Annotated in this window: 81 protein-coding genes and 1 riboswitch (1 of these 82 cut by a window edge); of the genes, 38 read left to right on the top strand and 43 right to left on the bottom strand. The window is 65.0% G+C overall.

Annotated elements, in window-relative coordinates; translation table 11 throughout:
- Nucleotides 1–2,131, bottom strand: partial view of a TonB-dependent siderophore receptor gene (locus APH44_RS00915; RefSeq protein ID WP_054890804.1) — the 5' portion only. 38 nt of this gene lie to the left of the window's left edge; only the first 2,131 of its 2,169 coding nucleotides appear in the window; its start codon is at nucleotides 2,129–2,131; the stop codon falls past the left edge of the window.
- Nucleotides 2,132–2,387: 256 nt separating this feature from the next.
- Between APH44_RS00915 and APH44_RS00920 the strand changes: the two genes are divergently transcribed.
- The 3 genes from APH44_RS00920 to APH44_RS00930 all read left to right on the top strand — a co-directional run bounded on the left by APH44_RS00920 (nucleotide 2,388) and on the right by APH44_RS00930 (nucleotide 4,421).
- Nucleotides 2,388–3,248 carry a CAP domain-containing protein gene (locus APH44_RS00920; RefSeq protein WP_054890805.1) on the top strand — a complete coding sequence of 287 codons (861 nt, stop codon included), beginning with the start codon at nucleotides 2,388–2,390 and terminating at the stop codon, nucleotides 3,246–3,248.
- A 109-nt stretch (nucleotides 3,249–3,357) separates the two neighbouring features.
- Nucleotides 3,358–3,744 carry a VOC family protein gene (locus APH44_RS00925; RefSeq protein ID WP_054890806.1) on the top strand — a complete coding sequence of 129 codons (387 nt, stop codon included), beginning with the start codon at nucleotides 3,358–3,360 and terminating at the stop codon, nucleotides 3,742–3,744.
- A gap of 89 nt (nucleotides 3,745–3,833) precedes the next feature.
- A complete protein-coding gene (locus APH44_RS00930) occupies nucleotides 3,834–4,421 on the top strand; it encodes a hypothetical protein (protein ID WP_054890807.1) in 588 nt (195 codons plus the stop codon).
- A 68-nt stretch (nucleotides 4,422–4,489) separates the two neighbouring features.
- On the opposite strand, the gene xerC is transcribed toward APH44_RS00930, so the two are convergent.
- Nucleotides 4,490–5,404 (bottom strand): tyrosine recombinase XerC, encoded by a 915-nt coding sequence (gene xerC, locus APH44_RS00935; RefSeq protein ID WP_054890808.1) that lies wholly within the window; start codon nucleotides 5,402–5,404, stop codon nucleotides 4,490–4,492.
- A gap of 167 nt (nucleotides 5,405–5,571) precedes the next feature.
- On the opposite strand from xerC, the gene APH44_RS00940 reads away from it, so the two are divergent.
- Together APH44_RS00940 and APH44_RS00945 are read left to right on the top strand one after the other, a co-directional pair.
- A complete protein-coding gene (locus tag APH44_RS00940) occupies nucleotides 5,572–6,219 on the top strand; it encodes a DUF1345 domain-containing protein (RefSeq protein WP_054890809.1) in 648 nt (215 codons plus the stop codon).
- A gap of 233 nt (nucleotides 6,220–6,452) precedes the next feature.
- Nucleotides 6,453–6,713, top strand: a complete 261-nt coding sequence (locus APH44_RS00945) for a DUF1652 domain-containing protein (RefSeq protein ID WP_054890810.1) — start codon at nucleotides 6,453–6,455, stop codon at nucleotides 6,711–6,713.
- Here APH44_RS00945 and APH44_RS00950 read toward each other — a convergent pair.
- The 13 genes from APH44_RS00950 to APH44_RS01010 form a co-directional block, all read right to left on the bottom strand.
- On the bottom strand, nucleotides 6,710–8,782 hold the full coding sequence (locus APH44_RS00950) for a bifunctional diguanylate cyclase/phosphodiesterase (RefSeq protein WP_054890811.1): 2,073 nt from the start codon (nucleotides 8,780–8,782) through the stop codon (nucleotides 6,710–6,712). The genes APH44_RS00945 and APH44_RS00950 overlap by 4 nt on opposite strands.
- Nucleotides 8,783–8,957: 175 nt before the next feature.
- Complete coding sequence (locus APH44_RS00955) at nucleotides 8,958–10,451, bottom strand: efflux transporter outer membrane subunit (protein ID WP_054890812.1); 1,494 nt, start codon at nucleotides 10,449–10,451, stop codon at nucleotides 8,958–8,960.
- Nucleotides 10,448–13,558, bottom strand: coding sequence for a multidrug efflux RND transporter permease subunit (locus APH44_RS00960; RefSeq protein ID WP_054890813.1), 3,111 nt, complete (start codon nucleotides 13,556–13,558; stop codon nucleotides 10,448–10,450). The genes APH44_RS00955 and APH44_RS00960 overlap by 4 nt, the downstream gene beginning before the upstream one ends.
- Nucleotides 13,555–16,653 carry an MdtB/MuxB family multidrug efflux RND transporter permease subunit gene (locus APH44_RS00965; protein WP_054890814.1) on the bottom strand — a complete coding sequence of 1,033 codons (3,099 nt, stop codon included), beginning with the start codon at nucleotides 16,651–16,653 and terminating at the stop codon, nucleotides 13,555–13,557. The genes APH44_RS00960 and APH44_RS00965 overlap by 4 nt, the downstream gene beginning before the upstream one ends.
- Nucleotides 16,650–17,921 carry an MdtA/MuxA family multidrug efflux RND transporter periplasmic adaptor subunit gene (locus APH44_RS00970; protein WP_054890815.1) on the bottom strand — a complete coding sequence of 424 codons (1,272 nt, stop codon included), beginning with the start codon at nucleotides 17,919–17,921 and terminating at the stop codon, nucleotides 16,650–16,652. Before APH44_RS00970 ends, APH44_RS00965 begins: the two co-directional genes overlap by 4 nt.
- Before the next feature lie 214 nt (nucleotides 17,922–18,135).
- Nucleotides 18,136–18,636, bottom strand: coding sequence for a thiol peroxidase (tpx, locus tag APH44_RS00975; protein ID WP_054890816.1), 501 nt, complete (start codon nucleotides 18,634–18,636; stop codon nucleotides 18,136–18,138).
- 124 nt (nucleotides 18,637–18,760) lie between these two features.
- A complete protein-coding gene (locus tag APH44_RS00980; protein WP_054890817.1) occupies nucleotides 18,761–20,041 on the bottom strand; it encodes a serine/threonine transporter in 1,281 nt (426 codons plus the stop codon).
- A gap of 278 nt (nucleotides 20,042–20,319) precedes the next feature.
- The gene (locus tag APH44_RS00985) at nucleotides 20,320–21,519 is read right to left on the bottom strand and encodes an amino acid aminotransferase (protein WP_054890818.1); all 1,200 of its coding nucleotides are present in this window, start codon (nucleotides 21,517–21,519) and stop codon (nucleotides 20,320–20,322) included.
- A gap of 119 nt (nucleotides 21,520–21,638) precedes the next feature.
- The gene (locus APH44_RS00990) at nucleotides 21,639–22,850 is read right to left on the bottom strand and encodes an acyl-CoA dehydrogenase family protein (RefSeq protein WP_054890819.1); all 1,212 of its coding nucleotides are present in this window, start codon (nucleotides 22,848–22,850) and stop codon (nucleotides 21,639–21,641) included.
- A gap of 10 nt (nucleotides 22,851–22,860) precedes the next feature.
- Nucleotides 22,861–24,570, bottom strand: a complete 1,710-nt coding sequence (locus tag APH44_RS00995) for an ABC transporter ATP-binding protein (protein ID WP_054890820.1) — start codon at nucleotides 24,568–24,570, stop codon at nucleotides 22,861–22,863.
- A complete protein-coding gene (locus tag APH44_RS01000) occupies nucleotides 24,567–25,430 on the bottom strand; it encodes an ABC transporter permease (RefSeq protein ID WP_054890821.1) in 864 nt (287 codons plus the stop codon). The genes APH44_RS00995 and APH44_RS01000 overlap by 4 nt, the downstream gene beginning before the upstream one ends.
- Nucleotides 25,427–26,410, bottom strand: coding sequence for an ABC transporter permease (locus APH44_RS01005; RefSeq protein WP_054890892.1), 984 nt, complete (start codon nucleotides 26,408–26,410; stop codon nucleotides 25,427–25,429). Before APH44_RS01005 ends, APH44_RS01000 begins: the two co-directional genes overlap by 4 nt.
- Nucleotides 26,407–28,020, bottom strand: coding sequence for an ABC transporter substrate-binding protein (locus APH44_RS01010; RefSeq protein WP_371105604.1), 1,614 nt, complete (start codon nucleotides 28,018–28,020; stop codon nucleotides 26,407–26,409). The genes APH44_RS01005 and APH44_RS01010 overlap by 4 nt, the downstream gene beginning before the upstream one ends.
- A 275-nt stretch (nucleotides 28,021–28,295) precedes the next feature.
- On the opposite strand from APH44_RS01010, the gene APH44_RS01015 reads away from it, so the two are divergent.
- Nucleotides 28,296–28,907 (top strand): LysE family translocator, encoded by a 612-nt coding sequence (locus APH44_RS01015; protein ID WP_054890823.1) that lies wholly within the window; start codon nucleotides 28,296–28,298, stop codon nucleotides 28,905–28,907.
- Between the two features lie 49 nt (nucleotides 28,908–28,956).
- Here the strand turns inward: APH44_RS01015 and APH44_RS01020 are convergent, their stop codons facing one another.
- The 4 genes from APH44_RS01020 to APH44_RS01035 all read right to left on the bottom strand — a co-directional run bounded on the left by APH44_RS01020 (nucleotide 28,957) and on the right by APH44_RS01035 (nucleotide 33,779).
- Nucleotides 28,957–31,182 (bottom strand): TonB-dependent siderophore receptor, encoded by a 2,226-nt coding sequence (locus APH44_RS01020; protein WP_054890824.1) that lies wholly within the window; start codon nucleotides 31,180–31,182, stop codon nucleotides 28,957–28,959.
- A gap of 291 nt (nucleotides 31,183–31,473) precedes the next feature.
- Nucleotides 31,474–32,688, bottom strand: coding sequence for a YeeE/YedE family protein (locus tag APH44_RS01025; RefSeq protein WP_054890825.1), 1,215 nt, complete (start codon nucleotides 32,686–32,688; stop codon nucleotides 31,474–31,476).
- Between the two features lie 103 nt (nucleotides 32,689–32,791).
- Entirely contained in the window at nucleotides 32,792–32,938 is a 147-nt protein-coding gene (gene ykgO, locus APH44_RS01030) for a type B 50S ribosomal protein L36 (protein WP_054890826.1), read from the bottom strand.
- A gap of 88 nt (nucleotides 32,939–33,026) precedes the next feature.
- On the bottom strand, nucleotides 33,027–33,779 hold the full coding sequence (locus APH44_RS01035) for a methyltransferase domain-containing protein (protein WP_054890827.1): 753 nt from the start codon (nucleotides 33,777–33,779) through the stop codon (nucleotides 33,027–33,029).
- 114 nt (nucleotides 33,780–33,893) lie between these two features.
- On the opposite strand from APH44_RS01035, the gene APH44_RS01040 reads away from it, so the two are divergent.
- Entirely contained in the window at nucleotides 33,894–34,562 is a 669-nt protein-coding gene (locus APH44_RS01040; RefSeq protein WP_054890828.1) for a bifunctional 2-polyprenyl-6-hydroxyphenol methylase/3-demethylubiquinol 3-O-methyltransferase UbiG, read from the top strand.
- Nucleotides 34,563–34,621: 59 nt separating this feature from the next.
- On the opposite strand, the gene APH44_RS01045 is transcribed toward APH44_RS01040, so the two are convergent.
- Complete coding sequence (locus APH44_RS01045; protein WP_054890829.1) at nucleotides 34,622–35,521, bottom strand: hypothetical protein; 900 nt, start codon at nucleotides 35,519–35,521, stop codon at nucleotides 34,622–34,624.
- Nucleotides 35,522–35,672: 151 nt separating this feature from the next.
- Here APH44_RS01045 and APH44_RS01050 point away from each other — a divergent pair, with 151 nt between their 5' ends.
- The 4 genes from APH44_RS01050 (at nucleotide 35,673) to APH44_RS01065 (ending at nucleotide 37,806) form a co-directional block, all read left to right on the top strand.
- The gene (locus tag APH44_RS01050) at nucleotides 35,673–36,374 is read left to right on the top strand and encodes an AzlC family ABC transporter permease (RefSeq protein ID WP_054890830.1); all 702 of its coding nucleotides are present in this window, start codon (nucleotides 35,673–35,675) and stop codon (nucleotides 36,372–36,374) included.
- A complete protein-coding gene (locus tag APH44_RS01055; protein WP_054890831.1) occupies nucleotides 36,371–36,685 on the top strand; it encodes an AzlD domain-containing protein in 315 nt (104 codons plus the stop codon). Before APH44_RS01050 ends, APH44_RS01055 begins: the two co-directional genes overlap by 4 nt.
- Complete coding sequence (locus APH44_RS01060; RefSeq protein WP_054890832.1) at nucleotides 36,682–37,515, top strand: AraC family transcriptional regulator; 834 nt, start codon at nucleotides 36,682–36,684, stop codon at nucleotides 37,513–37,515. Before APH44_RS01055 ends, APH44_RS01060 begins: the two co-directional genes overlap by 4 nt.
- A 63-nt stretch (nucleotides 37,516–37,578) precedes the next feature.
- The gene (locus APH44_RS01065; RefSeq protein ID WP_054890833.1) at nucleotides 37,579–37,806 is read left to right on the top strand and encodes a hypothetical protein; all 228 of its coding nucleotides are present in this window, start codon (nucleotides 37,579–37,581) and stop codon (nucleotides 37,804–37,806) included.
- Nucleotides 37,807–37,857: 51 nt separating this feature from the next.
- Here APH44_RS01065 and APH44_RS01070 read toward each other — a convergent pair whose 3' ends face one another.
- The 5 genes from APH44_RS01070 to APH44_RS01090 all read right to left on the bottom strand — a co-directional run bounded on the left by APH44_RS01070 (nucleotide 37,858) and on the right by APH44_RS01090 (nucleotide 43,414).
- The gene (locus APH44_RS01070) at nucleotides 37,858–38,340 is read right to left on the bottom strand and encodes a copper chaperone PCu(A)C (RefSeq protein ID WP_054890834.1); all 483 of its coding nucleotides are present in this window, start codon (nucleotides 38,338–38,340) and stop codon (nucleotides 37,858–37,860) included.
- Complete coding sequence (locus tag APH44_RS01075) at nucleotides 38,341–38,949, bottom strand: SCO family protein (protein ID WP_054890835.1); 609 nt, start codon at nucleotides 38,947–38,949, stop codon at nucleotides 38,341–38,343.
- A 297-nt stretch (nucleotides 38,950–39,246) separates the two neighbouring features.
- Nucleotides 39,247–39,831, bottom strand: coding sequence for a Fe-S biogenesis protein NfuA (nfuA, locus tag APH44_RS01080; protein ID WP_054890836.1), 585 nt, complete (start codon nucleotides 39,829–39,831; stop codon nucleotides 39,247–39,249).
- Between the two features lie 58 nt (nucleotides 39,832–39,889).
- Entirely contained in the window at nucleotides 39,890–40,924 is a 1,035-nt protein-coding gene (locus APH44_RS01085; protein WP_054890837.1) for an acyltransferase, read from the bottom strand.
- A 189-nt stretch (nucleotides 40,925–41,113) separates the two neighbouring features.
- A complete protein-coding gene (locus APH44_RS01090) occupies nucleotides 41,114–43,414 on the bottom strand; it encodes a fatty acid cis/trans isomerase (protein WP_054890838.1) in 2,301 nt (766 codons plus the stop codon).
- Nucleotides 43,415–43,587: 173 nt separating this feature from the next.
- Here APH44_RS01090 and metH point away from each other — a divergent pair, with 173 nt between their 5' ends.
- On the top strand, nucleotides 43,588–47,295 hold the full coding sequence (gene metH, locus APH44_RS01095) for a methionine synthase (RefSeq protein WP_054890839.1): 3,708 nt from the start codon (nucleotides 43,588–43,590) through the stop codon (nucleotides 47,293–47,295).
- A gap of 54 nt (nucleotides 47,296–47,349) precedes the next feature.
- Here the strand turns inward: metH and APH44_RS01100 are convergent, their stop codons facing one another.
- Entirely contained in the window at nucleotides 47,350–48,420 is a 1,071-nt protein-coding gene (locus APH44_RS01100) for a sigma-54-dependent Fis family transcriptional regulator (protein ID WP_054890840.1), read from the bottom strand.
- 440 nt (nucleotides 48,421–48,860) lie between these two features.
- On the opposite strand from APH44_RS01100, the gene APH44_RS01105 reads away from it, so the two are divergent.
- The 6 genes from APH44_RS01105 (at nucleotide 48,861) to APH44_RS01130 (ending at nucleotide 57,852) form a co-directional block, all read left to right on the top strand.
- A complete protein-coding gene (locus APH44_RS01105; protein WP_054890841.1) occupies nucleotides 48,861–49,934 on the top strand; it encodes an ABC transporter substrate-binding protein in 1,074 nt (357 codons plus the stop codon).
- A gap of 22 nt (nucleotides 49,935–49,956) precedes the next feature.
- A complete protein-coding gene (locus tag APH44_RS01110) occupies nucleotides 49,957–51,180 on the top strand; it encodes a lipase family protein (RefSeq protein WP_054890842.1) in 1,224 nt (407 codons plus the stop codon).
- A 12-nt stretch (nucleotides 51,181–51,192) separates the two neighbouring features.
- Complete coding sequence (locus tag APH44_RS01115; protein WP_054890843.1) at nucleotides 51,193–52,392, top strand: LLM class flavin-dependent oxidoreductase; 1,200 nt, start codon at nucleotides 51,193–51,195, stop codon at nucleotides 52,390–52,392.
- A 4-nt stretch (nucleotides 52,393–52,396) separates the two neighbouring features.
- A complete protein-coding gene (locus tag APH44_RS01120) occupies nucleotides 52,397–53,950 on the top strand; it encodes an ABC transporter substrate-binding protein (RefSeq protein WP_054890844.1) in 1,554 nt (517 codons plus the stop codon).
- A 230-nt stretch (nucleotides 53,951–54,180) separates the two neighbouring features.
- On the top strand, nucleotides 54,181–56,733 hold the full coding sequence (locus APH44_RS01125; RefSeq protein WP_054890845.1) for a TonB-dependent receptor plug domain-containing protein: 2,553 nt from the start codon (nucleotides 54,181–54,183) through the stop codon (nucleotides 56,731–56,733).
- Between the two features lie 30 nt (nucleotides 56,734–56,763).
- A complete protein-coding gene (locus tag APH44_RS01130) occupies nucleotides 56,764–57,852 on the top strand; it encodes an LLM class flavin-dependent oxidoreductase (RefSeq protein WP_054890846.1) in 1,089 nt (362 codons plus the stop codon).
- A 69-nt stretch (nucleotides 57,853–57,921) separates the two neighbouring features.
- Here the strand turns inward: APH44_RS01130 and APH44_RS01135 are convergent, their stop codons facing one another.
- From APH44_RS01135 to APH44_RS01155, 5 genes are read right to left on the bottom strand one after another with little or no spacing between them, the layout of a single operon-like run.
- Nucleotides 57,922–58,677, bottom strand: coding sequence for an ABC transporter permease (locus APH44_RS01135; protein ID WP_054890847.1), 756 nt, complete (start codon nucleotides 58,675–58,677; stop codon nucleotides 57,922–57,924).
- Nucleotides 58,677–59,882, bottom strand: a complete 1,206-nt coding sequence (locus APH44_RS01140) for an ABC transporter substrate-binding protein (protein WP_054890848.1) — start codon at nucleotides 59,880–59,882, stop codon at nucleotides 58,677–58,679. Before APH44_RS01140 ends, APH44_RS01135 begins: the two co-directional genes overlap by 1 nt.
- Nucleotides 59,869–60,690, bottom strand: coding sequence for an ABC transporter ATP-binding protein (locus tag APH44_RS01145; protein ID WP_054890849.1), 822 nt, complete (start codon nucleotides 60,688–60,690; stop codon nucleotides 59,869–59,871). Before APH44_RS01145 ends, APH44_RS01140 begins: the two co-directional genes overlap by 14 nt.
- A complete protein-coding gene (locus APH44_RS01150; protein ID WP_054890850.1) occupies nucleotides 60,687–61,751 on the bottom strand; it encodes an acyl-CoA dehydrogenase family protein in 1,065 nt (354 codons plus the stop codon). The genes APH44_RS01145 and APH44_RS01150 overlap by 4 nt, the downstream gene beginning before the upstream one ends.
- A gap of 46 nt (nucleotides 61,752–61,797) precedes the next feature.
- Nucleotides 61,798–62,358: a carboxymuconolactone decarboxylase family protein gene (locus APH44_RS01155; RefSeq protein ID WP_054890851.1), complete on the bottom strand. Its 561-nt coding sequence runs from the start codon at nucleotides 62,356–62,358 to the stop codon at nucleotides 61,798–61,800.
- 102 nt (nucleotides 62,359–62,460) lie between these two features.
- Here APH44_RS01155 and APH44_RS01160 point away from each other — a divergent pair, with 102 nt between their 5' ends.
- The 4 genes from APH44_RS01160 (at nucleotide 62,461) to APH44_RS01175 (ending at nucleotide 68,064) form a co-directional block, all read left to right on the top strand.
- Nucleotides 62,461–63,375 carry an AraC family transcriptional regulator gene (locus tag APH44_RS01160; RefSeq protein ID WP_054890852.1) on the top strand — a complete coding sequence of 305 codons (915 nt, stop codon included), beginning with the start codon at nucleotides 62,461–62,463 and terminating at the stop codon, nucleotides 63,373–63,375.
- 218 nt (nucleotides 63,376–63,593) lie between these two features.
- Nucleotides 63,594–66,011, top strand: a complete 2,418-nt coding sequence (locus APH44_RS01165; protein WP_054890853.1) for a glucose/quinate/shikimate family membrane-bound PQQ-dependent dehydrogenase — start codon at nucleotides 63,594–63,596, stop codon at nucleotides 66,009–66,011.
- 78 nt (nucleotides 66,012–66,089) lie between these two features.
- Nucleotides 66,090–67,340 carry a carbohydrate porin gene (locus tag APH44_RS01170; protein WP_054890854.1) on the top strand — a complete coding sequence of 417 codons (1,251 nt, stop codon included), beginning with the start codon at nucleotides 66,090–66,092 and terminating at the stop codon, nucleotides 67,338–67,340.
- Nucleotides 67,341–67,446: 106 nt separating this feature from the next.
- Nucleotides 67,447–68,064 carry a LysE family transporter gene (locus tag APH44_RS01175; protein ID WP_054890855.1) on the top strand — a complete coding sequence of 206 codons (618 nt, stop codon included), beginning with the start codon at nucleotides 67,447–67,449 and terminating at the stop codon, nucleotides 68,062–68,064.
- 3 nt (nucleotides 68,065–68,067) lie between these two features.
- Here the strand turns inward: APH44_RS01175 and APH44_RS01180 are convergent, their stop codons facing one another.
- Genes APH44_RS01180 through APH44_RS01190 form a run of 3 tightly spaced genes read right to left on the bottom strand, consistent with a single transcriptional unit; the run spans nucleotide 68,068 to nucleotide 69,792 of the window.
- On the bottom strand, nucleotides 68,068–68,469 hold the full coding sequence (locus APH44_RS01180) for a hypothetical protein (protein WP_054890856.1): 402 nt from the start codon (nucleotides 68,467–68,469) through the stop codon (nucleotides 68,068–68,070).
- A gap of 52 nt (nucleotides 68,470–68,521) precedes the next feature.
- Complete coding sequence (locus tag APH44_RS01185; RefSeq protein ID WP_054890857.1) at nucleotides 68,522–69,274, bottom strand: anti-sigma factor; 753 nt, start codon at nucleotides 69,272–69,274, stop codon at nucleotides 68,522–68,524.
- Nucleotides 69,271–69,792: a sigma-70 family RNA polymerase sigma factor gene (locus tag APH44_RS01190; RefSeq protein ID WP_054890858.1), complete on the bottom strand. Its 522-nt coding sequence runs from the start codon at nucleotides 69,790–69,792 to the stop codon at nucleotides 69,271–69,273. Before APH44_RS01190 ends, APH44_RS01185 begins: the two co-directional genes overlap by 4 nt.
- 130 nt (nucleotides 69,793–69,922) lie before the next feature.
- Between APH44_RS01190 and APH44_RS01195 the strand changes: the two genes are divergently transcribed.
- The 5 genes from APH44_RS01195 to APH44_RS01215 all read left to right on the top strand — a co-directional run bounded on the left by APH44_RS01195 (nucleotide 69,923) and on the right by APH44_RS01215 (nucleotide 73,695).
- On the top strand, nucleotides 69,923–70,969 hold the full coding sequence (locus APH44_RS01195) for a catalase family peroxidase (RefSeq protein ID WP_054890859.1): 1,047 nt from the start codon (nucleotides 69,923–69,925) through the stop codon (nucleotides 70,967–70,969).
- On the top strand, nucleotides 70,966–71,499 hold the full coding sequence (locus APH44_RS01200) for a cytochrome b (protein ID WP_054890860.1): 534 nt from the start codon (nucleotides 70,966–70,968) through the stop codon (nucleotides 71,497–71,499). The genes APH44_RS01195 and APH44_RS01200 overlap by 4 nt, the downstream gene beginning before the upstream one ends.
- A gap of 56 nt (nucleotides 71,500–71,555) precedes the next feature.
- Complete coding sequence (locus tag APH44_RS01205; RefSeq protein ID WP_054890861.1) at nucleotides 71,556–72,767, top strand: MFS transporter; 1,212 nt, start codon at nucleotides 71,556–71,558, stop codon at nucleotides 72,765–72,767.
- 88 nt (nucleotides 72,768–72,855) lie between these two features.
- Nucleotides 72,856–73,401, top strand: coding sequence for a cupin domain-containing protein (locus tag APH44_RS01210; protein WP_054890862.1), 546 nt, complete (start codon nucleotides 72,856–72,858; stop codon nucleotides 73,399–73,401).
- Between the two features lie 6 nt (nucleotides 73,402–73,407).
- On the top strand, nucleotides 73,408–73,695 hold the full coding sequence (locus APH44_RS01215; protein ID WP_054890863.1) for a hypothetical protein: 288 nt from the start codon (nucleotides 73,408–73,410) through the stop codon (nucleotides 73,693–73,695).
- Here APH44_RS01215 and APH44_RS01220 read toward each other — a convergent pair.
- On the bottom strand, nucleotides 73,687–74,277 hold the full coding sequence (locus APH44_RS01220; RefSeq protein WP_054890864.1) for a 2-hydroxychromene-2-carboxylate isomerase: 591 nt from the start codon (nucleotides 74,275–74,277) through the stop codon (nucleotides 73,687–73,689). The genes APH44_RS01215 and APH44_RS01220 overlap by 9 nt on opposite strands.
- Nucleotides 74,278–74,317: 40 nt before the next feature.
- A complete protein-coding gene (locus tag APH44_RS01225; RefSeq protein ID WP_054890893.1) occupies nucleotides 74,318–75,049 on the bottom strand; it encodes an SDR family oxidoreductase in 732 nt (243 codons plus the stop codon).
- 88 nt (nucleotides 75,050–75,137) lie between these two features.
- On the opposite strand from APH44_RS01225, the gene APH44_RS01230 reads away from it, so the two are divergent.
- Nucleotides 75,138–75,698, top strand: coding sequence for a TetR/AcrR family transcriptional regulator (locus tag APH44_RS01230; RefSeq protein WP_054890865.1), 561 nt, complete (start codon nucleotides 75,138–75,140; stop codon nucleotides 75,696–75,698).
- Nucleotides 75,699–75,736: 38 nt separating this feature from the next.
- Here APH44_RS01230 and APH44_RS01235 read toward each other — a convergent pair whose 3' ends face one another.
- Nucleotides 75,737–76,387, bottom strand: a complete 651-nt coding sequence (locus APH44_RS01235) for an oxygen-insensitive NAD(P)H-dependent nitroreductase NfsB (protein ID WP_054890866.1) — start codon at nucleotides 76,385–76,387, stop codon at nucleotides 75,737–75,739.
- Between the two features lie 102 nt (nucleotides 76,388–76,489).
- On the opposite strand from APH44_RS01235, the gene APH44_RS01240 reads away from it, so the two are divergent.
- A complete protein-coding gene (locus APH44_RS01240) occupies nucleotides 76,490–77,386 on the top strand; it encodes a LysR family transcriptional regulator (RefSeq protein WP_054890867.1) in 897 nt (298 codons plus the stop codon).
- Here APH44_RS01240 and APH44_RS01245 read toward each other — a convergent pair.
- Nucleotides 77,383–78,279, bottom strand: a complete 897-nt coding sequence (locus APH44_RS01245) for a hypothetical protein (protein WP_156343708.1) — start codon at nucleotides 78,277–78,279, stop codon at nucleotides 77,383–77,385. The genes APH44_RS01240 and APH44_RS01245 overlap by 4 nt on opposite strands.
- 108 nt (nucleotides 78,280–78,387) lie before the next feature.
- Here APH44_RS01245 and APH44_RS01250 point away from each other — a divergent pair, with 108 nt between their 5' ends.
- Entirely contained in the window at nucleotides 78,388–79,218 is an 831-nt protein-coding gene (locus APH44_RS01250; protein WP_054890869.1) for an AraC family transcriptional regulator, read from the top strand.
- 48 nt (nucleotides 79,219–79,266) lie between these two features.
- On the top strand, nucleotides 79,267–79,851 hold the full coding sequence (locus APH44_RS01255; RefSeq protein ID WP_054890870.1) for a LysE family translocator: 585 nt from the start codon (nucleotides 79,267–79,269) through the stop codon (nucleotides 79,849–79,851).
- Between the two features lie 3 nt (nucleotides 79,852–79,854).
- Here APH44_RS01255 and APH44_RS01260 read toward each other — a convergent pair whose 3' ends face one another.
- Nucleotides 79,855–81,066 (bottom strand): sugar transporter, encoded by a 1,212-nt coding sequence (locus APH44_RS01260; protein ID WP_054890871.1) that lies wholly within the window; start codon nucleotides 81,064–81,066, stop codon nucleotides 79,855–79,857.
- 194 nt (nucleotides 81,067–81,260) lie between these two features.
- Between APH44_RS01260 and APH44_RS01265 the strand changes: the two genes are divergently transcribed.
- Nucleotides 81,261–82,553: a hypothetical protein gene (locus tag APH44_RS01265; protein ID WP_054890872.1), complete on the top strand. Its 1,293-nt coding sequence runs from the start codon at nucleotides 81,261–81,263 to the stop codon at nucleotides 82,551–82,553.
- Nucleotides 82,554–82,609: 56 nt separating this feature from the next.
- Here APH44_RS01265 and APH44_RS01270 read toward each other — a convergent pair whose 3' ends face one another.
- Nucleotides 82,610–83,662 carry an NAD(P)-dependent alcohol dehydrogenase gene (locus APH44_RS01270; RefSeq protein ID WP_054890894.1) on the bottom strand — a complete coding sequence of 351 codons (1,053 nt, stop codon included), beginning with the start codon at nucleotides 83,660–83,662 and terminating at the stop codon, nucleotides 82,610–82,612.
- Between the two features lie 181 nt (nucleotides 83,663–83,843).
- On the opposite strand from APH44_RS01270, the gene APH44_RS01275 reads away from it, so the two are divergent.
- Entirely contained in the window at nucleotides 83,844–84,749 is a 906-nt protein-coding gene (locus APH44_RS01275) for an AraC family transcriptional regulator (RefSeq protein ID WP_054890873.1), read from the top strand.
- 8 nt (nucleotides 84,750–84,757) lie between these two features.
- Here the strand turns inward: APH44_RS01275 and APH44_RS01280 are convergent, their stop codons facing one another.
- Nucleotides 84,758–85,357, bottom strand: coding sequence for a TetR/AcrR family transcriptional regulator (locus APH44_RS01280; protein ID WP_054890874.1), 600 nt, complete (start codon nucleotides 85,355–85,357; stop codon nucleotides 84,758–84,760).
- Between the two features lie 91 nt (nucleotides 85,358–85,448).
- Between APH44_RS01280 and APH44_RS01285 the strand changes: the two genes are divergently transcribed.
- Nucleotides 85,449–86,066: an NAD(P)H-dependent oxidoreductase gene (locus APH44_RS01285; RefSeq protein ID WP_054890875.1), complete on the top strand. Its 618-nt coding sequence runs from the start codon at nucleotides 85,449–85,451 to the stop codon at nucleotides 86,064–86,066.
- Here the strand turns inward: APH44_RS01285 and thpR are convergent.
- On the bottom strand, nucleotides 86,027–86,575 hold the full coding sequence (gene thpR / locus APH44_RS01290; RefSeq protein ID WP_054890876.1) for an RNA 2',3'-cyclic phosphodiesterase: 549 nt from the start codon (nucleotides 86,573–86,575) through the stop codon (nucleotides 86,027–86,029). The genes APH44_RS01285 and thpR overlap by 40 nt on opposite strands.
- A gap of 196 nt (nucleotides 86,576–86,771) precedes the next feature.
- On the opposite strand from thpR, the gene lpxO reads away from it, so the two are divergent.
- From lpxO to APH44_RS01305, 3 genes are all read left to right on the top strand, one after another.
- Nucleotides 86,772–87,671 carry a lipid A hydroxylase LpxO gene (gene lpxO, locus APH44_RS01295; protein ID WP_054890877.1) on the top strand — a complete coding sequence of 300 codons (900 nt, stop codon included), beginning with the start codon at nucleotides 86,772–86,774 and terminating at the stop codon, nucleotides 87,669–87,671.
- 102 nt (nucleotides 87,672–87,773) lie between these two features.
- Nucleotides 87,774–88,118: a carboxymuconolactone decarboxylase family protein gene (locus APH44_RS01300; protein ID WP_054890878.1), complete on the top strand. Its 345-nt coding sequence runs from the start codon at nucleotides 87,774–87,776 to the stop codon at nucleotides 88,116–88,118.
- A gap of 78 nt (nucleotides 88,119–88,196) precedes the next feature.
- Nucleotides 88,197–88,766 carry a GNAT family N-acetyltransferase gene (locus APH44_RS01305; RefSeq protein WP_054890879.1) on the top strand — a complete coding sequence of 190 codons (570 nt, stop codon included), beginning with the start codon at nucleotides 88,197–88,199 and terminating at the stop codon, nucleotides 88,764–88,766.
- Between the two features lie 85 nt (nucleotides 88,767–88,851).
- Here APH44_RS01305 and APH44_RS01310 read toward each other — a convergent pair whose 3' ends face one another.
- The gene (locus APH44_RS01310; RefSeq protein WP_054890880.1) at nucleotides 88,852–89,598 is read right to left on the bottom strand and encodes an outer membrane beta-barrel protein; all 747 of its coding nucleotides are present in this window, start codon (nucleotides 89,596–89,598) and stop codon (nucleotides 88,852–88,854) included.
- Between the two features lie 161 nt (nucleotides 89,599–89,759).
- Nucleotides 89,760–89,963: riboswitch (cobalamin riboswitch) on the top strand.
- 112 nt (nucleotides 89,964–90,075) lie between these two features.
- On the opposite strand from APH44_RS01310, the gene APH44_RS01315 reads away from it, so the two are divergent.
- Entirely contained in the window at nucleotides 90,076–92,202 is a 2,127-nt protein-coding gene (locus tag APH44_RS01315; protein WP_054890881.1) for a TonB-dependent siderophore receptor, read from the top strand.
- Nucleotides 92,203–92,297 lie beyond the last annotated feature (95 nt).

Raw genomic sequence — 92,297 nt, forward strand, 5'->3', positions numbered from 1 at the left:
GGTCGCCCTGGGTCAGGTAACCGCCGTTGGCCGAAGCCCAATAGTTCTTGTCGGTCAGGTTTTCGACGTTCATGCGCAAGGTGATGTCTTTTTCCTGCACGTTGAAGCGATAGCTCGCACCCACGTCGAAACGGTTCCAGGTCGGCAGGCTCAGGGTGTTGGCCGGGTTGGCGTACTGCCCGCCGGTGCGCAGCATGCGTGCATTGAGCGCCACGCCGTCGAGCCCTGGCACGTCCCAGTCGACGCTGGCATTGAGCTGGAAGGTCGGGACACCCACCGCGTGATTGCCATCGTTGGTGCCGTTCTGGGTGTTCTTCAGTTCCGTGTCCATGCGCGTACCACCGGCCATCAGGCGCAGGCCCGGCACCGGCTCGCCAAACACGCTGAGTTCAACGCCCTTGTTGACCTGCTCGCCGTCCTGCACATAAAGATTGCCCTGCACGTAGCCATCGGTGGGCCGCTCGATACGGAACACCGCCAGGTTGGCACCGTAGGTCTGGCGGTCGAACTTGATGCCCGCCTCGATCTGCTTGGTCTTGGCCGGCGGGAACACCTCACCGAGGTTGACCACCTGCCCCGATGCCGTGGCGCCCTGGGCCAGGCCCTGGATGCTGTTGGCGTACAACGAGACCGACGGGTTGAGCTTGTAGACGATGCCATACACCGGCGTGGTGACCGCTTCGTCGTAGAACGCAGTGCGTCCGGCGTCCACGCCCGTGCCGCGGTAGGCATAGCCTTCGACGCGCAGTTGCTGGCGACGCACGCCAGCGGTGAGCAGCAGCGTGTCGTCGAACAGGCCCACGGTATCGGACAACGCCAGGCTGCGGTTGCGGGTCTTGCCGGTCACGCCTGGGTCATCGAGCATGCCGCCGACCAGCGTAGGCGTGGTCGGCTTGGGCAGTGGGTTGGTGTTGAAGATGTTGGTGTTCTGCGAGCTGTAGAACACATAGGCGTTTTCCTGCTGGGTCCAGATGCTCGCCGCACCGAGATTCAGCTGGTGGCTCACCGGGCCGGTCTGGAAGCGGCCGTTGATACCGGCCATCAGGCTGGTGTTGTCTTCGTTGTGCGGGATCTGCGAACCGCCGATGGTCGCGGCGCCCGTGGCAGCGTTGGTGAGGACCGGCGTGCCGTAGAAGCCGTTCTCACGGGTGTGCTTGACGCCACCGCTGATGTACCCGCTCCAGTTCTCGTTGAAGTCGTAGTCGCCCCGCAGCATGCCGAAGGTGTCTTCGGTTTCGGTCCACGACCAGTCCTGGCCGTAGTTGTGATCGGCGCTCGGTGCGCGCGGGATGCTGGTCACCGCCGAACCCAGGCGCACCGAGTTGCGCAGGTGATTGACGCGCTGCTTCTGGTAACCGATGTCGGCCGACAGGCGCAGTTGGTCACCACGGTAGTCCAGCCCGGCGACGAACAGCTTGCTGCGTTGGTCCTGGTCGTCCACGGCGGTTTCGCCTTCACGCTGGGACAGGTTCAGGCGCGCACCGAAACGGTTGTCCTCACCGAAACGCTGACCGATGTCCAGGTGCTCACCCACCCGGCCATCACTGCTGATGTCCTGGGTGTAGCGCCGGATCGGCGTGTCGCCGGCGCGCTTGGGCTGCAAGTTGACGTTGCCGCCAAGGCCGGTGCCGGTAGGGCTGGCACCGTTGAGGAACGCGTTGGGGCCCTTGAACAGCTCGACCCGCTCTACCGCGTCGGTGGAGATCATCTGCCTCGGCAGCACACCATACAAGCCATTGAACGACACATCGTCGCCGCTCAACGGCAGGCCGCGGATCACGAAGACCTGGGACTGGTTGCCAAAGCCGAACGACTGGCGCACCGATGGGTCATTGAGCAGCACATCACCGATATCCTCGGCCTGCTGATCCTCGATCAACTGGGAGGTGTAGCTGGTCATGGTGAACGGCACGTCCATCATGTCCTGGTTGCCCAGCACGCCCATCTGCCCGCCACGGGCCACTTGCCCACCTGCGAAGGCCTCCGGCAACTGGGTGCGAGGCGCCTTGACGGCATCGGCGTTGATGGCGGTGGCGTCGAGCTCCAGCGGCGCGTCAGCCGCATGGGCAGCAACGCCAAGGGAACAGCAGAGGGCGAGCAGGGTCGGACGAAAAGGACAGGAACGTGCCATGAAAGGCTCCCGATGAGGTGAATGGAGCGCCTTCCTGGCATGCATGATTGCGAGTGAGTCGTGTTTATAATGGATATTGCGAATTATTTCCAACCAATCGCACTTTTTCGCCCTTCGCCGGTCTACTGCCTCTTTTGCCGCAACAATCGGTTGCCGGTGGTTTACTGCAACTCACAAGACGAGACCAACAGCCTACGGCTTGTGTAGGATGGGCAGCGCCAACACGAGGTCGCTGCCAGTCATAGGGAGATTCTTGATGCGCGTCCTGTCATCTGTTGCCTGCCTTGGCGCCCTGTCACTCGGCCTGGTCATTTCCACCAGTGCCCAGGCGATCAGCGGCGACGAAGCGCAACTGATCGAGTCGATCAATGCCTACCGCAGCCAGGCCCAGCGCTGCGGCGCCGCAGGCTCGCTGGAGCTGCCGCCGCTCAACAGCGACACCCGCCTGGCGCTGTCGCCGGAAGGCACCCGCGACCTGCAGCAGGCCATGACCCGTGCCGCCTACCCCATGGTCAACGTCCAGGCCATCAGCCTGTCCGGGCCACGGGATGCCAAGGCGGCGATGCACGCCATCGAAGAAAGCTTCTGCCAGGTGGTGCTCGACCCGCAGTTCGTGGATATCGGTGTCAGCCAGGAAGGCCGCGACTGGCGCATCGTGCTGGCGCGCCCGCTGCTCAGCGGGCGTCTGGGTGATTGGCAGGCAGAGGGTCAGAAACTGCTGCAAGAGGTCAATGCCGCGCGCAAGATCCCGCGCCAATGCGGCGGGCAGCCCTTCGCCGCAGCACCGGCCCTGAGCTGGAATGCCACGCTGGCCGGTGCCGCCGCCAACCACACGCGGGCGATGGCCAACCAGAACTTCTTCGATCATATCGACCGAGAGGGTCGCACGCCGGGTGACCGGGCCGAGCTTGCCGGGTATCTCTACCAGCAGATCGGCGAAAACATCGCTGCCGGCCGCGACACGCCACGCAAGGTGGTCGATGGCTGGCTGGCCAGCCCTGGCCACTGCGCAACGCTGATGAACCCCGATTACCGCGAACTGGGCGCCGCCTATGCCGTGGACCCCAAGAGCGATGCGGGGATCTACTGGACAGCAATGTTCGGGTCGCCGCAGTGAGGCGGATACAAGGGGTGCGCAGCGGCGTCGGCGCCTGACGCCATCAGACTGGTCAAATGCCGTACAGCGTCTTTACTTCAAGGTACGTCCCTCAGGAACGGTGCAGCCTATGAAGATCGTAGTCACCAGCATCCTCGTCGACGACCAGGCCAAGGCCCTGGCTTTCTATCATCACGTTCTGGGCTTCCAGCCCAAAGAAGACATCGCGATGGGCCGGTACCGCTGGCTCACCCTCACCTCCCCCAACGACCCCAATGGTGTCGAGCTGCTGCTCGAGCCCGACGTCCATCCGGCTGCCAAAACCTACAAGGCTGCACTCAAGGCCGACGGTATCCCGGCCACCTCCTTCGCAGTGCGTGACATCCAGGCCGAATACACGCGCCTGCACGCGGGCGGCGTCCTGTTCACCCAGCCACCTACGCCAATGGGGCCCGTCACCGTGGCGGTGTTCGACGATACCTGCGGCAACCTGATCCAGATCGCGCAACGCCATTGATCACAGCGCAATGCGGTAGAGGCGACAGCCCCCACGGCATCCGCTACATTCTGTTTACCCGCCAGCGCACATAGAACAAGGAAAAGCCGATGCGCTACGAATTCAGCGAAGTCCTGAACGACCTGGTCGACTATTTCCTCGTCGGCGACATCCAGCGCCTGGCGCGCTTCAAGGATGAAAACGCGCTACCCGACGACCTCGCCCGCGAATTCACCAGCACCGACAGCGGCGACCGTGCCGTGCTTGAAGGTGTAGTACTGCCTCTGGCGGGCATCGATAACCTGCCCTACCGCATCATCTTCAGCCTCGACGAACGGACCCCGGCCTTGCTCGAAGCCGGCAATCGCGTGGCACACCGCCGCGCAGGCTACGTGCTGCACGTGGAGAACCGGGCGTTGATGCTGTTCACCTGGCGCATGCTGCAGCACTTCACCAACAAGACCCTTGGCGACTTCATGGCCCGCTATCAGGTGCCAGGCCGGCCGATGATCGAACTCGACAACGGCTGGTACCAGGTCGAGGTCCTTGCCGGCGCAGTGGTGCGTGACGGGTTGTACGAGCCGGCGTTCGAATTCCTGCTCAGTCGCACACACTGCCAGCGGCCCGCCCCCGAGATCGACACCGGGTATCGCTTTTCGCTGGGTGGCGACGAAGTGCCCTCCGTCATCCCGCACTGACCCTTCCCCTCGGGGAGCTCCTGCTGGCAGTGGTACTCACAGACGCGGGCCGGGGCGAAACGCTGACCTCAATAATCGAACCGGTCCACCGCCCGCCGCCGCTCGTTGTCGTCACGCCGGTCATAACCTGCCGTGGTCTGGATATTCACGTGGTGGGCAAGTTTCTGGGCAATCGACAGATCGTGCTCTTCGATCACCCGGGTAATGAACGCCCGGCGAAAATCGTGCGGCATGATCTTCGCCCCCACCTGCGCGCCGCGCTGGCGGGCAATGTAGTAGATCGCATGCTTGGTGATGCGCGCACGGGTGATATGGCTGCCCCGGCGGATCCGGTTGAAGAGGAAGGGATCGTCCCCCGTGCCCTCCGGCAGTTGCGCGCGGCGCAGGTCAAGCCAGGCCTGCAGCTTGTCGAAGGCCCAGGCCGGGGCGTACTTGACCAGTTGCCGATTGCCCTTGCCCAGCACCTGCAGGCTGCGCTCGTGGAAATCGACATCGCACAAGTCGATGTCCACCGACTCGGACTTGCGCATGCCGGTGCCGTACAGCAAGGCGATGATCGCCGCATCGCGCACACCTTGCGGCCGCGGATCGGCAGCGCACACCTCCATCAGCTCACGGATCAGGCTGCGACGCAGGTTGCGCCCCGGCGGCAGGCGCGTGCCACTCGCAGGCTTGACCTCGCGAATCCTGAGCAGATGCTCGTGGTCGATCAGGCCCTGGCGCCAGGCCTCGTTCATCACCCCGCGCACGGCATTGACGTACAGCGAGGACGTGTTGGGCGCAAAACCATCGGCACGCAAGGCCGCCACCAGGGCAATCACGTGGCCAGGTTCGATCAGGTGCCAGGGCACCGCGGCGATGTCACAGTCGGCGAACCCCAGCCGGTCGGCGGCATCCTGGAGGATATAGCGCATGGTCAACTGGCTGGAGGGCGCCAGGCGTGCCAGGTACTGCAGCAAGGGATTGTGCAGGGAATCGGTCAAAACGTGGATCCTGTTGCGTGAAGCGAGTCATCACCTTGATACGCAAGGCTTTTATTGATGGCGAACGCGGATGGTACCTGATGATCGAGTTCGGATCGAACACGTGGCGATACAACATCACCTGGCGCAGGCTAAAGTGGAGGGCAATCCACCACCGCCGAGCGCCCATGGCTTTCTACCGCCTGACCCACACCCACCCACGCCTGACCCTTGCCACGCTCGTCGGCCTGCTCGGCGGCTGGCTGATTTCCGCAGACGACTGGACCCAACGTTTTCTCGCCGGCTGGAACCTCGGCGTCTGGCTGTACCTGGCGCTGGTGCTGTGGCTGACCTGGCGCGCCACATCGCAGACCGTGCGCAAGGTGGCCAACATCGAGGACGAGAACGCAGGCCTGGTGCTGTTTACCGTGTGCATCGCTGCTATTGCCAGCCTGGTCGCCGTGACCCTGCAACTGGCCTCCAGCCGCGGCCTGCACGGTAGCGCGCAGGCCCTGCACTACCTGTATACCGGCCTGACCGTGGCCGGATCCTGGTTGCTGATCGGTTGTATCTTCAGCCTGCACTATGCGCGGCTGTTCTACACCGACAGCCGCAAGGAACCCCCTCTGCGCTTCGCCGATGGCGAGCGCAACCCCGACTATTGGGACTTCCACTATTTCGCTTTCACCCTCAGTGTCGCGGTCCAGACCTCCGACATCGGCGTGGCCAGCCGCGGCATGCGCCGGGTGGTACTGGCCCACTCCCTGGTCGGTTTCGTGTTCAACACCGCGATCCTGGGCTTCACCATCAATATCGCTGCCGGCCTGCTCAGTTGACCGCTGGTCTGAAAGCGCAAGTCGCTCAAGCTCGCCGCCGTTCCTCGCCAGGCCACGAGGTAAACGCTTGCACGCATGGCCGCCGCAGATTTGCCAGAGCCGCATGGATGTGACCTGGGTCAAGCATTCGCCGATTTGTCATCTTCGCTGCGCGACACTGGCGCCGTAGCTGCTATGTTTAGGTTTCGCCGTACAACGACCAGGCGCCCGAACACCCGGAAATGGAGGCTGGCATGAACAAGATGACGTTCCCCAACGCCTGCCAGGTAATGCGCTGGCATTTCCACCCCTTGGGCTTCGAGGCCAGCATGGATGCGCCCCGCAGCATGGTCGCGCGGTTGTTCGACCGGGCCACCGGCGAAACCGTACTGGCCATCGCTGGTATTCCCTGCGCCGCGATCATGGCTGCGGCAGATGTGGAACGCATCATCGAGGCAGTCGAAGCCGAGATGGACGCGTTCATGCCCTTCCCTACCCTGCGCGACGCCGGTTAACCCTCCTCGCCCTGCTTCAGCCCTTGCATGAACTGCTCGGCCGGTACCGGCTGCCCCAGCAAGTAACCCTGCAACGAGTCGCAGCCCAAGCGGGTCAGGAAGTCCTGCTGACGGTCGGTTTCAACGCCCTCGGCCACGATCCGCAAGCCCAACGCCTGCCCCAGTGCAACGATCGCCGAGACGATCGCGGCATCGTCGCTGTCATGCTCCAGGTCGCGGACAAAACCGCGGTCGATCTTCAGTTCGTTCGCCGGCAGACGCTTGAGGTACATCAGGCTGGAATAGCCCGTGCCGAAGTCGTCGATGGACAAATCGACGCCCATGTCGGACAGGCGCTGCAACACCGTCAGGCTGGCATCGGCATCGCGCATGGCGGTGGTCTCGGTGATCTCCAGGGTCAGGCGGTTGGCCGGCAGGCCGTTATCGGCCAGGGCCCGGGCGACACTGTCGACCAACCCTGAATGGCAGAACTGGATCGCCGACAGGTTCACCGCGATGCGCCAATGTTCATGGCCCTGATCCAGCCACAGGCGCATCTGCCGACAGGCCTCGCCCAGCACCCATTCGCCGATGGGGATGATCAGGCCGGTCTTCTCCGCCAGGCCGATGAAACGGTCCGGCAGCAACATCCCTTGCTGGGGGTGCTCCCAACGCAACAAGGCCTCGGCGCCGATCGGCGTGCATCGGTGCGCGTCGAACTTGGGTTGGTAATACAGGCGGAACTGGCCATGCTCGAGCGCCGCGCGCAGGTCCTGCAGCAATTGCAGTTGCTGGCGGGCATTGCTGTTCATCGAGGTGTCGAAAAAACTGTAGCCATTCTTCCCGGCACTCTTGGCGTGATACATGGCCGCATCGGCGTTGCGCAACAGTTCGTGCTGGTCCTGGCCGTTACCCGGATAGAGCACGATACCCACGCTTGCCGAGAGTTGCAGGTCGTGGTCTGCCACGCGGAAAGGCCTGGCCACCAGATTGACCTGCTTGTCCGCCACGCCCACGGCATCGTCGGGCTCCTGCAACTCGACCAGCAGGACAAACTCGTCGCCGCCAATCCGCGCGAGGGTGTCCTGGCTATGCAGATGCCCGCGCAACCGCGCAGCCACGGCCTTGAGCAACTGATCGCCAACATGGTGACCAAAGGCATCGTTGACCGGCTTGAACCCGTCCAGGTCGATGAACATCAGCGCAAAGCAACCGCCTTGCTCTGCCACCTTGGCCATGGCCTGCTCGATACGGTCGGCCAGCAAGGTACGGTTCGGCAGCCCGGTCAGGGTGTCATGCAGGGCCAGTTGCGTCAGCTCCTGGTTGGCCTGGGTCAATGAGCGCGCAAGTTCCGCGGTGCGGGATTCGAGGCGCGCGTCCAGCACCGACGTCAGCAAGGCCACCGCCAGCACCGCCAGGGTGGTGATCAGTACTGCATAGTCCAGCCAGTCACCAGACAACCCGCCGACCAGCGCACCGCAGTAACTGCCCACGGGGAAGTTGGCCGCCGCCATGCCGGTGTAGTGCATGCCGACGATGGCAACCCCCATCAGCACCGCAGCAGCACCGCGGATCTGCCGAACGTACGGCGTCTGCCTGCGCAGGCGGAAGGCAATCCACAAGGCTGCCGCCGAGGCGCCCACGGCGATGGCCAGCGAAGCACCGAACAGCGTTGGGTCGTAGTCGATCCCGGGCAGCATCTGCAAGGCAGCCATGCCGGTGTAGTGCATGCAGGCGATGCCGGTACCCATGAACAGCGCACCCAACCCCACCTGCGGGCAACTCAATCGCGGCTGGCTGACCAACCACAAGGCAAAGCCTGCAGACAACACGGCGATCAGCAGTGACAGCGCGGTCAAGCCCAGGTCGTAGCCCAGCTCGATGGGCAACTCGAAGGCCAGCATGCCGATGAAGTGCATCGACCAGATGCCGGTTCCCATCGCCAGCGCCCCGCCGCCCATCCACAGATACACCGCGCGACCCTTGGCGGTGGCGATGCGGCCTGCGAGGTCGAGTGCGGTGTAGGATGCCAGGATGGCCACGCACAGCGAGATCAACACCAGCGAAGAGGAGTAGCTACCTGTCAGCATTTCAAGTTCCGGCAGAGGGCGAGGAAGGGCCCGGAAAAGGCGGAGGATTCTACGCGAACAGGGAGGAAAGGCACGGGATTTTGCGGGGGCTACAGGGTGGAAGATCCAGCGGTCGGTTACGCACGGTGCCGACGCTATCGCGGGCTTGCCCCGCGATCACGCCGGCACTGCAACCTTACTGTTTGTCAGCCTCGGCGAACGCCGGCCCCGCTTCCCAGCCGCCACCCAATGCCGCGATCAACTGCACACTGGCCACCAGGCGACCCTGCAGCAGATTCAGCACACTGCGCTCGTTACTCAGCGCCGTGGTCTGCACGTTCACCACGTCCAGGTAGCCGATCAGTCCGGCGCGGTACTGGTTCTCGGTCAGGCGCAACGACTCGCGGGCAGCATCCAGCGCCTCCTGGCGGACCACGGCTTCGTCGGCATACACCTTCAGTTGCACCATGTAGTTCTCGACCTCCTTGAAGCCATCGAGCACGGTCTGCCGATACTGCGCCACGGTCTGGTCGTAGACCGCCACGGTGCGGTCCACCTCGGCGCTGCGCTTGCCGGCATCGAACAGGGTCAGCGCCAGTTGTGGCCCGACCGACCAGTAGCGGTTCGGCAGCTCGATCCAGTTGTTGAAGCTGCTGCTCGAATAGCCGCCGTTCATGCTCAACGACAGATCGGGGAAATAGGCTGCGCGCGACACACCGATGTTCGAGTTGGCCGCCATCACCTTGCGCTCCGCCGAGGCGATGTCCGGGCGGCGCTCCAGCAACTGCGATGGCAGGCTCACCGGGATCGGCGGCAATGCCGGAATATCATTGCTGGCAGCCAGCGAGAACTCGGCAGGCGCCTTGCCCATGAGTACGGCGATGGCGTTTTCATACTGGGCGCGCTGCCAGGCCAGGTCGATCAGGTCGGCCTGGGTGCTCTTGAGCTGGGTACGCGCCTGAGCGACGGCATCGGGGCCGGCGACGCCTGCACGGTACTGGTTCTGGTTCATTCGCAACGAGCGCTCGTAGGCGGCCACGGTGGCTTCGAGCAAGCGCTTCTGCTCGTCGATGACGCGCAGTTGCAGGTAGTTCTGCACCAGCTCCGACTGTTGGCTCAGACGGATCGCCGCCATGTCGGCCAGGCTGGCCTCGGCGCTGGACTCATTGGCGTTCATGGTCTCGCGCAACTTGCCCCAGAGATCGATCTCCCAGCTCACGCCCAACTGCGCGTTGTAGGTGTCGCGAATGCCGCTGCTGTTGTTCGACAGGCTGGAGCTGGAACTGCCGGTGCCCTGGGCTGAACGGTTCTTGCTGGTGGTGAGGTTCAGCGACGGGAACAGCGAGGCGCGGCTGCTGCGTACCAGGGCCTGGGCCTGGCGGTACTGCGCTTCGTACTGGGCGACCGTCTGGTTGCTGCGGTTGAGCTCCTCGACCAAAGCGTTCAAGCCCTTGTCGCCGTACAGCTCCCACCAGGCCCCGCGGGCGATGGCATCCGACGGGTTGGCCTGGGTCCAGCCCTCGGCCTGCTTGAACTGCGCCGGGCTGCTGACCTCCGGGCGATGATAATCCGGGCTCAGGGTACAGGCGCTGAGCATCGCCACGCACAGGCCGGCACCGAGCAGGCGCGAGCCACGGCCACGGGTCAGCAGTTGCAGGGCACGGTGCAGCGGGGTCTGGGCAAAGTTCATAGCGGGGTTTCCAGGGCGGCGTCGGTGCGCACGCCGCGCCAACGGTTGAAACGGTGGCGCGCGCGGTCCAGGTACAGGTAGACCACCGGCGTGGTGTAGAGGGTGAGGATCTGGCTGAAGACCAGGCCACCGATGATGGTCAGGCCCAGCGGTTGACGCATTTCCGCGCCTTCGGCCTGGCTGAGCAGCAGCGGCAGCGCACCGAGGATGGCAGCGATGGTGGTCATCAGGATCGGCCGCAGGCGCAGCAGGCAGGCGCGGCGGATCGACTCTTCCGGCGACAGGCCTTCGTTGCGTTCCAGTTGCAGGGCCAGGTCGATCATCAGGATGGCGTTCTTCTTCACCACCCCGATCAGCAGGAACAGGCCCAGCAACGAAATCAGGCTGAACTCCCCGCCGGTCAGGTACAGCGTGAGCAGCGCACCGACGCCGGCCGAAGGCAGGGTCGAGAGGATCGTCAGCGGGTGGATGTAGCTTTCGTAGAGAATGCCCAGCACCAGGTACACCAGCACCAGGGCACCGAGAATCATGAACGGCTGGCCTTCGGCGTTCTTGGTGAAGGCATCGGCGTCGCCACCGAGCTTGGCGATCACCGACTCCGGCAGGCCCAGCTTGGCCACCTCGCGCTCCAGCGCGGCCAAGGCCTGGTCGACGCTGTAGCCCTCGGCGACATCGAAGGAAATATCCTCGGACGCGAACTGCCCTTCGTGGCTGACACGGTCGTTGGCCAGGCTGTTCTCGTAGCGGGCGATGGTCGACAGCGGCACGCGCGCGCCATCGGTGGTAATCACCTGAACCTGCTCGAGCGTACTAGGGTCCCAGGCGTACTTGGGGTTGATCTCCATCACCACCTGGTACTGGTTGAGGCTGTCGTAGATGGTCGAGATCTGCCGCTGACTGTAGGCGTTGTTCAGTACTGCGGTGACCATGTCCATGTCGATGCCCAGGCGCTTGGCCTGGTCGCGATCGACCACCAGCGTCACCTGCTGGGTGCCAGCACCGTCACGGGCATCGATGGCGGTCAGCTCGGGCAGCTTGCGCAAGGCCGCAGCCACTTTCGGGAACCACTCGCGCAGGGCCGCCAGGTCGCCGCTCTGCAGGGTGTAGAGGTATTGCGAGGTGCTCTGGTCACGGCCACCGCCACCGAGCTGCAGATCTTGGTCGGCCATCAGGTAAAGGCGTCCGCCCGGCACCTTGGGCAGCTCCTTGCGCAGCCGCTCGATGACCTTCTGGGCGTTTTCCTTGCGCTCGCCGATGGGCTTGAGGCGCACCAGCACGAAGGCATTGTTGGTGCCGCTGTTGCCACCGATGAAGCCGGCAACGCTCTGTACCGCAGGGTCCTTGAGCAGCGCACGGCGGTAGGTTTCCATTTTCGGTTGCATCACGGTGAACGACAGGCCGTCATCACCGCGCACGAAGCCTTGCAGCTGGCCGGTGTCCTGCTGTGGCATCAGGGTCTTGGGCACAATCACGTACAGGGCGACGTTGAGCACGATGGTCGCCAGCAGACTGATCAGCGTCAGGCGCCGATGGCGCAAGGCCCAGCCCAGACTCTTGTCGTACCCCTCGACCATGCGCTGGTGTACCCGGTCGCTCCAACGCTGCAGGCGCGTCTGGCCCTGTGGCGCATGGGGCTTGAGCCAGCGCGAGCAGAGCATCGGCGTGAGGGTCAGGGACACCAGCAGCGACACCAGGATCGCCGCCGCCAGGGTGATCGAGAACTCCTGGAACAACCCGCGCACGATGCCACCCATGAACAGGATGGAAACGAACACGGCCACCAGCGAAACGTTCATCGACAGCAGGGTGAAACCCACTTCCTTGGCGCCCAGGAACGCCGCGCGCATGGGCTTGGCGCCGTTCTCGATATGCCGGGAGATGTTCTCCAGGACCACGATGGCATCGTCCACCACCAGGCCCGTGGCCAGGATCAGCGCCATCAGCGACAGGTTGTTCAGCGAGAAGCCGCACAGGTACATCACCGCAAAGGTGCCCACCAGCGACACCGGCACAGCGAGGCTCGGGATCAGCGAGGCGCGCAGGTTGCCGAGGAACAGGTAGACCACCAGGATCACCAGCACCACGGCGATCAGCAGGGTGTGCTCGGCTTCCTTGAGCGTGGCCTTGATCACTGGCGAGCGGTCCATGGCGATGTTGAGCTTGACGCTGGCCGGCAGCAGCGACTGCAGGGCCGGAAGCTGGTCCTTGATCTGTTGCACGGTCTGGATGATGTTGGCGTTGGTCTGGCGGTTGACCACCAGCAGCACCGCCGCATCGTCGTTGAAGAAGCCGCTGTTGTAGCGGTTCTCGACGCCGTCGCTGACCTTGGCCACATCGGCCAGGCGCAGGATCGCACCGTTCTGCTGGCGGATCACCAGCGGCTTGTAGTCATCGGCCTTTTCCAGCTGGTCGTTGGCGCGAACCTGCCAGTTGCGTTCGGCGTCCTCGACGAAGCCCATGGGCCGACGCTGGTTGGCGTTGGCCACTGCGGTGCGTACATCGTCCAGGGCCAGGCCGTACTGGTTGAGCAGTTGCGGCTCGAGTTCGATGCGCACGGCCGGCAGCGAACTGCCACCGATCTGCACCTCCCCTACCCCGGCTACCTGCGACAGGCTCTGCGAGAGGATGGTGTCGGCCAGGTCGTACAGCTGCCCTTTGGACAACACATCCGAGGTCAGCGACAGCACCATGATCGGCGCCTGCGACGGGTTGACTTTCTTGTAGGTCGGCATGCTGCGCATACCACTGGGCAACAGGTTGCGGGTAGCGTTGATCGCAGCCTGCACCTCTCGCGCGGCACCGTCGATGTCGCGCCCCAGGTCGAAGCCGATGATCACCCGCGTCGAGCCCTGGCTGGAGCTACTGGTCAGGGTGCTGACCCCGGCGATGCTGCCCAGCTTGCGCTCCAGCGGCGTTGCCACGGTCGAGGCCATCACCTCGGGGCTCGCACCCGGCAGGCTGGCCTGCACCACGATCACCGGGAAGTCCATCTGTGGCAGCGGCGACACTGGCAGCAATCCGAAGCTGACACCGCCCAGCAGCATGATCGCCAGGCTCAGCAGCATGGTCGCTACTGGCCTGCGAATGAACGGACCGGAAAGGTTCATGCCTCGGCCTGCGCGGTGTCGTCAGCCGGGCGCCAGCGGCGCGCCAGGCGGTCGAAGTACAGGTAGATGACCGGCGTGGTGAACAGCGTCAGCACCTGGCTGACCAGCAGCCCGCCCACCATCACCAGGCCCAGCGGCTGGCGCAGTTCGGCACCGGAGCCCGTGGCGAGCATCAGCGGCAAGGCACCGAACAGGGCCGCCAGGGTGGTCATCAGGATCGGCCGGAAACGCAGCAGCGCCGCCTGGTAGATCGCCTCATGCGGGGTCATGCCCTGGTGACGCTCAGCCTCGAGGGCGAAGTCGATCATCATGATCGCGTTCTTCTTGACGATACCGATCAGCAGGATGATACCGATGATGGCGATCATCCCCAGATCGTTGCCGCTGAGCAGCAGCGCCAGCAAGGCGCCCACTGCCGCCGACGGCAGGGTCGAGAGGATGGTCACCGGGTGGATGTAGCTCTCGTAGAGCACGCCGAGCACGATGTACATCGTCACCACGGCGGCGAGGATCAACAGCAAGGTGCTCGACAGCGAGGCTTGGAAGGCTTCGGCGGCGCCCTGGAAGCGGGTCTGCACGCCCAGCGGCATGCCAATGTCCTGCTGCACCTGCTCGATCACCTGCACCGCTTCGCCCAACGACACGCCCTGGCCGAGGTTGAAGGACATCATCACGGCGGGGAACTGGCCGATGTGCGAAATGGCCAACTGTGCCTGGCGCTGTTCGATGCGCGCCAGCGCCGAGAGGCGAACCTGGCCGCCATCGGTGGCCTTGACGTGGATCGACTCCAGCGCCTGCGGACCAATGCTGGCCGCTGCCTGCGACTGCAGCACCACGCGGTACTGGCTGGCCTGGGTGTAGATGGTCGAGATCTGCCGCTGGCCGAAGGCGTCGTACAGGGCGTTGGTGATCTGCGCGACGGTGATGCCCAGGCGGCTGGCCATGTCGCGGTCGATCACCAGGTACACCTGCAGGCCTTTGTCCTGCAGGTCGCTGGCAACGTCGGTGAGCTCAGGGCGCTGTTGCAGGGCATGGACCAGCTTGCCGCTCCACTCGGCGAGCATGTCCGGGTCAGGCGAGGACAGGCTGAACTGGTACTGGGTGCGACTGACCCGGTCCTCGATGCTCAGGTCCTGTACCGGCTGCATGAACAGGCGAATACCCACCAGCCGGTCGAGCTGCGGCTGCAGGCGGCTGATCACCTGGCTGGCCGTGACATCACGTTCGGCATGGGGCTTGAGGTTGATCAGCAAACGCCCGCTGTTGAGCGTGGCGTTGTCACCGTCCACACCAATGTACGAAGACAGGCTCTGTACCGCCGGGTCCTGCAGGATCACCTTGCTCAGCGCCTGCTGGCGCTCGCTCATGGCGCTGAACGAAATGGACTGCGGGGCTTCGGAAATGCCCTGGATCACCCCGGTGTCCTGCACCGGGAAGAAGCCCTTGGGCACGATGATGTAGAGGAACACCGTCAGCGCCAGCGACCCCACCGCCACCAGCAAGGTCAGCGGCTGGTGCTTGAGCACCCAGGTCAGGGCGTGGCTGTAGCGTTCGATCAGCCAGTCGATCCAGGCACCGCTGGCGCGGTAGAAGCGGCTCTGCTCCTCTTCCTTGGGTTCACGCTTGAGCAAACGCGCGCACATCATCGGCGTGAGCGTGAGCGACACCACCAGCGAAATCAGGATAGCCACCGCCAGGGTGATGGCAAACTCGCGGAACAGCCGGCCGACCACATCGGCCATGAACAGCAGCGGGATCAGCACCGCGATCAGCGAGAAGGTCAACGAGATCAGGGTGAAGCCGATCTGCCGGGCGCCTTTGAGTGCTGCCTGCATCGGCGTTTCGCCTTCTTCGATGTGCCGGGAAATGTTCTCCAGCATGACGATGGCGTCGTCCACCACGAAACCCGTGGCGATGGTCAGGGCCATCAAGGTCAGGTTGTTGATTGAAAAGCCGGCCAGGTACATCACACCAAAGGTGCCGATCAGCGACAGCGGTACGGCGATCGACGGAATGATGGTGGCACTGACCCGACGCAGGAAGACGAAGGTCACCATCACCACCAGGGCGATGGCGAACAGCAGCTCGTGCTGCACATCGCGCACCGCAGCGCGGATGGTTTGGGTACGGTCGGTGAGCACGCTGACGTCGAGGCCGGCCGGCAGGTTGTCGGTGATCGACGGCAGCATCTGCTTGATGCGGTCGACCACTTCGATGACGTTGGCGCCGGGCTGGCGCTGGATGTTCAGCAGCACCGCGTGGTTTTCATTGGCCCAGGCCGCCAGGCGCTCGTTCTCGGCACCGTCGACGATCTCGGCGACGTCCTTCAGGCGCAGCGGTGCGCCGTTGTTGTACTTGAGGATCAGGTTGGCGTATTCGTCGGGCGAACGCAGCTGGTCGTTGGCATCGAGCATCGACACCCGGGTCGGGCCATCGAAGTTGCCCTTGGGCTGGTTGACATTGGAGGCGCCGATCAAGGTGCGCACGTCGTCCAGGTTCAGACCGTTGGCGGCCAGGGCATCGACATTGACCTTGATCCGCACCGCCTGGCGCTGGCCGCCGGCGATGCTGACCATGCCGACACCGCTGATCTGGGCGATCTTCTGCGCCACGCGGGTATCGACCAAGTCATTGAGCTTTGGCAGTGGCAGGGTGCCCGAGCTGATGGCCAGGGTCAGCACCGGGGTATCGGCGGGGTTGACCTTGTTGTACACCGGCGGCGCCGGCAGGTCGCTGGGCAGCAGGTTGCTGGCGGCGTTGATCGCAGCCTGGACCTGTTGCTCGGCGACATCCATGTTCATGTCCAGGTTGAAGCGCAGGGTCAGCACCGAAGCACCGCCCGAACTGGTCGAGGCCATCTGGCTGAGGCCCGGCATCTGGCCGAACTGGCGCTCCAGCGGCGCAGTGACCGCGCTGGTCATCACCTGAGGGCTGGCGCCCGGGTACAGGGTCATGACTCGGATGGTCGGGTAATCGACCTGGGGCAAGGCCGCCACCGGCAGCATCTTGTAGGCGATCAGGCCGGCCAGGACGATGGCCAGCATGCTCAGCGTGGTGGCGACCGGGCGCAGGATGAACAGCCGCGAGATGTTCATGCGCCCGCCTTGCTCGACTCACCGGTCTGGGCCGAACCTTTCGCTTCCTGGCCTTGCAGGTGCTGGCCAGGGGTGGTCGGGACTTGCGAGCTGTCTTCGACCACCTCGACCTGGGTGCCCTCGCGCAGGCGGTCAGTACCTTCGAGCACCAGACGCTCACCAGCCTTCAGGCCCTCCAGGATCACACTGTTCTCGCCGTCGCTGGCGCCGACCTTGAGCTTGCGCACATTGACCTTGTTCTCGCCGTTGACCACATAGGCGAAGGTGCCGTCGTTGCCGAACTGGATCGCCGCCGCCGGGGCCAGCACCACCTGCTTGAGGGTGTCGGCCAGCAGGCGCACGTTGACGAACTGGTTGGGGAACAGGGCGAGGTCCTTGTTCTCGAAGAAACCCTTGAACTTCAGGGTGCCGGTGGTGGTGTCGATCTGGTTGTCGAGGCTGCCGAGCACGCCGGTGGCCTGCAGCTTGCTGTCGCCACGGTCCCAGGCTTCGACCGGCAGGCGCGCGCCGCTGCGGTAGCGCTCGAGCACCGTGGACAACTCGGTTTCCGGGAGGGTGAAGGCGACGTTGATCGGCTCGGTCTGGGTGATCACCACCAGCGCCGTGGTGTCGTTGGCTGCCACCAGGTTACCCAGGTCGAGCTGGCGCAGCCCCAGGCGACCGCTGATCGGTGCACGGATCTGGGTGAATTCGAGGTTCAGGCGCGCGTCATTGACTGCCGCCTGGTTGGTCTTGACCAGCCCCTGGAACTGCCCCACCTGGGCCTCGGCGGTGTCCAGGGTCTGCTTGGCGATGCTGTCTTCGGCATACAGGCCTTTATAGCGGGCCAGGTCGACCTGAGCGTTCTTCAACTGCGCCTGGTTCTGCGCCAGGGTGCCCTCTGCCTGCTGCAGGGCGATACGGTACGAGCGTGGGTCGATTTCCGCCAGCAGGTCGCCAGCCTTGACCTGCTGCCCTTCCTTGAAGTGGATCTTGACCAGCTCACCCGCCACCCGGCTGCGAACATTGACCGTGTTGGTCGCCGTCACCGTACCCAGCGCCTTGTAGTAGAGCGGGAAGTCGCCGACCCGCACCGGCTCGACGCGCACCGGCACCGGGTCGCTGGAGGCACCAAAGCCTGGGCGCCCGCCTTTGCCCATGCGCACGCCCTGCTCCTTGTGCGTCGGGGCAGCGGCAGGCCACAGCCACCAGGCCAGCAAGGCCACCAGCAGCAGGATCAGCAGGCCGAACAGCCAGCGACGGGGAGAACGGGAGGCAGAAGCTTGCATGGGTTGAACGAACCTTGTTCAGAGAATGGCGACTGGGGAGGTTTGAACGATAAGCACTGGCATCGTTTTAGCAAAGGGCCTTTACCAGGCATTTACCATTGGCTGACGTTGCTAAAACGATGAACTTTAAATGAAAACGGCCCGGAATGGCTTCCGGGCCGGCGTAACAGTGTGTAAACCGCCAGGGCCGCGCGGGCGACCCTCTGGCCAGCGTTTACTTCAGAACAGCCAGAGCCGCCTCGTAGTTCGGCTCGTCGGCGATTTCCCCGACCAGCTCGGCATGCAGCACCTTGTCGTTTTCATCCAGCACCACGACGGCGCGGGCGGTCAGGCCGGCCAGCGGGCCGTCGGCGATGGCAACGCCGTAGTTCTCGATGAACTCACGACCACGCAGGGTCGACAGGTTCTTTACATTCTCCAGGCCTTCGGCGCCGCAGAAGCGGGCCTGGGCGAACGGCAGGTCGGCCGAGATGCACAGCACCACGGTGTTGGCCAGGTCATTGGCCTGGGCATTGAACTTGCGTACCGAGGTGGCGCAGGTCGGGGTGTCGACGCTCGGGAAGATGTTCAGCACCTTGCGCTTGCCGGCATAGTCCTTCAGCGACTTGTCGGCCAGGCCTTCGCCGACCAGGGAAAAGGCAGGCGCCTGGGCACCGACCTTGGGCAGCTCGCCCTTGACCTGAACCGGGTTGCCTTTGAGAGTCACTTGAGCCATGGCAGAAATCCTTATACGGGGTTTGAAAAGGATTCCGAGTTAATCGCTTTTAGCGCCAGGCTGCAAGCTTCGAGCAACAGGCAGGCGCGGATTGGCGCGCGCCCGCCTGCGCTGTGCAACGGCCTCAGTTCAGCAGGCCGTAGACCACCGAGCTCAAGGCCACCAGGCCGATCGCCACGACGAAGAGGTTGGACATCGCACCGCTGTACTTGCGCATCGACGGCACACGGCGGATGGCGTACATCGGCATCAGGAACAGCAGCACCGCGAGGATCGGCCCGCCCAGCGACTCGATCATGCCCAGAATGCTCGGATTGAGCGTGGCGACGATCCAGCACACCACCAGCATCAGTGCCGCGACTACGCGGTCCAGGGTCTTGGCGCCCGGGCGCAGGCCGGTCTTGACGATGATGCCCTTGAGGCCTTCGCTGGCACCGATGTAGTGGCCCAGGAACGACTTGGCGATGGCGACGAAAGCGATCAGCGGCGCAGCAAAGGCGATGGCCGGGTTGCTGAAGTGGTTGGCCAGGTACGACAGGATCGACAGGTTCTGCGCCTTGGCCTCGGCCAGTTGCGCGCTGCTCAGGGTCAGTACGCAGCTGAACACGAAGAACAGCACCATCACCACCATCAGCAGGTGGGCACGGGCCAGGATCTGCCCGCTGCGCTCATCGGCATGATCGCCATAGCGACGCTTCTGGTCGACCGCGAAGGCCGAGATGATCGGCGAGTGGTTGAAGGAGAACACCATCACCGGGATCGCCAGCCACAGGGTGTGCACGAACGCCGAGCCGGACGGCAACTGGCCAGCAGTATCGAGAATGCCACCATTCCAGTGCGGCACCAGGTAAAGGGCCAGCAGCGCCAGGGCGACGATGAAGGGATACACCAGCAGACTCATGACCTTGACCGTGGCCTGCTCACCGCAGCGCACGATGGCCAGCAGGCCGAGGATCAGCACGAACGAGAGGATCGCCCGGGGCGGTGGCGTCATGTGCAACTGGTGCTCCATGAAGCTTGCGACCGTGTTGGTCAGCGCCACGCTGTAGATCAGCAGGATCGGGAAGATGGCAAAGAAATACAGCACGGTGATCAGTGCACCGGCAGTGATGCCGAAATGCTCCTCGACCACCTCGGTGATATCGCCGCCCTTGCTGCCGGACAGCACGAAGCGGGTCAGCGCACGGTGTGCGTAGTAGGTCATGGGGAAGGCCAGCACGGCCAGGATCAGCAGCGGCCAGAAACCGCCGAGGCCGGCGTTGATCGGCAGGAACAGCGTACCTGCGCCGATGGCCGTGCCGAACAGGCCCAGCATCCAGGTGGTGTCTTGACGCGACCAGCTACCGAGGGTGGCTTGTTGGGTCGATTCGAAGCGTTGTTCAACGCTTTGGGCCTGCTCATTCATTCCGGGTGCAACTCCACTCGCAAGACTGCAACAGGCTGAGAGTGGCGAAATAGAAGCCTCACGCCACCTCAACCGAAAAAGAGGGGCGCGATTGTGCACTGAATAGGTGCTGTTGCGAAGCCCCGTCCGAGGGACGGCACCTGTTTTGGGAAAAGGAAGCGGATGATGGTGGGAGCGGCGGTTCGCCGCTGCGACTTGCCCGCGAAGGCGTCGGTAATCTCACGTCTTCATTCGCGGGCAGCCCGCTCCCACAGCCCAGGCATGCCTGGGCCGGCGGATCAGCCCTGTTGCACCGCCGCGAATGCCTCGGCGACACGCTGCAGGTTGTCCGGACGCAGGCCCGCCATGCACACCCGGCCGCTGTCGATGATGTACACACCGAACTCGTCACGCAGGCGACGTGCCTGCTCGGCACTGAAGCCTGTGTAGCTGAACATGCCGCGCTGGCGCAGGAAGAACTGGAAGTCCTGGCCTGGCAACTGCTTGGCCAGTGCATCGACCAGCCCCTGGCGCATGTCGAGGATACGCTTGCGCATGGTCTCGACTTCCGCCTGCCACTGGGCGTTCAGGCCGGCATCACCGAGCACCCCAGCGACCAGCAGCGCACCATGGCTGGGTGGGCTGGAGTAGTTGCGGCGCACGGTAGCCTTGAGCTGACCCAATACGCTCTGGGCGCTTTGTGCATCATCGCTGACCACCGACAGCCCCCCTACCCGCTCGCCGTACAGCGAGAAGATCTTGGAGAACGAGTTGCTGACCAGGCACGGCACACCGGCACGGGCCATTTCACGGATGGCATAGGCGTCTTCGGCCAGGCCTTCGCCGAAGCCTTGGTAGGCGATGTCGAGGAACGGGATCAGCTCACGCGCCTTGACCACCTCGACCACTTGCTGCCACTGGCTCTGGCTCAGGTCGACGCCGGTGGGGTTGTGGCAGCACGGGTGCAGCAGGACGATGCTGTGCTTGGCCAGGGTTTGCAGGCTTGCCAGCATGCCATCGAAGTCCAGGCCGCGGGTGGCCTGGTCGAAGTACGGGTAGGTGTGCACCTTGAAGCCCGCGCCTTCGAAGATCGCGCGATGGTTGTCCCAGGTCGGATTGCTGACCCACACCTCGGACTGCGGGAAGTAGCGCTTGAGGAAGTCGGCACCGACTTTCAACGCACCCGAGCCACCCACGGTCTGCACAGTGGCGACACGCCCGCCGGTCACGGCCGGGTGGTCGGCACCGAACAGCAGTGCCTGGATCGCCTGGCGGTAGCTGGCCAGGCCTTCCATGGGCAGGTAGAGCGAGGCTTCATGCGGCTGGCCGGCCAGGCGTTCCTCGACCTGGCCTACCGATGGCAGCTGCGGCACCACACCGGCTTCGTCGTAGTACAGGCCGATACTCAGGTTGACCTTGTCGGCACGGGGATCGACCTTGAAGGCTTCCATCAACGAGAGAATCGGGTCGCCGGCATAGGCATCGACATGTTTGAACACAGCGTGCAGCTCCTTGGATCAGGACAGTTCGGAAAGGCTTCCCCGAGCATACCTGCAGTGGCGCGCAAGGAACATCATTGAATGTGCAAGCTGTGAGTGCAGGTTTGCATAGCGCCTCCTCAGAACAACCCCGACACCGGTGGGCGGGTGCCCTTGAGCTGCCAGGCCCCGACCACCGCCGCCTTCCACTGCCGTGGATTGTGGTTGGCTACGGTCCGGGCATTGCGCCAATGGCGGTCGAGATTGTGCGCGCGCCCGGTGGTCGAGGCGCCGCCGACGTCGAACAGCGTCTCGGCCGCTTTGAGCGCAAGCTCTGCGACCAGGTACTGCGCCTGCGCCACCTCGAGGGCAGCCTGCTCCACCGCTGCCTCGTCCAACTGCGCCGCCCAGGCCCGGTCGATCGTGGCGGCCGCCTTCAGCACCAGCGCCTCGGCGCCGTAGGCGCGCGCTGCGATATCGCCCACGCTCAGTTCCACATACGGGTCGTCCACCGAACGACTGGCCGTGCTGTGCTTGATCGGCCGGGCATGCTCGCGAGCGAAGCGGGTGGCATCGTCCAGCGCATTGCGGGCGATCCCGGCCAGCACGGTGCCCAGGAACAGTTGCAGGAACGGCGTCACCAGCGTACGCCGGCCCTCCTCCACGGTACGCGTGCGCAGTTCGCTCTCCTCCACCCGCACATTGCGCAGGTGCGTGGTGCCGCTGGCGGTCAGGCGCTGGCCCATGGCATCGAAATCATCGACCAGCTCCAGGCCGTCGCGATCACGCGGGAGGATGAACGACACCGGTTGCTCGTCCTCATCCAGCGCTACGGCGCTGACATAGTCGGCGAACAGCGCACCGGTGCTATAGAACTTGCTGCCATTGGCGCGATAGTGGTCACCCTCGCGGACCAGCCGTGCAGCGATGGCACCATTGGCGCCGCCCAGTTCCCAGCCGGCATTGCCGATCACCGCGCCTTGCAGGTAGCGCGCGAACCAGCGCTCGCGCTCCTGTTCGGCATCCTCTGCGCTCGACACCAGCAGGCCCTCGACAAAGGCGAAACCTGGGCGCAGGGCCTGGGCAACGTTGGAATCGGCCGAGGCGATCTTCAGCAGCAGCTCGATGACATCGCTCACCGTCCCACCGGGCCCACCATAACGGGTCGGAATACGCACGGTGTAGAGCCCGGCCGCAGCCAGTTGGGCGATGGCCTCGAACGGCAGTTGGCGCTCGCGCTCGCGTTCGGCCGCACCGGCGGCGATGTGTGGCAGCAGCGCATCGATGCGTGCCTTCAAGGCCTCGACGCTGGCAGCGGGAGCCTGGGAAGGGAAACGTTGGAAGGTGGTCATGGGGCAATCCTTAAATGGCGATTTTCCAGAGGCGTGATTCATCGAACAGGTCGAAAGCTTCGTGTTCCAGGTCCAGTGGCGGCACCACCAGCTCGGCGCCGCTGCCCGGCAAGCGCGGCACCGAGCCGAGCAGACGGCGGGTGTATTCGTGGGCAGGCTGCTCGAACAACTGTTCGACCGGCGCGTGCTCGACCACCTGGCCATGGCGCATCACCAGCACGTCATCGCTGACATGGCGTATCACGCCCAGGTCGTGGGAGATGAACAGATAGGCCAGGCCCAAGGTGTCCTGCAGGTCGGCCAGCAGGTCGAGTACCTGGGCCTGTACCGACACGTCCAGCGCCGACACCGGCTCGTCGCAGATGATCAGCTTCGGCTCGCTGGCGATGGCGCGGGCGATCGCCACACGCTGGCGCTGGCCGCCGGAGAGCTGCAACGGGCGGCGGCTGGCCAGGCTGGCCGGCAGGCGCACCTGTTCGAGCAGCACATGAATGCGCGCCGGGCGCGCCGCAGCCTCGAAGCCCGCCACCTGCAAGGCGTCATCGAGGATCTGTGCCACGGTCCAGCGCGGGTCGAACGAACCCAGCGGATCCTGGTAGATCACACTGATCTGCTGGCGCAGCGGGCGGCGGCTGGCTTCGCTGACGGTATTGCCCGGGCGGTTCCATGGCTGGCCGCGATACAGCACCTCGCCCTGGTCCGGTTGCAGCAGTCCGAGGGCGATGCGCGCAACCGTGGTCTTGCCCGAACCGGACTCACCGACGATGCCCAGGGTCTGCCCGGCGCGCAGGGTGAAGTCCACGCCCTGGACCACCTGACGCACCACGCCGTCAGGGCCGGTGTAGCGCTTACCCAGGCCGTGGGCCTGCAGCAGCACCTCGCCAGGCACGACGCTACGCGCTACTCGCTCGCCCGAACGCTCCGGCGACAGGCGGCTGCCACGCGGATGCTCCGCCGGCACCGCGGCCAACAGCGCCTGGGTATAGGGGTGCCGAGGCAGGCGCAGCACCTGCTGCATCGGCCCCTGCTCGACCACCTCGCCATGGCGCAGCACCACCACCTCGTCGGCCAGTTGCGCGACCACCGCCAGGTCATGACTGATGATCAGCAACGATGCACCCCGCGCCTTGATCTGCTGGAACACTTCAAGAATCTGCGCCTGGACCGTGGCATCGAGCGCAGTGGTGGGTTCATCGGCGATCACCAGCGCCGGATCCAGTGCCAGCGCACTGGCGATCAGCGCCCGTTGGCGCAGCCCTCCAGAAAGCTGGCCTGGCCGCTGCCGCGCACGCAACGCCACGTCCGGCACCCCGACCCGTTCGAGCAGCGTCAGTACGCGCGCAGCGCGCTGCGCCCGATCTCCATAGCCATGGGTCTGCAACACCTCGAGGATTTCCTTGCCCACGGGCCGCAGCGGGTCGAGCGACACCAGCGCATCCTGCAGCACGAAGCCGATATCCTTGCCACGCACCGCACGCCACTGACGCTCGCTCAGGGCCAGCAGGTCGCGACCGGCAAAGCCCAAGGTGCGCGCGGTCACCTCGCCACGCGCCCCCACCAACCCCACCAGGCTGCGGGCGCTGACGCTCTTGCCCGAGCCAGACTCCCCCACCAGGGCCACACAGCGACCCGGCGCCAGGGTGAAGGACAGTTCGCGCACCACGCTGCGGCCTTCGAACGTCACGTTCAGGCCCTCGACGATCAAGGTCTTGTCGCTCATGGCAGGCGGCCCTCCAGGCGGTGTTGAAGGTAGCGGCCGGCCGCGGTGGTCGCCAACGTGGTGAGCACGATGAACAGGCCGGGGAAAAAGGTCAGCCACCAGGCGCTGGCGATGAAATCGCGGCCCATCGACAGCATGGTGCCCCACTCAGGCGCAGGTGGTCGGGCACCAAGCCCCAGGAAACTCAGGGCAGATGCCCAGACAATGGCTTGACCGACGCCCATGGTCAGGGTCACCACCAACGGCCGCATGGCATTGGGCAATAACTGACGCAGGACAATGCGTGCGGTCGGGTGCCCCAGCGCCCGCGCCGCTTCGATATAGCCCGAATTGCGCACCGCCAGCACCTGGCCGCGAACCATCCGCGCGTAGCCAGGTGCCCCACCCAGACCAGTGGCGATGATCAGTGGGCCGACACCGCTGCCGAACACCGCCACGAACAGCAGCGCCAGCACCAGGCTGGGAAAGGCGAACAGCACCTCCAGCAGCCAGCCCACGCCACGGTCCACCCGCGCCCCGCCCAACCCGCCGAGCAGCCCGAGGCTAACGGCGATGGCCATCGACAGCAAGGTGGCCGCCACGCCGATCAGCAGGCTCTGACGCGCGCCGTGGACGATACGCGCGAAGATGTCGCGCCCCGACTGGTCGGTGCCCAGCCAGTGCGTCCAGCTCGGTGCCTGGAACGCCTCACGAGGCACGATCGCCAACGGGTCGATGCGAGTGAACAGCCCCGGCGCCAGCGCCGCCAGCAACAGCGCGAACAGGAACAGGATCGCCAGGCTCGCCCCCAGAGGCGGCCACTGCAAACGACGTTGTCGACGCAGCGGCGCCTGGCTGTGTTCCAGAATAAGGTCGCTCATGCGCTCGCCTCCTGTTGGCGTGGGTCGATCCATTGATAGAGCAGGTCCACGAGAATGTTGGCCAGCACGTAGGCAGCGGCCACCACCAGGGTGATGCCGATCACCAGCGGCAAATCCTGCAGTTGCACCGCCTGGTACAACTGACGGCCCACGCCCTTGCGCGAGAAGATCACTTCGCACACCACCGCCCCGCTGATCAGTGCACCGATGGCCCAGCCCGACAGCGACACGCCCGGCAGCAGGGCGTGGCGCAGGGCATGCCGGAAGCGCACCGCCAGGTCGCTCAGGCCACGGCTGCGGGCGCTGAGAATGAAGGGCTGATCGAGGGTCAGCTCGAGTGATTCACGGGTCACCTGGGCGATGAACCCTGCCAACGGAATGGCGAGGGAGAATGCCGGCAGCACGAGGCTTGCGAGGCTGTCGCTGCCCGCCGGCGGGAACCAGCGCAAGCCGAAGGCGAATACCGCCAGCAGCACCACCCCCAGCCAGAAGTGCGGCAAGGCGGCGCAGAGGGTTTCGGCCAGCGAGGCGAGTCCGCCGATGAGCCGGCCACGGCCAGCCGTGACCACCGTCAACAGCAGCACCAGCAACCAGGCCAGCACCAGTGCGGCGAACGTCAGCTCGAGGGTTGCCCCGGCCTGTTCCGCCAGCACGCGGGTCACAGGCTGGTGCTGGGAATAGGACTGGCCCAGGTCGCCCTGCACCAGACGCCCGAGATACAGCGCGTATTGCACCGGCAACGGTTTATCCAGGCCGTATTCGCGCCGGGTTGCCTCGATGGCCTCCGGCGTCGGGTTGCCGGTGGTGCCACCGAGAATCGCCAGCACCGGGTCACCCGGCATCAGACGCAGGGCGAAGAACGTCAGGGTCGCCACCGCCCACAGCACCAGCAGGCCGCCGCCCAGGCGAATAGCGGCGCGGCGTCCGAGCGCACGCAGGCGCTCGCGGCGGGGATCGGTCAGGGTCGTCGCTTCACTCATTTGCTCACCCATGCGTCATAGAGGTAGGTCACCGCCAGCGAGGGCTCCAGGCGCACACCGTGGGCAGTCTTGTAGAGGCCCAGCCGGGTGCTCTGCGGGTAAGTGGTCAATTGCAGGTACTGGCTGGCGGCCTGTTGCTGAGCCTTGAAGTACAGCGCCCGACGGCGCTCCGGGTCCTGGGTGGCGAGGGCGTCGTCGAGCAGCGCGTCGAAGCCCGGATCGGCGAAGCCCGAGGAGTTCTGGTGGTAGCCGCCGACGCCTGCAGGCTGGACGAACGCCGAGCCAAAGATGATGCGCAGCACATCCGGGGTGTTGGTATTCCAGTAGCCGGTGCGGATGTCGTAGTCCCAGGCGGCCTGACGCGCGGTGACCTGGGCGTCGCTCATCTGGTCGATCACCAGCTCCAGGCCGGCCTGACGGGTGGTGGCCTGCACCTGCTCCCAGAGGGTCAGCTCCGAAGGCGGTGTACGCGCGCCGATCAGCACCACCGCGCTCAGGCGCTTGCCATTGCGTGTGCGGTAACCCTGCGCATCACGCCCGGTCCAGCCTGCGTCATCGAGCAATCGGGCGGCGCGCTGCGGATCGTAGTCCTGGCTGCGCTCGAACTCGCCGCTGTAGAACGGCGTGGCCACGCTGAGCGGGCCGCCGGCTCGCGGAAACTCGCCGAAGTACACACTCTTGAGCGCACCTTCGATATCGGCGCTGCGCACGAAAGCTTCGCGCACACGGATATCATCGAAGGGCGCCCGGCGCAGGTTGAACGTGCCGTTGGTGGGGTTGCCGGGACGCTGGGCAATGATCAGCTCGACATCCGGATTGCGGCGCGCCGCCTCGTGCGACTCGGGCGGTACGCTCTCGATGACGTCCACCTCACCGGCCTGCAGCGAGGCGAAACGCACCGAAGGTTCCTGGATGAACTTCCACACGATGCGCTCTAGATAGGCCGGGCCCTGGTGCCTGGCGGTCGGCGGCGGCCAGTTGTAGTCGGCATTGCGCACCAGCTCGACCTGGTTCTGCCGGTCCCAGCGCAGCACCTTGAACGGCCCGCTGCCCACCGGGCTTTCGCAGTTCTCGTCACGGCTGCGCTTGAGCGCGGTGGGTGACTGGATACCGAGAAAGCCTTGGGCGAGCACTTCGAGGAAGGCGGCGTAAGGCGTGGCCAGGTGCACCACGGCGGTGTATTCGTCGACGATGTCGGTGCCGCGATACTGGCGGATATAGCCGCCTGCGGTGCTGGACTGGGTCTTGGGGTCGGCCATGTGGTCGAGATTGGCCTTGACCGCCTGGGCATTGAACGGCGTGCCGTCGGTGAAATGCACGTCGTGGCGCAGGTGGAAGGTGTAGCTCAGGCCATCGGCGGACGCCTCCCAGCGCTCGGCCAGCCAAGGGCCGATACGGCCGTCGCTGTCCATCGACACCAGCGAATCCAGATACTTCTGGGCCACGAACACTTGCGGCATGTCACCCGCCACATGCGGGTCCAGGCAGGTGGGCTCGCGGTCGGTGGCATAGACCAGGGTTCCGCCGCGCACCGGCTGGTCGCTATGGGTCGTGACCTGCTCGGCACGCTCGCAGCCGACCAGCGTCAGCACGGCACAGAGCGGGATCAAGGGGAAGTAGAGTCGGTTCAAGGGCGCTCCTGCGGATGACTGGGCATGCAGGGGCTTTTGCAGGAGTTGTGCCGGGTTTCAACCCCCTGATTTTGCTGGGATTTGCCAAATACGCGGTGATCGATGGCGGGCAAAGTGTGCGCAGGGTGTTGGCAAGCCAACAGTTGAACTGTCAGATCATACCCATGCATAAAGACAAGCGGCCCTATACTCCGCACTCACAGGGCCGCTTCCGCGCAGCGGACCCGCCGCCCCTTCTCCTACAAGGCGTTCTCATGGCACTCGACACCTGGTTCATCTACCTGCTGGCAAGCATCGGCCTGTCACTGACCCCGGGACCGAACAGTTTGCTGGCCCTCACTCATGGCGCCCGCTACGGCGCGCGGCGAACGCTGTTCACCATCCTCGGCGGCATGTGTGGTTTCAGCGCCCTGATCGCCCTGGCGATGTTCGGACTGAGCGCACTGCTGCAGACGTCGGGTTCCGTGCTGCAAGTGCTCAAGTGGGTCGGCGGCGCCTATCTGCTGTGGCTCGGCATCCAGCTCTGGCGTGCCCCACCCCTGCACCTGGACCTGGCCCAGGGCCAGACCCGGCTGGGAAATGCCGGCTTGTTCCGCCAGGGTTTGCTGTCGGCGCTGTCCAACCCGAAAGTGCTGCTGTTCTATGGCGCCTTTTTGCCACAGTTCATCGACCCGCAACGCGGCCTGGCCCTGCAGTTCATCGTGATGGCGGCGACGTTCGCCTGCGTGGAATGCCTGGTCGAATACCTGCTGGCACGCCTGGCCGGTCGCATCAGGCCGTGGTTGGCCAAGGGCGGCAAGGGTTTCAACCGCTGCTGCGGCGCGCTGTTCGCGATGATCGCAGTGGCGTTGCCGCTGGGGCGCTGAGCCTGGCCTGCGAGCGCGTGCGTGCGCATCGCAGGCCAGGCGCAAGACGCTACAACGACCAGTCCAGGCTGACCATCAGGGTGCGCGGTTCGCCGTTATAGACGCCGTTGTAGAACCCCAGGTTGTTGTAGTAGTGCTCGTCGAACAGGTTCTTCACGTTCACCGAGGCCGACAGGTGTTCGTCGACCTGGTAGCGGGCCATCAGCCCGACCACCGAGAACGCCCGCTGGCTCATGCGGTCCCTGACGGTGATGATGCCACCCGATCCATTGCGCCCCACCGGGCGGTTGCCGACACCGAAGGTGTGGCTCTGCCAGTCGAGGGTGCCGCCCACGGTCAGTTTTGGCAGCACCTTGTAGGTGCTGGAGAAACGCACCAGATTCATCGGTCGGGCCGTGTCCTTGCGCGTCTTGTCGCCGCGCAGCGCGTGGGTGTAGCTGTAGCCCAGGCTCATCTGCCAGTCCGCCATCACCTCGCCTGCCAACTCGGCCTCGAAGCCCTCGACCACCGCCCCCTTGCCACCGGACTTGTAGTACTGCTCGCCGTTGGGGCCTGGCGGCACCGAGTCGTCGACCTCCGCAACGTTGTCCTGCTTGCTGCGGTACACCGCGGCGCTGAGGTTGGCCCGATCCTCGAACAGGCTGCCCTTCAGGCCCAGCTCGTAGACCTTGCCCACGACCGGGTCCAGGTACTTGTCGCTGATGTCCTTGTTGGTCTGCGGGTTGAAGATGTCGGTGTAGCTGACATAGGCGGTGAACTGCTCGTTGAGGTCGTAAAGCACACCGGCATAGGGCGTCCACTGGTCGTTCTGGGTCTGCTCGCTGCGGGAGATGTCGGTGACCGCCAGGTTGTCATCGTATGTCCAGGACTTGCTGGTGGTCTTCCAGCTGCCGTAGCGGCTGCCGAGGACCAGGTGCAGGCGATCGGTAGGGTTGAGCCGGGTAGCGATGTAGCCGGCCTTCTGCTCGATGCGCGAGCGCGATTCATCCAGGCCAGTCTTGCGATCGTAGAACTTGGGAATCCCGCCCATGTATTTCCAGTCGGGGATGATCGCGTAGCCCTGCGGATCGTTGCGGCCGGTGTAGTACGGCGAGCTGTCGCGTCGCTCGGAGACCCCGTAGCCGATCATGAAGTCGTGGGTACGGCCCAGCAGCTGGTAGGGGCCGGCAAGGTTGAAGTCCACGGCATCCATCTGCTCCTCTCCGGAGAAATGACTGCTCCAGGCTTTCATGCCACTGCGGTCGGCCTCGGGGAAGCCATTGCCGCCGTAGTAGACCTTGCCGTCGCTGTCGCTCTGGCGGTGGGTGTAGGCCGCCTTGAGCAGCCAATCATTGCCCAGTTGCTGATCGAGGGTGGCGAACACCGTCTGGTCCTTCAGCGGCCAGGACGACCAGGGGGCCGCCAGGTTGGTCGAGCGCGGCAGGTTGGCCTTGCTGCCATCGGCGTTCCAGTAGGGCACGGTGCCCCAGCTGGAGCCCTGGACATGCTTGTTCTGGTAGTCGTAGCCGACCGCCAGCACCGTGCTGTCGGTAAGGTCGGCCTCGAGAATGCCGTAGGCCACCTCACGTTGGGTCTGGTAGTGGTCCATGTACGACTTGTTGTCGCGATAGGCCAGCACCGTGCGCCCACGCAAGCGCCCGTCCCAGCCCAACGGGCCGCCAACGTCCAGGTAGCTGTAGTAGTTGTCGAAACTGCCGGCACTGATGCCGGTCTTCACCGCCAGCTCATGGGTCGGGCGTTTGCGCACCATGGCGATGGTGCCGGAGGGATCACCCGCGCCGGTGGTCAGGCCGGTGGCGCCACGCACCACCTCGATACGGTCGTAGATGATGGTGTCGGAGTCGGACTTGAGCCCCGAGAAGGTGTTGAGCATTCCATCGATCTGGAAGTTGTTGATCGAGTAGCCGCGCGCATAGTACGTCGGTCGCTCGGAGTCGTTGCGCTGGACGGTCACGCCAGTGACGTGGCTCAGCGCTTCGGACAGGGTGTCGAGCTGGAAGTCGTCCAGCTGCTGGCGGGTCAGCACCGAGACCGATTGTGGGGTTTCCTTGATCGACAGGTTCAGGCGCGTGGCGGCGCTCATGCTGCCGGTGGTGTAGGAGCCGGTGTGCTCGGTGGTGCTGCCCAGGCCCTGGGCGAGGATTTCGGTGGAGCCGAGCTCCAGTACGCCTTCCTCGGAACGCTTTTCGCGCTCTTCGGCCAACCCTGCCGGGCTGATGACGGTGGCGCACAAACCCAGGGTGAGGGTCATGCTACGGCTGATGGGCGCGAACATCGCTGCCTTTCTCCTTGTTCGATTCGATGAAAGTCCTGGATACCGGTTGACCGGCATTCATATGATAACGAATCTCGTATGAGAATCATTATCGAATTGTCATCACAACGAAAACAGAGGATCAGCTTGTAAGGTTCAGAGCCGCGGCAAGATCGGAATAATCAGCGAAATAATCTCATGTATATCAATAGCATAAGAAACATACATGAGGTCATTTATAGAAAAACCTCATGTAGTTTCTCAACATTTGGCAGGCACCTATCGCTTACGCTGCAGTGCCCTGAACGCGCCTCAGCAACCGGTCAGAGTCGCTGCGCGTCGCTCGCCAGCGAAGAACAGCGGCCGCAGTCGCACACCGATCAGGTTGCCGGCATAAGCCGCCACCAACCACAACCAGCCATGCACGCTGCCCGAGGCGATGCCGCTGAAATAGGCGCCGATGTTGCAGCCATAGGCCAGGCGCGAACCGTACCCCAGCAGCAGGCCACCGATCACCGCGGCGACCAGCGAACGCGCCGGGATCTTCAGGCTCGGCGCGAAGCGTCCAGCCAGGCCGGCAGCGAGCAAGGCACCCAACACGATCCCCAGGTCCATCACCGTGGTGATGTCCTGCCACAGCGGTGCTGCCAAGGCCTTGGCATTGGCCGGCGCCTGCCAGAACACCCAGCTGCCCACATCCACGCCCAACCCGCTCAAGGTCTTGGCCCCCCACAGGGCGAAGGCCGAGGTGATGCCCCAGGGACGTCCGGCCAGCGCCAGGGTGGCGTAGTTCAGCAGCGCCAGCGCAATTGCGCCCCACACCAGCGGCCAAGGCCCGCGCAGGAAACGGCGCAGGCCTTGGTGCTCGCTGCCCACGGGAGCTTCCAGTGCGCCATGGCGACGCTTCTCCAGCAGCACGGTGACCCAGGCGATCACCCCGAACAGTGCGAGGCTGGCCACCAGCGCAGGCCCCATGCCCCAGGCCTGGACGATCGAGGTGGCCGGGAACGAGGGCAAGGCGAACCACCAGTCGGCATGGTGGGTCGCGGTGACCGAGCCGATGATGAAGAACAGCAGCGTCACCAGCATCCGCGCATTGCCGCCACCGACAGTGAACAGCGTGCCCGAGGCACAACCACCGCCCAGTTGCATGCCGATACCGAAGATGAACGCACCGAATACCACCGACACCCCGGCAGGGGCCACAAGACCGGTGACCGGGTTGCCGAACAAGCTGCCCGCCGACAGCGCCGGGAAGAACAGCAGGACCGCCAGCGCCAGCATGACCATCTGCGCGCGCAAGCCTGCGCCACGGCGTTCATTGATGAACACCCGCCAGGCCGAGGTAAAGCCAAAAGCGGCATGGTAGAGGGTAAGGCCCAGCGCCGCGCCGACCAGCAGCAACAGCACCTGCTTGAAACCGGCATTGAGGTTGAGGAACCAGGCGCCTGCCAGCAGCAGGGCCAGGGCAATCAGCGGCGCGCCAAGGCGACGCGGCTCAGGTGTGACGGTAGCGGAAAAACCCATTGAAATACTCGGATTAACAGTCGAACGGGCGGCGAGTATACCGCCGCACATTCGCGGATGGGAGCAACCGTCTTGCTCACATCCTTGAAAGCAGACTTGCCGCTCAACCGCGCTTCTTCTTCACGCCACCCTGGCGCGCCTTGAAGCGCGGGTTCGACTTGCAGATGACATACAGGCGGCCGCGGCGCTTGACCACCTGGCAGTCGCGGTGGCGCAGCTTGGCGTGCTTGAGGGATGACAAGACTTGCATGGTGATTCTCCGACAGGGCGTTTAATAACGTAATAACATTACATTAACGAGAATCATTAGCGATTGGCAAGCCCCCTCTCCTACTGCGTCAACGCTTGTTCGCCCAGACCCCGAAGGCCATGTCACCGATATAGATCCCCTGCGACTGCATGCGCTCGGCATCCAGCCGTGCCTGTAGCGTTTCGATCCCCACCTGACGCGCCGTGGCGATGCCGTGCTCGAGGATTCGTGGCAGGCACGCACGTATGATCGCTGCCAGCCCGTAGGGACTGTCCGGGGTCTGCAACAGGCATTCGGCGCGCAGGCTCTGCACCTGCAGTCCGGCTTCGGTGAAGATGCGATGCAGGTTGAAGCCGATATGCAGGTCCGCCCCTTCGTGGGCGAGCATGCGCTGCAGCCACTGCTGGGCACGGCGATGCAGCGGAAAAGGCGCCAGGCTTGCCGGGGTCAGGGTGCTGTCGTGTTCCTGGAACACCAGCACGCCACCAGGCAGCAACAGCCTGGACAACCTGCGCACAGCCAGGACGGCGTCTGGCTGGTACATCAGCACCCGCCGACCGACGATGGCATCGAACAGCCCCAGGGCTTCAGGCAAGCGATGCAGGTCACAGGCGACGAACTCGACCGGGGCATGGCCTGAAACAGGCGAACGCTGGCGCGCCAGCTCAAGCGCGGCCAGAGACTGGTCGACCCCGACCACCGCCCCGTCACGCCCGACCAACTCGGCGAGCAGCACGCTAACATCGCCCGTTCCACAGCCGACATCCAGCACCCGCATGCCAGGGCCGATGCCCGCGTCAATCAGCAACCGGGTGGTGAAATCCGTCGTCGAAAGTGCCATGCGCTGCTCCTTGTCCAGGGAGGCCAGTGTGGGGGCGGCATGGGCCGATGCACAAGTATCGCGGCAGGGTTGCACTAGAATGCTGTTCACCGCCCACGCTACGCAGGCCAATCAATGCCCAATCCCACCACCCGGTTACTGGACAGCTGGCAGCACAATGCCAAGGCCTGGATCGAGGCCGTGCGCAGCGGCAGCATCGCCTCGCGCCGCCAGGTCACCGACCAGGCGATCTTGCTGGCGATCCTCGGCCGCCAGCCGGAGCGTGTGCTCGACCTCGGCTGTGGCGAGGGCTGGCTGCTGCGCGCCCTGGAGAGCCGGGGAATCGAGGCGGTGGGTGTAGACGGCGACAGGACCTTGGTCGAGTCGGCCAAGGCTGCAGGCTCGGCGCAGGTGCACCTGGCCAGCTACGCGCAACTGATTGGCGCCGAGGTGGAGATCGGTCGGGACTATTCGCTGATCTGTGCCAACTTCGCCCTGCTGCATCAGGACATCATCCCGCTGCTCGGCGCCTTGGCGCCAAGGCTGGCACACGACGGCGCACTATTGATCCAGACCCTGCACCCGTGGAGTGCTGCCGCGGGCAACTACCAGGATGGCTGGCGGGTCGAGTCCTTTGCAGGCTTCGAGGGCAACTGGGCGCCCATGCCCTGGTATTTCCGCACGCTGTCCAGCTGGCTTGCCGCACTGGACATGGCAGGCTTCAACCTGTGCACGCTACAGGAGCCGCAACACCCCCAAAGCCCGGTGCCGCAGTCGCTGCTGCTGATCGCGCAACCCAAGTGAAACGCTTGCCGGCCCTGGGAGGGCTTGCCGCAACGCATTGCCCGCCCAACGGGCCAGGGCTATTGGCCGTCGAGGCTGGCCACATGCGCATCCAGTTCCTGCTCGGGCGGCGACAGGTGCAGAACGCGATCGCGGCCGCCTTCGGCGAGCAGGTAGCCACCCTTGCCATCGGGCACGATCGACTGCGGTGCCTTGAGGAAGGACAACACGGTATGCCGCTTGCCATCGACATCGATGCGCAGCAGGCGCGCGCGATGCGTGGAGTCTTCGCTGATCCACAGCCCGCGCTGGTCGCAGAACAGGAAGGTGGGATTGCGCAGCCCCTCGGCCACCACCGGGTCTTCACCCCCTTCGTTCAGCGCGCGGATCTTGCCGGCAGCCTTTTCGGTATAGAGCAACTGGCCACCGCTGCAGCGGGTCAGGCCTTCGGTTTCAGTCAGCGCCGAGCGCAGCACTTCCACCTGGCCGCTCTGCCAGTCGTAGCGCATCAGGCGGCCATCGCCCTTGCGATCCTCGATGGCGTAGAGGTGATCGCCATCGTTCCATAAGCCCTGCACGCTTTCGCCGTTGAACAAGGCGGTGATACGGCCATCGCGAGACACGCTGACCGGGGCCAGTCCGCCCTCCTGGCTGAACACCCAGCCGCCCTCGACCGCGACCATGCCGTCAGGCTTGGACAGGCCATCGACCACCACCACCCGCTCGCCCTGTGGGGTGATCTTGAGAATGCTGCCCAGCCCATCGTCCAGCTCGCGGCTGACCAACAGGCTGCCATCGGCCAGCGGCAGCAGCGAGGCGGCCTTGGCCACGTCACGGTGCAGCACCTGCACGTGCCAGCCATCGGAGGCCTGCACCGGATAGAACGTCTGCCAGGCGAAGAAGCCCAGGGCGCAGGCCACCACGCCTACCGTCGCCGTCAAGGTCAGCCTGACACCACGCTTGCGCAACACTTGAATCATCGATCGCTCCTTCTTGTGGCGGCGATCCTAGCAAGGGGATGTGAAAAAAATGTCGTGAAGCGCATCGCACCCGCAAACCAGCAAGATCGTTCAAGCCAGGCAGCTTTTTCCTCTGGCATGCTGGACATCCCTGCCCCTGTCCGTAGCCGCCATGTCCAGCAGTCCGTCCCTCGCCCGCCATGCTTTCACCCAAGGCACCGTCGCCATCCTGCCGTTATCGCTCGCCGTTGCGCCCTGGGGGCTGCTGGCCGGCTCCATGGCCATCGAAGCCAACCTCAGCGCCTGGGAAGGCCAAGGGCTGTCGGCGATCGTTTTTGCTGGAGCTGCGCAACTGGTGGCGATCGGCATGCTCAAGAGCGGCGCTGGGCTGCTGTCGATCCTGCTCACCACCCTGTTGCTGACGTCGCAGCACCTACTCTATGGGCTGTCGATGCGCCCTGTGGTGTCCGGCCTGCCGACCCGCTGGCGACTGGGGCTGGGCTTTCTGCTCACCGACGAACTTTTCGCCCTGACCAGCCACCACGACCAGCAACAGTTCAACCGTTGGTACGCATTGGGCGTGGGCCTGACCTTCTATGTGGCCTGGAACCTGTTCACACTGGCCGGCATCATCCTCGGCCAGAACATCCCGCACCTGGACCAGCTCGGCCTGGACTTCTCGATCGTCGCCACCTTCGTCGCGTTGATCACCCCGCTGGTACGCAGCGTGCCGACCCTGGTGTGCGTGGCGGTGTCGCTGTTCTGCTCGGTGCTGTTCAGCCATTGGCACTGGGAAACGGCGCTGGTGGCCGCCGGCCTGCTGGGCATGGCCACGGGTTTTGTCTGTCAGAAATTCGCCGGGAGCCGCGCATGATCTGGCTGCTGATCGTCGCCATGGGTGTGGTGGTGTTCCTCAATCGCTACGTCTTTCTCGAGCCGCGCCTGCCCCTGCGCCTGGGCTCCAACGTGCGCCAGTTCCTCGGTTTCGCCGTGCCGGGAATGCTCACGGCAATCTGCGGGCCGATCATCTTCCTGCCCGAGCATCAGCTGAACCTCGATCCGCTCAATCCGTACCTGCTCGGCTCGCTGGTGGCCATCGCCCTGGTGCTGTTGACCCGCAGCGTATTGCTGAGCATGCTGGCGAGCATGCTGATCTTCTTTGTCCTGCGCAGCTGGCTGACATGAGCACGCCCCTGCGCGAACAGATCCACCTGTGGCAGGCACCCGCCCTCGGCGATGTCGAGATGCTGCACGCCCGCTACGTACAGCAGCGCTTTGCGCCGCATGTACACGAAGGCTATGTGTTCACCGTGATCGAGTCCGGCGCCCAGTGTTTCTGGCACCGGGGCAGTGATCACCTGGCACCGGTCGGCAGCGTGGTATTGATCAACCCCGACGAATTGCACACCGGCGCCAAGGCCCACGAGGCGGGCTGGCGCTACCGTGCGTTCTATCCGGAACACGAACGTGTCACCGGGGTGCTGGACGAGTTGGAACTGGGCCGCCAAGGCCTGCCGCACTTCAGGCAGAGCGTGGTGCAGGACCCGATCCTGGCGGCGGCCTTCAGCCGCGTGCATCGCCTGTCGGAGGCCGGCGCGAGCGCGCTGGAGCAGCAAACCGCCTGGCGCGAGGCGGTCCTGGCGCTGGTACAACGTCATGGCCACTGCAGCGAACCTGCTGCCCCCGGCCACGAACCGCTGGCGGTGGCACGGGCCCGCGAACTGCTGGAGAGCCAACTGGCCGACCCGCCTTCGCTGGAGGCACTGGCCGCGGCGGTCAACCTGTCACCCTTCCACTTTGCCCGGGTGTTTCGCCAGGCCACCGGGCTGCCGCCCCATGCCTGGCTCAAGCAGCGTCGCCTGGCCCGCGCCCGGGAGTTCCTGCGCCGTGGCCTCCCGGCTTCGGAAGTGGCCTTTGCACTGGGCTTCGCCGACCAGAGCCACCTCAGCCGGCAGTTCAAGCAGGCCTTCGGCGTGACGCCAGGCGTCTACCGCCTCGCCTGCCTGAACCACTGACCCGTCGCCCGGCAAGACCGCCAGCCGCTGCTACACTGAGAAGGCTGAACGGAGGATCCTGCCATGTCAGAACGAGAGCTCACCACCCTCATCACGCTGATGAACCAGCGCCAGGCCTGCCTGAGCAGCGCCTGCAAGGAAATCGCCGACTGGATCGACCGGCAGGGCGATGTGCCCTCGGCCGGCAAGATCCGCGCGAGCCTCAAGGCCCTGGAGGCCGACGAAGCCCAGGTTCGCAAAACCCTGACTTCGCTGACCATCGACCGGCCGCTGCCGCGATTCCGTAGCTGAACGACAGCAGGCAGAAAGAACAAGGGCCGCTTGCGCGGCCCTTGTGGGTACTCAGTGCTTCATGTGCATGTGGTCGTGCCCGGCGTCCATCTCGGCGGTCAGCGGCTTGACCGGCGCCTGCACCTCAATTGTCTGCTTCTGGCCCTTGGCATCTTCGATGGTCAAGGTCAGTGGCACCTGCTGCCCCTCCTTCACCTGCTCGTTCAGGCCCATCAACATCACGTGCAAACCATTGGGATCGAGGGTCACCGGCTTGCCGGCCGGCAGCTCCACGCTCTTCACTTCACGCATGCCCATCACATCGCCATTCATGGTCATCTCGTGCACCTGCACGGTCTTGGCCACCGGCGAAGCCACGTTCACCAGCTTGCTGTCGGTGCTGGCGGTCAGGGTCATGAAGGCGCCGGTGGACTGCTGGTGCGGCACGCTGGCGCGCACCCAGGCGTCGCTTACGGTGGTGTCGGCCAGGGCCGGCAGGGCCAGGCCCAGCAGGGCGAGAGCGGCCAGGCCGCGCTTGATCGGTTGCATCGACATTCAGCAGATCTCCATCAGGGTGCGCAGGTCTTCGGCGCATTCCTGGGCATTCAGGGAATGGCCCAGACTCAGGCGCAGGGTGCCACGCGTATCGTAGACGTAGCTGGTGGACGAGTGGGAAATGGTATAGGTGTCGCCGGCAGGGACCTTTTCGTAGAACACCTTGAACTCCCTGGCCACCTCGTCGATTTCTTCCGGGGTGCCGGTCAGGGCGACGAACGAAGGATCGAAGGCCTTGACGTAGGCGTCGAGCACTTCAGGGGTGTCACGCTCCGGGTCCAGGGTGATGAACACCACCTGGAACAGGTCACGGTCACGGCCCTTGAGCAGTTTGCGGATCTGCGCGGCGCGTGCCAGCGTGGTCGGGCAGACCGCCGGGCACTGGGTGAAACCGAAGAAGATCATCGGCATCGAGCCGTAGAAGCTCGACAGGGTACGCTCGTTACCCTGCGGATCCTTGAGCTTGAACTTGCGTCCAAGGATCTCGTTGCTCATGTTCTTGCCGTACTTGAAGTCCAGGCCCCGGGCCGGGTTGCAACCCGCCAGCAGGCCAAGCCCCAGTACGCCCATCCCGGCGACGACCGCGCGCCGGGTCAGTAGATCAGTCATGGAACCATCCTTTACAGGGAAGGTGCCGGCCCTCGAGCAGGGCCGGTCGAAAAACCGGGGCATTCTGGCATGACACCCCGAGACCAGCTACCCGACACCCGGAAGATCGGCCTGCAGCCCTTGATTTACGGGCTGCGGCCTGTTGTCGCAGGGCTTGAAACAGTAACACTTTGTTGCTAGAGATCAGTGCAAATGGCGTTGAAACGGTCGCGGGGCAAGCCGCTCCGGCACAGAACTATCTGTGGGAGCGGGCTTGCCCCGCGATCACCGGTTCAACCGGCGCCAACCCTGCATCAATCAGTAGTAGGCGTTCTCTTTTTGCGTGTGGTCGGTCACGTCACGCACACCCTTGAGCTCCGGGATGCGCTCGAGCAGCGTACGCTCGATGCCGTCCTTGAGGGTGACGTCCGCCTGACCGCAACCCTGGCAACCGCCACCGAACTGCAGCACGGCGATGCCATCGTCGACCACATCGACCAGGCTCACCTGGCCGCCGTGGCTGGCAAGACCGGGGTTGATCTCGGTCTGCAGGTAGTAGTTGATGCGCTCGTTGATCGGGCTGTCTTCGTTGACCATCGGCACCTTGGCGTTCGGCGCTTTGATGGTCAGCTGGCCGCCCATGCGGTCGGTGGCGTAGTCGACCAGTGCGTCTTCGAGAAACGGCTCGCTGACGGCGTCGATGTAGGCAGTAAAGCTCTTCAGACCCACGGCGGTGTCGTCAGGCTTTTCTTCGCCCGGCTTGCAGTAGGCGATACAGGTCTCGGCGTACTGGGTGCCCGGCTGGGTGATGAAAACGCGGATGCCGATCCCGGGCGTGTTCTGCTTCGAGAGCAGATCGGCCAGATAATCATGGGCGGCGTCGGTAATGATTATAGCGCTCATGGAAGTTCCTCACAGACTTGCCGCCCAGTGTACGCCAAGCCAGGCCTCGAACAAAGTCCTAGTAATTGACTCGGGATAGTGCAGGCGCCACCTGCCGTGTCCCGCGCGCCCCGAACCAGGCCTTGAGGCGCCGATACAGGCCGCGCTCCAGCCACTGGTAGCTGAACCACGACATTAGTCCGATTGACGGTACGCAGAAGGCGAACACCAGGTACGGATTGAGCCGCAACCGCTGGCTGATGAACCAGCCGCCCCACAGCACCAGCACGTGGGTGAGATACACCGAATACGAACAGTCCCCCAGCGCCTTGAGCACCCGATTGCCGCGAAAGTACGGCTCCAGCGCGATGAAGGCCAGCACCACCATCGCACTCGGCAGGCCCCAGTGCAGCAGGCGCTGCGAGGCGTCGAGCTGGTACAGCGCAAACCCAGCCGCCGCCAGCACCGCCAGCGGCAGCCAAAGCCCCTCGCGGATCAGCCCGCGCCGGTACAGCACACCCAGGCCGATGCCCAGCAGGAACTCGTAAATGATGTCGTTGTTGTAGAAGCGGCTGAGCACACCCAGGCGCCCCAGTACCTCACTGACCAGCAGCAGCGCCGCGGTGACCAGCACCAGGTGATGACGCTGGCGTACCAGGAACGCCAGGCCGAACAACAGGTAGAAGAACATCTCGAAGTTCAGCGTCCAACCCACATTGAGGGTGGGGTACAGCCCATAGCCACCCGGGTTTTCCGCTGGCACGAACAACAGCGACAGCACCAGGTGCTGCCACTCGAACACCTGATGCGGCATCCAGCGGCTGGCCACCAGCAACAGCAGCGCCATGAGCAAGGTGTAGAACCAGTACGCCGGGACGATGCGCAAGGCGCGGTTGAGCAGGAATTCGCGCGGGGCGATCTCCTTGTCGCGGGTCGAGAGGTAGATCACCAGGCCGCTGATGACGAAGAAGATGTCGACCCCCACCGCACCGCGCTCGGCGAGCAGGCGGCCGACGGGGCCTTTGGCATTGAAATCGAAGAAGATCTGCATGAAGTGGTGGCAGACCACCACCCAGGCGGCGAACGCCCGAAGCGCTTGAAGCGAATACAGCATGGGTTGTCCTGCGGTTCTTGGTGCATTCAGGCCCACAGGCGAGCACTGCTCGCGCCAATCACGGAACCCGCCTGCTCCCGCCTGTGGGAGCGAGCTTGTCACGCGATGGGCTGCAACGCATCGCCGGGGCCACCCACAGGTCCGACCGCAGAAAGCCGGGAAAGGTCGGACGCCTTTCCCGGCAATCGATCAGAGGTTCTCGTAGCGGTTCATGTCCAGCACACCCGCCTCCACCGGCTCGGTCTCCTTGATGTAGGTGTTCAGGTCGTGGAAGTACCGCCAGAACTGCGGGTGGCTGCGGCGCACGCCCCAACGCTCGACGATACGCTCGAACTTGCCCTGGTCGTCACGCGCAGCCTCCATGTCCTCGACGAACTCCGGTACGTCACTGGCCGGAATGTTGAAGATGAAGTTCGGGTAGCTGCTGAGCACGCCCGGATACAGGGTCAGGGTGTCCAGCCCCGGCTGGTAGCGATAGGCCTCGCCCAGCAGGAAGGCGACGTTGCTGTGCGCGCGGTTGCGCAACAGGCTGTAGACCTGACGCTGACCGCCCTGCCCTTCGATGCGCAGCATGGTCGCCTCGGGCAGTTGGCCGATCACCTTGAGCCCGGCCGCCGGGCGCGACACCAGGCGGCTCAGGCTTTGCTCCACATCACGAAACTCTTCGTTCATCTGTGGTCGCGAGCAGTAGGCACCGGTGCAGCGGTTGATCGGATCGGGTGCTGCGTTCAGGCTGCCGGTGCGTTGCAGCAGCTTGAGGCCGAAGTCGCGTGTGGCATTGTGCTCGTTCAGTTGCAGAGCGCTTGGGGTATCGGTGTCGATGTCGGTGTAGTCGAGCCACATCTTCACCTTGCCGCTGTTCTGGTACCAGTCGCTGAGGATCGCGCCGCGCTTGTTGGCCGGCATCAGGCGCAGGAAGTTGACCTCGGCGCCGTTGCGGATCAGGTCGAAGTACAGGCGCGTCTGCAACTGGTGCGAGACATTCCCGTACACGTCGAAGTTGACCGCCAATTGATAGTAGGTGCGCTCCAGCAGCGGGTAGTCGAACAGCCAGATGGTCAACGGCACGTCACCGATCAGCCCCTTGCTCACCGAGGCGCTGTCGAAGTGGCGGAAGATGCTGAGCAAGGCGTTGTCGTTGCCTGCCCACAGCGTCGACCAGCTCGGCGCTGGCATTTCGGCGTAGGCCTCGCGGCGCAGGGTCTCGTAGTCGTTGCGCTTGTCGCGGTAGGCACGCCACAGGCTCAGCACGCTGCCGACATCGTCGATCTGCCCCGGCATGGCCAGCAACGGCGTGGCCTGGCCGCGGTAGGCGGCATCGGTGACGTAGCGGTCATGGGCCGGCTCCTGGAACAGCGCCCAGAAGTTGTCGCGAATCACGTCAGTGGCGATCTGCCCGCGGCACACCGGGCCACGGATGAAGGTGCGCACGAAATACTCGGCGTTGTCGAGCATGAACTGGTAGCGCGCCACCGCCGGGATCGCCTCGAAGGTCTCGAACGGATTGGCCCGGCGCTGCGGGCCATAGCCCGGCAGCGAGGTGGCGCGCCAGTCGCCGCTGTAGAACAGCTGCTTGACCCGCTTGAGCTTCTGCGGCCCCATCGGGTAGGTGATGTGCGTCTTGTGCACGATCACGCCCTGCACCGGGATCAACCGGTAGTAGAAGTCATTGCCCGGCGGGTCGTTGGGACGGCGCGTGGCGATCACGTCGACCGGCTGGCCACTGGGCGTGCGCGAGCGGACCCACTGGAAGAAGTGCCCCTGCTCGCCGCCGACGAAATAGATGTGCGCCAGGAACAAATGCTCGTACAGCCAGCGCCCGACCAGCGCCTCGGTGGAGCCCGGACGGTTGAGCAACGCCTCCCAATCGGCGATCTGCTTCGCTTCGCTGGGGCTTGCCTGGATCGGTTGGTACTCGACCGGTGCACCGGCCGCCAGCCAACGCTGCAGGGTCGAATATTCCTGGTCGGTCAGCCCGGTAACCGCCAGCGGCATGCCCTCTTTCGGGTGCGCACCGGCATAGGCGTCGAACTCGTGCGGCAGCGGGCACATGTTGTTGCGGTTCAGGCCCAGGACGATCTCCTCGGGCAGCTTGGCGTTAGGCGTGAGCGGCGTCTTGTGGCCCAGTTCGAGCATGCGCGCCATCAGCGCGGCCTGGCTGCCCTGATTGTCGAGCACCGAGTAGAAGCCTTTCTTGCGCCAGCCCTCTTCATTCTGCGCGTCATAGAACAATCGCGTGGTGGCGACCGCCTGGCTGCGCTCGCCCTGGTACACCGGCACCTTGGAGGCGCCGCGCTCGGCACCTTCTGCGCTGCCCAGGTTGAGCTGGCAGGCGGCGTCGTTGCAGGCGTGGCAGGCCACGCACTTCTGGGTGAAGATCGGCTGGATGTCACGGGTATAAGAGATGGCCGAGCTCGATTGAGGGGCCTGCGCCAATGCTGCGCCGCTGACGAGCAGGGCGAAGATGGCAACGATAAAACGATGCACCATGTGCCGAATGTCCTGGTTCTTGATAGCTGTCACGATTTGCCTTTCTGTCCCTGGGACTGAGCTTTGGCACCACCAACATGAATCAAATTCATGAGACCGGGCGATGCGCCTAAAATCCGTGCAGCTTTGTTATTATTCCGCACTTCCGTTATTTGTCCGACCAGGTAGTTCTCATGTCCGACCGCAGCGCTCGTCTCCAAGCACTCCAGCATGCCCTCAAGGAGCGCATCCTGATTCTCGACGGCGGCATGGGTACTATGATCCAGAGCTACCGCCTCGAGGAAGACGACTATCGTGGCACGCGCTTCGCCGATTGGCCAAGCGATGTTAAGGGGAACAACGACCTGCTGCTGCTCACCCAGCCCGATGTCATCGCCGCCATCGAGAAGGCCTACCTGGACGCCGGCGCCGATATTCTCGAGACCAACACCTTCAACGCCACGCAGATTTCCCAGGCCGACTACGGCATGGAAGCACTGGTGTACGAGCTCAACGTCGAGGGCGCGCGCATCGCACGCCAGGTAGCCGACGCCAAGACGCTCGAAACCCCCGACCGCCCGCGCTTCGTCGCCGGCGTGCTCGGCCCGACCAGCCGCACCTGCTCCATTTCCCCGGACGTCAACGACCCCGGCTATCGCAACGTCACCTTCGACGAGCTGGTGGAAAACTACATCGAGGCTACTCGCGGTCTGATCGAAGGCGGCGCCGACCTGATCCTGATCGAGACCATCTTCGACACCCTCAACGCCAAGGCGGCGATCTTCGCCGTGCAGCAGGTGTTCGAGGATGACGGCATCGAACTGCCGATCATGATCTCCGGCACCATCACCGACGCCTCCGGCCGCACCCTGTCGGGCCAGACCACCGAAGCCTTCTGGAACTCGGTGCGCCATGCCAACCCGATCTCGGTCGGCCTGAACTGCGCCCTGGGTGCCAAGGACCTGCGTCCGTACCTGGAAGAACTGTCGACCAAGGCCGGTACCCACGTGTCTGCGCACCCCAACGCCGGCCTGCCCAACGCCTTCGGCGAATACGACGAAACCCCGGCGGAAATGGCCGCGGTGGTCGAGGAGTTCGCTGCCAGCGGTTTCCTCAACATCATCGGCGGTTGCTGCGGTACTACCCCGCCGCATATCAAGGCCATCGCCGAGGCCGTGGCCAAGTACCCGCCGCGCGCCATTCCGGACATTCCCAAGGCTTGCCGCCTGTCGGGCCTGGAACCGTTCACCATCGATCGCCAGTCGCTGTTCGTCAACGTCGGCGAGCGCACCAACATCACAGGTTCCGCCAAGTTCGCCCGGCTGATCCGCGAGGAAAACTACACCGAAGCCCTGGAGGTCGCCCTGCAGCAGGTCGAGGCCGGCGCACAGGTGATCGACATCAACATGGACGAAGGGATGCTCGACTCCCAGGCCGCCATGGTCCGCTTCCTCAACCTGATCGCGGGCGAGCCGGACATCTCGCGCGTACCGATCATGATCGACTCCTCCAAGTGGGAGGTGATCGAAGCGGGCCTGAAGTGCATCCAGGGCAAGGGCATCGTCAACTCGATCTCCATGAAGGAAGGCGTCGAGCAGTTCAAGCACCACGCCCGCCTGTGCAAGCGCTACGGCGCCGCCGTGGTGGTGATGGCCTTCGACGAGGTCGGCCAGGCCGACACCGCGGCACGCAAACGCGAGATCTGCCAGCGCAGCTACGACATCCTGGTCAACGAAGTGGGCTTCCCGCCCGAAGACATCATCTTCGACCCGAACATCTTCGCTGTCGCCACCGGCATCGAGGAACACAACAACTACGCCGTCGACTTCATCGAGGCGTGCGCCTACATCCGTGACCACCTGCCCTACGCGCTGTCCAGCGGCGGCGTGTCCAACGTGTCGTTCTCGTTCCGTGGCAACAACCCGGTCCGCGAGGCGATCCACTCGGTGTTCCTCTACCACGCCATCCAGAACGGCCTGACCATGGGTATCGTCAACGCCGGCCAGCTGGAGATCTACGACGAGATCCCGCCGGCACTGCGCGAGAAGGTCGAGGACGTGGTGCTCAACCGCACCCCCGAAGGCACCGACGCCCTGCTGGCCATCGCCGACGACTACAAGGGTGGCGGCGCGGCGAAGGAAGTGGAAAACGAAGAGTGGCGCTCGATGCCCGTGGACAAGCGCCTGGAACACGCGCTGGTCAAGGGCATCACCGCCTACATCGTCGAAGACACCGAGGAGTGCCGCCAGCAAGCGTCGCGCCCCATCGAAGTCATCGAAGGTCCGCTGATGAGCGGCATGAACGTGGTCGGCGACCTGTTCGGCGCGGGCAAGATGTTCCTGCCGCAAGTGGTCAAGTCCGCGCGGGTGATGAAGCAGGCAGTGGCCCACCTGATCCCGTTCATCGAGGCCGAAAAAGGCGACAAGCCCGAAGCCAAGGGCAAGATCCTCATGGCCACGGTCAAGGGCGACGTGCACGACATCGGCAAGAACATCGTCGGCGTGGTGCTGGGCTGCAACGGCTACGACATCGTCGACATGGGCGTGATGGTCCCGGCCGAGAAGATCCTGCAGACCGCCCGCGAGCAGAATTGCGACATCATCGGCCTGTCCGGCCTGATCACCCCGTCGCTGGACGAGATGGTCCACGTCGCCCGCGAGATGCAGCGCCAGGACTTCCACCTGCCCTTGATGATCGGCGGCGCCACCACCTCCAAGGCGCACACCGCGGTGAAGATCGAACCCAAGTACGCCAACGACGCGGTGGTCTACGTCACCGACGCCTCGCGCGCCGTGGGCGTGGCCACGCAATTGCTGTCCAAGGAGCTCAAGCCTGGCTTCGTCGAGAAGACCCGCCAGGAGTACGTGGAAGTGCGCGAGCGCACCGCCAACCGCAGCGCCCGCACCGAGCGTCTGAGCTATGCGCAGGCGATCGCCGCCAAGCCGCAGTACGACTGGGCCAACTACCAGGCAGCGGTGCCCTCCTTCACCGGCGTCAAGGTGCTGGAGGACATCGACCTGCGCGAACTGGCCAAGTACATCGACTGGACGCCGTTCTTCATCTCCTGGGACCTGGCGGGCAAGTTCCCGCGCATCCTCACCGACGAGGTGGTCGGCGAAGCGGCTACCGCGCTGTACCAGGATGCCTGCGACATGCTCGAAAAGCTGATCAGTGAAAAACTCATCAGCGCCCGCGCGGTGTTCGGTTTCTGGCCGGCCAACCAGGTCGCGCATGACGACATCGAAGTCTATGGCGACGACGGCAAGCCGCTGGCCACCCTGCACCACCTGCGCCAGCAGACCATCAAGCCCGACGGCAAGCCGAACTGGTCGCTGGCCGACTTCGTCGCACCGAAGGACAGTGGCATCAGCGACTATGTGGGCGGGTTCATCACCACCGCCGGCATCGGTGCCGAGGAAGTGGCCAAGGCCTACCAGGACAAGGGCGACGACTACAGCTCGATCATGGTCAAGGCGCTGGCCGACCGCCTGGCCGAGGCCTGCGCCGAATGGCTGCACGAGCGGGTGCGCAAAGACTACTGGGGTTATGCCAAGGACGAGCAACTGGACAACGATGCGCTGATCAAGGAGCAGTACAGCGGCATCCGCCCTGCCCCGGGCTATCCGGCGTGCCCGGATCACACCGAGAAAGAGACCCTGTTCCGCCTGCTCGATGGCACGGCCATCGGCGAAACCGGCCCCAGCGGCGTGTTCCTCACCGAGCACTTCGCGATGTTCCCGGCGGCGGCGGTCAGCGGCTGGTACTTCGCCCATCCGCAGGCGCAGTACTTTGCCGTCGGCAAGGTGGAGAAGGACCAGATCGACAGCTACAGCGCCCGCAAAGGCCAAGATGTCAGCGTGAGCGAGCGCTGGCTGGCGCCGAATCTGGGGTACGAAGGCTAAGCGGGCTGCGTGGGGTGCTCAGGCACCCCACGGCCCATGCCGAGCAAGCCCCGCCTACCCGGCTTTCCCCAGCTCACCGATTTTCTCCAACCGCGCCCGCACGATGTTGCGGCTGATATTGAGCAAACGCCCAGTCTGCAACTGGTTGCCATGGCAGTAGCGGTAGGCCGCGCGAAACACCGTCTCCTCGATATGCTCGTACAGGTTCGGCACGTTCTGCTCGAACAGTGCCAGCAGTGCGCTTTCCAGGCTCACCGGCGCCGCTGCCGTTACTGGCAATCCCGCCGTCACGGCCACTTCTCCCGGCAACACCGCCTGCGGGCGCATGTCCACCAGGTGCAGGTCCTGCGGTGCCACCACCTGCTGCCTGCACACCAGCAGCGCGTGATGGATGGCGTTTTCCAGCTCGCGGATGTTGCCAGGCCAGCTATGCGCCAGCAGCTTGCGCTCAGCCTCGAGACTCAGTGATGCGCGGTCATAGCCCAGGCGTCGGCAGTGCTCCTCGATGAAGAACTCGGCCAGCGGCAGGATATCCCCAGGTCGCTCGCGCAGTGGCGGCAGGCGGATGGTCGCCACGTGCAGGCGGTAGAACAGGTCCTCGCGAAAATGCCCGGCCACCACCGCGTCGGCCAGGTTGACGTTGGTCGCCGCCACCAGCCGCACATTGATCGGGATCGGCGTGCGTGAGCCCAGGCGCACTACCTCGCGCTCCTGCAGTACGCGCAGCAGCTTGACCTGCATGTTCAACGGCAGGTCACCGATTTCATCCAGAAACAGCGTGCCGCCATTGGCGGCCTCGAACCAGCCGGCCTTGTTCGAGGTGGCGCCGGTGAAGGCGCCCTTTTCGTGGCCGAACAGTTCGCTCTCGACCAGGGTTTCGGCGAAAGCGCCGCAGTTGACCGCTACGAACGGCTCACGGCCACGGCGGCTCAGGTGATGGATGTGGCGGGCAACCAGCTCCTTGCCGGTGCCGGTCTCGCCGATGATCAGGGTGTTGGCCTCGCTCGGGGCCAGGCGCTCGATGCGGCTGAGCAGCTCCTGCGAGCGTGGGTCCTTGAAGACGAGCACGGTGGCACGTACCGACTTGGTCAGCTCTCGGGCATTGGGGTGAGTGATCAGCGACATGATGCATTCCTGGCAGTTGAAGCGCGCCCTCATAGTGCACGAATAAATTTAGACCCAAAAATTATTAATAAATATTTATATATTCGAAATTTACATATTGAAAAAATCAACACCTCGATTGCTGCTGGAGCAGCAACGGGCCAGCAATGGCCTGCGCAGGGATCAGCAGCCAGGCCATCGCGAGGGCTCTGGGTCGCAGGGCTGAAGGCTTAGTGCCACCGGGGCTGGAGCGGATCCGGGCCGGTGCTGGCATGCATTTCGCTCAAGGGGAGGTAACACCCTGTTGGTGGTTGGGGCCGCTGTGCGGCCATCGCGGGGCAAGCCCGCTCCCACAGGTTCAGCGCAGGTCCTCAGAACCGCGCGGTACCTGTGGGAGCGGGCTTGCCCCGCGATGGGCTGCACCGCAGCCCCGACCGCACCACCACCTCCTGGAGCCGCATATGAACAACCCCTGGCGTCACGCCCTGGCCCTGCTCACCGGCCTGCTACTGAGCTTCTCCACCGTCGCCGCCGAAGCCCCGCCCGCCGTGCGCATCGCCATCGTCGCCTTCACCCAGGGCGGCGCGCCGGTATTCGGCGGCATCCCTGGCCGGGTCATCGAAGAGGGCTGGCTGGCACAACAACTGGCCGAGCGCGGCGTCAAGCTCGAATGGGTCGCCCTGCCCCACGCCGGCGCCGGCCCGCAGATCAACGAGGGCTTCAGCAACAACAGCCTGGACTTCGCCGTGCGCGGCGACCTGCCGACCGTGATCGCCGGTGCCGGTGGTGTGCCGGGCAAGCTGGTCGTGCCCGGTGGCAGCGGCAACAACATCTACCTCGTCGTGCCCACCGACTCGCCAGTGCGCAGCATCCAGGACCTCAAGGGCAAGCGCCTGGCCCTGCACCGTGGCCGTCCGTGGGAGTTCGCCTTCAGCAATTTCCTGCACAGCCAGGGCCTGAGCCTGGCCGACTTCAAGATCGCCAACCTCAACCCGCAGGTTGGCGCCGCCGCGGTGTCCGCCGGCAAGGTCGATGCCGCCGTGCTGCTCAACGAAGCCTATGCCCTGGAAGACAAAGGCGTGGCGCGCATTCTCTGGTCGACCAAGCAAGGCGCCAACGACTGGCGCCTGGTCTCCGACCTGTTCGGCACCGACCTGTTCGTCGAGCAGCACCCCGACCTCACCCAACTGGTCGCCACCGCCTGGGTCAAGGCCGCCTGGTGGATCTCCCAGGCAGAGAACCGCGACGCCTACTACAAGCTCTCCTCTCGCGCCGGCATCGCCGAAAGCGTGCTGCGCCGCGATGACCAGGACGACCCGGTGGCCTGGAAAGACCGCTGGGCACCGAAGACCGACGCCCAGCTCGAAGCCCATTACCAGGCCCTGGCCCGCTACGCCCTGGAGAACCGACTGATCCGCACGCCCTACGACATTCGCCACGACCTCGCCACCCACTTCACCCGCCAGGCCCTGCAAGACCTGCAGCTCACCGGCTACTGGCCTGCGGTCGCCACGCAATTGAGCAAACAACCCTGAATTTCCGAAAAGAGACCCGTCCATGAAACTGCCTGCCACCCTCGTTTTCAGCCTTAGCGCCCTGGCCTTTTCGATCAGCGCCCTGGCCGCCCCGACCTACGCCCCCAAGCCCGACCCGCAGCAAGGCGACGGCCGTGTCTCGGCGTTCTACAGCTGGAGCGAAGTGATCCCCGCCGCCCCCGGCAAGCTGCTACGCAGCGAGCCGCTGGAGCAGACGCTGAGCCTGCCCAGCGCCGCCAGCGCCCAGCGGATTCTCTACAGCTCGCTGGATGGACGCGACGGCAAGACCCCGGTCGTGGTTTCCGGGGCGCTGTTCATCCCCAAGGGCAAGGCACCCGCTGGCGGTTGGCCGGTGCTGAGCTGGGGCCACGGCACGGTCGGCGTCGCCGACATCTGCGCGCCGTCCTGGGCCGGGCGCTCCTACCGTGACGTGCAATACCTCGACCGCTGGCTCAAGGAGGGCTTCGCCATCGTCGCCACCGACTACCAAGGGTTGGGCGTGCCCGGTGGTCACCCATTGCTGAACAACCGCACCGCTGCTTACGGCATCCTCGACGCCGCGCGTGCCGTGGTGCACGGCGTGCCGGGCCTGGCCGACAAAGTGCTGATCGTCGGCCAGTCCCAGGGCGGCGCCGGGGCCTTCGCCGCAGGCGCCTATGCCGCCACCTACGCGCCGGAGCTGGGGGTCAGGGGCAGCATCGGCACCGGGGTGATCTACACCGTCGGCTCGAAGAACGTCGGTGAACAGGACAACAACAAGGTCGACCCATCCCTGGCCTATGGCTTCTACACCTTGCTCGCCGCGCAGCAGTACGACCCGAGCATCGACCCTCGCGAGCACTACACCGACAAGGCCCTGCCACTGTTCGAGCAGGCCCGCAGCAGTTGTCTGTCCTCGCTGGTCAGCGACGTGGTCGGTACCGGCCTTACCACCGCCAACTCCAAGAAGGACTACCAGGGCGACAAGCTCAAGCCATGGCTGGCGCAGGTCTCCTACCCGACGCTGAAGCTGGCGCAGCCGATCTTCATCGGCACCGGCGCCGAGGACCAGACCCCCACCGCCGCCAGCCAGGCCAAGCTGATGCAGGACGCCTGCGACGCCGGCTCCATCGTCGAAGGCCACCTGTACAAGGGCCTGGGCCACAGCGAGACCGTCAACGCCTCGCTCAAGGATTCGATCCCCTTCGCCCACAAAGTCATCAACGGCGAACCCATCACCCCGATCTGCAAACCTACAGTCCAGTAAAGGAGGCCCGGCATGAGCATCGAGTTCTTTACCCGCCTGCCACTGCATGGCGAAACCCAGTTTCTTCCCGGCGACAGCCGCAACCGCGGCGACTGGCACCCGGGCGGGCCGAGCACCGGCGCGGTATCGGGGTTCGCCGTGGGTGATCACTTCACCTACATCGACTACCTCGGCCAGGTGGCCCGCGCCGCCGAGATCAACGGCTTCGGTGGCGCGCTGATGGTCAACGCCCCCAGCGGCGAGGAACCCTGGACGGTGTGCTCGCTGCTGGCCCGCGAGACCCGGACACTGAAGTTCGTCACGGCCTTCCAGCCCTATCACTACACGCCCTGGGTCGCGGTGCAGCAGGCGGCGACCTACCAGCGAGCCACCGGCAACCGCCTGGTCTGGAACATCATCAACGGTGGCTCGGACGCGATCCAGCGCCAGGTCGGCGACTACGAAAGCCACGATGACCGTTATGCGCGCGCCACCGAGTTCATGGATGTCGTCAGGGGTTACTGGCACAACGAGCAGTTCCACTACGACGGGAAGTACTACCACGCCGACGGCGGTGGCCTGCGCGGGCCGCTGAAGAAGGCCGAGTTGCCGCTGATCTGCACCGCCGGCTCGTCGGTCGCGGCGCGTGAGTTCGCCGCCAAGCATGCCGACTTCTACCTGATGCGCGCCGAGCACCCGGACGAAATCGCCGCGCTGATCGCCGACATCCGCGCCCGCGCATTGAAGTACGGACGCAACGACATCCGCTTCGGCCTGTCGATCGATGTGATCGCCCGCGAGACCGAGACCCTGGCCCGCGCCGAGGCGCAGCGCTTCTTCGACGAAGGCATCGCCAAGGGCGCGGTCAAGGCCAGGGCCGCCCACGCTGGCCTGCGCACGGCACGCAAGCTCAGCTACGAGCAAGGCTTTACCGACAAGGGCGATACCCCCGGCATCGACGACTTCTTCATCCATCCGAATGTCTGGACCGGCTTGGGCTACATCGGCATCCCACCCGGCTGCGCCCTGGTCGGCAGCTACGAGAACGTGGTGGCGCGGATCCGCGAGTACAACGCCATCGGCGTCGACCTGTTCTTCCTCGCCGGCTACCCGCACCTGGAAGAGGCCTATCGGATCGGCGAGCACATCCTGCCGCACTTCCGTGGCGAGCGCGCCGCCCTCGCCCGCCTGCCTGAAACGCCCGTGCAACTGCACGCGGCCAACGGAGCCTGAGCCCATGACCAGGGACGGTTACCCCCTGAGCCGGCGCAGCTTCCTCGGCCATACCGGCGTGCTGGCGGGCGGGCTGCTGGTCGGTTGCGGCCCCAGCGACAGCCCGGCCACCGCTGTCGCCGACCAGCCACGCCACGGCGGGCGCCTGCGCCTGGGTATCATCGACGGCAACCAGAGCGGCAACCTCGACGCCCACAAGCCCATCGGCAGCGGCATCGTGCGAGGCTTTGCGCTGTACAGCAAACTGTGGGAATGGGACGAGCAGATGCAGCCGCGCCTGGCCCTGGCCGAGTTCGCCGAGCCCAACGCCGATGCCAGCGGCTGGACCCTGCGCCTGAAGCAGGGCCTGGAGTTCCACCATGGCAAGACCATCGATGCCGACGACCTGATCTTCTCCATCCGCCGCCTCACCGATCCGCAACTGGCCTCGCCCTATGCAGCGCTGCTGCACTGGGTCGATCGTGACCATCTGGAGAAGCTCGACGAGCGCACTGTGCGCCTGCGTTTTCGCGAAGGCCGTAGCTACCTGCCGCTGCCCGAGACCTGGGTCAATTTCGGCGGCATCGTGCCGGTGGACTACCATCCGGTCAGCAATCCAGTCGGCGCCGGGCCGTTCAAGCTCAAGAGCTTTACCCCTGGGCAACGCTCGCTGTTCACCCGTTTCGACAACTACTTCAAGCCGAACAAGCCTTACGCGGACGAGTTGGAGATCATCGACTTCAAGGATCAGACCGGGCGCCTGGCGGCCCTGCGCGCCGGGCAGATCGACATGGCCAACGTCATGTCCACCGAGCACCTGCAGGTGCTGCAGGCCGACCCGCGGCTGACCCTGCTCAAGTCGGTGAGTGGCAACTGGCTGTCGTTCGACATGAACACCGCCAAGGCGCCGTTCGACGACCCACGGGTACGCGAAGCCTTCCGCCTGCTGGCTGACCGTGAAGAGCTGGTACGCCGTGCGCTGAACGGTCAGGGTCGCGTGGCGAATGACCTGTACGCCCCCTTCGACCCAACCTTCAACAACGCCCTCGGCCCGCGGCCGCACGACCCGCAGCGGGCCGCGCAGTTGCTGCGCGAGGCAGGCTACGAACAGCTCGAGGTGGAGCTGGTGACCACACCCGGGCCGGGACTCGCCTCGGCGCTGGTACTGGCCGAGCAGGCCAAACGCATCGGCGTCACCCTCAAGGTGCGCCAGGTTGACCTGGCAACGTTCCAGGGGCCGCAGCGCGACGACTGGACCTTGAGCACCGGGGGAAGCATCGGTGCGCCGTTCCTGGCCAGCGCCATCCATACCGATGCGCCGTTTGCGGTGGCCAACAAGACCCACTTCCACGACGCGCAATTCAGCGAGGCGTTTCTCGCCGCCATGGCCCAGCCGGACCTGGAGAAGCGCAAAGTGCTGGTGCACCGCGCGCAAGAGATCCAGTACCAGCGCGGTGGGATGCTGATCTGGGGTTACGCCGACCTGCTCGACAGCGTCAGCAACCGCGTCGGCGGGGCGCAGCCGGAGCGCTCGCTGTTCAGTACCTGGCGGTTCGAAAGTTTGTGGCTCAAGTCATGATCACGCGCTGTCTGGGCCGGCCCTATCGCGGGACAAGTCGGGGCGCCGAACCGCCGCTCCCACCGATACCCCACCGATCTCCCAGACCACGGGGTACCTGTGGGAGCGGCGGTTCGGCGCCCCGACTTGTCCCGCGATAGGGCCGGCACACCCCCCACATAACCCAAAAACAACCGCAGGCGCGGCTGCGCCCCACCTCCATTCCACCCTACCCGAACGAGGCCCACTCCATGCCCCGCGCAGCCCTGCACCCTGCATTCGCCCTGCTGGCCCTGGCCAGCACCCCGTTGCTGGCCGACGACACGGTCCTGCAAACCGTCACCGTCCAGGCCGAACAACCCGACGACGACGCCCTGCCCACTCGCCCACCCTCATCGATCTACGGCGGCCTCGAAGCCAAGGTGCTCGACACCCCACGTTCGGTCACCCAGGTCAACGCCGAGCAACTGGCTCGCGACCCGATCCGCAGTGCCGACGACCTGGTCAAGTACGCCCCCGGCATCACCCGCGGCGGCGGCCAGAACGCCGGTATCGCCCCGCAGATGCGCGGCCAGAACAGCGAAGTGTTCCAGGACGGCCAGCGCGCCTATGGCGTACGCCACCCTGCCAACTTCAACGCCTATGAGGGCGCCGACATCGTGGCCGGCCCCTCCTCGGTCACCTACGGCTCGGTCAGCGGCAGCGGCGGCTACGTCAACTACCTGAGCAAGAAGCCCGACTTCGAACGTTTTCGCACCAAGCTCTCCGGCGAAATCGGCAGCTGGATCCCCGACGGCGAATCGCGCGATGCGACCAAATTCAGCATCGACAACACCGGCCCGATCAGCGACAACCTCGCCTACCGGGTCAGCATCACCCGCCAGCGCCAGGAAGACTTCTACGACAACGTCGAGAACAACTTCGACGCCTTCTACGGCGCCCTGGCCTTTCGCAACGACCATGTGCGCGTGGACTGGAACGCCGCCTACGACGATTACTACGACTACAACATCACCCACGGCTGGAACCGCGCCACCCAGGACCTGGTCGACCACGGCAAGTACTACGCCGGCCGCGCCACACCGATCATCCAGAACGGCAATACGCTGTGGTCGCCGGTGCTGTCCTCCGGTGCCAGCGACGCCCAGGTGCTGGGCTGGGTGCAACGCCAGCGCAATGCCCAAGGGCAGTATTCGGTGGTCAACGGCAGCTTCCAGGGCGCGTCGCCCAACACCCAGGCCAACCCCGGCAGCCTGCGCGGCTGGGTCTACGACCCGTCGCTGGAAGGCAACGGCCTGACCTCGCTGTCGTCGCAGACCGGCCAGCGCGCCCAGGATGAGAACCGCTCAAGACGCTTCACCACGCAACTGCGCATCGAAGGAGAGCTGACACCGTCGATTACCCTGGCCAACAGCACCTTCTACCAGCACTCCACCGACACCACCGATGCGGTAGGCGCCTTCCAGGTCCAGGGCAAGGACGACATCTTCGACAACCGCTTCGAGTTCCGTGCCCGCGGACAATGGCAGCTCGGCGGCCTGACCCTGGTCGACGACAGCAACAGCGGCCTGATCTATCGCCGCGAATCGAACCAGTCGATCGCCGCCAACAACAGCTTCGGCTCGACCATCAACGCCTACGACCTGACCCAGGACCCGCGCCTGAAAAACCCAGGCGACCTGCTCGGCCTCTCCGGTCGCAACCCCGCCGGCGGCAACGCGGCCTGGATCGGCCAGCCCGGTGTGGCGCAGTTCTCCAACCTCTACGGCTGGCTCAACCTGCCGGCCATGTACCCGGCCGGGCATGGCCTGTACGCCGAATCCATCGCGCCGTACACCGCCGACAGCACCTGGACCACCAAGACCCTGTTCAGCCAGCACAACCTGCGCCTGGGCGAACGTGCAGGCCTGAACATCGGCGCCAGCCGCAGCTGGATCGACGCACGCATCGAGAACCCCTTCGTGGTCAATGGCGCCAGCCAGCGCAAGGACGCAAACAACTACCGGTTGTTCTCGGTCCAGGTCAGTCCCTACGTCAAGCCCACCGACAACAGCACCCTGTACTACACCTTCGACCGCTCGCTGGCGGTCAACACCGGTTTCTTCACCAACGGCCTGGGCTGGGGCAGCGGCACAGGCGCCAACCAGCTCAACCCCCTGGCGTTCCAGAGCCTGAGCGTATTGCACGAGCTTGGGCTGAAGGTCGAAGCCGTGCCCGACCAGTTGTTCCTGACCCTGGCGGCCTATCGCCAGGCCCGCGACCAGGCGCCGGACAGCAACAACAACATCGCCCGGCTGATCGTCAAAGGCCTGGAAGCGACGCTGCGCTACCAGGACGAACACCTGCGCGGCGGCCTCAATCTCAGCCGCATCAGCGCCTACAACGAGTTCACCAGCCAGGCCGGCTTCGCCTCTGCCGGATTCATTCCCGACAACGGCACCGTGTTCGGCGACAACAACAGCCTCAACCAGCGCCCCTCGGGCAAGTTCGATGCCGTGCAGATCCCCGAGTACAACGCCGGGGGCTATGTGGACTATCGCTTCGACTCAGGCTTTGGCGTGGAGCTGTCCGGCTGGTGGACCAGCAGCTGGTACCTGAACCTGAGCAAGACCGTGAAGGTGCCCGACGAATACAACCTCGACCTGGCCGTGTACTACCGCCAGCCGCAGTGGGGGGTGACGCTGCGCATGCTCAACGTCACCGATGAGCTGAATTTCGTCAGCGGCCTGGCCGGCTCCACCAACACCTTCCTGCAACCCATGCCGGGCCGAACCCTGCTGGCACAGGTCGATTACCAGTTCTGACCCTCAACCCCACACCCGGGAGGCTTTGCCATGTCCATCGAATTCGTCGGTATGATCTTTCCCCGCCAGTGGTCCGAGACCCGCGGCGTACGCACGCCCGACTTCGACCTGCCGTTCATTCGTCATCATGCCCGCGCCCACGAGCACGCCGGGTTCGACCGGGTGCTGATCGCCAGCGGCCCCGGCAGCGCCGACAGCTTGCAGATCGCCGCCTACGCCGCCGCGCACACCGAGCGCCTGGGCTTCATGATCGCCCACCGACCGGCCCTCACCGCCCCGACCGTGGCGGCGCGCGCCTTCGCCACCCTCGACCACACCACCGGCGGCGGGCGTATCCGTCTGCACGCGATTACCGGGATCACCGCCGAACCCCAGGAAGGCGACACCCTGCTGGATAAGACCGAACGCTACCAGCGCACCGACGAATACCTGGAAATCGTCCGACGCACCTGGACCGCCGAGGCGCCGTTCGATTTCGAGGGGCGCTACTTCAACATCAAGGGCGCGTTCTCGCCGGTCAAGCCGCTGCAACAGCCGCACATCCCGATCTCGTTCGGCGGCTCGTCGGACATCGCCTACCAGATCGCGGTCAAGCACGCCGACCTCTACGCCCTGTGGGGCGAGCCGTTGAGTGGCGTGGCCGAGCAGATCGCCAAGCTCAAGGCGGCCGCCAGCAGCGCCGGGGTGGCGGCGCCGCGGGTAAGCCTGTCGGTACGCCTGATCCTCGGCGCCACCGAGGAGCTGGCCTGGCAGAGAGCGGAGCAGATCCTGGCGCAGATCAAGGCCAACCCACAGTTCGCCGCCGACAGCCCATGGAGCAAGCGCATCAAGGGCACCGGCTCCGAGCGCCTGCTCGCTGCTGCAGCACGTGCAGACCGGCATGATCGTGCTCTGTGGATGCCGACCGCGACCGCGGTCGGTGCCTATGGCGACACCACCGCGCTGGTCGGCACACCGGAAACGGTGGCGCAGGCCCTGCTCGACTATGTCGACCTGGGCGTGACCACCTTCCTCAACCGTGGCTACGACCCGCTGTACGACACCGTGGACTATGGACGCTGGGTGATTCCGGCGGTGCGAGAAGAAGTGCGGCGGCGCCAGGCCCGCGTCACAGGCTGACCGTCAGCGCCGCCACAGGTGGGGCGCTGCCCGGTGTGCGGCGCCCACCCTGCGGGCGCCAGCAACACCTCAGGCATGCACCCAGCGCCGATGCAGCCCGCGCGCCAGGGCATCGAGCATGAAGCCCAGCACACCGATCAGCAGCACCATCGCCATCAGCTCGGAATAGGCCAGGCGGTCACGGGTGTCGAGGATGAAGTACCCAAGGCCCGCGCTGACCCCGAGCATCTCGCACGGCACCAGCACGATCCACAGGATGCCGATCGCCAGGCGCACGCCAGTCAGCACATGGCCGATCACCCCAGGGATGATCACCTTGCACAGGGTTTCCCAGCGCGTGGCACTCAAGCTGCGCGACAACTGCAACCAGCGTGGGTCGAGCTGACGCACGCCTGCGGCGGTGTTGAGCAGGATCGGCCACAGCGCGGCGAACGCCAGGAGGAAGTAGATCGGCTGATCGCCCACCCCCATCAGCATCACCACCACCGGCATCCACGACAGCGGCGAGATCATCCGCAGGAACTGGAACGCCGGCGTGGTCGCCGCCTCCAGATGCCGGTAGCTGCCCACCAGCAAACCCAGCGGCACACCGATCAGCAGCGCCAGCAGCAGGCCGATGAGAATACGCTTGAGACTCACCCAGATGTGCCCGTAGACCTCGCCATGGCCCAGCAGCTCGACCAGGCTCTCCAGCGTCGCCTGGGGCGAGAAACGCGCCGACAGGCCGTCGGCCTCGCCGAACACCTGCACCCCCGCCCACCACAACAGCAACAGCACCGCCAGCCCGGCAAGGCCCAGGGCGCCATGTACGACATGCTTGCGCATCAGACCGCGAACTCCTCGCTACGCTCGAAGTTGTCGGCGATGCCGAACACCGACGGGCCACCCACGGCGGCGATGGCGTTGCGCACGAAGCGGTCGTCCACCAGGTCGCGCGCGGTATGCGCAGGGTCCAGCCCGGCGAGGAAGCCGCTCTCGCCCTCGATCAGGGTGTGCTTCAAGCGCTTGACCAGCTCCTCGGTGTAGCTGGGGAACGGGTACGGCTGGAAGTCGATGCGCTTTTCGTCCCACTGCTGGTGCTGGATCGCACCGCTGGCGATGTAGCCGGCGCGGTCTTCGGCCGAAGGCGCCAGGACCTTGGTCAGCACCGCAGGCTCGTGCGGGGTGTATTTGTTGGGACCGGCCTTGGACAGCAGCGCGGCGGCCTCGGCGCGGTGATCGCGGGTCCATTGCTGCGCCTTGACGATGGCGTTGACCACCTTCTGCGACCACTCCGGGCGATTGTTCAGGTCATGCTCGTGCATGAACACCACACAGCATGCATGGTTGCGCCAGACATCGCCGGTGAAGCGCTGCACGCGCCCGACCTTGAGATTCTCGGCCAGGGCATTGAAGGGTTCGGCGACGATGTAGCCGGCGATGCGCTTGCTGGCGAGCGCTGGCGGCATGTCCGAAGGCGGCAGTACCAGCAGGTTGACCTCGTTGGCCGCCAGTTGCGCGGTGGCAGGCTTGGACACAGGCTTCAGGCCGTTGTCACTGAGCATCTGTTGCAGCACCACGTTGTGGATCGAGTACCAGAACGGAATGGCGACGGTCTTGCCACCGAGCTGTTTCATGTCGGTGATGTCCGGCGCAACGGTCAGGCCCGAGCCACCGACGTGGTTCCAGGCCACGACCTTGGCCGGCACCTTGCTGCCATAGCGGGCCCAGACCGTCATCGGTGACAGCAGGTGAATCACGTTGACCTGCCCGGAGATGAACGCTTCGATCACCTGCGCCCAGCTGCGCAGCAGCACCGGACGCTCGGCCTTGATGCCTTCGGCCTCGAACAGGCCATTGTTGTGCGCCACCAGCAAGGGCGTGGCGTCGGTGATCGGCAGGTAGCCGATGCGTACCGGCGCGTCCGGCTCGGCGGCAGCGCGCGCCTGCAGGCTCGACAGCATCGGCAAGGCGCCGGCGGCGGTGAGCATGGCGCTGAGCTTGATGAAATCGCGACGCGACGTGGAAGAGCAGCAATCATCCATGCACATGGGCAGGCTCCGACGACAGGGGGGAAGAAGATGTTGAGGTGGGGCGGCTCGCCTGCCGTAGGGTTTTCAGAATCTCGATGCGCAGCGCGCCCAGCTCCTCGACCCGCTGCGCGCGCGGCTGCGGCAGGTCGATGTGCCATTGCCCGAGGGTGCGCGCCGGGTGGTTGCCCAGTAGCAGCACGCGATCGGACAACAGCAGGGCTTCGTCGATATCGTGGGTGATCAGCACCGCCGCGGTGTTGTGGGTAGCGATCAGTTGCAGCAGCAGTTGCTGCATGTCGGCGCGGGTCACTTCATCGAGAGCACCGAAGGGCTCGTCCAGCAGCAGCACTTCGGGCTGGCGCGCCAGGCAACGGGCCAGTGCCGTGCGCTGGGCCATGCCGCCCGACAGCTGCGCCGGGTACTGGCTGCGCGCATGGTTCAGGCCCACTGCCTCGATGGCGTGGTCGATCCGGGCACGACGCTCGGCCGCCGCCAGCGCAGGCTGACGGGCGAAGTCCAGGCCAAAGGCAACGTTCTTTTCAAGGCTCAGCCAGGGCAGCAGGCTTGGATCCTGGAAGGCAACGGCCAGACGCGGGTGCGGCCCCTGCAGGGGCTCGCCGTGCAGTGACACCGCACCGCCACCAGGCTGCTGCAGACCGGCCAGCACGCGGAGCAGGCTGGACTTGCCGACACCGCTGGGGCCGAGGATGGTCACCACTTCGCCCGGCGACAGCTTGAGGTCGAACTGTTCCAGCACCGCCTGCCAGCCGCCCTCGCGGGGGTAGCCCAGGCTGATGGCGCGGGCTTCGAGCAACACGTCGGTCATACGTTCGCCGCCTGGCGTTGCAGTTCGGCGCGCAGTTGCACCAGGCTCGGCGTGACGATCGGCACGAAGGCCGACTCGCGCCAACGCCGGGCGAAGCCTTCGCCATAGGCAGTGAGATAAGCCTTGCCGCCGCTGGCCTGAAGCTCCATCTGCACCGCATCGGCGGCGCTTTCGGCCAGGGTGATGCGCAGCTTGAACAGTGCCGCGGGCTGGTTGAGGAAACGCCCGTCGAGCAGGCCCTGCTTGAGCTCGCCGACGGTATTCTCCAGGCGCTCGCGCAACACCTGTTCCGCTTCGGCGAGGAACGAACCGCGCCCTTGCAGGTGTTCGCGCACTTCATCCAGGGCGCGACGGGTCAGGCCGATGGACATGCCGCACTGCAGCGCCAGGAATGCCGGCCGCACCCGAGGCAGGAACTCGCGGGCGTTCTCGTGCAGCAGCCAGGTCCGGTCCAGGGCGACCTGGTGGAACGCCAGCGCGGCGGTGCTGCTCGACTGCAGGCCCATCAGTTGCAGGTCGTCGGAACGCTCAAGGCCCTGACTGCTGGACGGGATCGCCATCACGAAAGGTGCCTGGCCCGCTTCAGCCTCGATCGCCGCCGCTACCACGAAGCCACTCTTGCGCAGGTTGGTCACCCAGTGCAGGCGGCCTTCAAGGGTCCAGCCCTCGCCCTCGGTACGCGCCTGCACTTGCAGGGCCTCGATACCGGAGAGGAACTTCATGGCATTGGACAAGCCGGTGGCGCCGGCCAGTTCGCCGGTCAGCAGGTCTGGCAGCAACCGCTCGCGCAAGGCCTGGTTGGGGCTGTGCAGCAGGTATTCGATGAAGGCCCGCTGTCCCCAGCAGACGAAGGCCGAGGCCAGCGAGCGGCTGGCGATGGCGGCGATGGCCTCTACGGCGTCGGTGACGTCACCGCCCGAGCCGCCAAGTGCCGGATCGACGCCAACCCGCAGCAACTGCGACTCGGCGATATGGGCCAGCACCAGGTGCGGGTCGCACTGGCCCTGGTCGATTGCCTCGGCATTGGCATCCAGCCATTGTCGAAATGCAGAATCAAGCATGTCCCTACTCCTTTGAAAACGCCGGCGCGCCGGCACCAGGCGTGGATTACGCCGAAGGCTGCCAGCGGTACTTGCTCAACTCGTCGTTGAGCGGCGTCTGGGCGAACACATTAGCAAAGTTGCACAGGGTTGCTAGACTCACGCCCAGAATCACTTCCAGGGCATTGCCTTCGCTGAAACCTGCATCGCGGAAGGCCTGGTAGGTGGCATCGCTGACATTGCCGCGGGTGGCGATGACTTCACGGGCGAACTCGGCCAGGGTTTCGTAGCGCGCATCAGGCAGCTCGCCACGCGCACGCAGGGCATCGACCACCTCCTGCGGCAGCTTGGCCTTGTTCAGGGCCACGGCGGTGTGACCGGCAACGCAGAAGTCGCAGCCGTGCTGGGTGGCGGCGATCAGTTGCACCACTTCACGCTCGGCCAGGGTCAGTTCGGACTTGCCGTTGAGGGCCGAAACCGTGACGTAGGTTTCCAGGGCCGCCGGGGCGTTGGCGAGAATGCCCAGCAGGTTGGGGATGAAGCCAGAATTCTTCTGGGCGTTTTCAAGGAAGGGACGTGCCGCTTCCGGGGCGCTCTGCAGAGTGTGTAGAGTAATGCGCGAGGACATGGAGTAGTCTCCTTTGATGTGTGTCCATACAGTCTGTTGGTTATAAGAAATAGCATCCATATTCATCAGTCGCCTTTCCTTGCTCCTGAGTCTTTGCATTAGATGATTTCGTCCTGGCACCTTGTCGATTGGTTATTAGAGGGCCTGGAGCTCGACGCCAGCCTCTTTCACGTCGGGCGCTACTGCGGCGGCTGGCACGCCAGCACCCATGGCATGGGCCGGGCCAGCTTTCACCTGGTGGTTCAGGGACACTGCTGGCTGCACATCGACGGGCAACCGGAGCCGATCCGCCTGGACAGCGGTGATGCGGTGTTTCTGCTGCGCGACCTGGCCTACAGGCTCTCCAGCGACGCCGACCCCGTCGATGCCTGCGCCCAGCCGCGGCGCACCATGCAGGCGCTGGACCTCGACGCAGGGGACGGCGTGGGCCTGGTGTGCGGGTTCTTCCAGTTCCAGTCGGGGCTGTCGTCGCTGATCGTCGAAGGGCTGGCCGACTGGATCCTGCTGCGGGCCAACGATCCGGCCGGCAGCGCCGCGCGAGCGCTGTTCGAGCTGATCCTGGAAGAGTGCCGCCGCCAGCCGACACCGTCGCAGACGTTGCTCGAACGCCTGACCCACCTGCTGTTCCTCTATGTGCTGCGCCAGCAGGCAAATGGCGGCCAATCGCTGGGCGGGCTGATCGCCCTCGCCCGCCAGCCGGCCTTTGCCGGCCTGCTCGAACGCCTGATCGAAGACCCGGGCCAGAGCTGGTCGCTGGAGAGCATGGCGGCCTGCACCGGACTTTCGCGTTCGGCGTTCTTCAAGCGTTTCAACGAACTCGCCGGGCAGTCGCCGGGCCAGGTGCTGCTGGCCTTGCGCATGCGCCATGCCTGCCAGTTGCTGCGTGCAGGAAATACCGTGGAACAGGTCGGCGCCCGGGCGGGCTATCAATCCGTGGCGGCCTTCACCCGGGCATTCGCAAAAGCGATCGGCATGCAACCGGGTGCCTACCGCAAGCAACACGAACTCAAACGCTGATTCCACGTTGCGCGACCTAGCGCATGCGACGTTGGTCGAATGCGCAAGCAATGCCGTTTGCCTTCATTTGGCTACTTTTAGTCGCAATTTTCCTGAGAATTCCCGGAAATACGCTGTTAGGCGCCTGCGACAATCCGTCACCCAATGAAATGTACTAACTTGTTAATTAGCTTGCTAAGGGCTTAGACTTCACGCATTCCACCTGCGAGAACCCTGGCATGAACGACACACCCCGCGCTTCTGGCGCCTCCACATTCCTCCTGGTCGGGTTGGGCGTGATCATCGCCCTGCTCGGTCTGCTCCTGGCCGCAGGCGGCGTCAAGCTGGTCGGCCTGGGCGGTTCCTGGTACTTCTTGATCGGCGGCCTGGCGATGGCCATCGCCGGCCTGCTCATCGCCCGTCGCAAGCCTGCCGGGGCATGGCTCTACGCCGTGTTCCTGCTCGGCACCGTTATCTGGGCACTGGCCGATGTAGGCCTGGTGTTCTGGCCGCTGTTCTCGCGGCTGTTCATGTTCGGCGCCATCGGCCTGGTGGTCGCGCTGGTCTATCCCCTGTTGGTGCGTGCCAACGGCGGCAGTCGCGGCCGACGCGCCTATGCTTTGGCTGCAGCACTGGCAGTGGTACTGGCCATCGCCGCAGGCAATATGTTCGTCGCTCACCCCAGCGTCGCACCGACCGGCAACGGCCCTGGCCTGACCGCCGTGGAACCGGGCAAAGAGCAGAAGGACTGGGCGCACTACGGCAACACCGAAGGCGGCAGCCGCTTCGCCGCACTGGACCAGATCAACCGCGCCAACGTCGACAAGCTCAAGGTGGCCTGGACCTACCACACCGGTGATGTCGCGATCAGCGACGGCAATGGCGCCGAAGACCAGCTCACCCCGCTGCAGGTCGGCGACAAGGTGTTCATCTGCACCCCGCACAACAACCTGATCGCCCTGGATGCCGACACCGGCAAGGAGCTCTGGAAAAACGCCATCAACGCGCAATCCAAGGTCTGGCAGCGCTGCCGTGGCCTGGCCTACTTCGATGCCACCGCGCCAATCGTCCAGCCGACCCAACCGCACAGTTCGCCGATCACCGTTGCCGCGCTGCCGGCGGGCGCCAACTGCCAGCGCCGCCTGCTGACCAACACCATCGACGGTCGCCTGATCGCGGTGGATGCCGACACCGGCGCCTTCTGCGAAGGCTTCGGCAACAACGGCCAGGTCGATCTGAAGGCCGGCCTGGGTGACGTCCCGGATTCCTACTACCAGCTTTCCTCGGCGCCACTGATGGCTGGCACCACCGTAGTGGTCGGCGGGCGGGTCGCCGACAACGTCCAGACCGACATGCCCGGCGGCGTACTGCGCGGCTTCGATGTAATGACCGGGCAGATGCGCTGGGCCTTCGATCCGGGCAATCCGCAGGACCGCAACGCCCCCGCCGACGGTAGCACCTACGTGCGCAGCACCCCCAACAGCTGGGCGCCGATGTCGTACGATCCGGCGATGAACACGGTGTTCCTGCCGATGGGCTCCTCCTCCACCGACATCTACGGCGTGGAGCGCAGCAAGCTCGACCACACCTACGGTGCCTCGGTGCTGGCCCTGGACGCCACCACCGGCAACCAGAAGTGGGTCTACCAGACCGTGCACAACGATCTCTGGGACTTCGACCTGCCGATGCAGCCAAGCCTGATCGACTTCACCAAGGACGACGGCAGCACGGTGCCAGCAGTCGTGATCGGCACCAAGGCCGGGCAGATCTACGTGCTCGACCGCGCCACCGGTACACCGCTGACCCAGGTCGATGAAGTACCGGTCAAGCCGAGCAACATCCCCAACGAGCCCTACTCGCCGACCCAGCCCAAATCCGTCGGCATGCCGCAGATCGGCGCGCAGACCCTGACCGAATCGGACATGTGGGGTGCCACCCCGTACGATCAACTGCTGTGCCGCATCGACTTCAAGAAAATGCGCTACGACGGCCTGTACACCGCACCGGGTACCGACCTGTCGCTGAGCTTCCCAGGCTCGCTGGGCGGCATGAACTGGGGCAGCCTTTCGACTGATCCGGTGCACGGCTTCATTTTCGTCAATGACATGCGCCTGGGCCTGTGGATCCAGATGATCCCTTCACAGAACAGTGGCCAGGCAGCCTCCGGTGGCGAGGCGCTGAACACTGGCATGGGTGCCGTGCCGCTCAAGGGCACGCCTTACGCGGTGAACAAGAACCGCTTCCTGTCGGTGGCCGGCATCCCCTGCCAGGCGCCGCCGTTCGGCACCCTCACCGCGATCGACATGAAGACCCGGCAGATCGCCTGGCAGGTGCCGGTCGGCACCGTCGAGGACACCGGCCCCCTGGGCATCCGCATGCACCTGCCGATCAAGATCGGCCTGCCGACGCTGGGCGGCACCCTGTCCACCCAAGGCGGCCTGGTGTTCATCGCCGGTACCCAGGATTTCTACCTGCGTGCCTACGACAGCAGCAACGGCAACGAGATCTGGAAGGCGCGCCTGCCGGTCGGCAGCCAGGGCGGGCCGATGACGTACGTATCGCCCAAGACCGGCAAGCAGTACGTGGTGATCACCGCCGGTGGCGCGCGACAGTCGACTGACCGTGGCGACTATGTGATTTCGTACGCCTTGCCATAGACCGCGTTGCTCCCTTCGCGTGCAAGTCGCAGCGGCCTGCACGCGAAGGGGCCCTCACAGACCATCCGAGACCCTGCAATGTCCCCCGCTTTTCGCTTGACCCCTCTGGTCTTCGCCCTGACCAGCACCGCTTCGCTCGCCGCCGACAACACCCTGACCGGTGACTGGGGCGGCCTGCGCCAGCAACTGGAAGAAAACGGCATCCACATCACCGGCGACTACAGCGGCGAGACCGCCTACAACGCCCACGGTGGCCTGCACCGCTCGGCGCGTTATTCGCAGAACCTCAAGTTGGGCGTGCAATTCGACCTGTCGAAACTGTATGGCCTGGACAACGGCGGCAAGGTCCAGCTGACGGTCAACGACCGTCGTGGCAACAGCGCCTCCGAAGACCTGGTCGGCAACCGTCTGCCGATCCAGGAGAACTACGGCGGCCTGTATACCCGCCTCACCGAACTGAGCTACGAGCGCAACCTGTTCACCCCGGCCTTGAACCTCAAGCTCGGCTACATGGCCATGGGCAACGACCTCGGCGGCCTGGACAGCGGCATCCTGTGCAATTTCATGAATGCCGGCTTCTGCGGCCACCCGCTGAACATGTCCGGTGGCAGCGGCTGGACCAACTACCCCAACGCGCACCTCGGCGCCCGGGTCAAATACGATCTCTCGCCCTCCTGGCAACTGCGCGTGGCGGCCTTCAACGTCGATCCGCAGAGCAACGGCAACTCCAGCCGCGCCTGGCACCTGGGGCCCAAGCACAGCACCGGCACCGTGGTGCCTGTGGAGCTGGTCTACAAGGTGCAGGGCGAACGGCCGGGCGAGTACAAGCTGGGCTACTACTACGACAGCTCCAACGTGAAGCGCATCGGCAGCGACCAGGACGTGGCCGGACGCAGTGGCCATTACCTGCTGGTCGACCAGGCGTTGTGGAACGACCCAGCCTCTGCGGGTCGCAGCCTGCATGCGTTCGGCCAATATTCAGCGTCGAGCAAGGCCGCCTCGCCCTTCACTCGCTGGTATGGCGCCGGTGTGGTGCTGTACAAGCCCTTCGAAGGACGACCGCGCGACACCCTGGCGCTGGGCTACGGGCGGGCGGTGCCGAATCCGCGCAGCCGTCAGTTGCTGGAAAACACCGCGCTGGATGCCGGACGTGACTTCCCCGGCCTGGACAGCGCCGAGCAACTGATCGAACTCAGCTATGGCTACCAGGCCACGCCATGGCTGAACCTGCGCCCGGATGTGCAGTACATCATCGAGCCGGGCGCCTTCTCCGGCGAAGCGATCGACAACGCGCTGGTCGTCGGGCTGCAGGTCAAGGCGACGTTCTGACCGGCAAGATCCGTTTCTGCAGGTTCCAGCGCATTCATGATGGGCCGCTATGCAAGGCGGGCGGAACGTGGCATATATCCTGGCATTCCCCCAGGAGAACTTTCCCATGCTCGGCGTAACCGACTACGGCGCCTTCGTCATCGCCTTCATCGTCCTCCTGGCCATTCCCGGCCCCGGCAACTTCGCCCTGATCACCGCCACCGGCAAAGGCGGGATCAAGGGCGGGCTGGCGGCGACCCTCGGGGTGATCCTCGGTGACCAGGTGCTGATGTGGCTGGCCGTTGCAGGCGTCGCCACCCTGCTCGCCGCCTACCCGGCCGCCTTCCACGTCGTGCAGTGGGCTGGCGCCGCCTACCTGGCCTGGCTCGGCCTGCGCATGGTGTTGAGCAAGCCCGGCACTGGGCCGCGTGAAAGCCGCATGGACAGCGGTCACTACCTGCGCCAGACCATGATGATCACTCTGCTCAACCCCAAGGCGATCATGTTCTACATGGCCTTCTTCCCACTGTTCATCGATCCGGTACAGCATCAGGGCTTCATCACTTTCGCCTTCATGGCGGTGACGGTCGCCGGGCTGACCCTTCTCTACGGCCTGTTCGCGGTGCTGCTGACCCACCACCTGGCCGAGCGCATGCGCGCCAATCCGCGGATCTCCAACCTGCTCGAGCGGCTGGCCGGTGCTTGTCTGGTCGGGTTTGGCATCAAGCTGGCGGCGATGCGCTGAGACTCAGGCACCGCCAAGCAGGTCGTGGGCATCGAGCAGCCGGAAGGCCACTTCCGGGTTGCGCTCCAGGCCTTTGCGAATGGCGGCCGGGATCGACTGGCGGGTCTTGCGGCACAGCCCCGGCTGGTCGTCCAGCTCGATGACGAAGCCGCGCATGGTACGCACCTCGTTGTAGCCTGGTGCGATATGCACGCGAATGCCCAATTGCTCGTAGAGGCGTGACTGCAGGCGCTGCAGGTCTTCCAGGCTCTGGAGGTTTTCCAGGCGCTCGAGCAGGCGCTTCTCCTCCTGGCGGTTGAGCAGAAGAATGCGTTGGGCCTGGGGTGGGTGCGCGTGCAACTGCTCGCGCCCGCAATCACAGGCGCCGGGAGGGCAAGGCTGGCGCAAGGCAGGTGTGCTGGACATGGGCCAAGCATAGCGCTTTCAAATGAAAGTTCGCCTCCCCTGGAAATCGTCGCTAGAGACTGACCCCCAGTACCTTGCGCAGCTGCTCGCTACGGGCATCATCCGCCGCACTGACCAAGGCGAAGTTGTAGTCACCATGGGACCAGTAGCGCGCCTCGAGCTGCCCATCGACGCGCTGCCCGCTGGGCATCTGGTCGTAGCGCCCGCCTGGGGAGCGCATGAACAGGCTGATGCGTTCGCCTTTTTTGTCCTGGAACACCAACAATGCCGCCGGGCCGTCCTCGTTGGCCAGCAGGCGTGCACCCACCGGCTGGAAGCCGTATCCACTGAGATCCGGCACCTGGCCGACCCGGTTGAAATGCCGCCGCAGCCACGACTGCAACTGCGCAGGGTCATCGGCCTGGACATCGAGGGCCGTGGCGTCGGCGAACAGCTTGTGTGCCTGCACCGCGTCGGCCATCGGCAAATCGCCTGCCAGCATCGTCGATTCACGTGCCTGCCAGCCCCCTAGCCCGCCAAGCCCCAACGCCAGCAGCAGGACAGCGGCCGACGCGAAGCGCTGCTGGCGACGCTGACGCAGCCGTCGTCGCAGGTGGGCCAGTTCCAGTTGCGGGTTGTGGGGCATGTCGTTGAAACCGGCAAGCGCCGCGCGCAGGCGCCGGGCATCGCTGCGCCAGGCCTCGATCCGCGCGGCCTGCTCCGGGTTGGCCGCAAGCCAGACCTCGACCTCGGCCCGGCGTACAGGCTCCAGTTGGTCGTCGACAAAGGCGTGCAGCTCTTGCTCGGTGGGGATCAGGCGAGTCATTTCAGTCTCCGCAGGGCCGGGGACGATGGCTTGCCCTCGGTCAGTTCACGCAACGCGGCACGGGCGCGCGACAAGCGCGACATGACTGTGCCGATCGGTATATCCAGGGCCTGGGCGACTTCCTTGTAGCTCAAGCCCTCGACGCTGACCAGCAGCAACAGCGCGCGCTGTTCGCTGGGCAGGCGGGCGAAGGCCTGCAGGTCGGCCTGGGCCAGCACGATGCTCTCGGTCTCGTAGCCCAGCGGCTCCTCGGCCTGCCCGCCGCGACCGAACCAGTTCAGCCAGCGCGAATGCAGGCGATCACGGCGCTTGCCGTCGAGGAATAGCCGATAGAGGATGGTGAACAACCAGGCACGCCGGTTCTGTTCCTCTCGCTGTTGACCGCTGCGGGTGAGCGCCCGCTCGACGGTGGCCTGGACCAGGTCGTCGGCACTGCCGCTTTCGCGGGTCAGCCACAGGGCGAAGCGCCGCAGGCTTTGCAGCAGTTCGCGCCATTGTTGTTCATCCAGGTCATGCATGGTCAGGCCCCGGCCCCATGGGCTGTCAGTGTAATGGGCAGACGGGGCGCGACGAAATCTATTCCCGTCGAGGGAATAAATTTTTCGCTCCCACGTCATACCGGCTCATTCACTGACTCGGAACGTCACCATGAACACACCCCTGCACGGCCCTGCCAAGGCCCTGCGCCTGGCCGCCATAGGCGCCACGGTCGTGGCGCTGGGTGCGGGCTTCGCCTATGCCGCCGGATGGATCGGCACCCCTGCCCTGACGCCACAGCGCATCATCGACACCTTCGAAGCCCAGGCCGGCCACCATCCCGGCTACCGCAAGAACCACGCCAAGGGCCTGTGCGTCAGCGGCTACTTCGAAAGCAGCGGCCAGGCGCAGGCGCTGTCGAGCGCGCGGGTATTCAGCCAGGCACGGGTGCCGGTGATCGGCCGCTTCGCCATCGGCGGTGCCAACCCCTACAGCCCCGACGCCGGCGTACCGACCCGCAGCCTGGCGGTCCAGCTGAGTACCGACGACGGCCAGGTCTGGCGTACCGGCATGAACAATCCACCCGTGTTGGCGGTAAGCACCCCGCAAGGTTTCTATGAACTGGTCGTGGCCAGCGGCCCGAGCCCGGCCACCGGCAAACCGGACCCGGCCAAGCTGCAGGCGTTCTTCGCCGCCCACCCGGAGAGCGCAGCCTTTCGCCAATGGGCCGCCAGCGCCAAGCCCAGCGACAGCTTCGCCAACACCGACTACAACAGCATCAACGCCTTTCGCCTGATCGATGCCAGCGGCAAGGCGCAAGCCGTGCGCTGGCGCATGGTCGCGCAAACACCCTTTGCTCCTCTGCCCGCCCAGGTCGAGGACAACCTGTACCTTCAACACGACCTGCAACAACGCCTGAGCCAGGCGCCGTTGCGCTGGACACTGCGCCTGACCCTCGCCGAACCCGGCGACGCCATCGACGACCCGGCCAGCCAATGGCCCGACTCGCGCCGCAGCATCGATGCCGGCACCCTGGTGATCGACCACGTCGATGCACCTGAACAAGGCGCCTGTCGCGACCTCAACTTCGACCCGCTGATTCTGCCCAGCGGCATCGAAGCCTCCGCCGATCCGATCCTTGCCGCGCGCTCGGCCGCCTACTCGGAATCGTTCAACCGCCGCAGCCGTGAAAGCCTCGGTGCAGGAGCCCGCCCATGAAACCGTCCGCCTTCCACCCCCTGGCCCGCCTGGTGCACTGGCTCATGGCGATACTGATCCTGGCGATGCTGTTCATCGGCGTGAGCATGGTCGGCGACCTGTCGCCACGTCACCCCTGGCTGGTGGAGCTGCACAAGGCCACGGGCCTGGCGCTGCTGGCACTGGTGGTGCTGCGCATCTTCCTGCGCCTGACCCTGCCGCACCCGCCACTGCCCGCCGACCTGCCACCGCTGCAGCGTTTCGCTGCCGGCGCCTCGCACCTGGCGCTGTACGGGCTGATGCTGGCCATGCCGTTGCTCGGCTGGGCGATGCTCTCGGCCGGCGGCTACCCGCGGCCCTTGCAACTGCCGGCGATCATGCCTCACGACCTGCAGTTGTATGCCGTGCTGCGCCAGGCGCATGGCTGGGCGGGCTACCTGCTGTTCGTCACCATCCTGGCCCACCTCGGCGCAGCGCTGTTCCATGCACTGGTGCGTCGCGATGGCGTATTGCGTAGCATGTGGCCAGGGCCCTTGCGCCGCAGCGACTGAAAAACGCCTGCAGGCGGAATGGGGCCGATACCTTTCCGCCTGCCATGGATGTTTCAATGACCACCGCGAAGGACACTGCATCTCCCACCCCGCCCCAAGCCCCCGCCCTGGACCTGCGCCCGCTGCTGCTGGTGAACATGGCCTGCACCATGTCGATGATGGCGTTCGTCGCCTTGATCGGCCCCATCGCCCGCCTGCTGGGGATGGCCACCTGGCAAGCCGGTGCGGCGGTCACCGTGGCAGGCGTGGTCTGGGTCATTCTTGCACGCCCATGGGGCCGGGCCGCCGACCGCCTGGGCCGGCGACGCATCCTGCTGATGGGCAGTGCCGGCTTCACCGTCGCCTATTGGCTGCTGTGCCTGTTCATCGATGGCGCCTTGCGCTGGCTGCCGGGCGCGACCCTGGCCTTTCTCGGCCTGATGCTGACCCGCGGCCTGATCGGCGCCTTCTACGCCGCGCTGCCAGTGGGCGGCAATGCGCTGATCGCCGACCATGTCGAGCCCGAGCGCCGCGCCCGCGCCATGGCCTTGCTCGGCGCAGCCAATGCCGTAGGGCTGGTGCTCGGCCCGGCACTGGCCGCGTTGCTGGCGCGCCATAGCCTGAGCGCCCCGTTCTTCATCATGTCGCTGCTGCCGGCCAGCGCATTCCTCGTGCTGCTGTTCAAGCTCAAGCCCCAGCCGCTTCCTCACAACTATGCGCCAAGCCCCGTACGCCTGGGTGACCCGCGCCTGCGCCGACCGTTGATCGTGGCCTTCAGCGCCATGCTCAGCGTGACCGTATCGCAGATCACCGTGGGCTTTTTCGCCCTCGATCGCTTGCAACTGAACAGCGCCGATGCCGCCCAGGCCGCAGGCATCGCCCTGACCGCCGTGGGCGTGGCGCTGATTGGCTCGCAGATTCTGCTGCGCCAGTTGGAGTGGCCACCGCTGAAGATGATCCGCGTGGGCGCCAGCATCAGCGCGCTGGGCTTTGCCGCCGGGGCCTTGGCCACCACTGCTCCGGCATTGTGGGCGTGCTTCTTCGTCGCCGCCGCCGGCATGGGCTTCGTCTTCCCTGCCTTCTCGGCGCTGGCCGCCAATGCCATGCAAGCCAGCGAACAAGGGGCCACCGCAGGGTCGATCAGCGCTGCTCAAGGCATGGGAGCGGTGATCGGGCCGCTGGCCGGGACGCTGGTCTACGCCGTCGATCCGCGCCTGCCGTTCCTGGCCGTGGCCGTGCTGTTGCTGCTGGTCGGGCTGTGGCCTGCCCCCGCCGCCCAGCGCACCTGACAAGCACAGCGCGTTGCCGGTCAGAGTGTGTTTTAATGCGCTGCCCATTATTTTTGACACCTCTGATCACTCACTACTCAAGGCGGCTATGGACACGGGGACACGACTCAAACTGGTGCGTGAACGCAACAACCTCTCCCAGCGGGAGCTGGCCCGCCGCAGCGGCCTGACCAACTCGACGATCTCGCAGATCGAGCAGAACCGCGTCAGCCCCTCGGTCAGTTCCCTGAAAAAACTCCTCGAAGGCATCCCCATGAGCCTCGCCGAGTTCTTCAGCTTCGATGAACCTGCACGCGAAGAGCGCTACGTGTTCCGCGGCGGCGAGCAACCTGACCTGGGTCGCAACGGCCTGCGCATGCTGCTGGTCGGCGCCAGTGTCGAAGGCCGACAGATGCGCATGCTGCGCGAGCTCTACGCACCGGGTGCCGACTCGGGCGAGCCGATCGTGCATGCCGAAGGCGAGGAATGCGGGCTGGTCACCCGGGGGACGGTCGAGTTGTGGGTCGATGGCCAGGTCAGCGTACTCAACTCGGGCGACGGCTACTACATCCCCACCACGCTGCCGCACAGCTTCAAGAATATCGGCCCGGACGAAGCAGAAATCATCAGCGCCAATACCCCGGCGAACTTCTGACCGTTCATGTCCGCCCCAAACAGCCGTGAGATCTACCAGTGCCTGCGTGACGCCGCCCTCGGCGTCCAGGCGCTGGAAGTGCACGAGCACCTGAGCGACGGGCGGGTCAGGGTGCAGATCGGCCACTGGCAACTGATCCTGACCCTCGACGACGAAGGCCTCGCCCATTGCAGCGAATGCCGCGCCCCCGATGGCCGCGAGGCCGAGCGCGGCCACTGGCAGCGCTATGGCACCGACCCGGTCGAGCTGCTCAGCGTCTGGGAACGCACGCAACTGGAGCGGCTGTTAGGTTAATGCTTCTTCGATGAAGTCCAAGCGGTCCTGACCGAAGAACATCTCCCTGCCGACAAAACAGATCGGCGCGCCGAACACGCCCCGCTCGACCGCCTCCTGGGTCACCTGCTTGAGCCGCTCCTTGACCTCGACGTCGGCCGCCAGGGCACGAAACGCCTCGGGGTCCATGCCTGCTTCGCGCAGCGTCGCATCGAGCACCTCAGGGTCCGACAGATTGCGCTGTTGCACCCACAGCCCGTCGAACAACGCCTTGAGCAAGGGTTCGAGGCGCTCGGGCGAACGCATCTGCGTGCCGAGCACGCCCCGCATCAGGTTCAGGGTATTGACCGGAAACCCTGGCGGGAGGCTGAACGGCACGCCATAACGGGCAGCGAAGCGTTTCAGGTCACCGATCATGTAGCGCCCCTTGGCCGGTATCGTCGCCGGCGAGGCATTGCCGGTGGCCTGGAACACACCGCCCAGCAGCATGGGTCGCAGCGCCAGGGTGGCGCCTCGGCGGGCACACAGGGCGGGCAACTGGGTCCAAGCCAGGTAGCTGGCCGGACTGCCCAGATCAAAGTAGAACTCGACGCACTTGCTCATGCAGCACTCCTTGTGGCGGAAGGTGGTTGGGCGCAGCGGATCACCAGCGTTCGATCCAGGGGCGCAAGTCAAGTTCGAAGGTCCAGGCGTCCCGGGGCTGGGTGTGCAGGTACCAGTAGCTGTCGGCGATATGCGCCGGGTCAAGGATGCCATCCTGGTCCTTCAGGGCGTAGCGTTCAGGGAAGGTATCGCGAATGAACGCCGTGTCGATGGCGCCGTCGACCACCACGTGCGCCACATGAATGTTTCGCGGCCCCAGCTCGCGCGCCATGCTCTGGGCCAGGGCGCGCAAGGCGTGCTTGGCACCGGCGAAGGCAGCAAAACCGGCGGCGCCGCGGGTGCCAGCGGTGGCGCCGGTGAAGATCAGGGTGCCGCGTTCGCGGGTGACCATGCGCCGCGCCACTGCCTGGGCGGTGAGAAAGCCGGCGAAGCAGGCCATTTCCCAGATCTTGAAGTATTTGCGCGGCGTTTCGTCGAGGATGCTGCAGGGCACGTTGGCGCCGATGTTGAACACGAAGGCCTCGATCGGAGCGATATCACGCTCGATGGTTTCGATCAGCTCGGCCACCGCCTCTTCCTTGCGTGCATCGGAGCCGAAACCGTAGGCCTGACCGCCAGCCGCACGGATCTCGTCCACCAGTGGTTGCAGCTTGTCAGCGTCGCGACGGGTCACACAGGCGATATAACCTTCGCGGGCAAAACGCTTGGCGATCTCGCCGCCGGTGGCATCACCCGCCCCTATCACCAGGACCGCTTTTCGTTGTTCTGTCATCGGCACCTCCATTGATGAACGATCATTTAGTAAACGAACGCTATGCTATGATCGCTGCACCGTCAAGCCAGCACACCGAGGGTCACGGATGCGCTACTCCACCGATCACAAGCAACAGACTCGCGAGAAGCTGCTGGCCAGCAGCGGCGTCCTGGCCAAACGTGGTGGTTTCGCCAGTACCGGGGTCGCCGAGTTGATGAAGGCCATCGGTCTTACCGGTGGCGCCTTCTACAATCACTTCCCGTCCAAGGATGACCTGTTCAGCGAGGTGGTGCGACGCGAGCTGTGCAATAGCCCGTTCGCTCGCCTGGCCAGCCAGGGCGCCGACCGTGAACGTCTGCGCCGCTGCCTGAAGCAGTACTTGAGCCTGGCCCACCTGCACAATCCCGAAGGTGGCTGCCCGCTGCCGCCACTTGGGGTCGAGATCGCTCGCGCCGAGCGACCGGTCCGTGAACAGGCCGAACACTGGCTGCTCGAACTGCAGGCCGCGTGGAGTGAAACGCTTGGGGACGAGCGCAGGGCCTGGGCGTTGATCAGCCAGTGCGTCGGTGCTCTGGTGGTCGGGCGTATGTTGGCCAGCGAGGAAGTACAGCAGCAAGTGCTGGACGCCAGCCGCGACGTGGTCGAGCAGGCGCTGGAGGAAGATTGAAAGCCGGGGCAGACCGTAATGGCCCGCCCCGGTTTTTTTCAGAGGAAGGTGAACACCGTCTCGGCCGGCAGCCGCGACTTGCTCAGGCCGGCATTGAAGTCATCTTCACTGCGATACCCCAGGCTCAGCAGCACGACGCTGGTGAAGCCACGCTCGCGCAGGCCCAGCTCGGCGTCCAGCGCCTTGCTGTCGAAGCCCTCGATCGGGGTCGCATCGAGCCCGTGGGCGGCAGCGCCCAGCAAAGCGGTGCCCAGGGCCAGGTAGGTCTGCTTTTCCATCCAGTGCTGCGCATCCTTGAGGTCGTAGCGGTGCAGGTTCACATAGCCACGGCGCGTCGTGTCCTGGCCGGCACGGGCCTGATCATCGCGAAAACGGCCGTCGGCCGCTTCCTGGTCAAGCACGGCGTGCAGGTGCGCCTCGGTCATTTCGGTGCGGGTCGCGAACACGATCACGTGCGAGGCGTTGAGAATCTTGGGTGTGTTGTAGGCGAAGGCTTCGGTGGCCTTGGCCAGGCGTGCCTTGCCTTCGGCGCTGTCGGCGACGATGAAGTGCCAAGGCTGCGAGTTGACCGAGGACGGGCTATGACGCAATTGCTCGAGCAGTGCATCGACGGTGGCCTGCGGGATCTTGCGGCTGGCGTCGTAGGCCTTGGTGGTGTAGCGGCGCTTGGCCAGGGTGACGGTATCCATCGGAACTGCTCCTGTCAGGGAAGGTGATGGCGCGTATCTTATCTTTCCTACAGGAAAGAAAAACCAGCACAATGCAGCAACACTTTCATTCCAGGAGTGAAAATGCTGCGCCTTGACGATCTACAACTGTTCATCCGCTCCAGCGCCCTGGGCAGCTTCACCGCCGCCGCCCTGGAAGCCGACCTGCTACCGGGCCAGGTCGCAGCAGCGATCAAGCGCCTGGAGCGAGAGCTGGACGTGCGTCTGTTTGCCCGCACCACCCGTAGCCTGCGCCTGACCGCCGAGGGTGAGCTGTACCTGCCCACCGCCCACAGTGTGCTGGAGACCCTGCGTCACGGGCGTGAGAGCCTGCATGGCGATCACAGTGAACTGCGTGGTGTACTGCAGGTGTCGGCGCCTTCGGATGTCGGACGCAACCTGGTGCTGCCCTGGCTCACCGAGTTTCGCCGCGAACACTCGGGCTTGAGCCTGCGCTTCTTTCTCTCCGACGAACTCGCCGACCTGTACCGCGACCCGGTGGATGTCGGCATCCGCTATGGCATCGACGACGCTGCCAACTACATCTCGCTGCCACTGGCGCCGTGGAACCGCAGGGTACTGGTCGCCGCCCCCGCCTACCTCGCCCGCCGCGGCCGCCCGCACACCCCGCAAGACCTGCAACAGCACGATTGCCTGCTGTACCTGCAGCAGTCGCGGGTCTTCGACCGCTGGCAACTGGGTGAGCAGACGGTGCAGGTCAGCGGGCCGCTGTTCTGCGATGACGCCGATGTGGTACGGCGCTGGGCACTGGCCGGCGAAGGCATCGCCTTCAAGTCATGGCTGGACGTGCACGCCAATGTCGCGGCCGGCGAACTCGAGGTGCTGATGCCGGATTTCCCCGGCGACCTGCGCCCCCTGATCCTGGTGTGCCCGCACCGCAAGCAGCTGTCGCCGGCGGTGGCGCGCTTGCATCAGTGGTTGCAGGGCAAGTTTGCGCAGTTGCAGCCCGACCCTGGCTAGTGCGCCTTGCAGGCAGACTCGGCCCGCTCGTTGGCATCCTTGCCAAGCGTCAGCACGCCGCCATAGATGGCGCACAACCAACCACCCCGCTCGTGCACCTGTTGTCGAGCGGTGTCCACCACCGCGAACATCTTGCCCACGGTCACGGTTGGAATGACATAGGCGGGAATCAGCAACGCCAGCGTCAACGCCCAACGCACCGTCCAATTGTCGTTGGCGCTATGCTCGCGCATGACGAAATAACACTGGGCATCGTCAATGACACGGCCTTGGGCGAGCACTTCCAGAACATGCTCGTCCTGGCTCGTGAAGGGCGCCGCACCAGCAGCCTCGCTCACCGCTTGCCTGGCGCGCAAGCCCTCCAAGATCTTGCCAGCATCGCCACGGAGTACCCTGGCACTGCCTTCACGCCTGATCAGGTCTTCAAAAGTCGGATACCGATACGCGACGGGTGCGCACAGGTGATACAGCACGGAAAACACCAGCAGGCTCAAACCGCTCAGCCAATACATGAACAAGCTGAAGGGCATTTGCTTGATATATCCCGCCAGCTTGAACCCTTCGACCGCCAGAGGTACGACACTCAGGGCCACAGTCACCAGAAGCATGAGTTTGCTGGAGGCGATCAGCGACATTATTTTCCAGTCATGGGCAAACCCCACCGTCGGCGCTCGGAAGGATAGAGCTCCGCTCGCCAGGGAGCACAAGCCGACGAACACCAGGTAGACGAACAACAGCGAGGTGCTCGTAGCGCCCATGTTCTGGACCAAGGGAATCAGTATCAACATCGCTACCACTTGAGCGCTCACCGCAGCGACGATCGTGACCAGCAACGCGCGCAGCCAATTTCCGGATGTCTTTTTCATCAGATCAACAGCTTCCTGCAAAAACACCCAGTATACCGGCTCAATGCCACTACCCAGGCCATCCCATGCACATCCGTTCTAAAATCCGAAGCGCTTTTAAGCTAAGGTGAAGACTCCCTCCCGCAGGCCCCGCCCATGCCCAACTGGATCGCCCTCAAGCAAGACGCCGACACCGGCATAGAGTCGGTCCGCGCGCATTTCGTCGGCCACGCCTACGACCCGCACTGGCACGACAGCTTCCTGGTCGGGGTCACCGAACAGGGTGTGCAGCAGTTCAATTGCCGCCGGGTTCGGCACCAGAGCACGCCGGGCCAGGTGTTCCTGCTGGAACCCGGTGACCTTCACGATGGCGACGCTCCCACGCGCGAAGGCTTCACCTACTCCACGCTGTACCTGGACTCGAAGTGGCTGGAAAACGAACTGCATGCACTGTTCGAACAGGCCCCGGCAGGCTGCCTGCCGGCCTTCGCCGACACTCTGTGTGCCGACCCGCGACTGGCGGGCGCCACCTTGCGCGCCTTCCAGGTCATGCACGGCGGCGAGCTACGAATCGTGCGCCAGACCGCCATGGACGACCTGCTGGCCTGCCTGACCCGGCACCTGCACTGGCGCAAGCGCCTCGACCCCGATCCACGCCTGCCGCTGTGCGCCCAGCGAGCGCGCGACTACCTGCACGCCCATATCGACCAGGACATCGGCCTGAACGAAGTAGCGCAGGCCTGCGGCGTCGATCGCTTTCGCCTGACCCGCGCCTTCAAGGCCGCCTTCGGCCTGGCGCCGCACGCCTACCTGATCCAGTTGCGCCTGGCCCGCGCCCGGCGCCTGCTGGCTCGCGGCGACACACCCAGCGAAGTGGCCATGGCCTTGGGCTTTGCCGACCAGAGCCACCTGGGCCGCTGGTTCCGTCGTGCCTACCGGCTGACACCGGCCGACTACCGCCGACGCTGCTCAAAGCTTCCAGACTGAGCCGCCCGCAAGCCTGACCATGGTGTTCCGAACCACAGGAGCCTCACCATGTCGTCATCGCTGCTGCCCTTCATCCTTTTCGCCTTGGCCGCCAGCATCAGCCCCGGGCCGACCAACCTGCTGATTCTCGCCCACGGCGCGCACAACGGCCTGCGTGCCAGCCTGGCGCCGATCTTCGCGGCCTGCTCGGCGGCCGCGGCGATCGTCTGGGTGGTAGGCCTGGGGCTGGGAGAGGTGCTGCTGCGCCACCCGCTGGCGCAGCAGGTGATGAGCTGGGTGGGCGTGCTGTGGTTGAGTCGCCTGGCCTGGCAGTTGTTCCGCGCCGCTGGCGAGCCCTTGCATGCCACGGCGCGGCAGCGCTTCGGGGTCGGCAGCGCGGCATCGCTGCAACTGGTCAATCCCAAGGTCTGGCTGATGGCGGTGGCGGTGATCGGGGTGTTTGCCACGCCAGGATTGCCGGTGTGGCACCTGGCGCTGGTATTTCTGATCATCGCCCTGCCCTGCATGGGCGCGTGGGCCCTGCTCGGGATCGGCAGTGCCCGCTGGTTGCGTTCGCCCCGGCACCTGCAGCGCTTCAATCAGTTGCTGGCACTGTTGCTGCTGGTGTCGGCGTGGTCGGCTTTACTGGCGTGAAGCTCAAGGCGCGGGGGGCGCGGCCAGGGCATCGCGAAAGCGCTGGCTGCTGGCCAAGGCCAGGCCCAACCCCAGCACCGCCACCACACCACCGACCAGGCCGATATTGGCCACACCGATCTGGCTGCTGACGATACTGCCCAGCAATGCCCCGCCACCGATACCGATGTTGTAGATCCCCGAGAACAGTGCCATGGCCACATCGGTAGCGTCGGACGCCAACTTGAGCGTCTTCGACTGCAGCGACAGGCTGAAGCTCAGGATCGCCACGCCCCAGAACATGCTCAGCACGGCGAACGCGGCGAAGTTCCCCGACAGCGGCAACAGCAGCAACAGGCACGCGGCCAGACAACCGATCGAGCCGACCAGGAAACCGTGCGGGAAGCGATCGCTGTAACGGCTGAACAGCACCGAGCCGAGCACACCCGCCCCACCGAACAGCAACAGGATCAGGGTCGTGTGCTCACCGCTGATCTGCGCCACATGCAGGGCGAACGGTTCGATGTAGCTGTAGGCGGTGAACTGTGCGGTGATCACCAGCGTGACCAGAAGATAGGTGATGACCAGGGCAGGCCTGCGGAACAGGATCGGCAGGCTGCGCAGCGAACCGGAGTTCTGGCTCGGCAGCAAGGGCAGCGACTTCATCAGGCACAGCATGGTCGCCAGCGCCACGCCCGCAATGCTGAGGAAGGTGATGCGCCAACCCAGCGCCTCGCCCACCACACGCCCGAGCGGGATGCCCAGGACCATCGCCAGGGTAGTGCCGGTGGCCAGCAACCCGAGCGCCTTGGCCTGCTTGCCAGCCGGCGCCACGCGCACCGCCAACGACGCGGTGATCGCCCAGAACACCGCGTGCGACAAGGCGATGCCGATGCGGCTGACCAGCAGCATGGCGAAACTCTGCGCCATCCACGACAGCAAGTGGCTGACGATGAATACCAGGAACACGAACAGCAAAAGGCGCCGCCGCTCGATGTTACGGGTCATCAGCATCATCGGCAGCGAAGCCAGTGCCACCACCCAGGCGTAGATGGTCAACATCAGGCCCACCTGCGCGGTGGTCATGTCGAAGCTGCGACCGATGTCGCTGAGCAGTGCCACCGGCACGAACTCGGTGGTGTTGAAGATGAACGCCGCCAGCGCCAGCGCGATCACGCTCAGCCAACTGCCGCCGCCTGCCGGTGCAGGTAGGGAATCAGGTAGGGGTCCATTCATCGAGGCCAATGCAATCTCCGCAGGCAAAGCGATAGGACGCGCCCCACGTGCCCAGGTTCGGGTCGCGGATGCACGTTTGTTATTGGTAGGAATACTCGGCATGGTACGCGTCAAGGCCAGGCCTCACAACCGCGCGCGCACGGAGTACCATGACGCACTGTAGCAACATGCGGAACAAGGAGTCCGATCCGCTCATGGACAAGCAACACCCTCAGCAGCAGTGGCAACAGGCGGTCACCGCCTACGCCGAGGCCGTCAACCGCCATGTTGCGCAAGGTTGCGCACAAGGACACGACACAGCACAAGCGCCCTGCCCACCGGCCATCGATCACCTGCTCGACGCCTGGCAGCTCGCCCTGCACGCCATCAACCGACCTGGCATCGACGAGCACCAGCGTCAGTTGTTTCGCGAAGCCTGGCCGCCCGCCCATGATCCCTTGCTGCCACTGCTCCCGAGCCATGGCCAGGGTATCGCCCAGGTGCTGCTGCTCGATGACGGCCGCTTGCTGGCACGCATCGGCATGCCCCATGACAACGGCCAGGTGGTGCAGATCGACCGCAACGGGGTGACCCCGATGATCGGTGTCGAGCACTTCGGCCGCTGCCCGCGACGACGCTACTTCGCCCTGGCCAATGCGGAGGGCGTAAGGGTCACCGACGGCTGGGGCGGCCCTCAGGTCGCTCGGCTGTCCTGGCCCCATGGCCTGGAAGGCCTGCCGCCTGGCTACCCGTTCGATCCCTTCGACCTGCCACCCACCCCAACCCGCCTGCTCCCCCTGCCGGATGGCCGACGGGTACTGCTGGTCAGCCGCGAGGGCATCTTCCTGCTCACACCTCAAGGTGCCACCCGCCTGTTGCGCCGCGAAGCAGACATCCTCGCGCAACTGGCCGACGGCACCGACCCTGACGACATCGCGCTGCCCCTGACCCAGGCCCATGCCGCACTGTCGCCGGACGGCAAACGGATCGTGCTGGGCGAGCAGCGCGGCAACCACCAGGTACTCGACGAGCACCTGGAGCCGCTGGCCGAGATCGTCCCGGCGGGGGAACATCCGCACTTCGCCCTGTTCAACCACCGCGGCGACCAGTTGCTGCTCAATGCCTGCCAGGGCGACGGCGGCGCCAGCCTTGGCGTAACGCTCGCCAATCTGGCAACCGATCCGCAGATCTCGATGCTGCAGGACGGCGTGCAGATCCATGCCGGCGTCGCACGTCAAGGCGAGTACATCGTCGGCGATGCCCAAGGTTACCTGCGTGGCTTCGGCGAAGACGGTCGCGCGCACTGGCAGCATTATCTGGGGTCGGCCATCAGCGCCATGGACATCAGCGCCGACGGCCGCACCCTGGTCGCAGCCAGCCATGCCGGATTCATCTCGCTGATCGCCTTGGACAGCAAGCGGCCTGCCTGGCAGATCGGCACTGGCGAGCACGCCGAGGTGCGGCGCTGGTTGTTCTGGAAAGGGTGGAAGAAAGCGATGGTCTGGTAGCGCCTGTACGGGCCGCAATCGCGGGACTCGCCCCGCGATTGCCTTCAACGCCCGGATCAGGCCTTCAAGGTCGCCATGTCGATCACGAAGCGGTACTTCACATCACCCTTGATCATCCGCTCGAACGCCTCGTTGATGTGGCGGATATCCAGCATCTCGATATCGCAGCTGATGCCGTGCTCGGCGCAGAAATCCAGCACTTCCTGGGTTTCGGCGATGCCGCCGATCAAGGAGCCGGCCAGCACACGCCGCTTGAGCACCAGGTTGGCCGCATGCACGGGCGGATCGACCGGCTCGATCAGGCCGACCAGGATGTGCACGCCGTCGAACTTCAGGGTTTCGAGGTAGGGATTCAGGTCGTGTTGCACCGGGATGGTGTCGAGCAGGAAGTCGAAACGACCCGCCGCCTCGCGCATCTGCGCCTCGTCGGTGGAGACGATGACATGATCGGCGCCCTGGCGACGGGCTTCCTCGGCCTTGGCCGGGGAGCGGGTGAACAGCGTCACCTCGGCGCCCAGGGCCTTGGCGAACTTGATGCCCATGTGGCCCAGGCCGCCCATGCCCAGCACGCCGACCTTGTGCCCAGGCCCCACGCCGTGGTGCTTGAGCGGTGAGTAAGTGGTGATGCCCGCGCAGAGAATCGGTGCTGCACTGGGCAGGTCCATCCCTTGGGGAATACGCAGGACGAAGTGCTCGCTGACCACGATGCTGCTGGAATAGCCACCCAGGGTATTGCTGCCGTCGATACGGTCGGGACTGGCGTAGGTCTGGGTCGGCCCTTCCAGGCAATACTGCTCCAGGTCCTGCCGGCAAGCCTCGCAATGGCGGCAGGAATCGACCATGCAGCCGACGCCGACCAGGTCACCGACCTGATACTTGCCAGCCTTTTCACCTACAGCGGTGACACGGCCGACGATCTCGTGGCCGGGCATCAGTGGGTAGACGGCAATGCCCCACTCATTGCGGGCTTGGTGAATATCGGAGTGACACACGCCGCAGTAGAGGATGTCGATGGCGACATCATCCGGGCGCAGGCCACGGCGCTGGAAGGTCATGGGCGCCAGGGGCGCGGTGGAAGACTGGGCGGCATAACCGATGGCGGTGTACATGCTCTGGACCTCGCAATATTGAAACGATTCAGGCCACGCATTCTGCGCATCGAAACGGGCCCGGCCCACAGCCGATCCTCCGGCATTCGTGCCTGATTCTCCGGAATTGGCCGCAGCGATCTGGCGCTGGACTGTCAATCTGCGAAGATGCCAGTGTCTGATTCTCTGTCCCTGGTTTGCCATGCACCTGACCCAACACGTCGACGCCAATGCCCCTCTCTGCTCGCTGATCCGCGCCCTCGCCTCGCGCCCCGGATTCGTCGACACCTACCTGCCCCAGGTCCAGGTGTTGTCGTGGGACCACTATGTGGCGAGCAGCCCACAGATCTACGAACCGAGCCTGATCATCATCGCCCAGGGCAGCAAGCTCGCGCGCCTGGGGCCGCGCACGCTGGAATACGGTGCCGGGCACTACCTGATCCAGGCGCTTTCAGTGCCCTTCATGTGCGAAACCTTCGCCACGCCCCAGGCGCCCATGCTCGGCGTGGCCGTGAGCATCGACCGTACCGTGCTGAGCGAACTGGTGCAGAACATGGCCCTGCCGCCGGACCCGGCGGTACAGGCGCAGACGCCGCAGTCGATGAGCTCGGCGGCGCTGGGTGCTCCAATGCGCGCCAGCGTCGAGCGTCTGCTCGAATGCCTGCAGGACCCGCTGGATGCGAAAATGCTGGGGGCCGCACGGGTGCGGGAGGTGCTGTATACGGCCCTGCGCGGCCCTCAAGCCGGTGTGTTGCGGGCGCTGGTCGAACAGCAGGGGCACTTTGCCCGGATCGGCGTCGCGCTCGCCTACCTGCGCGATCATTTCGCCGAGCCGTTGAGTGTCGAAGCGCTGGCCAGCCGTGCCAACATGAGCGTTTCGACCTTCCACGAACACTTCAAGCGCTGCACCGAACTGGCGCCGATGCAGTACCTCAAACGCCTGCGCCTGCTCAAGGCGCAGCAGATGCTGATCGGCGAGAGCCTGGGCGTGGCCCAGGTGGCGCACCGGGTAGGCTACCAGAGCACCTCGCAGTTCAGCCGCGAATACAAGCGCGAATTCGCCCGCAGCCCGGGAGACGAACTGCCCTACCGCAGCCTGCCGGTATGACCCAGCCCTCAGCCCTGGCGCCGGACCATCGCCACGATACCGGCGCTCAGTTCCGCCTTGGCCTGCCCTGGTTCGACTTCCCCCGACGCCGCCGCCTGTGACAATGCCTCGGCGGCGCCGACCAGCAGACGCAAGCCGGCCAATCCGATATCCCCGCCCGGCGCAAACGGCGCCAGCGCCTGGCGGCACCGGTCCAGGAACGGATCCTCGTACCCCCGCTTGAGCGCCTCGAGCTCCGGCGAACCGGCCAACGCCGCACTGACGCCCGGTATCTCACGCCCCTGGGTCATCACACAATCGACATAGGCTGCGGCGATTACCGCCGCACGCGCCTCAAGGTCCACAGGACAGTCCGCCAGCACGACCTCGAGCATGGCGGTCTGGCGCGCGTCGTATTCCTCGTAAAGCGCCACCAGCAAGCCGTTGCGGGTTTCGAAGTGGTCGTACACCACCGGCTTGGTCACCCCTGCCAGCTCGCTCAGGCGCCCCAGACTCAGCGCATCGGTGCCCTCCTCGCGAACCATCTGCCAGGCCACCGCTATCAATTGCCGCCGACGATCCTCACGGGACAGGCGTTTACGTACAGGGCGCGTCTCATCGCTTGACATAGCTTACCTACCAAAAGTAACTTACCAACCGTAACTTACGCCGAGTATATAGCGCCCGGCCTCTTCCCGCATCCCATAAAGGAACGCATCCATGCACGCCCTGATCGTCCTCGCCCACCCCGACGCCCAATCACTCACCCACGCATTGTCCAGGCAGATCGCCGACGGCCTGGCCCAGGCAGGCCATACCAGCGAAATCGCCGACCTGGCTGCAGAGGGCTTCGACCCGCGCTTCGAATTGCCCGACCTCAATGTCCATCGTCACCTGGCCAAGCCGCCGGCGGACGTACTTGCCGAGCAGGCACGCATCGAACGGGCTGATACCCTGGTGCTGGTCTACCCGGTGTACTGGTGGTCGTTCCCCGCACTGCTCAAGGGCTGGATCGACCGTGTGTTCAGCAATGGCTGGGCCTTCAGCTACGAAGACGGCAAGACCACCAAGCTGCTCAACCACCTGAAGGTCCACCTGGTGGCGGTCGGCGGCGCCGACGCTGCCCTGTTCGACCGCCATGGCTACGGCGCTGCAATGCGCGTACAGATCGAGCATGGCATTTTCGACTGGTGCGGCGCCCAGGTATCGAGCTCGATCCTTCTGGACGAGAGCGAAGGCCCGGATACCGCCAGGCACTTACCCACCGCCTACACCCTCGGACAACGTCTGTTCGCCGCTCAGGCTTCGTCCAGCGGCCACTCGGCCAGCGGACAGTAACGGCCCTTGCGCGATTCATAGAGACCGAACCGGCGGGCATTGAGGAAGAACTCCGGAGCCTGCGCCGCCTCTGGTGGCTGTCCCTGGAAATCCCGTGACAGGGTCAGGTGCGGACGGTATTCACGGGCCTGCTCGGCGATGCCCAGTGGCAGTAGCCGCTGCTCCAGCCCGTAGACCAGTTGGCGCAGGCTGGCAGGGGTATCGCCAGGTTCGAGCACCAGCGCGCCGGCACGTCGCCACACCTGCAGACGGTCGAGCAACAGGCGTATCGGCGCCCCTGGGCGCGTCATGCCGTCTACCGCCGCGCACAGTGCCGGTACCTGGGCGGCATCCACATCGCCCAGAAACAGCAACGTCACATGAAAATTCTCGGCCGGTACCGGCTTGCCGGCCCGCAACCCCAATTCACGACGCCACTGGGCAACGGCCCGGCGCTGGGTTTCGGGCAAAGCCAGGGCGAAAAACAGGCGCTTGAAGGGCGCGCCGCTTGGGCGTACATCCTGAACCATCGGAAACTCCTCGAGGGCTGAAGGGCATGCAGGTTCAAACGCTGCCAGGGTTGAATCGTTTGCGCAGCTTGCAGGGTATTCCACCTTCGTCCATCAGCGATGACTTAACAATAAGTACAAACTGGCGACACGATTGTTTATGCTGGCGGGCTACAGCCATGGCGCATGGCCATTTTTATTCGACAAGTAACCGTCCATGAAAATTGCACTCGTACTGATCTTCGTCCTCTCGATCGCCTATGTTCACCTGCGCGGTCGCGTTCGCCACAAGCTGACTCGCCAGCTGGGCGACCACTCGAGTTTCCTCGCCCCGGTCAACAGTTTCCTGTACCTGTTCTCCAAGCACCCGGCCAAGCCCTATTTGCCCGTCGAGTCGTTCCCTGAGCTGCAGCCGCTCAAGGACCACTGGCAGGAAATCCGCGAAGAAGCCCAGCAATTGCTGCACGCCGGCGAGATCAAGAAATCCGACAACTACGATGACGTTGGCTTCAACTCGTTCTTCAAGACCGGCTGGAAGCGCTTCTATCTGAAGTGGTACGGCGAGAGCCACCCTTCGGCGATGACCCTGTGCCCACGCACGACCGAACTGCTGCAAGGTATCGGCACGGTCAAGGCGGCGATGTTCGCCACCCTGCCGCCGGGGGCCAAGCTGGTTCGTCACCGTGACCCCTATGCCGGCTCCTACCGCTACCACCTGGGCCTGGACACACCGAACGACGATGGTTGCTACATCGATGTGGACGGCGAGAAGTATTCCTGGCGCGACGGCGAGGCGGTGATCTTCGACGAGACGTACATCCACTACGCGGCCAATACCACCGAGCACAACCGTATCATCCTGTTCTGCGACGTCGAGCGCCCGTTGAAGTACCGCTGGGCAAGCGCCTTCAACCGTTGGTTCAGCCGCAACGTCATGGCCGCGGCAGCTGCGCCCAACGATGCCAACGACAAGACTGGCGGCATCAATCGACTGTTCACGCGCATCTACAAGATCCGTGAACGTGGCAAGGCCATGAAGAAGCGCAACCGCACCCGCTACTACCTCGAGAAATGGGCCGTGGTGGCGGCACTGGTGCTGCTGTTCATCTACATCTGACACGTCCTGCGGCCTCCTTGCCCCTCGGTGACGAGGCCTGCCCTTCCCCCCATCTTCGACTAGCCTGAAAGCTCCTGTTGCCAACCTGACAAGGTGAAGACGATGAGCATGATGGACTGGGACGCCTACCGTAAGCAGTTGATGGCCGGCATCGGCGATCTCAAGCAGCTTTCCCCCGACACCGTGGCCGGCTACGCCACCGCCAGCGCTGCCGGCGCCAAGACCAACCACCTCGACGCCAAGACCCGAGAGCTGATTTCCCTGGCCGTGGCGGTGACCACTCGCTGCGACGGCTGCATCGCCGTGCATTCGCAGCAGGCGGTCAAGCACGGTGCCACCCGCGAGGAAATCGCCGAAGCCCTCGGCGTGGCCGTGGCCATGAACGCGGGCGCAGCCCTGGTGTATTCGGCACGGGCACTGGATGCGGTCGGCAAGGCCGGCAGTTGACGCTCTCGGGCGCCACAGCCCTTGCATGACGGCGCCCATCCACCCAGACTTGCCGGCCCAGCCCGAGCAGGAACCGACATGATCCACATTCGCCCCATGACCCCGGAAGACTTCGAGCGTTTCTGGCCGACCTTCCAGGCCATCGTCCAGGCGCGCGAAACCTACGCATACGACCCACAGATGTCGCAGGAGCAGGCGCGCACGCTGTGGCTGGAGTTTCCGTTGCACACCCTGGTGGCCGAAGAGGATGGCGAGCTGCTCGGTTCCTACTACCTCAAGGCCAATGCCGCAGGCCCGGGCGCGCACGTGGGCAATTGCGGATACATGGTCACGCCCCGTTCACGCGGACGTGGCGTGGCACGGCTGATGTGCGAGCACTCGCAGAAGCTGGCGCGGCAGGAGGGTTTTCTGGCCTTGCAGTTCAATTCGGTCGTGGCGAGCAACGAGGTCGCCGTGGGGCTGTGGCACAAGCTCGGTTTCGAGACCGTCGGGCGCCTGCCCAAGGCATTTCGTCATGCAGCACTGGGGCTGGTGGATTGCCTGGTGATGTACAAGTGGCTGGCCGATGAGCCAGTGACCGAGAAACCGGCGCTGCTGATCGGACGCAAGAACATCGAGGCGCGGGTATCGCGGCGCCGGGGCCGCTAGGCGCCCTTGAGCCTGCTGGGGAATCCTCGTGCCGAGAGTGCGGCACGAGGCTGCCCTTACAAACGGCGTACAACCACCGAAGGCATCAGAACGCCAGGCCGACCTTCACGCCAAACTCGTCACGCTTGAGCTTGTTGTTGTCGGCAACCGGCGAGTCCTCGTCGATCTTGTACTCGGTACGGGTGTAGTACACGCCCGCCTGGATCGGCATGCTGCCTTGCTGGTTCATCAGCAGGGTGACTTCGGCATACGGGTTGGTGCGGTCCTTCATGTCGACACTGTCGCTGCCGAAGTCGTCGACCTTCAAGCGCGCACGGCCATCGATGGTGTGACGAGCACCGACTTCGACACGCAGGGTCGAGGCATCGAACTGGTGGTTGTAACCCAGCGCGGCCTTGGCGAACGGCGACTTGTAGGTCAACTTGGTGTCCAGGTCGTTGATCTCGGGCTCGAAACGGGTCCAGCTGTAACCGCCACCGACGATCACGTCGACGAAGTTGCGCGCATCCAGCGCGGCACGCCAGCCAAGGTCGAGGTCGGCCTGTGCCTCCTTGAGCTTGTTGTCGTTCTTCTTGCCGTACTTGGCTTCGGCACCGATCTGGTAGATGAAGCCGGACTCGGCCGTCATCTTGTTGCCGAAGTTGGCGAACACACCGCCTTGGCCCAGGTGCTCCTTATCGGAGTCGCCGCCGCCTTCGAACTTGAACTTGTCGTAGGAACCGAGCAGGCCGAAGGTGAACAGGGGCTCGGTGCTGGGGGCTGCCATCGCTGCCAACGGCGCGCCGAGCAGGGCCAGGGCGCAAGTGTGACGCAGCAGTTTTCCAGTAAACATTCGCAAAAGTCTCCATGACGTTGAATAAAAAGGGCGAACGAGCGGTTCGAGACAACGTCAGTCGGAAAAGTTCGAAAAAAATCTAATAAAAACGCGCAACCCTGCAGCCCATCACGTTTTTTCGCCTATCCAAACGATTGACTCCCCCTGCGTTCGATGGTCAGATGCCGCCAGTTTCAGGTGTCCTGCGCCGCCGTGCGCAGGGTGAAACGGGAAGCCGGTGCGTCTTTGCAGACAAGTCCGGCGCTGCCCCCGCAACGGTAAGCGAGCGAATCCTTCGACACACCACTGTGCTCATGCATGGGAAGGTGAAGGCTTCACGACCCTCGCAAGCCCGGAGACCGGCCTGATGCTTCTGTTGGCAAACCCGCGGTGGGCGGGCGCAGGCCGGTGTTCGCGTGCGCGCCTGCGTGCGTGTCTGCTCGTCTTTGCGTTGTTTCCACCGGGATCCATTCATTCCTGAACCCGTGGAACGACATGTCCCGACACTTCAAGCTTCACACCCTGGCCGCCTGCATGGCCGTGTCCCTGCCGGCGCTGGCCGAGCAGCCGCAAGGCAAGGTCCTCGACCTGCCCTCGACGGCGATCACCGAGACCCGCGACGAACAGATCGTCGACCTGGCAACCCCTACCCAAGCCGGTTCGCGCCTGAACCTCAGCGCCCTGGAGACCCCAGCCAGCACCACCAGCATCACCGCCGAGCAGATCCAGCAGCGCGCCAACCTCACTGTGCAGGATGCAGTGACCCGATCGCCCGGCATCACCTCCGTCGGCACCCCGGGCAACGGCAACACCGCCCTTTCCGCCCGTGGTTTCACCGGACACGCCTCGGTGATGACCCTGTTCGACGGCTCGCGCCTGTACACCGGCGCCGGCACCCAGACCTTTCCGGTCGACCCGTGGATGGTCGAGCGCATCGATGTGATCCGCGGCCCCGCCTCGGTGCTTTATGGCGAAGGCGCCACGGGCGCTGTGATCAACGTGATCCCGAAAAAACCCTTCGCCGGCGAGATCCGCAACCACCTGCGCCTGGGCTATGGCTCATGGGATCGCCAGCAACTGGGGCTGGACAGCGGCGGCAGCTTGAGCGAGCGCCTCAGCTACCGCGTGACCGTGAACAAGCAGGAAGGCAATGGCTGGGTCGACCGTACCGATTCGCGCAGCCTGGCCTTGAGTGCAGCCTTGCGCTTCGATGCCACCGACGACCTGAGCTTCACCCTCGCCCATGAGCGTGGCGACGCACAGCCCTCGAACTACTTCGGCACGCCGCTGATCGACGGCCACCTGCGCGACAGCCTGCGCAAGAAGAACTACAACATCCAGAACGACGTGCAGCGCTACCACGACGAATGGACCCGCTTCAACACCGACTGGACCCTCAGCGACAGCGTCACGGCAAGCAACCAGCTGTACTACATCAAGAGCCGTCGGCACTGGCGCAATGCCGAGGACTACACCTGGGATCCGACCCGCGAGCAGCTGGAGCGGGCAAGCTACCTGGAGATCAAGCACAATCAGGAGCAGATCGGCGACCGCCAGAGCTTCACCTTCGATCATTCGCTGTTCGGGCTGAACAGCAAGACCGTGGTCGGTGCCGAGTACAACAAGATCCGTTTCAATGTCGACAGCAACTCGCCGTACAACGATGTCGGCGGCGATTACGTCGATCCTTGGAGTCCGGCACCGGGCGGGTTCCAGAGCCAGAACGTCACACGTCCGCAAACCCTCTCGACCACCCACACCTTCGCCCTGTTCGCCGAGAACCGTACCCAACTGACCGATCGCCTGTCGCTGGTGACCGGTATCCGCCGCGACCAGAACCACATAGACCGTAACAACCTGACCAACGACACGCGAGTCGACCGCAGCCTGCAAGGCGGCAACTGGCGCGCCGGCCTGGTATTCGCGGTAACCGACAACCTGTCGCTGTACGGCCAGTACTCCACCAGCGAAGACGGGGTGAGCAACCTGATCAGCCTCAGCCCGAGCCAGATCAACTACGACCTGACCGAATCGAAGCAGACCGAGCTGGGGCTCAAGCAGCGCTTCTGGGATGGGAGTGGTGAATGGACCCTGGCGGCGTATCACATCGTCAAGAAGAAGCTGTTGGTCGACGACCCGATCAGCCATGAGAAACAGCAGGCCGGCCAGCAGACCTCCGACGGCCTGGAAGCCGCGCTGGAGCTCGATCTGGGCCACCAATGGCAGGTATCGGCCAACGCCTCGGTGGTCCGCGCCAAGTACGATGACTTCGACGAGATCGTCGGCGGCATCGCCCAGGACCGCGCCGGCAACCGCCCCGCCAACGTTCCGCGCCGCACCGCCAACCTCTGGCTCAACAAGGGCTTCGGCCAGACCGTCGACGCCGGCATCGGCCTGCGCTACGTCGACCAGCGCTATGCCGACACCGCCAACGCCTACAGCGTCCCCGGCTACACCGTGGTCGATGCCAATCTCGGCTGGCAGGTACTGCCCGACGTACGCCTGGGCCTGCAGTTGAACAACCTGTTCAACCGCGACTACGTGGTTGCCGCGCACAGTGGCCAACAATGGCTGTTGGGCGCGCCACGCTCGTACTTCGCAACGGTGGACTACAGCTTCTGATGATGTAGGCCTTGCCGGCCTATCGCGGGACGAGCCCGCTCCCACAGGTAACCACCCTCCTAAAGACTGGTGGAGCACCTGGACTGCCCCCAACC

Origin of the sequence: Pseudomonas sp. NBRC 111143, assembly GCF_001320965.1 — a bacterium.
In the GTDB taxonomy this organism is placed as follows: Bacteria; Pseudomonadota; Gammaproteobacteria; order Pseudomonadales; family Pseudomonadaceae; genus Aquipseudomonas; species Aquipseudomonas machongensis.

Coding starts and splice junctions, on each gene's coding strand:
- APH44_RS00965 (WP_054890814.1), bottom strand. CDS start 16,653: ATGAACATCTCGCGGCTGTTCATCCTGCGCCCGGTCGCCACCACGCTG.
- APH44_RS01035 (WP_054890827.1), bottom strand. CDS start 33,779: ATGGCACTTTCGACGACGGATTTCACCACCCGGTTGCTGATTGACGCG.
- lpxO (WP_054890877.1), top strand. CDS start 86,772: ATGAAAATTGCACTCGTACTGATCTTCGTCCTCTCGATCGCCTATGTT.
- APH44_RS00930 (WP_054890807.1), top strand. CDS start 3,834: ATGCGCTACGAATTCAGCGAAGTCCTGAACGACCTGGTCGACTATTTC.
- APH44_RS01280 (WP_054890874.1), bottom strand. CDS start 85,357: ATGTCAAGCGATGAGACGCGCCCTGTACGTAAACGCCTGTCCCGTGAG.
- APH44_RS01145 (WP_054890849.1), bottom strand. CDS start 60,690: ATGACCGACGTGTTGCTCGAAGCCCGCGCCATCAGCCTGGGCTACCCC.
- APH44_RS00955 (WP_054890812.1), bottom strand. CDS start 10,451: ATGAACTTTGCCCAGACCCCGCTGCACCGTGCCCTGCAACTGCTGACC.
- APH44_RS00940 (WP_054890809.1), top strand. CDS start 5,572: ATGGCTTTCTACCGCCTGACCCACACCCACCCACGCCTGACCCTTGCC.
- APH44_RS01075 (WP_054890835.1), bottom strand. CDS start 38,949: ATGACTGATCTACTGACCCGGCGCGCGGTCGTCGCCGGGATGGGCGTA.
- metH (WP_054890839.1), top strand. CDS start 43,588: ATGTCCGACCGCAGCGCTCGTCTCCAAGCACTCCAGCATGCCCTCAAG.
- APH44_RS00980 (WP_054890817.1), bottom strand. CDS start 20,041: ATGAATGAGCAGGCCCAAAGCGTTGAACAACGCTTCGAATCGACCCAA.
- APH44_RS01225 (WP_054890893.1), bottom strand. CDS start 75,049: ATGACAGAACAACGAAAAGCGGTCCTGGTGATAGGGGCGGGTGATGCC.
- APH44_RS01045 (WP_054890829.1), bottom strand. CDS start 35,521: ATGATTCAAGTGTTGCGCAAGCGTGGTGTCAGGCTGACCTTGACGGCG.
- APH44_RS01250 (WP_054890869.1), top strand. CDS start 78,388: ATGCCCAACTGGATCGCCCTCAAGCAAGACGCCGACACCGGCATAGAG.
- APH44_RS01160 (WP_054890852.1), top strand. CDS start 62,461: ATGATTTCGTCCTGGCACCTTGTCGATTGGTTATTAGAGGGCCTGGAG.
- APH44_RS01070 (WP_054890834.1), bottom strand. CDS start 38,340: ATGTCGATGCAACCGATCAAGCGCGGCCTGGCCGCTCTCGCCCTGCTG.
- APH44_RS01265 (WP_054890872.1), top strand. CDS start 81,261: ATGGACAAGCAACACCCTCAGCAGCAGTGGCAACAGGCGGTCACCGCC.
- APH44_RS01155 (WP_054890851.1), bottom strand. CDS start 62,358: ATGTCCTCGCGCATTACTCTACACACTCTGCAGAGCGCCCCGGAAGCG.
- APH44_RS01240 (WP_054890867.1), top strand. CDS start 76,490: ATGCTGCGCCTTGACGATCTACAACTGTTCATCCGCTCCAGCGCCCTG.
- APH44_RS00950 (WP_054890811.1), bottom strand. CDS start 8,782: ATGCTGACAGGTAGCTACTCCTCTTCGCTGGTGTTGATCTCGCTGTGC.
- APH44_RS01015 (WP_054890823.1), top strand. CDS start 28,296: ATGGCACTCGACACCTGGTTCATCTACCTGCTGGCAAGCATCGGCCTG.
- APH44_RS01025 (WP_054890825.1), bottom strand. CDS start 32,688: ATGGGTTTTTCCGCTACCGTCACACCTGAGCCGCGTCGCCTTGGCGCG.
- APH44_RS01300 (WP_054890878.1), top strand. CDS start 87,774: ATGAGCATGATGGACTGGGACGCCTACCGTAAGCAGTTGATGGCCGGC.
- APH44_RS00995 (WP_054890820.1), bottom strand. CDS start 24,570: ATGAGCGACAAGACCTTGATCGTCGAGGGCCTGAACGTGACGTTCGAA.
- APH44_RS00970 (WP_054890815.1), bottom strand. CDS start 17,921: ATGCAAGCTTCTGCCTCCCGTTCTCCCCGTCGCTGGCTGTTCGGCCTG.
- APH44_RS01050 (WP_054890830.1), top strand. CDS start 35,673: ATGTCCAGCAGTCCGTCCCTCGCCCGCCATGCTTTCACCCAAGGCACC.
- APH44_RS01165 (WP_054890853.1), top strand. CDS start 63,594: ATGAACGACACACCCCGCGCTTCTGGCGCCTCCACATTCCTCCTGGTC.
- APH44_RS01230 (WP_054890865.1), top strand. CDS start 75,138: ATGCGCTACTCCACCGATCACAAGCAACAGACTCGCGAGAAGCTGCTG.
- APH44_RS01220 (WP_054890864.1), bottom strand. CDS start 74,277: ATGAGCAAGTGCGTCGAGTTCTACTTTGATCTGGGCAGTCCGGCCAGC.
- APH44_RS01185 (WP_054890857.1), bottom strand. CDS start 69,274: ATGACTCGCCTGATCCCCACCGAGCAAGAGCTGCACGCCTTTGTCGAC.
- APH44_RS01060 (WP_054890832.1), top strand. CDS start 36,682: ATGAGCACGCCCCTGCGCGAACAGATCCACCTGTGGCAGGCACCCGCC.
- APH44_RS01110 (WP_054890842.1), top strand. CDS start 49,957: ATGAAACTGCCTGCCACCCTCGTTTTCAGCCTTAGCGCCCTGGCCTTT.
- APH44_RS01055 (WP_054890831.1), top strand. CDS start 36,371: ATGATCTGGCTGCTGATCGTCGCCATGGGTGTGGTGGTGTTCCTCAAT.
- APH44_RS01125 (WP_054890845.1), top strand. CDS start 54,181: ATGCCCCGCGCAGCCCTGCACCCTGCATTCGCCCTGCTGGCCCTGGCC.
- APH44_RS01005 (WP_054890892.1), bottom strand. CDS start 26,410: ATGAGTGAAGCGACGACCCTGACCGATCCCCGCCGCGAGCGCCTGCGT.
- APH44_RS01260 (WP_054890871.1), bottom strand. CDS start 81,066: ATGAATGGACCCCTACCTGATTCCCTACCTGCACCGGCAGGCGGCGGC.
- APH44_RS01270 (WP_054890894.1), bottom strand. CDS start 83,662: ATGTACACCGCCATCGGTTATGCCGCCCAGTCTTCCACCGCGCCCCTG.
- APH44_RS01130 (WP_054890846.1), top strand. CDS start 56,764: ATGTCCATCGAATTCGTCGGTATGATCTTTCCCCGCCAGTGGTCCGAG.
- APH44_RS00920 (WP_054890805.1), top strand. CDS start 2,388: ATGCGCGTCCTGTCATCTGTTGCCTGCCTTGGCGCCCTGTCACTCGGC.
- APH44_RS01115 (WP_054890843.1), top strand. CDS start 51,193: ATGAGCATCGAGTTCTTTACCCGCCTGCCACTGCATGGCGAAACCCAG.
- APH44_RS01135 (WP_054890847.1), bottom strand. CDS start 58,677: ATGCGCAAGCATGTCGTACATGGCGCCCTGGGCCTTGCCGGGCTGGCG.
- APH44_RS00945 (WP_054890810.1), top strand. CDS start 6,453: ATGAACAAGATGACGTTCCCCAACGCCTGCCAGGTAATGCGCTGGCAT.
- APH44_RS01275 (WP_054890873.1), top strand. CDS start 83,844: ATGCACCTGACCCAACACGTCGACGCCAATGCCCCTCTCTGCTCGCTG.
- APH44_RS01140 (WP_054890848.1), bottom strand. CDS start 59,882: ATGTGCATGGATGATTGCTGCTCTTCCACGTCGCGTCGCGATTTCATC.
- nfuA (WP_054890836.1), bottom strand. CDS start 39,831: ATGAGCGCTATAATCATTACCGACGCCGCCCATGATTATCTGGCCGAT.
- APH44_RS01255 (WP_054890870.1), top strand. CDS start 79,267: ATGTCGTCATCGCTGCTGCCCTTCATCCTTTTCGCCTTGGCCGCCAGC.
- APH44_RS01315 (WP_054890881.1), top strand. CDS start 90,076: ATGTCCCGACACTTCAAGCTTCACACCCTGGCCGCCTGCATGGCCGTG.
- APH44_RS01210 (WP_054890862.1), top strand. CDS start 72,856: ATGGACACGGGGACACGACTCAAACTGGTGCGTGAACGCAACAACCTC.
- APH44_RS01190 (WP_054890858.1), bottom strand. CDS start 69,792: ATGCATGACCTGGATGAACAACAATGGCGCGAACTGCTGCAAAGCCTG.
- APH44_RS01100 (WP_054890840.1), bottom strand. CDS start 48,420: ATGTCGCTGATCACTCACCCCAATGCCCGAGAGCTGACCAAGTCGGTA.
- APH44_RS01215 (WP_054890863.1), top strand. CDS start 73,408: ATGTCCGCCCCAAACAGCCGTGAGATCTACCAGTGCCTGCGTGACGCC.
- tpx (WP_054890816.1), bottom strand. CDS start 18,636: ATGGCTCAAGTGACTCTCAAAGGCAACCCGGTTCAGGTCAAGGGCGAG.
- thpR (WP_054890876.1), bottom strand. CDS start 86,575: ATGGTTCAGGATGTACGCCCAAGCGGCGCGCCCTTCAAGCGCCTGTTT.
- ykgO (WP_054890826.1), bottom strand. CDS start 32,938: ATGCAAGTCTTGTCATCCCTCAAGCACGCCAAGCTGCGCCACCGCGAC.
- APH44_RS01020 (WP_054890824.1), bottom strand. CDS start 31,182: ATGTTCGCGCCCATCAGCCGTAGCATGACCCTCACCCTGGGTTTGTGC.
- APH44_RS01065 (WP_054890833.1), top strand. CDS start 37,579: ATGTCAGAACGAGAGCTCACCACCCTCATCACGCTGATGAACCAGCGC.
- APH44_RS01120 (WP_054890844.1), top strand. CDS start 52,397: ATGACCAGGGACGGTTACCCCCTGAGCCGGCGCAGCTTCCTCGGCCAT.
- APH44_RS01180 (WP_054890856.1), bottom strand. CDS start 68,469: ATGTCCAGCACACCTGCCTTGCGCCAGCCTTGCCCTCCCGGCGCCTGT.
- APH44_RS01195 (WP_054890859.1), top strand. CDS start 69,923: ATGAACACACCCCTGCACGGCCCTGCCAAGGCCCTGCGCCTGGCCGCC.
- APH44_RS01000 (WP_054890821.1), bottom strand. CDS start 25,430: ATGAGCGACCTTATTCTGGAACACAGCCAGGCGCCGCTGCGTCGACAA.
- APH44_RS00925 (WP_054890806.1), top strand. CDS start 3,358: ATGAAGATCGTAGTCACCAGCATCCTCGTCGACGACCAGGCCAAGGCC.
- APH44_RS01105 (WP_054890841.1), top strand. CDS start 48,861: ATGAACAACCCCTGGCGTCACGCCCTGGCCCTGCTCACCGGCCTGCTA.
- APH44_RS01040 (WP_054890828.1), top strand. CDS start 33,894: ATGCCCAATCCCACCACCCGGTTACTGGACAGCTGGCAGCACAATGCC.
- APH44_RS01305 (WP_054890879.1), top strand. CDS start 88,197: ATGATCCACATTCGCCCCATGACCCCGGAAGACTTCGAGCGTTTCTGG.
- APH44_RS01170 (WP_054890854.1), top strand. CDS start 66,090: ATGTCCCCCGCTTTTCGCTTGACCCCTCTGGTCTTCGCCCTGACCAGC.
- APH44_RS01205 (WP_054890861.1), top strand. CDS start 71,556: ATGACCACCGCGAAGGACACTGCATCTCCCACCCCGCCCCAAGCCCCC.
- APH44_RS01150 (WP_054890850.1), bottom strand. CDS start 61,751: ATGCTTGATTCTGCATTTCGACAATGGCTGGATGCCAATGCCGAGGCA.
- APH44_RS01235 (WP_054890866.1), bottom strand. CDS start 76,387: ATGGATACCGTCACCCTGGCCAAGCGCCGCTACACCACCAAGGCCTAC.
- APH44_RS01310 (WP_054890880.1), bottom strand. CDS start 89,598: ATGTTTACTGGAAAACTGCTGCGTCACACTTGCGCCCTGGCCCTGCTC.
- APH44_RS00960 (WP_054890813.1), bottom strand. CDS start 13,558: ATGAACCTTTCCGGTCCGTTCATTCGCAGGCCAGTAGCGACCATGCTG.
- APH44_RS00990 (WP_054890819.1), bottom strand. CDS start 22,850: ATGACCACCTTCCAACGTTTCCCTTCCCAGGCTCCCGCTGCCAGCGTC.
- APH44_RS01085 (WP_054890837.1), bottom strand. CDS start 40,924: ATGCTGTATTCGCTTCAAGCGCTTCGGGCGTTCGCCGCCTGGGTGGTG.
- APH44_RS01175 (WP_054890855.1), top strand. CDS start 67,447: ATGCTCGGCGTAACCGACTACGGCGCCTTCGTCATCGCCTTCATCGTC.
- APH44_RS01090 (WP_054890838.1), bottom strand. CDS start 43,414: ATGGTGCATCGTTTTATCGTTGCCATCTTCGCCCTGCTCGTCAGCGGC.
- APH44_RS01285 (WP_054890875.1), top strand. CDS start 85,449: ATGCACGCCCTGATCGTCCTCGCCCACCCCGACGCCCAATCACTCACC.
- APH44_RS01200 (WP_054890860.1), top strand. CDS start 70,966: ATGAAACCGTCCGCCTTCCACCCCCTGGCCCGCCTGGTGCACTGGCTC.